Below are 115,343 nucleotides of genomic sequence, written 5' to 3' on the forward strand. Positions count from 1 at the left end.
AATATCACCGCCCATCTGCAGCCCAATGCCGCTGATATCGCGCTTGTCTACGGCGCCGGGCCGATGGGGCTGACGGTGATCCAAACGCTGAAAGGCGTCTACGGCGTGAAGCAGGTGCTCGTCACCGATCGCATCAAGGAACGGCTGGAGATGGCGCAGGAAAACGGGGCCGACTGGACGTTCAACAATGCCGAAGCGTCGCTGCCCGCCGAACTGGAACGGCGCGGCATCCGCCCGACGCTGATCGTCGACGCCGCCTGCCATCCGGCCATTTTGCAGGAGGCGATCAACCTGGCGTCCCCGGCGGCACGCATTGGCATCATGGGGTTCTCCGGCGAGGCCTGCACCGTTACTCAACAAAGCATCACCAGTAAAGAGCTGTCGATTTTCTCCTCACGCCTCAACAGCGCGCGTTTCCCGCAGGTCATCGAGTGGATGGCCAGTGGGAAAATCGCCCCGCAGCGGTTAATTACCCACTGCGTGCCGGCCGCCGAGGTTGAACAGGCGATGTTAATGTTCGAAAAAGATCAGCGCACCTGCTGCAAGGTATTGTTGCAATTCGACTGATTACTCTACCAGGGCCAGGGGCGGCAGGAAGCGGCCCTCTCCAACCATGAAGCATCGCGATTAAAACAACATCAAGTGGAGTGCTTTTATGTTTAAAAACCTGCGTTGGACCATCGTATTCCTGCTGTTTATGGTTTACATGATCAACTACCTCGACCGCGTCGCGCTGTCGATTACCGTACCGATGATCGAAAAGGATCTGATGTTGAATGCCGAGCAGTTCGGCATCATCTTCGGCAGCTTCTTCTTCGGTTATGCCATCTTTAACTTTATCGGCGGGCTGGCGGTAGACAAATTCGGCCCGACATTGGTTCTCGGCATTGCCGTCGGCCTGTGGTCAATTTTCTGCGGCATGACGGCATTAGCCACCGGCTTCTATTCCATGCTGATCCTGCGCGTGCTGTTCGGCATGGCCGAAGGGCCAATCTGCGCCTCCGCCAATAAAATGATCAACGGCTGGTTCCCGAAGAAACAGGCGGCGACCGCCATGGGCCTGCTCAGTGCCGGTTCCCCTTTGGGCGGTGCCGTCGCCGGGCCGATCGTCGGCTACCTGGCGTTGGCGTTCGGCTGGCGACCGGCGTTTATGATCATCTGCTCGATCGGCATCGTCTGGATGCTGGTGTGGTTCTTCGTGGTGGCGGATAACCCGGCGAAAAGCAAACGCGTCAGCGATAAAGAACTTGCGCTGATTAACCAGATGAAGGAAGAAACCCACAGCGCCGAAGAAGAGCTGAGCAATGCCGCGCACGGGCTGGGCTACTACCTGAAGCAGCCGATCATCCTGGTCACCGCATTCGCCTTCTTCTGCTACAACTATATCCTGTTCTTCTTCCTGAGCTGGTTCCCGTCCTATCTGGTGCAGGCGCATAACCTGAACATCAAGGAAATGAGCCTCACCACTATGATCCCGTGGATTGTCGGCTTCGTCGGGTTGGCGCTCGGCGGCTATATCTCCGACAAAATTTTCAATATCACCGGCAAATTGCTGCTGTCGCGCAAGATTGTGCTGGTGACCAGCCTGCTGGCGGCGGCCATCTGCGTGGCACTGGCAGGTACCGTCAGCAGCGTAGTACCGGCGGTGATGCTGATGTCGGTATCGATCTTCTTCCTGTACATCACCGGCGCGATTTACTGGGCGATTATCCAGGACGTGGTGCATAAATCCCGGGTCGGTGGCGCCAGTGGCTTTATCCATCTGGTCGGCAGCATTTCCGGCATCATTGGCCCGGTCGTAACCGGCTACATCGTGCAAAACACCGGCAAGTTCGACAGCGCCTTTATGCTGGCGGGTGGCGTGGCCGCGCTCGGGGCCGTGTTGGTACTGCTGGTGATCAAGGCACCGCGCAATACCGCACAACCGCAAATATCAAAACCCTAATCTGCCTGGGGCGGCCAGCGTCGCCCCGCTTTCAGTCCCCACATTCAGGAACTTCAGCATGACACTTTCCAGCAACAGCGTGCTGCCGGCGGCGGTTGCGCAGCCGGGTTACGCTCGCGAAAGGATTAAACCGCGCATCGTGCATCTGGGTTTTGGCGCGTTTTTCCGCGCACATCAGGCGGTATATACCGAACAGTTGGCTAACGACCACGCCAGCGACTGGGGTTACTGCGTGATCAGCATGCACAACGGCCGGCAAAAAATCGCCGACCTACAACGGCAGGATTTGCTGTATACGGTCGCAGAAATGGACGGCGACGGCTGGCATGGTCAGACGATCGGCGTCATCAGGCAGGCGCTGCACCTGCAGGTCGACGGGCTGGAAGCCGTACTTGAAGCCATGGCACAGCCGGAGATTGCCATCGTTTCACTGACCATCAGCGAGAAAGGCTACTGCTATCAGCCCGCCAGCGGCCAGTTGCTGGCTGAGCATCCGGATATTCAGCACGACATCGCCCACCCGCTGCATCCGCGATCGGCCCCCGGCCTGATCCTGGCCGCGCTGCGGCTACGCCGGGCACGGGGCCTGCCGGCGTTTGCCGTGATGTCCTGCGACAACATGCCGGCCAACGGTCAGGTAACCCGCAACGTACTCAGCCAACTGGCACAGCGACAGGATGCGGATCTGGCGGCGTGGGTCGCACAGCAGGTCGCCTTCCCATCAACCATGGTCGACCGCATTGTTCCGGCAGTCACCGCGGAAACGCTGCAACACATTGAGGATTTACTGGGTGGCATCACCGATCCGGTCGCTGTCGCCTGCGAACCCTTCCGCCAATGGGTGATCGAAGATCACTTTCCACAGGGACGCCCGGCGTGGGAAAAGGCCGGTGCTGAGCTGGTCAGCGACGTACTGCCATACGAAGAAATGAAGCTGCGGATGCTCAACGGCAGCCACTCGTTTCTCGCTTATCTGGGCTATTTGGCCGGTTATGCGCATATCAGCGACTGCATGCAGGATACGCATTTCGTTAATGCCGCACGCCGCTTGATGCTGGCGGAACAGACACCGACGCTGCAGGTTCGCGACCTGGACCTGGCGCACTACGCCGACTCGCTACTGGCCCGTTACCGCAACACGGCGCTAAAGCACCGTACCTGGCAGATCGCCATGGACGGCACGCAAAAACTGCCACAGCGCATGTTGGACTCCCTTCGTTGGCATCTGGCGCACGGCAGTGATTTTAGTTGTCTGGCTTTAGGCGTCGCCGGTTGGATGCGGTACGTTGGCGGCAAGGATGAACAGGGTCAGACGATTGAGATCAGCGATCCCTTAAGGGAACGCCTCGCCGACTTGGTCGGCAGCAGCCGCGAAGGCCCGGAGCGGGTACTGGCACTGTTGCAGCTCGATGCTGTTTTTGGCCGGGATCTGCCCGACAGCCCGCAGTTTACCCGTGCAGTGACCGATGCCTATCAGTCGCTGCTGGCACATGGCGCCAAGAGCAGTGTAGCCAGGTTACTGCCAGCTTGATCGGCTCATGACCCTCGGCGGGGGCAACTCAGCGTTCGTCGAGGGGCAAGCAACAACATCGACTGGCTTTCATCAGGTTACCTTAAGAATTATCCCCCCGCAGCAGCAAGATAATCTGCTAGTATGGTGGCATCCGAATCCAAGCCAGATGACCGATCGTCACCATGTCTGAATCCTACAATCTCACCAACAGTCTCCCGGTTAATCAGCAAATCTACCGTTTCCTGCGTAAGGACATCGTCGACTGCACCATTCCCCCCGGCACGCTGCTGTCAGAGAAAGAGATTTCCACCCGCTTTAGCGTTTCACGCCAACCGGTGCGCGAAGCCTTTATCAAGCTGGCGGAGGCCGGACTGGTGCAGATCCTGCCGCAGCGCGGGACTTTCGTGATGAAGATTTCGGCCAAACGGGTAGCCGATGGGCGTTTTATCCGTCAGGCCGTAGAATGCGCTGTTGTACGTCGCGCGGCGGAACGCATCACACCGGAACAGCTGATGACGCTGGAGCATAATTTGCATCGTCAGGAACTGGCCGCACAGAACAAGCAGACACGTGAGTTCCTGGCGCTGGACGATGAGTTCCACCAGTTGCTCACTCAGTTTGCCGAATGCCCGCTGGCCTGGGAGACCATCGAAACCATCAAGGCCACCATGGACCGGGTGCGTTTTCTCAGCCTGAGCGAGGTCTCGCCGCCGGAAAGCCTGCTCCAGCAACATTACCGCATTTTTGCCGCGCTGAAGGCGCAGGATGCCGATGCCGCAGAGCGCGCTATCCATGAGCACCTGCAAGAGATGATCTACTCCATTACCCCCATCGCTTTGCAGAATACCGAGTGGTTCGACGCCGAATAGTCAAGCACTGACCTTCAAGGGGGCGATCGCCCCCCGCTATTTGGCTTCCCAAATGGCATTTCCTCTCAATCGCATCTATTGTTTCTCCTTGCCATCTGGTTTTCATTACTATCGTTTTTACAGCTTCAATCACCGCTTTTTACTACGCCGGTGAATAAATCTCCCCTATGGTTTTTATTGTCGGTGTATGAAGAAGCTAATCAGGAGACAATCATGACTGATATTGCGCAGTTGTTAGGAAAGGAAGCGGAAGACCTGTTGCAACACCGCTGTACTACCATCCCTGCTGAGAATCTGTACCTGCCGGGCGCCGACTTTGTCGACCGGATCATGATCGATAATAACCGTCCCAACACCGTTCTGCGTTCGATGCAAAGCCTGCTCAACCACGGCCGCCTGGCCGGCACCGGTTACCTGTCGATTCTGCCGGTCGATCAGGGTATTGAGCACTCCGCTGGCGCGTCTTTCGCCGCCAACCCACTGTACTTTGATCCGAAGAATATCGTCGAACTGGCCATTGAGGCCGGCTGTAACTGCGTCGCCTCAACTTACGGCGTGCTGGCATCGGTATCGCGCCGCTATGCCCACAAAATTCCGTTCCTGGTCAAACTGAACCATAACGAAACCCTGAGCTATCCGACCCAATACGACCAGACCCTGTATGCCAGCGTCGAGCAGGCTTTCAACATGGGTGCCGTCGCGGTCGGTGCCACCATTTACTTTGGTTCCGAACAGTCACGCCGCCAGATTGAAGAGATCTCGAGCGCCTTCGAGCGCGCCCACGAACTGGGTATGGTCACCGTGCTGTGGGCTTATCTGCGTAATCCGGCGTTTACCAAAGACGGCGTGGATTATCATTCCAGCGCCGATCTCACCGGTCAGGCCAACCATATTGCCGCCACCATCGGCGCCGATATCGTTAAGCAGAAAATGGCGGAAAACAACGGCGGCTACCGCGCGGTGAAATTCGGTTATACCGATGACCGCGTCTACAGCAAGCTGACCACCGATCACCCGATCGATCTGGTGCGTTACCAGTTGGCCAACTGCTATATGGGCCGTGCCGGGTTGATTAACTCCGGCGGGGCCGCCGGTGAAAACGATCTGCAGGAATCGGTGCGCACCGCGGTCATCAACAAGCGCGCGGGCGGCATGGGGCTGATTCTGGGACGTAAAGCGTTCAAGAAATCGATGAAAGAAGGTGTCGCGCTGATCAACGCGGTTCAGGACACCTACCTGGACAAGAAAGTCACCATCGCCTGATCCCGTCGCTCGTAAAAGCTGTTACCCCCAGCCCGGTTCGCCGGGCTTTTTTATGCCCTTAATCCGCTGCATCCCTCCGCTTAGCCTGACGGCTACCGTGCTTTTATCTTATTTTTCTTTCATAATTAACTTTCACAATAAAATATTTATCTTTCAAACTGTGATCTATTTAAAACAAATCAATCCATAAAGTGATTAGTGTAAGGCCCATGGCGACAGAGCCGCCGTTCGCTCCAGGCCATACCTTCCATCTCAGGAGAACAATAATGATTGAGCTAATCACCCACGGCGCCGAATGGTTTATCGGCCTGTTTCAGAAAGGCGGTGAAGTGTTTGTCGGCATGGTGACCGGCATTTTACCTTTGTTAATCAGCCTGTTGGTCATTATGAACGCGCTGATCAAATTTGTTGGCCAGGAACGTATCGAACGCTTGGCGCAGCGCTGTGCGGGGAACCCGGTTTCACGCTATCTGCTGCTGCCGCTGATCGGCACCTTTGTGTTTTGCAACCCGATGACCCTCAGCCTCGGCCGCTTTATGCCCGAGAAATACAAACCCAGTTATTACGCGGCGGCGTCCTACAGCTGCCACTCGATGAATGGCCTGTTCCCGCATATCAACCCCGGAGAACTGTTCGTTTACCTCGGGATCGCCAGCGGGCTGACCACCCTCGGCCTGCCGCTGGGGCCGCTGGCGGTGAGCTATTTTCTGGTCGGGCTGTTTACCAACTTTTTCCGCGGTTGGGTAACCGATCTCACCACCAGCCTGTTCGAACGCAAGATGGGCATCCGCCTGGACCGTCAGGTACAACTTTAATCCGTGGAGTACAGCATGAGTGCTTATATCCGTATTGAGAAAGGCGATAGCGGCTGGGGTGGCCCGTTGCAGTTACCGATCGAGCCGGGCAAAAAAGTGGTGTACATCACTGCCGGTACCCGCCCGTCGATCGTCGATCGGCTTAGCGAACTGACCGGCTGGCCGGCCGTCGACGGCTTTAAGGAAGGTGAACCGCCGGCCGATGAAATTGGCGTCATGGTGATCGACTGTGGCGGCACCCTGCGCTGCGGCCTGTACCCCAAACGCCGTATTCCAACGGTCAATATCCACGCTACCGGTCAATCTGGCCCGCTGGCGAAATTTATCCTTGAGGATATTTACGTCTCCGGGGTACGTGATAGCAACATCAGCCGGGTGGAATCGGCAACGGAGACAGCGCAAGCAGCCCCCGCCCCGCAACCCAAGGGACGGGATTACGACACCAGCAAAAAAATCACCGAACAGAGCGACGGCCTGTTGGCGAAAGTCGGCATGGGTATGGGATCGGTGGTGGCAGTGTTCTTCCAGTCGGGCCGCGACACTATCGACACGGTGCTGAAAACCATTCTGCCGTTTATGGCGTTCGTCTCGGCGCTGATCGGCATCATCATGGCCTCCGGTTTGGGGGATTTTATCGCCCACGGCCTGACGCCATTGGCCAGCAGCCCGATTGGCCTGGTGACACTGGCACTGATTTGCTCTTTCCCACTGCTGTCTCCGTTCCTCGGCCCTGGCGCGGTGATCGCTCAGGTGATTGGCGTACTGGTCGGGGTGCAAATCGGTCTGGGTCATATCCCGCCGCAGCTGGCGCTGCCCGCCCTGTTCGCGATTAACGCGCAGGCCGCCTGTGACTTTATTCCGGTGGGTCTGTCACTGGCGGAAGCCAAGCAGGACACGGTGCGGGTCGGAGTGCCTTCGGTCCTGGTCGGGCGTTTCCTGACCGGCGCACCTACGGTGCTGATCGCCTGGGCCGCCTCGGCCTTCATCTACCAATAACTTTTACTTACTGCCAGGGGCTAGCTATGAACACTATTTTCCAAACCACCATCACCCAGATTGGCGACAGTGCCCGCGATGCATTGCTGGACGACATGCTGATCACCTTCCGTGAGGGGGCACCGGCAGACATCGAAGAGTTTTGCTTCATCCACCGGCACGGCAATACCCTCGGCGAACTGCAGACCGGCGGCTGGATGGAGCTGGCGGAGCAGCGTTATCCGATTACCGCCGTTGGCGAGGTCGCCAGCCAAAACCTGCGTGAACTGGGCCACCTTACCGTGCGTTTCGACGGGGAAAATCAGGCCGAATTCCCCGGTTCTATCCACGTAGCCGGTACCACGCCGGTTGATATCCCGTTAGGCAGTACGCTGAAATTTATCGCATAAGGAGTAGACCATGTCTGAAGTAGCTGTAGTGATTGGCGGAGGCCAAACATTAGGTGCATTTTTGTGCCTGGGACTGGCGCAGGCGGGTTACCGCGTGGCGGTAGCCGATTTAAACGCGGATAACGCCCGACAGGTGGCGCAGCAGATTAACCACCAATACGGCGCTGGCATCGCGCAGGGTTTCCAGGCCGATGCTACCGATGAACAGAGCGTCATTGCCCTGGCGGCGGCGGTAGATAACCAATTTGGCCAGGCCAATCTGTTGGTGTACAGCGCCGGTATCGCCAAGGCCGCGCCGATCACCGATTTTCCATTAGGGGATTTCGATCGTTCGTTGCAGGTCAATCTGGTGGGCTATTTCCTCTGCGCCCGCGAGTTTTCCCGCCTGATGATCCGCGACGGCGTTGCCGGGCGCATCATTCAGATCAACTCCAAGTCCGGCAAGGTCGGTAGCAAGCACAACTCAGGCTACAGCGCCGCCAAGTTCGGCGGTGTGGGGCTGACCCAGTCACTGGCGCTCGATCTGGCGGAGTACGGCATCACCGTACATTCGCTGATGCTCGGTAACCTGCTGAAGTCGCCCATGTTCCAGTCGCTGCTGCCGCAGTACGCACAAAAACTGGGGATCGCGCCGGATGAAGTTGAAAAATATTACACCGACAAGGTGCCGCTGAAACGCGGTTGCGATTACCAGGACGTGCTGAATACCCTGCTGTTTTACGCCAGCGATAAAGCGTCTTATTGCACGGGCCAGTCGATCAACATCACCGGCGGTCAGGTGATGTTCTGATTAGGTTAGGTTGCCCTCTCCGTCTGGAGAGGGCAAATAAACAGGAGACACTATGACCCAGGCATTGATCATCTTCGCCGTACTGGCCTGGCTGCTGCAAATCGCGCTCGGTTGGTGGCAGCTCCAGCGTTTCAACCGCGCCTTCGACGGCCTGTGCCAACTGGGCCGCGTCGGTGTCGGACGTTCTGGCGGGCGCTTTCGGCCACGGGTGGTGCTGGCATTGGCCTTCGACACCGAACAACGGGTCTGCGGCAGCATGTTGATGCGCGGCCTGACCATTTTTGCCCAACCCCGGTCGATCGCCCGGCTGCATGGCCTGCACCAGCGGGATCTGCACCCGGATGTGATCTTCCCCGAGGATCACGCATGCCAGGCTGCACTATCGTTAGCGATTGCCCCTAAATCATGATATTTTCACATTAAAAGACATTACCTTTCATATTGAATTATTCGTTGAAGGGAAATGCTCAACTCTTGTGAACAGGACGGGCTATGAAACCAAAGCAGCGACAGGCCGCTATCCTTGAATATCTGCAGCGACATGGCAAAACGGCAGTGGATGCCCTGGCGGCACATTTCGCCACCACTGGCACCACCATTCGTAAAGATCTCACCCTGCTGGAAGACGAAGGCGAGGTGATCCGCACCTACGGCGGCGTGGTGCTCAGCCGCGACGATGGCGACCAGCCCATCGACCGCAAAACCCACATCAATACCGAAAAAAAACGCCAGATCGCCTACGCTGCCATTAAGCTGATCAACGACGGCGACTCGCTGATTTTCGATGCCGGCAGTACGGTGCTGCAAATGGTGCCGCATCTGGCGCAGTTCAATAACATCACGGTGATGACCAACAGCCTGCATATCGTCAATGCGCTGGTAGAGCTGGATAACGACCAGACCATCCTGATGCCCGGCGGCACCTACCGCAAAAAATCGGCGTCCTTCCACGGCAGCCTGGCCGAATCGGCTTTCCAGCAGTTCAGCTTCGACAAGCTGTTTATCGGAGCAGACGGCGTGGATCTTAACGCCGGTGTCACCACCTTTAACGAAGTGCATAACGTCAGCAAGGCGATGTGTGAAGCCGCCAGCCGTATTATCCTGCTGGTGGATTCGTCAAAGTTTGGTCGCAAAAGCCCGAACGTGGTCTGCGATCTGAGCGCCGTAGACACGCTGATCACCGATAAAAACATCAACCCGGATTACCTCGCCGCGCTGCAAGCGAAAGGGATCAATATCATTCTGGTAGGAGATTTTGATGAGTAACGCCGCTGCCTTGCTGGCCTTTGCCCGCGAAACGCTGGAAATTGAGTTGACCGAAGCACAACGCCTGCTGGCGCGACTGGACGACAACTTCGTCTGCGCCTGCGAACTGCTGCTGAACTGCCGCGGCAAGGCGGTGATTTCCGGCATCGGTAAATCCGGTCATATTGGCAAAAAAATTGCCGCCTCGCTGGCCAGTACCGGCACCCCGTCCTTCTTCGTCCACCCGGCAGAGGCGCTGCACGGCGATCTCGGCATGATCGGTGCCGACGACGTGGTGGTGTTTATCTCCTATTCCGGCCGCGCCAAAGAACTGGATCTGATCCTGCCGCTACTGGCGGAGAATAACATCCCGGTGATCGCTATTACCGGTGGCAAAGAGTCACCGCTGGCACAGGCGGCGGCCTGCGTGCTGGACATCAGCGTTGAACGTGAGGCTTGCCCGATGGGATTGGCACCGACCTCCAGTGCGGTCAATACGCTGATGATGGGCGACGCACTGGCAATGGCGCTGATGCGCCAACGCGGTTTCAACGCCGAAGACTTTGCCCGTTCGCATCCGGGCGGCAGCCTGGGCGCACGCCTGTTGAACCGGGTGCATCACCTGATGCGCACCGGCGATCGCCTGCCGCAGGTCAGTGAAAATGCCAACGTGATGGAAGCGATGCTCGAACTAAGTCGCACCGGGCTGGGGTTAGTGCCGGTGTGTGACGCACAGCAGAAAGTGGTGGGGGTGTTTACCGACGGCGACCTGCGTCGTTGGCTGGTGAAAGGCAATAGCCTGCAGGATGCATTAAGCCCAGCGATCACCCGGCCCGGCTACCGTTTGCCGGAACAATGGCGCGCCGGAGAAGCACTGGAAGCGTTGCACGAACAGCACATTAGCGCCGCGCCGGTAGTCAATCTGGATGGCGTACTGGTGGGCGCGATCAACCTGCACGACCTGCATCAGGCCGGTATCGGCTGACCGCATTAACTAACGCTTGCCCGTTTATCCCCTCTCCTTTGGGTGAGGGGATACATACTGACGCGAAATCCCCCTCACCCCGGCCCTCTCCCCCTGGAGAGGGGGATGCCCCAATCGGCTTATTTCCAGTCCGGATTATTCTCGAACTGTTGTTTGAGCAGCGCCTTCATGTCCTCATCCGGCTTGCCCAGCCATTGGTATTTGGCGTATTTCTTCGGATGATCAACCGCTCCCGGCTTGTTCGCCACTTCAACGCGAACCGCCCAGGCCTGCGACTTGTCTTCTTTAAACGCCACCATCATAAAGTTGTTGGCACAGTCGTGGGGCTTGCACACATTGCCCACCAAATAATCCTGGCCCTTCCAGCTCAGGCTTTGCGCTGGGGTTGAAGTCCCTACCCCTTTGCGCGCCCAGCCCGGCAAACGGGCCTGCCCCTTCACCATGTTCTGCCAACTGGTCTGATAGCCCGGCTGCTGGATCACGTCCGAAGTGGTGACAATCTGTTGGGCGAAGCTGCCCACGCTGAAGCTGAGTAACGCGCCGAAGATGGCGCCACGAAGTGCGTTTTGTCCTGTCATGCCCTTCTCCCTTGATTGAATTCGATCGCACCCGGCCAAAACCGGGCCTGAATCTAGTCAGACCACAGCACGGCTAAAAAGTTGACTCACCACCAGGCGTGAAAATGATGCACCGGCCCGATGCCGTGCCCCACTTCCAGCGTATCGGCCTGCTGCAAGGCTTTTTGCAGATAATCCTTAGCGGCAGCAACTGTGCCAGCCCAGTCGTCATGACGCGGACGCAGCGCGGCCAATGCGGCAGACAGCGTGCAACCGGTGCCGTGCGTATGGCGGGTCGCTACGCGGGGTGCAGTAAAGCGTTGCTCCAGTCCCGCACTGAACAACCAGTCCGGACTTTCACTTTCGCTGAGATGGCCGCCCTTCATCAGTACCGCCTGGCAGCCCATCGCCAACAGTGCCCGCCCCTGTTCACGCATCTGGCTTTCGTTTTCCGCCGGGGCACATTCCAGCAGGGCCGCCGCTTCCGGCAGGTTCGGCGTGATGATCGACACCAGCGGCAACAGCTCGCGGCGAATCGACTCCACCGCCTCCGGTGCCAGCAAAGGATCACCGCTTTTCGCCAGCATCACCGTATCCAGCACCACAAACGACGGCTGATAGTGACGTAAACGCTCCGCCACCGCATGCACAATGTCGGCGTTGGCCAGCATACCAATCTTGGTGCTGTCGATACGCAGATCGCTGAACACGGAATCAAGTTGAGCGGCGACAAAGGCCGGTTCGATGTTATACACCGACTGCACGCCGCGGGTATTTTGCGCCACCAGCGCGGTGATCACGGAGGCACCGTAGGCCCCCAGCGCAGAGAAAGCTTTCAGGTCAGCCTGAATACCGGCCCCGCCGCTCGGATCGGTCCCGGCGATGGTCAACGCGTTAATCCGTTTCATTGCAGATCCTCCGGGCGCAGTTGGTAAAGGGCATCGAGAAACGCCGGGGTGAAACTGCCAGGCCCGGCCGCAGCGCGCGTGGCCCGCTCACCGCAAAGTGACATCACCCGGCAGGCGGTGGCTACGTTGTCCAGCCGATCGCCCGGCAGGCTGCAGAATGCCGCCACCACCGCAGAAAGCGCACAACCGGTGCCCACCACTCGCGTCATCAGCACGTCCCCTCCGGCGACCGCCCAGTCACGCTGGCCGTCGGTGATATAATCCACCACGCCGGTCACTGCCACTATCGCCCCGCTGAGCCGCGCCAGTTCACGTGCCGCCGGTAAAGCCGCCAGTGAATCGTCAGCGCTGTCGACGCCGCGACCGTTCGCCTGCATGCCGCTCAGCGCCATGATCTCAGAGGCATTGCCGCGAATTGCCGCCGGCTTTTCCCCCAGCAAACGCTGGGCAAATGCAGTACGGTACACCAGCCCGCCGACGGCGACCGGATCCAGCGTCCAGGGGGTGCCTGCCGCATTGGCGGCCTCTACCGCTGCCAGCATGGATTCGGCCCGCGAGGCATTGAGGGTGCCGATATTAACCAACAAAGCATCCGCCAGCCGGCTGAACTGTGCCGCTTCGGTCGGCTCCACCACCATCGCGGGGGAAGCGCCGAGCGCCAGCAATACGTTTGCCGTCAGCTCCTGCACCACTTCGTTGGTCAGGCAGTGAATCAAGGGGGGTTGGCGTTTAAATTGGGTCAAACAAGCCGCGGCGTGAGCGCCGGGTAAAGCATCAGGTCGAGCGAACATATTCCTCCCAACCGGCGTTCAAGAAGGCGGGTACCGGTGGGGGCACCGAGACTTCCCTACGCTGGCATAATCCAGATCAGGTAATACGGGTAAAATCTCAGCCCCTAGAGGCACCCCGAGTCAAGACGGCCATTATTGGGGTTGCCGCCGGTGAGGTCAATCGCGCTATAGTGTCAAAAAATAAAAAGGAGACGCCATGCAAATAAGAAAATACCAGGAGGCCGACCGTCCGTTCCTGCGCACCCTGTACCTGGCATCACGCAAAGCAGCGTTCCCCTGGCGTGATACCGAAGGTTACCGACTGGAAGATTTCGATCGTTCGACGTTGGGCGAGGATATTTGGGTGGCGGAAGAAAGGGGAAAGCGACTGGGGTTTGTCTCGATTTATCGTCAGGATAACTTTATTCACAATCTGTATGTCGACCCTCACCTGCCGCCCCTGGGCGTCGGCAGCGCACTGCTGCAGGCAGCGGAGCAGACGTTTACCGCCACTGGCTCGCTGAAATGTCTGGTCAAGAATGAGAAGGCGCTGGCGTTTTATCATAAACACGGCTGGCGAACGATCACCACCGGCAATGACGGCGCGGAAGACTATTACCTGATGCACTCGCCGACCAAGTAAGGGCACGGCGTGTTGTACCGTGCCCATCCATAGTCCCCAAATCAGGCGGCAGAAACCGCCGGGGTCAATTTGCCGCGTGCGCGGATATTTCTAACCAACAGCCCCGACACGATGATCCCGGCGCAGGCAAACATACCCATCAGGCCGAAGACAATCTTGTAGCCGGTTAGCCCGGGGAAGGCATCGAGAATGTGGCCATACAGGCTGAAACAAAACATCGCCGGGGCGTAACCGATAAAGCTGCCTAGCGCCATCGCCGCACCGGTGTGTTCTTCATCAATCCCCGCCTCGCCGATCGGTGCGAAGAACACCGCGCGCTGAGTAAAGACCACCGCACCAAATCCCAGCGTACAGGCCATGCCCAGATAAACCGGCATTTGCTCATGCGGCAACAGGATCAATAATGCCAGCGCAACAGCGCTGATAATAAAGGTATAGAATAAATACTTGCTGGGGGATTTTAATACTTTGTCCGCAATCAAACCGCCAATCGGCCCACCCACCATTTTTAGGCAATACTGATTAATGATCCCGTAGGCCCCAACCAGTGCAATCGGTAATGCATAAACATGGCTCAGGAAAGGAATAAAGAACGTCAGCCCACAATACACCGCATAAACACAGAAAACGCTGAAGGCAATCAGCCAGACCGTTTTATTTTTTAATACGCTGCTCATGCCCGGTTTTTTATCGACCGGCACTTCGCTTGGAGATGATATTTTCTCTTCTGGGCTTTCTTTCATCACCAACAGAATAATAACCCCCACAATAATGGCGATCGCCGAATAAAACAGTATCCCCACTTTGAAACCAAGGTAGCCGCTGCCAAAGGCGGTAAACAATGCCAGTGCGGAAAACGCCACCACGGTATCCACCACGCCACGTCCGGTTTCGAAGAAGCCGAACAGCCGCCCCTGCTGGGTATTATCCCCCAGCATGCTCACCGATTTGAGCAGCACCGGCCAGTTCAGCATGTCGCAGGTGACGCCAAACAGAGCCCAGACAAACAGAATGCCCCAGTAGCCCGGCATGCTGGACAGGTAAATACCGAGTAAACCGGTAGCGATCAGTGAAAACGACATGGTAAAGCGGCGCGGCAGACGATCGGAAAAATAAATCGATAAGAAGAAGCCAATGGTGGTCACAATCGAGTTGACCGACATGGCGTTACCAATTTCTCCGTTACTCAGGTGGAAATACTCTTGCATCGGCACATAAAAAGCATCCTTAAGGGAGGGCAATTTATATATTGTCCCGCCACATAAGACCAACAAGCTAAATAGCGCCCATCTTTTTTTAGTCAGCATCATTCCCTCACAGCCAATAGATAATTAAGCAGTGTTGTGACCTCGGTGACGGGACGAGCACATCTCCACATCAGCGAGAATATGTAATTTATAAATTTCGTTATTATATTATGCCGGGGTTAGCCGTTCCCGGGCTTGCTGCGTCAAACTGTTAATAATGATGCGAACATGGTGAATTTGATTTAAAGCATCCTGAGACTCTTTTTTTAGTCGTTCTTCCAGTCCTTGCGCCGGTAACGCGGTTTCACTCATTTCGCGCCATGGGATAGGCGGGTTATCACCCTCATCGGTGAAACGAAACGGCGGCGCGTAATAATCCACTTCTTCTTCCAGCCCATAAGCGGTGACCTGCGGCCGCTCGTCGCCCAAACAAATTAGCCCCAGCAACAGTTCGCGGAAGGGTAAGTCCCCCTGCCCGGAAATGCAGGCCCGGTGCCCCATGCCCTTATCCTCACGCACAATCAGCGCATCCTTGATATGCACCTGGGTGATTTCTCCGGCCATTGTCGCCAATGCCGACAGCGGCTCTTCGTTGGCGTTAATCATGTTGGCGAAATCGAACAACAGGGAAAGTTGAGGAAACTCTGCCGCCCGGACCAGGCTAACCAGTTCATGACTCTTGAGATCTTCGTGCTGCTCCAGAGTAAAACTCAGACCCGAGTGCTGATAACGCTGCTTGATGTACTGAATATCTGCCGCGATACGTGCCAATACATCCTGCAATGGCCCCTGATAGCGCGGATAAAAGCGCACCGAACTGGCACCGGATTTAAGGGCGATATTCACCGCCTGATCGATAGTCTGCGAGTCGGAGGCGCTGGTTTCGATATGAATATCCAGCCCATAGCGCTGCGCCTGCTCACCAAAGTTGCGTAAGCGGGCATCATCGGCATGACAAAGCGCCTGACTTTCTCCGTCTAATACATGCACTTTCACGCCGCGCAGTTGCTGCTGATGAGCAATGGTTAGCAGATCCTCTGGCAGGATTTTCTCCATGCGCATATTGAGATGAAAAGCGTAGGCATGCAGGTAAAGGGGCAAATTCTGCGCCCGCAGAAGGACTTTCTCCGCCGTTAAGCGATCCATGGTGTTCACCTATAAGTTAATGAAAAAATCCACCGACTCGAAACGCCAGTATTCGATATCCACCTGTACGATACGGCGTTGGGCATCGGCACGATGCTTCTCTACCAGAATCGACGGCGTGCTGGCGTTGCCGCCCATCACCTTGCAGGCATCGCCGGATAATCGGGTAGGTTTAAACGCCAGGTGACGGGTACGAGTGGGGATGCCGTAGGCGTTTTCCCACACTTCGGCAAATGAGTTCTCACCCAGACGTTCGATAAAGTCGGGAGCCACCAGCGGGTTGATAAAGGTTTCGTGATAAAACACGATGTGATTATCCAGTGCCCCCCAGCCACAGATCTGGTAGATCTCAGCCCCTTCACTCACCTGCAGTAAATCGCCAATAGCCGCCGGGGCCGTCAAGACCCGCTCCTTGGTCATATAGCCCCAGGAAGGAAAGCGCCCCTGCTCGATGGCCGCCTGTTTGAAGCTGGTAGACGAGTTGGGGTTGTAGTTAAACCGCGGCAGTGCCGCAAACCAGCCCCGACGATCCTTGCGGAATATTCTCGACTCGCTTTCCAGGAACAGCAGCGCCTGACGTAGCGTCATGCGCTTAATGTTCAGCAACTCCCCCAGTTCTCGCTCCGAAGGAAGCTTGTCACCGGGGGCTATCGCGCCCTGACTCAGCCAGTCATTAAGCCTTTGCTTGGCCAGTTCAACGGTGGAGTTGTTTTCCATAGCTCACTCAATTGGTTTAAACCAGATTGCACAACAGTATCGCGGTGAATTATGACAAACAATGGGGGTACTGAATTTTATATGTGACTCCTGTCCCAGAACCGAAAGGATACCGGTTAATGCGTCGTGCCTGAGGCCGGCATCGCACGCAGCGTCAGCCCCCAGAACAACAGGGCGATCAGGCTGACACCCGCCCCCAGCCAACACACGCCAGACCAGCCCGCCAGGGCAAATACGTGGGTGCTGGCAAAGGCACCAAACCCGCTGCCGACCGCGTAAAACAGCATATAACAGCCGACTAACCGGCTATGGGCCTGCGGATGTGCGCTGAAAATCAGGCTCTGATTCAGCACATGAATGGCCTGCCCCGCCAGATCGAGCAGCACTATGCCCACAATCAGCCACCCCAACCCGTTACTCAGCATGCCGAGTGGTAACCAGGCCAACACCAGTAACAACAGACAAACCCCGCTCGCCACCTGCCCCAAACCGCGATCGGCCAGATGCCCAGCCCGTACCGCCGCCAGTGCGCCCACCGCCCCCACCAAACCAAACGCGCCAATCACCGAATGTGAAAAATTAAACGGCGCCTGACTGAGTGGCAGAACCAGTGCACTCCAGAAAATACTGAATGCTGCAAACATCAGCAGCGCCAGCATGCCGCGGATCTGTAGCGTACGGTCGCGCCACAGCAGCGTCAGCATTGATCGCAACAGCGCCGGGTAACTGAGCGATGATGGCGGCGTACGCGGTGCAGGCAACAAACGCGCCAATACCGGCAACAGGATCAAGGTTATCGCCGCCGAGAAGAAGTAAACCGCTCGCCAGCCGCCCAAATCCGCCAGTGCACCGGAAAGCGTACGCGCCAGCAACAGGCCGAGGACAACCCCGGCTTGCGCTGCGCCCACCACCCGTCCCCGCTCATGCGGCGCCGCCAACGTGGCAGCAAAAGCGATCAACCCCTGAGTCATGGCAGTGCCCAGCAGCCCGACCAACAGCATGCCGAACAGTAATAACAGGCTGCTGTTCGCCCAACCGACCACGCACAGTGCGGTGATCAGCAGCAGTTGCTGCACCGCCAGCAGCCGATGGCGATTAACCCGATCGCCCAACGGCACCACCAGCAACAGTGCCAAAGCGCAACCCAACTGGGTAACGGTGATCACCATGCCCACCGACGCCAGGCTGATATTAAAATCCTGGGCAATGGCGTCCAGCAGCGGCTGAGCGTAATAGACATTCGCCACGCTAAAAGCGCTGGCCCCCGCCAACAGCAGCACCAACGCAGCAGGCAGCCGGCTTTGCGCTCCCCCCTGAGATGCACAAATCACATCCAGCATTTTGTCACTCATCGTTCGCCCCAAAGTGGTTTCATTATTAAACCCAATGAACTTTACGCATGGAGGTTTTATAATGCAACCAGATATCACTACAGGAATTGAAAGCCGTGAAACGTAAAAGTCTGGAAGATGCACAGTGCCCGGTGGCACGTACGCTGGATGTGATTGGTGACTGGTGGTCGCTGCTGATTGTGCGCGATGCCTTCGACGGCGTGCGCCGTTTCAGCGAATTTCAGAAGGGACTGGGGATGGCGAAGAATATCCTCTCTACCCGGCTGCGCACCCTAGTGGCGCACGGCATTTTGGAGATTGCACCCGCCTCGGACGGCAGCGCCTATCAGGAATATATTCTCACCGACAAAGGGCGCGCCCTGTTCCCGGTGATCGTCGGCCTGCGCCAGTGGGGTGAGGATTATCTGTTTGATGCGCAAGAGGCGAAATCAACGCTGGTCGAAAGCGACAGCGGCCAACCGATCCCGCGCATGACGCCGACCGGCAGCACCGGGCAAACTCTTACGCCGCTGAATACTTTGGTGGTGAAGGTCGGTGATGAATGAAATCGTATGAGTGAAGCACTGCAGCCGCTACGTCAGATGAGTGGTAAGAACGCAGCTTTGATGCCGCGGGTGAGCCAAAGCTTGCCATTCACTCGCACTCGTTGGCCTGCGCTAGCAGTGCAGAAAAAACTAAAATGATTCACTTACTGCAGGACTCTCTTTTTTAAAACGGATGTTAACAATGACATCTTTCTTAGGTTTATCGCTTTCATAACGCCACTTCTGCATTGCCACCCTCATCTCATTGTCAAAAATACCGCTGGGATGAGACTTAATAATGCGAATGTTCTGAACACGCCCCTCTGCATCAACATCAAATTTAACCCTGGCGAAATTGGTTTGCGGCTTCTGCTGGCCGGTTACTGAATTTGATGACGAACCAGCAGTATTATCACTGCCAGTGCAAGCCGTCAGAAATAGCGAAAAAAGCATTAACAACATCATCTTGGCAGCAGATTTTATCATTGTAACTCACTCCATAAGTTAGTTAATGCAACTGCCAGACTCTGGCAGTTTAGAGGCCGAAAAGCAGCTCGGTGTATTTCTTGGAAACGGCCCCGCTGCGTTTACCGCCTTCACCATAATAGCGATCCTCGCGGCACAGTCGCTCTTTGACATCGCAGAAAATGCCATTGGCGAAGGTAAACTCAGTCGGGTCGAAGTTACCTTGTGAATACAGCTTGGTGGCGGCTTTCTTGCCGAGATACTTTTCGGTCAATTCGCGGGAAATACCATCGGTGCCGTTCGCGCAGGCGTAACTGTCACATAACACACCTGATGCCGGCGACTTAAGGGATGAATTTTGCTTCGCCTGCACAGGCATCGCGGATGCGGCAAGCAGCAGAGTCAGTGAGAACGAAAGTGCTATTTTATTCAATGAGTCAGCCTCGTTTAATGAGTGGGTATCCGTTTTGTAAGGTTATCCTGCCATAGAAAAGGGATCCCTGGCGAATTCAACGTTATCGCTCTGTTCACTCCAGGGTGCGGCCTTCGCAATGCCCCCCGGGTAAGGTATAGTCCGCGTTTTACGGGGAAACCATGTTGACTCAACCATCCATTCGCCTGAACAAATACATTAGCGACAGCGGCATCTGTTCCCGTCGCCATGCCGATCGTCATATCAAGCAGGGCCAGGTTTTTATCAACGACCGCCTGGCCGACGTGGGCGCGCAGGTATTTGTCGGGGATCGGGTGAGTGTCAACGGTCAGCTGATTGAACCACGTGATGACGAAGATCTGGTACTGATCGCGCTGAATAAACCGGTGGGCATTCTCACCAGCATGGGAAAACATGAGCGGGATAACATCGGCGATTTTGTTAACCACAGCCAACGCACCTTCCCCGTCGGCCGCCTGGATAAAGCTTCTCAGGGGCTGATTTTCCTGACCAATAACGGCGAACTGGTCAATAAGATCCTCCGCGCCGGTAATAATCACGAAAAAGAGTATCTGGTCACCGTCAATAACCCCCTGACCGATGAGTTTATTCAGGCTATGGGTGCTGGTGTGCCGATACTGGATACAGTGACGAAACAATGCCGGGTGGAAAAAGACGCCCCGCAGGTATTTCGCATCACGCTGGTACAGGGGCTTAACCGCCAAATCCGCCGCATGTGCAAACACTTTGGCTATGAAGTCACAAAACTTGAGCGCGTACGCATTATGAACATTACTCTGGAAGGACTGCCGCTGGGCGAATGGCGGGACTTGACCGGGGATGAGCGAACCGAGTTATTCAAGCTGCTTGAGCACTCTTCCTCCGAGGACGACGGCCAGCTGCAGGGAGCCGAGATATCGCCAGGCAACAATGGCCTGTTGCCCAACGATACCCCGTTATAAAAACCTAATTCTTTAGAAAATCAGAATGACCATCTGAGGTTGGCATTGACTGCATTTACCTGAGTATCAGAACCGTATTGCCCCTGATAGCCAAGATCCAGGCTGGTGGATCGCGACAACTTCACGCTCACCCCAATGTCCGCCACCATCAGGTTGTCATCAACCGCAGTACCTTGTGTGATAAACGCGTCGCTGCCGGCAAAGGCCATACGTGATGACGTGGTTTTATCGCCGTAGGCATGCTGCCAACCCAATGAGCCGTAAAGGCTGACGTTCTGCGGCAGTTCAACCGTACCGCGCACGCCCAACGTTGAATAGAAGGTATTCATCGTTTCATTGCGTACGCTAAGCGCTGCGGCACCGCCATTTTCCTGGAAATTATCGGTATGCAAACGGATGTAGCTCAGATTGATAAAGGGCTCAACGTTCGCGTCCGTCTGCCCAAAACGGTAGCCCGCTTCGGTGAATGCCAACAGTGAGTCTGCGTCATAGTTCGCCTTAAGCCGATCCGAGTAATTGCCGAAGTTAACGTTGCGTTCATTTTCCAGCCGGTGCCAGGTGTAGCCCAGCGCCCCACGTAACGAGAAGGCATCCTGCTGTCCTGCGGCATACAGACCCAGGTGATAATTATCGCTGTCTGACTTGGAGCGACGGCTGTCAATGTTGTAATCACCGCGGCTATAACCAAAATATCCCCCAACGCGAATACTGTGGTCAGCTAATTTGTGGTCCGCCCCCAACAGGAAGCCACTGGTATTGCCATCCAGTTTACCCACGTTGTCATTGCCACTGTTTCTTGCCCATGAACCAAACGTCTGCCCCCATACACCGCTATTTTCAGCCCGCGCCGGCTGAACCAGCGTCATCGCCAAGGGGGGGACGGGCAACGGATCATTATCAAACGCACGCAACATCCGCTGATTCAAGACATTGAACAACTGGGTGCTGCTGGCAATCAGGTTAGACTGCATGGAAGGATAGACCTCGCCAGACAGTTGATTGAATGCCTCGCGCGCCTCCGGCGCACTCAATAACAACAGAGAGTTGTACAGGGCCAATGAAGGGCCGCCTTGTGCCAGAGTCGAGAGTGCGCCGGCGGTATTCCACTGATTGCCGGTTTGCGCCACCGTTTGGAAAATGCCGGGCTTGCCGCTGCCTTCTCCCGGATTCTCGCCCCCTGGATTTTCTCCGCCGGGGTTCTCACCACCTGGATTCTCGCCGCCCGGGTTTTCGCCACCTGGGTTCTCACCGCCAGGATTTTCACCACCCGGATTCTCACCGCCGCCTTTCTGCGCAATGGTCAGATCCACGGCATTCGCACTGTGGTTGAGCGCAACGTCCAGAAACGCAGATTTTGAGACCGCTTCAGCGAACTGCCCATCGATCCCAGCTTCCGAGGTTAAAATACGATAGCTTTGGCCGGTCTGATAACTGGTTTGCGGGTCCAACGCGGTCACCTGCACCTTCGCCTGATCGCTGATGGTGGTTTTACCCGTGACAACCAGTTTGTCACTGCTGCCATCGCCGGCGATATCGACGTCGTAGAAAGATTCACCAATGAAATTCAGATAGCGCTTCAGCGTCAAAGTGCCGATGTTGCCATCACCGGGAGAAATATGGCCGCCGGACTGAATTTCCGTCTGACCCAAGGTGCCATTGCCGCCCAAGGTACCGCCGGACTTGATCGATGCAGCACTGCTGTAACCCTGGCCATTGTTGACGTCAGAACCGGCTGTCGCATTAAGGATCAACGTCCCGCCATTTTCGGCGCTAAGCGTCTGCACGTCGAAAGGGCTGTCTTCTTTCTGCGTATTGATATCGCTGCCAATGATGATTTTTCCGCCGCGAGCGCTCACGTTAGCCTTGAGTTGAGTCAGATCACCGCTCAGCGTCGTTTGCCCGGCAGTGTTGATAACCTCGCCTTCACCCATCATTTTGTTGCGGAAATCGTAGTTGTCAGAATTGTGATTAAAGTAAACGTAACTGCCGAACAACCCACCGCGCAGATTGACGACCGTTTGGGTATCGACAGTCCCCGCACCTCCCGCCGCACCGAGCGTGGGTTCGGTCAAGCCGCTGCCAGTATCCATGTTGCCGCGGCTGCCGATGATTAATGCGCCCCTGTTCGAGCCCGATCCGGTGTCACCCAACCGCAGTTCGTTAGCACCGGCGGAAAATACGCCGCCATCAACGACCGACAGCACGCCGTTACCATAGTCCCCGACATTGACACTGTTGGCACTGGTAAAGCGCGAGCCCTCGCCAGCGATATACAACTCAGCGGTTTTGCGTGAGCCTGAAACCCCGGCAATCTGCGCACTGCCAACATTGACCGCGCCACCGTTCAGCACGTCCACATCGCCGTTGGCGGTGAGTGCCTGGGTGATGTTCCACTGAGAGTTATTGCCAGTCACCGTGGCTTTGGGGCCCAGCTTGTCGGCCTCATCGGGTATGAATCCGCTGTCAATTCTGGCGGCCGCCGCGGTGGTCACTACCCCGCCATCCTCTATCAACAGAGTCGAACGCGCACCCTGCCCGAAACCGATGCCAAGCCTGTCGCTGATAACCCTGGAGCCGGCACCTTTAACATTCAGATGGCTGTCGTAACCGCCGGTGGTACCGACGATAATTTCTTTCGCACTGGCCAGTGCGCCCTCTTCAACCCGCAATGTTCCCTGCCCGAGATTTAAACTGCCGCGCAGAACATATTGATCGTTGATGGCGCTCAATACCGCGTTCGGTCCTCTGACCGTGACCAGACTTTCATAAATTTTGCCGTCTGAACGGGTGCCAATATTGATGTTATAGGCATTAACCTCGCCATTATCGATCAATAGGTTCCCGCTTTGATTGCGGCCAACATAAACATTACCGGCGTAGGCCAAAGATTCTGTAACTTTAGATTCGCCATCAAAAATAGCATCATCGGCCCGGGCTATATCAGCAGGTCCAATCAATATCAGTGGTGCAGAAAACAGTGCGAGGTAAACTTTGGAAAGCGGTTTTCTTACCGCTAAGTGATGCGATGCTTTATCTTTCATGTTATCTCCGGCTCAATTATCCTGATGCCATCAAAGTTATTATTTATATGAAAAATTCAATGTATTAGAGGGTGCAGGTTACGTAATGTCTTGTACACAAACTGATTGCCATCGAGACGCCAGCTTATTGCCCCCCAGCGCTAACGCCTCGATACCAAACTTATTGTGACTTCAGGCCAAATATCCCTGTAGGCGTTGGTGGATTATTTATGCGTGACAACCGGGGTGCAACTTGGCGCGCTCAATGTGGCTGCCGATCCTAAAAACCCTGGCATCATCATCGAGGAACAATCGAAGATCCGTCCTTTCTCAGTGGTGGCGCGGTAAGAAAGCTTTTGCCCGCCCAGCGCATCGGGTTGAGCACCATTAACATTGGTCACGGTAATTTCGTCCGATGAACCCAAGCCGAGCATTTTTGCCGTTTCCGCCTGCAGCAAGGGTATTGCCTGATCGGTTTTCAATGTTGAACAACCGCTTACCAGTAAAGTAACGGCTAAAGCGATAAATGGTTTCTTCATAAATTATCCTTTTCAACCAAACAGATCCAAACACTGAATGGCTCTATGTTTTATCTTGTCCAAATCCCCACATAATATATTTCTCTTTCCTAAACGAAAAAACCCTCCTAAAGTAGGGAGGGTCAATAATAAAAATCATCAGAACCATCTGATATGCTTAGGCGAAAGGAGATAGCTTTGGGGCAGGATTATGCACTGGTTGTTGATGACCATCCTTTGGTGGCAAGTGGCATTGCCAATTTCCTTAATTCGCATTGTCGATTCAAACATGTTTATGTGGCAACCAACGAAGATAATTGTTATCGACACATTCTTGAAAATGGTGCTCCGCGTTTAATCGTAATCGATTTTTGGTTATCCGATGGCACGGCATTAAAATTGCTGAAAGAGATAAAACAGCTTTATCCTCAGGTACGTTTACTGGTGGTCAGTGGTGACGAGAATAATGAAATATGGCAAAAGGTGCGTGATGCCGGCGGTCACGGTTTTGTACTTAAAAACGAACCGCCTGAATCATTTGAAAAAGCCGTTTTTGCGCTGACCGACAATCGGCAATGGTTTCCTCTGGATAACTCCATGGATAGCGCCAGTGCTAAAAATCACTTCCATAACTTTAATTTAACCCCACGGCAAATTGACGTTTTAACCATGATGATGCGCGGCCTACCTAATAAGAGAATTGCCGCACAACTCTCTATTTCCGAACCTACCGTCAAAGAACACATCAGTAATATCTTGAAAAAAATAGGCGTTAACAGCCGAGTGGAGGCGATTACTTTACTTCATGGCAGACAGGCTCCATCAGAATGAAAATAATTCAGTCTTTACAGGATGATGGGATCTCTCCGCGAGCGCAAATTCGCCTGCTGGACAATACCTTTCTACGCCTGGTGTTTAGCTTCAGCGCGGTGCCTCTTGTCGGCATCCCTTTCGCGATTTGGATTTATTTACTGGGGGAAAACCTGTGGCCGATTACTAGCTGGATAGTCTTGTATCTTTGCTGTGCCGTGGCTATCAGAGTATGGCACCGCAGCTATAAAAATGAAGCCAAGAAAAAAGACGCAGAGGCTATTCTCCGCCGCTGGCTACCGCACATTAATAAAGTCGCTTTCGTTCATGGCTTAGGTATTTCCTCATTATATGTAATCACACCGCAGACCGGGAATTTTGACTTCTTCTTATTATTGAACATCAGCATAGCGGCTATCGTCGCGGCAAATGCAACACATCTGACGCCAATTATTAGCACCTTTACCCTGTTTTTCTTTTCCTGCTGGGGCATGCTGAATATTGGCATCATCTGGCGCTTAAACGATGTCATGTTTATTGTGTTGATGCTTAATCTGCTTTATGGGTTCGCCATCTACCGCCACGCGTTAAGCTCTCATAAATTCTTCATCCAGCAAGCCCGCCTCGAAGAGAACAGCTCCCGCCTTGCAGAGCAATTTAGGCAGGCCAAAGAAGAAGCGGAACAGGCCCTGCTGGATAAAAACCAATTTCTTACCACCGCCAGCCATGACTTACGCCAACCGGTGCATGCCATGGGTTTTTTGATCGAAGCCATCATTCATAAAAACCGCGATACCACGCTCACCCCACAACTCATGGATCTGCAGCAAAGCGTGCGCTCCGTGCACCTGATGTTTAATTCTTTACTCGATCTCAGCAAGATTGAATCCGGCAATGTCAGCACGGCCTCCACTCACGTGGATATTGGAACGGTGCTCGATTCGGTAATTACCCTGTTTCGTGAAGAAGCGAATAGCCGGAAATTGTCATTGCGGACCTGGCGGCCCAAGCGACGAATCCTCGTGGTGGGCGATCAATTACTCATCAGGCAATCACTGATTAACCTGATCCAAAATGCGCTGCGTTACACATCCAAAGGCGGCGTATTGATAGCGATCCGCCCGCAGAGGGGGGAATGTCTGTTCGAGGTATGGGACACCGGCGTTGGTATTGCCGACGACGAAAAAGGCAAAGTCTTTTCCCCCTATTATCGTCCCGAACTGGCGTGGAAAATTGATAGCGCCGGCCATGGATTGGGGTTGGCGGTCGTGGCACGCTGCGCCAAATTGATGAAAGTGAAATACGGCATGCACTCCGTTGAGGGTAAAGGATCCCGTTTCTGGATGCGCTTTGCCCTGTACACCGGGGAAGACAAAACCCCCGAAATCGCAAGTACTTACTCAAACACCGTTACCCCTGCTCGCTATGCGCCGCTATACGGTTCCTGCCTGGTCGTGGACGATGATCCGCTGGTGACTTCTGCCTGGTCGAGTTTGATGAGCACCTGGGGCCTGACCGTGCGCTGCGCCGCTTCCGCAAAGGAGGCTTTTGCCATTATCGATGAAGGCTTTCGCCCTTTCGCCGTACTCTGCGATCAACGGCTTCGCTCTGGCGAGAGCGGTTTCGATATCTTGAAAGCCCTGTTTGACCGCCTGCCGGATACCAGCGGTGCCATGGTCAGCGGTGAATTTAACTCACCCACTTTGCAACAGGCCGAGCAGGAGGGCTATCTGGTATTAAGAAAACCATTGGAACCCGCAAAACTCTATGTGTTGCTGTCGCAGTGGGCATCCTGTTAGTGGAGAGGCTTTAAACCAGTGAACCCACACCGGAATTCCGTTTCCGTATGGGTCAGATTTCAGGGGAGAAATCCCTTTTAGATCTCAAGCCCGCGCATCAGGCCTTCGAGGTTTCGTTCACCGTCGCGGGTCTGGGCACCCGCCTTAAGCCCACCGCGAATGAGTTTTTCTGCTGCCGGGCGTTCAAACAGCCCTGCCCAGGCATCGTGTTCGCGATAAAAACCTTCCCGCAGATCTGGCGCGGGCATCGCCTTCTTGGCTGCCGCAATCACCCCCTCGGGCAATGCCGCGATGTTGTGAGCCAACCGATCGACGAAATCATCGAGCTCGCCTGCGGGCAATGCACGATTAATCCATCCGTAACGTTCCGCCGTGGCCGCATCGATAAGCTCGGCGCCAAGCACCACTTCAAGAGCACGACCGCGCGTCATCCGGCTGGTCAGATACTGGGTCGCCCCGCCGCCGGGGGTAATCCCCATCAGCGCTTCACATTGGGCAAGTCCCGCCAGCCCTTCCGCGGCAAATGCCATATCGGCCGCCGCAACAAACTCGGCACCACCGCCGCGTGCCAGCCCGGCCAGCTTGACGATCGTGACCTGTGGCTGCGCGCGCAGAAGCTCACCGAACGCCTGAAACGGATTAAGCCCTTCAGGAGCATCACGTGCAAGCTCATCGAAAGCATGGGGTTCATCAATTAAGGTCATGTCGACGTGAGCAATAAAAAACTCGGGATTCGCACTCTGGAATACCAGCACTCGCGTGTTCGGGTCGTCACGAACAGAAACAAGAAAGCGGCTAAGTTCCGACATCAAAGACACATCGAGAACATTTACCGGCGGATTGTTGATGGTAATCGTCGACACGCCAGCGTCATGGGAAATACTCAGCCTGCCGAAATCTGTATCAGTCATGTCAATTTCCTGGGTGGTTTGCGGGACATTGGCACCGGGTTTGGGTGCTGTTCACTGCATGGTATACTTTGCATACCTAGGGTCAATTACGCACTTTAAGCATCCCAGGGATGCTGGAGGATACCGATGAACCAGACCGATCCGATTTACCGCGCCGACTGCCCAAGCCGAATCATTCTCGACCAGATCGCGGATAAATGGTCAATGATGGTGTTGGAGGTGCTTCGCGAGCCACGGCGCTTCAATGCCATCAAGCGTCGCCTCGATGGCGTCACTCAACGCGTACTGACCCAGACACTGCGCAAGCTTGAGCGCAACGGCATGGTAAAACGCAGGGTGTTGGATGGCCGAGTGCTGGGCGTCGAGTATTCACTGACGCCGCTCGGCGAGTCGTTGCAGGGGCCGTTCTCAATTTTATTTGATTGGACGCTGGGAAATATGGAGTCGATACAGGACAGTCAACGCAGATATGATGAGCAAAACCAACAGGGTGAAAATTGAGGCTGACAGCCTCAATTTCCTGCGCGATGAATGGCTGCGTACATCCAATAATCTCGGGCCTGCCCACGCACGCGACGGTATTGCCTTATCAAGCCTTCGCGTTGCATGCCCACCCGCTCCAGAACGGCAATGGACAATATATTGCTATCAAGGACAGTAGCCTGCACACGCTGAAGGCCCAGAGCAGTGTGCGCCCAATAAATAACGGCACTCGCCGCCTCAGTCGCCAAACCCCGGCCACAATGGCGCGGGTCAAGATCGTAGGCAATTTCAGCCCGGCCATGCTCGCGGGATATTTCGTTCAACCCCACCGTGCCGAGCAAACTGTCACTCGAATCTACAATGGCCCAACGAAGAGAATCTCTGCCTTTGGCATAGTCAGCAACCAGCTTTTCGAGGTTGGTAGAGCCAACATCCCCCCAACTGGTATGTTCAATGACGCCTGGCTCGCTCAAATATGCCGACCACGCATCAACATCATTTGGTCCCAGCGGCCTTAAAGACGCGTAAAGCTCGTCAGGTAGCGGTATTCGTATTGGCAATGTCGTCATAGCACCTCCGGCGAATCCTTCAAAACCTGGCGGTCGAGCTAACCACCTTTGCAGAAATATAACGTACTGTAATTTAGGCGCGATTACGAGGAAACGGGTTCTGTTCGAGATCGTGGAATCGAGGCCATCATCAGGATAATGGCAGGGACAACCACCACGCCGGCTGACAACATGGCACCTTTAAAACCAGCTACACTCAACGCCTCCCCGCCAATAATCACACCCAGACCAATCGCGCTGTTCAACACCGCCGTATGGATCGCAGTTGCCGGTACTGTATGATCTCCTGCAATCCTCAATACCCAGGTCTGCAGACCGGTAAACAAAGCGGAAATAGCCACGCCCCAAATCACCAGTAAGATCACTACGGCCACGATCCCCATTGGCGGGCCGTAGATGCCTAAAATCACCAAGGCCAGCGCCATCGCCATCAACGCCACCAGAATGAAAACCTTCAAGTAGCGATCGATAAAGAGTGCACTCAGCAAGTTACCCAGGAAACCGGCTGCCCCAAAGGCAAACAACAAGGCAGCAATCAAGTACGACGTCATGCCCGGTACCTGGCCAATAAAGGGTTCGACAAAGGTATAGGCACCAAAATGAGCGGCCGCCGTCAGCCCGGTAATGACGTACGTAATCAAGAGATCCTTACGGCGCAGTACCACCGCGAACCCGACACCTTTGGCTAGAGAATGAATGTGCATAGCAGGTAGCACCAACGCCATAGCACCGGCACTGGCGACACACAGCAGGGCCAGGCATACAAAGGCCGTGCGCCAGCCATCGTATTGGCCAACCAGGTTGATCAGCGGGACGCCCATAACCGTAGCAATGGTGATGCCCCCTAAAACAATCGAGGTGGCAAGCCCCATTCGGTGTGTCGGCACAATATGCGCGGCAGTGGCAGCCACGATGGCCCAGAACACGCCATGGGCCAATGCACCGACGGCGCGGGCACCGAGCAGCATAGAGAATTCGGGGGATAACGCCGCCAGACCGTTAGAGACGGCCAGTATCAACATCAATGCGATCAACAGTGCCTTGCGCGGGATCCAACGGTTTAACCCGTTTGATAATAGGCCACTGGCAGCACCGATCCATGCATATAACGTCACGGTTAGCCCGATGGTTGAGGGGGCTTGACCAAGGTCGTTTGATAGCTGCGATAACAAGCCAATGGGAGCGAATTCGGAGGTCACCATAGTGAACGAAGCCACACACAACACACTGACCGCACACCATATCCGCAAAGCTGAGTTGGGCATCTGTCCATTCCTGTTTATGGCTGAGCCATCGTGAGCCCCCCTGCGGAGATACCCTGACTCGTAGCGGCTACCATGCCACAAAAAAGTGGTGCTTGGCGATGCCAAATATTGCCAGGCGGTGCCGGAAAAAAGACAAAAAAAAGCCCGCTTTATGCGGGCTTGGGTAGATTCTTTGCTAGTTGCTGTCGAACGTCAAATCATTCCCACTCAATGGTAGCCGGTGGCTTGCCACTGATGTCATAAACCACACGGGAAATGCCATTCACTTCGTTGATGATGCGGTTGGACACGCGGCCGAGGAAATCGTACGGCAGGTGCGCCCAATGCGCGGTCATAAAATCGATGGTTTCCACTGCGCGCAGTGAAACAACCCAGTCGTATTTACGGCCATCGCCCATCACGCCAACCGAACGGACCGGCAGGAATACGGTAAATGCCTGGCTGACCTTGTTGTACAGATCGGCCTTGTGCAGTTCTTCGATGAAGATGGCATCGGCGCGACGCAGCAGGTCGCAATACTCTTTCTTCACTTCGCCCAGCACGCGCACGCCCAGACCTGGCCCCGGGAACGGGTGGCGGAACAGCATGTCGTACGGCAGGCCCAGTTCCAGACCAATTTTGCGCACTTCGTCTTTGAACAGCTCTTTCAGCGGTTCGACCAGACCCAGCTTCATCTCTTTCGGCAGGCCACCCACGTTGTGGTGCGACTTGATCACGTGCGCTTTGCCGGTGGCAGAAGCGGCGGATTCGATCACGTCCGGGTAGATGGTGCCTTGCGCCAGCCATTTAACTTCAGATTGCTTGCAGGCTTCTTCGTCGAACAGCTCAACGAACACGCGACCAATGATCTTGCGCTTGGCTTCTGGCTCGTCAACACCGGCCAGTGCGCTCAGGAAGCGATCTTCTGCCGCCACGTGAACAATGTTCAGGCCGAAGTGGTCGCCAAACATTTCCAGTACCTGCTCGGCTTCGTTCAGGCGCAGCAGGCCGTTGTCGACAAACACGCAGGTCAGGCGTTCGCCGATAGCGCGATGCAGCAGCATGGCGGTAACGGAAGAATCTACGCCGCCGGACAGGCCGAGGATCACGTGATCTTCACCCACCTGCTGGCGAATACGCTCTACCGCATCTTCAATGATGGTCGCCGGGGTCCACAGGGCTTCACACTGGCAGATATCCAGTACGAAACGCTCCAGCATCCGCTGGCCTTGACGGGTGTGGGTCACTTCCGGGTGGAACTGCACGCCGTAGAAGCGTTTTTCTTCGTTGGCCATAATGGCAAACGGACAGGTATCGGTGCTGGCAACGGTCACGAAGTCAGCCGGGATAGCGGTAACTTTGTCGCCGTGGCTCATCCACACGTCCAGCAGCGGTTTACCGGCCGGGCTCAGGGCATCTTCGATGTCGCGAACCAATGCGCTTTCGGTAGTGATTTCTACCTGTGCATAACCGAACTCACGCTCGTTGGAACCTTCTACCTGGCCACCCAACTGCATCGCCATGGTCTGCATGCCATAGCATACGCCCAGCACCGGCACACCGGCGGTGAAAACGTATTCTGGCGCGCGCGGGCTGTTGGCTTCGGTAGTGCTTTCCGGGCCGCCGGACAGGATGATGCCGCTTGGATTGAATTCGCGGATTTGCTCTTCGCTAACGTCCCAGGCCCACAGCTCACAGTAAACGCCGATTTCGCGCACGCGGCGTGCTACCAGTTGAGTGTATTGCGAACCAAAATCCAGAATAAGGATGCGATGCTTATGGATATTTTTTGTCATGTGAGGCGAATTCCAGCAACAGAGAAAAAGAGCGAAAATAGTGTTTTCGGGGTGAAGCGTTACGCCCCACCCCGGCTTCCCCCGCAGGAGAAGTTAAAGCATTAACCCATGCGGTAGTTCGGTGACTCTTTGGTGATGGTCACGTCATGCACGTGGCTTTCCTGAATGCCGGCGCCGCTGATGCGCACAAATTCAGCCTTGGTGCGCAGTTCGTCGATGGTGGCGCAACCGGTCAGGCCCATGCAAGAGCGCAGACCGCCCATTTGCTGGTGAACGATCGCTTTCAGCATGCCTTTGTAAGCCACGCGGCCTTCGATACCTTCCGGCACCAGTTTGTCGGCGGCGTTATCGGTCTGGAAGTAACGGTCGGAAGAGCCTTTGGACATCGCGCCCAGAGAACCCATACCGCGATAGGATTTGAACGAACGGCCCTGATACAGCTCGATTTCGCCCGGAGATTCTTCGGTACCTGCCAGCATGGAGCCGACCATCACACAGGCTGCACCTGCCGCGATAGCTTTGGCGATGTCGCCGGAGAAACGGATGCCGCCGTCGGCGATAACCGGGATACCGGTACCTTCCAGCGCTTCAACCGCGTCAGCGATAGCGGTGATCTGCGGTACGCCTACGCCGGTAACAATACGGGTGGTACAGATGGAGCCAGGACCGATACCCACTTTCACTGCGCTAACGCCGGCATCAGCCAGTGCTTTGGCGCCTGAAGCGGTCGCGACGTTACCGCCAACGATCTGCAGGTCCGGGTATTTGGCGCGGGTTTCGCGAATGCGCTGCAATACGCCTTCGGAATGGCCGTGAGAGGAGTCAATCAGCAGGACGTCAACACCGGCAGCGACCAGCGCATCAACGCGCTCTTCGTTACCTGCACCGGCGCCAACGGCAGCACCTACGCGCAGACGGCCGTGCTCGTCTTTACAGGCGTTTGGCTTGCGTTCCGCTTTCTGGAAGTCTTTTACGGTGATCATGCCCAGCAGATGGAACTGATCGTCGACCACCAGCGCTTTCTCAACGCGTTTTTCGTGCATTTTCTGCAGCACGACTTCACGCGCTTCGCCTTCTCTCACCGTAACCAAACGCTCTTTCGGCGTCATCACGGCGGTAACAGGCTGGTTCAGATCGGTGACGAAGCGAACGTCACGGCCGGTAATAATACCAACCAGTTCATTTTCTTCGGTCACTACCGGGTAGCCGGCAAAGCCGTTACGCGCGGTCAGTTCTTTCACTTCTTTCAGGGTGGTGGTCGGTGTCACGGCTTGTGGATCGGTAACCACGCCGCTTTCATGTTTTTTCACGCGGCGGACTTCTTCAGCCTGACGCTCAATGGACATGTTTTTGTGGATGAAGCCCAAACCGCCTTCCTGCGCCAACGCGATAGCCAGATTGGCTTCGGTGACGGTATCCATAGCTGCGGACAGCATAGGGATGTTCAGGTGGATAGTTTTGGTCAATTGGGTGCCGAGCTCAGCGGTATTAGGCAGAACCGTAGAGTGAGCTGGAACCAGGAGAACGTCGTCGAATGTCAGTGCTTCTTTTGCGATACGTAGCATGGGCAATATCTCACCAGAGTGGGCTGTGAAAAAGATAAAATATTGCCGCGGCATTATACAGAGCGTAATCGGTTGCCTCCAGCACTTTCTTACAAAAACTCTTGATTACCTTTTTCAGCCATGTAGTATCGACCAATTAAGTGATTGTTTTGAAATTTGATCTGGGTCACATGTCGCTACCTGTTTCGCCGTCTATTTTTACCGTAAGCCGCCTGAATCAGACGGTTCGACAGCTGCTGGAAATGGAAATGGGCCAGATTTGGCTCTCCGCAGAGATTTCCAACTTCTCCCAACCCTCTTCCGGCCACTGGTATTTCACGCTGAAAGACGATCGTGCGCAGGTCCGTTGTGCGATGTTCCGCAACACCAACCGCCGCACCACTTTCCGTCCTCAGAATGGCCAACAGGTTCTGGTTCGCGCCAGCATTACGCTGTATGAACCGCGCGGCGACTACCAACTGATTGCCGAAAGCATGCAACCTGCCGGTGACGGCCTGCTGCAACAGCAGTTCGACCAGTTGAAACAGCGCCTGAGCGCCGAAGGTCTGTTCGACCAACAGTTCAAGCAACCCTTGCCCAGCCCGGCCAAACGCGTCGGGGTCATCACCTCCGCCAGCGGTGCGGCGCTGCACGATGTGCTGCAGGTGTTGCAACGGCGTGACCCTTCACTGCCTATCGTTATCTATCCCACTTCGGTACAGGGCGCTGAAGCGCCATTGCAGATTGTGCGCGCCATCGAAACGGCTAACCGCCGGGACGAGTGTGACGTACTGATCGTCGGCCGTGGCGGGGGCTCGCTGGAAGACCTGTGGAGCTTCAACGACGAACGCGTGGCGCGGGCGATATTCGCCAGCCGCATTCCGATCGTCAGCGCCGTCGGCCATGAAACCGACGTCACCATTGCCGACTTTGTCGCCGATCTGCGGGCACCAACCCCTTCCGCCGCTGCCGAACTGGTCAGTCGCAATCAGCTGGAGCTGCTGCGCCAGTTGCAGTCCCAACAACAGCGGATGGAAATGGCGATGGATTACTATCTGGCGCAGCGTCAGCAACAGTTCACCCGCATCAACCACCGTTTGCAGCAACAGCATCCGCACCTGCGCCTGGCGCGTCAGCAGACGCTGTTGTTCAAACTGCAACGCCGGTTGGAAGACGGCATGCAGAACCAACTGCGTGTGTCCTCACGCCGCAGCGAGCGGGCGCAACAGCGTCTGGCACAGATGCAGCCGCAGGCACGCATTCATCGCTACCAGCAACGCGTGCAGCAGCAGGAATACCGGTTGCAACAGGCGCTGGAACGTCAGCTCAACGCCTGGCGTCAGCGCTTCGGCGTCGCCTGTAGCCAGCTAGAAGCGGTCAGCCCGTTGGCAACGCTGGCACGTGGCTACAGCGTGACGCAAACCCCGCGCGGCGAACTGCTGAAAACCACCAAGCAAGCTCAGGTGGGTGAACTGCTGAAAACCCGTCTGCAGGATGGCTGGGTGGAAAGCGAGGTGAAAACCATCACCGTCGCCAAAAAACCGCGCAAAAAGCGCGCGGCTGAATAATTCCGCTTATTCCAGCGTAAAACTGCTGCCCGGCGCGCCGTTGATCCACAGCTCGCGCGTTTCTCCGGCAGGCAAGCTGAAGGTCAAGGTTTGCCATGCCGGTTTAAAACGGCCTTCGGTAGTGATGGTCAGCGTGATGCGCTGATTGTCACTGAGCATCTCCCAGCGCAGCCACAGTGCGTCGCCCTGCTGCCAGCCATAACTTTCCCCGTCGTCTTCAAATAACAGCCCAGAAGCGCTGCCACAGCCTTTTAGCGGATAGAGTTTAAGCTCGCGCCGATCGTCGGTCGTCACATCAACATGAGCCAATCGGGACGACAGCGGTAACCCTGCACCGGCACGTACCAGTAACGGCAAGCGCTCCAGCGGGGCCTCCAGCACCACCGTCTGGCCACCACTGAACCACTGGCCGCTGTAGAAGCAGTACCAGCCGTCGCCGTTATCCGGCAGATACACCGGTCGCTGGCGCTGCCCCTGCTCTACCACGCTGGCCACCAGCAGATCGCGGCCGATCATAAAATCGTCGGTTTCCCTTAGGGTCTGCTCGTCATGCTCATGGTCGAGGAAGGTCGGGCGCAGCATCGGCTCGTCGTCGGCACTGGCCTGCCACAGCAGGGTGTAGAAATACGGCATCAGCCGGTAGCGCAGGTTAATCGCCTCGCGTACCGCCGGGGTGGCGGCCGGATACATCCAGGGTTCGTTAACCGTGGCGTCATCGTTCCAGGAGTGAATGGTGAAACGCGGATGCATCACGCCGTTTTGCACCCAACGCACCAGGAGTTCGGCGTCCGGCTTATCACCGGAGAACCCACCGACGTCATGCCCCAGGTTATACAGCCCCGACAGGCTCATGCCCAACCCCATGCGGATGTTGTAGCGCAGGGTCTGCCAACTGGTGCGGTTATCGCCGCTCCAGGTCTGCACATAACGCTGCATACCGGCACATCCGGAGCGCGAAATTAGGTAGGGCCGCAGGTCGGGAGCAAAGCGTTGCTGGGCTTCCATTGAAGCGCGCATCATCAGTAGCGGCATCACCGGGCGGATATGTTTGATGGCAATCGGTCGGCCGAAACCGTGGCAACGTGCCTCCCCGTCCCACACTTCGTATTCGTTATTGTCATTCCAGGTGGAATCGATACCCATCTCCAGCAGTTGCTGCGTCACGCCCTGCTGCCACCAGCGGACAGCCGCCGGGTTGGTGAAGTCGAGGTGCGAGCCTTCGTCGTCCCAAAAGCTGGAGCGCTCCGGTCGATCGCTTTCAGAATCACGGATAAACAGCCCCTGATCCGCCGCCTGCTGATACTGCGGGTGATCCTGCAGCAGACAGGGCTTGATGTTGGCCGCCAGCTTCAGTCCGGCATCGTGAAACGCCTGGCTCAGTAGCTTGGGCTGCGGCACCTTGTCGTAATTCCAGTTGAACACATAGCGCTTGTTGGCAATCGAGGTGTAACCCGATGACAGCTGGAAAGAGTCGCAGGGAATATCATGCTGGCGACAGAGCTGAATAAACTGCTGCAATTGCTGCTGGGCGTCCGGCGCGTCGGTGTAATGCATGGTAGAACCGCTGTAGCCCAGGCTCCATTTCGGTCCAAAATGAGTTTTACCGGTCAGGCGCACAAACGCCTTGGTCACATCCAGCACCTTCGGCCCAAGGAACAGGTAATAATCCAGATCCCCCGCCTCCGCCTGATAACGCCGATAGGCCAGATGGTAGTTGTCGATCTCATTACCCAGATCCAGCCAGCAGCTGCTCAGGTTGTCGTAAAACAGCCCGAAACTGGCCTCTGCACCACGGGTGATGGTGAACGGAATGTGTTTGTACAGCGGGTCGGTGCTGGCGGCGTTGTAACCCATCGCGTCCAGATTGCGCATTTCAAAGCGACGGCCGCTGCGTTCCAAATCACCGGCCTTCTCACCCAGGCCATAATAACGCTCGGCAGTCTGACGGCGCTGATAATGGGCCACGCCGTCACCGTGCGGATTAAGCAGGTAAGCGCTGGTGGGCCGATCGGCTGCCAGTGGACGCCATTCCCCAGCGGCGTTGCAGTGCTCCCACTCCAGCCACAACGGCTGATGCACCGTCACGCGCAGTGCAGACGTCGCCACCACCAGCCGATCGCCATGTTGCTGCAATTGATAGCCCGGCAGGCCGAACCCGGCTACGCTCAACCGGTCACGCCCTTCCCAGGGCACGTCAGTCTGCGGCGCGATGCTCCAGGTGCGATCCAACGCCAACTCGCCGTTGCGTTTGATCAACACGCGGAACAGGTCATTTTCCAGCACGAACAGGCAAAACAGGTGACGTTCGTCGACCAACAGTTCAATGCGATCGGCATACTGACCGGCCAACGTCCAGTTTTTTAAGGTTTTCATAGGCATCCAACTTAACTATTAAGTGTTTTTTTACCGCCACGTTCGGCGATCAAGGCAATCAGGAACAGGGCGCCGATCAGGTCGAAGAAGCCCATGGCGATAAACAGCGGGTTGAAACCGACGGTATCGGAGACCGCGCCGATCAACAGTGTGAACAGGAAGCTGGCGATCCAGGCGCTGGAGCCGCGCATGCCGTTGACCGTCGCTACCTGATTTTTATCGAACGATTCCACCACCAGCGCGCTGAGCATGCAGGAGATCACCTGATGGCCAAAACCGCCGATCGAGATCAGAGCGATCGCCACGTAGGGATCTTTAGTGATCGCCACAAACGCCAGCGAGACCATCATGAATGCGCCGGTGACCGAACTGGCAACCACCGAGTTGACGCGGCTGCAGCCAAACCATTTGCGATACAGCGTGGTGAGATAGCCGCTGGCAACGCTGCCGATGTCCGCCGCCAAAAACGGCAGCCAGGCAAACATGGCGATGTGTTTTAAATCCATGCCGCGCTCGGTGGCCAGGTACAGCGGCACCCAGAAACTGAATACCGCCCAGGCCGGTTCGGCAAGAAATGCCGGAATGGCTATGCCATAAAACTTTTTATTACGGCACAGGATCGCCAGCGACTTGAGAAATGGCAGCCGGGGCAACTCCGGCTCGTTGTCTTCGCGGATCAGATCCAGCTCCTGCTGGCTCAGATTGGGGTGCTGCAGCGGCGAGTGGTAGAACCGCCACCACAACACGACCCAGACCAGCGCCAGTGCGCCGGAGAACAGGAAAGCGCCCTGCCAGCCAAAAGAGACATGAGCGATAACAATGATCGGCGGTGCCAGCATGGCACCAATAGAAAACCCGACGCCCGCCCAGCCGGCAGCGATCGGCCGTTCCTTTTTCGGGAACCAGTCGGAAATGGCCTTGGCGTTGGCCGGTGTGGCCGCCGCTTCTGCCCCGCCCATGAAGAAGCGCAGGATCGCCAACTGCACCCAGGTGCCTGCCCCGGCGTGCATCATGCAAACCACCGCCCAGATGCTGGCGCAGATCAGGAACCCCATCTTCAGGCCGATCACGTCGATCAGCCAGCCGCAGATCGGCTGAAACACCGTATAGGCCAGTTGGAACGACGCCACCACCCAGGAGTACTGTTCGGTGGTCATGTTCAGGCTGGTTTTCAGCTCCGGCGCCAGGATACCCAGCGAATTACGAGTGATGTAGTTGACCGTCACACCCAGTAAAAACAGCGCCAGCATCCACCAGCGCAGTGATTTAAATTTACGCCGGCCGCTGTCGACGACCGTCTGATTAATTTCAACACTCATCTGTCTTCTCTCCACGACGGCTGCCCGGTGACACAGCACGCTTTTGGTAGGGTATGTTTGGCTAGTGAAGGTATGGATCCAGTGAAATTGAGATGCGCTTCACAGAAGCAGGCACATCGCCTTCACAACCACCTGATTTATTTTCGTTTTATTTATAATTCAGCCCGTTAATTGGACTGATAAATCTATAAAGTTGGCATACCAATTCAGACTAGACAGCCGGAAGCGTGAGCGAAACGTGGTTTTTTGCAAAAGTTTTCATGCGTAGGATAAAAGGTCTCCATAATGGCGACCAAAGCCTGACAGTACGCTGAAAAAACACCGTGGAAATATTTTCATTGCCAAATTTGAAGGAGATCACAGAATGAACGGAAAGCTGAAAATACAGGAAATTGCCCGCCAAACCGGGCTGTCGATCAGCACCGTTTCACGCGTATTAGCAGGCAAGGCCAACACCAGCGCCGAGGCGCGTCAGAAGGTGCTGGCCTGCGCCCAACAGAAGGGGATCCTGCAGGGGATTTCCAGCGGCCGACTGATGTTGAACAACGTGATGGTCTTCGCCCCGCAGCGGGCCTTTGACGTGCGTACCGATATTTTTTACTACAAGGTGATCCAGGGCATCACCGCCGCACTGGCGGAGCACGAAGTACGCATTCGCTATTGCGGGCTTGAGGAATTACACAGCGACGGCGCGCTGTTTCTGGAAAAAATGAGCGATCCGCAGACCCAGGCGGCACTGATTATCGGCATCGATGACGAACACATTCACCAGTTAGCTGCCGACCTGAACAAACCCTGTGTACTGATTAACTGCAGCGACCGTCAGATGCGGCTCGATAGCGTGTCGCCCGACCATCAACTGATTGGCGAGTTCTCCGCCAACTATCTGTTCCAGCAGGGCCACAGCCATATTCTGAACCTGCAATGCCTGCGTCGACACACCATGGAGTTGCGGCTAGCAGGCATTAAACAAGCCTATGCGCGACACAATATCGCCTTTGACGACGGTCGCCATCTGGTCACCACCTCCGGCTTCGGCAGCGAAGAGGCCGAACAGGCACTCACCACCTTTATCAATCGGGTCAGTCACCGCTCGCAGTTGCCCACGGCCATTCTCGCCGGTGGCGACTATATGGCGGTCGGTGCAGTCAAGGCGCTCAACAAACTGCTGTTGAACGTGCCGGGCGATATCTCGGTGATGAGCACCGACGGTTTTAATCTGGCGGAAATTCATGACGTGCCGCTCACCTCAGTACATGTGCCGCGCGACGAACTGGGCTATGAGGCCATTCAACTGCTGCAACGCCGCATGCTGCGTGCCGATGCGCCCCCATGCAACCTGCTGCTGCACGGCAAGCTGGCGGTTCGCACCTCGGTCAAACGCATCAGCGCCCATAAAACTAACCCGGCGGTCAGCACCCACGATCATCGTCTTTACGATGTCTGAGCTACACTTAGTGTCAAAATATTTATAGATACCCTATAGCTTGAAAGAGGACGGGTAACTTTTTTGCCTAAGGAGAGCCACTATGCCGACCCTAACAGCACGATCGGTCATCCCCCCTTATATGCTGCGCCGGATCATTGAGCACGGCAGCCTACCGCAGCGCGACTGCGCGTTGCACACCCTGAACCATGTTCAGAGCCTGCTCGGCAACAAGCCGCTGCGGGCCCTCGGGGCGAAAACCTCGACCGGTGGTAAAGTCATCCGCGATATTTATGACGCCGAAAATAGCACCCAACTGCCCGGCAAACAGGTGCGTGATGAGGGCCAGGCCAGCAACCACGACGTGGCGGTGGATGAAGCCTATGACTACCTCGGCGTCACCTACGATTTTTTCTGGCAGGCGTTCAAACGCAACTCGCTGGACAACCTGGGCCTGCCGCTGACCGGCAGCGTGCATTACGGCAAGGAATACCAGAACGCCTTTTGGAATGGCCAGCAAATGGTCTTCGGCGACGGGGATGGCGAAATCTTTAACCGTTTTACCATCGCCATTGACGTAGTCGGCCACGAATTGGCGCCCGGCGTCACCGAAAGTGAAGCCGGGTTAATTTACTTCCAGCAGGCCGGTGCGCTGAATGAATCGCTGTCTGACGTGTTTGGTTCTTTGGTCAAGCAGTTCCACCTTAAGCAAACTGCTGATAAGGCCGACTGGCTGATTGGTGAAGGGCTACTGGCGAAAGGCATCAACGGCAAGGGTCTACGTTCGATGTCGGTGCCCGGTACCGCCTACGACGATCCGCTGCTGGGGAAAGATCCGCAGCCGGCCAGCATGAAAGACTACATTCAGACCAAAGAAGACAACGGTGGCGTCCACCTCAACTCCGGCATCCCCAACCGCGCCTTTTATCTGGCGGCCACCGCACTGGGCGGCTATGCCTGGGAGAAAGCCGGTTACATCTGGTACGACACCCTGTGTGATAAGGCACTGCCGCAGGACGCTGACTTTGCCACCTTTGTCCGTACCTCGGTAAAGCATGCAGAACAGCGCTTCGACAGCAAGGTAGCGGAAAAGGTACAACAGGCTTGGCATCAGGTGGGGGTGGCATAATGAAACCTTTGCCGGTGCTCAATCAGGACACGGTTATTGAGCTGGCGCGTGAAGGCGGTTTCGCCTTTATTCCCAAACTGGCGGGCCAGCGGCGCATTGCGCTGGCCGACATTACGCCAGAGCAACGGCAGCGCCTGAACCAACTGTTGAACCAGACGCTGCCCTATGCCCAGGAAGAGGGGCAGCCGGATTCCCCCGGCTGCGGTGACCAACGCTATTTTCGCGTGCAGATCAGCTATTACAGCCAGACTCTGAGCAGTGAAATCGTGCTGCTGATCCCGGAAACCAGCGCTCCACAGGCGTTGGTCGACCTGTGGAAAACCGGCCAGGTCGATGAGTGAATACTTACAACGGCTGATAACTGAATAACACCCGTTTTTTGGAGATCAGCCCGTGGCCGTTCTGACACAAATAGTCCACCGCGCCGCAGGCCTTCAGCTCTTGCAACGGTTGCCCGCAATCCGGGCAGTGAGCCAACTGTTGATAATCGCTATTACAGGCGGCGCAATGGTAGTGACCATTCACCCACTCCATCGTTTTATCGCATTGCGGACACTGTACTTCCATAGTCACTCCCAGGTTAAATCACGCCCCATGAGCGCAAGAAATAGATGCCCAGCGCGGTAGTGAAAAACGATCCGACGGTGGTGATGGCGATAATGTTCGCCGCCAGCGTGGCGTTCCCCCCCATGGCTCGCGTCATCACATAGCTCCCCGAAGCCGTTGGCGTGGCCGAGAACAGGAAGATAATCCCCAACGCCGCACCGTGGAACCCGCATAACCAACCACCCAACGTCATCAGCACCGGCACGATAAACAACTTGGCCGAAGAAGACAGTGCCGCCACGTTGGACGAGCGGAACATGGCGCGCAGATCCAAACTGGCACCGGTGCACAGCAGTGCCAGCGGCAGCGACAGTGCAGAGATGTAGCTGCCCGTCTGCCGGATCACCTGAGGGATGCCCAGGCCGGTCTGCGCATAAGCCAAGCCGCACACCAGGCCGATAATCAGCGGATTGGTGACAATGCTGCGCAACAGCGACAGGCGGCTGATCCTCTTGCCCTGTCCGCCCTGCAGGCTACGCGTCAGGGTTATCACCGACAGTACGTTAAACAGGATCACCGTCACCGTCAGGTACAGCGACCCCAACGCTATTCCTTCGCTGCCGTAAGCGGTCATGGCGTAAGCCAGACCGACAATGGCGGTATTGGCGCGGAAGCCCCCTTGCACGAAGACACCGCGTTCCCGTGGATCTTTAACCAGCCAGATAGCCGCCGCTTCCAGCAACAGGAAGGTGACGAGGGTACCAATCGCGCCAAAGATCACCAGCGGCAGGTTACCCAGCAACTGCGGGTGGTTGGTGGCAATGCTGAAGAACAGCAGGCAGGGCAGCGCCAGGTTAAACACCAGCCTGGTGGCACCGTCAATAAACCGATCGTCCATCAGACGCCAGTGGCGCAGCAGTATGCCCAGCAACATCATTAACAGATTGGGGACGGTGACGTTAAATGCAAAACTCCAGGTTTCCCAGGACATGATGTTCCTTCAGGCTGACGGCGATAATCTACGGATAATAAAACGATTTCGGACCAATAAAAAAGGGGCGCGGTAGTGATACCGCGCCCCTCATGCTGATTATCAGCTTTTTTTCAGGTGGCTCATCAGGCGTTTACGCTTACGCATCTGGTTCGGCGTCAGCAGGTTACGCTTGCCGGCGAACGGGTTCTCACCCTCTTTGAACTGGATACGGATTGGCGTCCCCATCACCTTCAGAGAGCGACGGAAGTAGTTCATCAGGTAGCGTTTGTACGAATCGGACAGATCGGTCACCTGGTTGCCGTGGATCACCACAATCGGCGGGTTATACCCACCGGCGTGCGCATATTTCAGCTTCACGCGGCGGCCACGTACCAACGGCGGCTGGTGGTCGTCGGCAGCCATCTGCATGATTTTGGTCAGCATAGAGGTGTTCACTCGACGGGTCGCACACTCGTAAGCTTCCAATACCGAGACGAACAGGTTACCAACGCCGCTGCCATGCAGGGCAGAGATGAAGTGAATGCGGGCGAAATCGACAAAGCCCAGACGCATATCGAGCATCTCTTTCACGTGATCGCGATCTTCCTCGCTCATGCCGTCCCACTTGTTGACCACAATCACCAGTGAGCGCCCACTATTGAGGATAAAGCCGAGCAGCGAGAGGTCCTGATCGGAAATGCCTTCGCGTGCATCCACTACCAGCAACACCACGTTAGCGTCTTCGATCGCCTGCAGGGTTTTGATTACCGAGAACTTCTCTACGGTTTCCGTCACCTTGCCGCGCTTACGCACTCCGGCGGTGTCGATCAGCACGTATTCGCGCTCGTCACGAACCATCGGGATATAAATGCTGTCACGGGTGGTGCCCGGCATGTCGTAAACCACAACACGATCTTCGCCGAGGATACGGTTAGTCAGTGTGGACTTACCTACGTTAGGACGACCGACGATAGCCAGCTTGATCGGCAAATCCTGCGGGTTGAAGTCGTCTTCCGGCTCGTCTTCCGGGCCTTCGCGGTTTTCACCTTCTTGCTCGGCCCAATAAGCGGCGTTAGCCTCTTCTTCGGTCAGCTCGACTTCTTCCGGCTTTTCACCGACAAACGGCACCAGCACGTGTTCGATCAACTGCGCCACGCCACGACCGTGGGAAGCGGCAATCGCATGCACGTCGCCCAGGCCCAGCGAGTAGAAATCGGCGGTGGCCATGTCGGGATCCATACCGTCGGTTTTGTTGGCAACCAGGAAGGTGGCTTTCTGACGGTTGCGCAGATGCTGGGCAATGCCCAGATCGGCTGGCATCAGACCGGCGCGAGCATCGACCATAAACAGCACGATGTCTGCTTCTTCGATCGCCAGCAGCGACTGACCGGCCATGCGCGTTTCAACGCCGTCTTCGGTGCCGTCAATGCCCCCGGTATCGACGATAATAAATTCATTACCCTCAACCTCAGCACGACCATACTTGCGGTCTCGCGTTAGCCCGGGGAAATCCGCCACCAGCGCATCGCGCGTATGGGTTAAACGGTTAAACAAGGTGGATTTACCCACATTCGGGCGCCCTACTAGCGCGACGACAGGTATCATTGTGAAGCCTCATTACTTAATAATCAAAGCGTTACTGCACCATGGATAGACACCAGGCGTGCAGCTTATAAAAATACGAAACGGCCCCTGAACACTCAGGAGCCGTTGGCAATCCGTGCGACGATCGGCGTTAGCGGGTAAAAGCGTAAACTTTTCCGCCCTTCGCCTGGATGACCAGCTTATCGCCAGCGACCATTGGCGCAGACAGGAAGCCGGAGCTATCCACTTCTTGCTGAGCAACAAAACGGCCGTCCGTGGTATTGATCCAGTGCAGGTAACCTTCTGAGTCACCGGTCACCAGGAAACCATTGTACATCACCGGCGGGGTCAGGTTGCGGTGCAGCAGATCGCTCTGCGTCCATACGGTCACGCCACCTTCGGTGCTCAATGCCACCACGCGATCGTTCTGATCGATAAGGTAGATGCGGCCGGCATCAACGATAAAGTCGTTCACCGAGCCCAATTCACGCTTCCACATGATCTGGCCGGAACGCAGATCCAACGCCGTCAGGTTGCCATTGTAACCTAATGCGTAGACAACGCCCTCAACAATCACCGGCGTAGTGTCGACATCGTTCAAACGATCGATTTCGGTCGCGCCGCTCGGCTGGGAAATACGTTGCTGCCAAATCAACTGACCTTGCTGCATCAGCACGGCATTTACGCGACCGTTATCACCGCCGACAATGGCTGCGCCAAAGGCAACGGCCGGTGCGGATTCACCGCGCAACGACAGTGAAGGCATGTCCAGGTTAACCGTCCACTTCACCGCGCCGTCAGATTCGTTCAGCGCCTGCAGCAGGCCGTTAGTGGTGTGGATCAGCACCATACCGTCGCTGATCACCGGACGTGAAATTGCTTCGCCGGCCACTTTGGTCTGCCACGCGACGGTACCGTCTGCAGTATTCAGCGCGTAAACCACCGCTTTCTCACTGCCAACGTAAGCCTTGTCACCCGCTACCGCCATACCGCCCGACAGCAGTGCCGGCAGGTTGCTGGAGAAGAAGCCGGTTTTCTCAGAGAGATCAACCTTCCACTTTTCGTTACCGTTATCGGCATCCAGTGCTTTCACGATACCGTGACGATCTGCGGCATAAATCGTGTTGTCCTGGAAAGCGGGACGCAGGTGAGAATAAAACTCACCGACACCGTCACCGACCGAGGTACTCCACGCCTTGCTTGGCGTGAACTGATTTTCAACTTTCGGCAGCGGCGACATGGTAACCACGTCTTCTTCACTGTTGAACAGTGAGCAACCACTCAGCAAGGCAACGGAAACCAGTCCGACCAAGAGTGTTTTACGCAATTGCATGGGAATTCCCCTTAGCTGGACAAGTTATTCAATTTCATGCGCAGCAAAACCTGCAGCGCCTGAGAAGCGTTAGACTCAATGCCTTTACTGTAAGCCTCACGCGCACCTTTGGTGTCGCCTTTGGCCAACAGCACGTCGCCGCGCGTATCTTGCGCCATCGCCGCCCAGCCTTCGCCTTTCACGCCATCCAGCGTTTTCAGCGCGTCATCCAGCTTTTTCTCCTGCACCTGGACACGGGCCAGACGCAGGTTAATCATCGAAAGCAGGTTTTCATCTTTGGTCTGACCCTGAGCCAGCACCAGTTGTTGGCTTGCTTTGGCAAACTCATTTTGCTCAACAAAATGCTTCGCCAGCTCCAGCGAGGCCATCACGCCGTAGCTGTTGCTGTTGGCCTGTGCAAACTTCTCCGCAGCGGCGACATCGTCCGGCTTACCGAGAGCCAGACGATCGCTGGCTTCCTGATAAGATTGGGACGCAACCATCATGTTGGAGTTTTCGTGGCTCTGCCAGTAACGCCAGCCGACCAGGGCACCAATTCCGAGCACCACGCCCACTGCCAGCGCTTTGCCGTTTTCAGCAAAGAACCGACGCACGGCGTCGACTTGTTCGTTTTCTGTGGTATAGACTTCCACGGTGTCCTTCTCCTTAACCTAACATCGTTGCAAGACGCACTGCGACTTCGCTTTGCGCCAGCGTTTCTTGTTCACCACTGCGCAGGTCCTTGACCACGACCTGCTGGGCTACGACTTCGTTCTCACCCAGGATCAAGGCAACGCGCGCGCCCCATTTATCCGCCCGGGTGATCTGCTTCTTAAAGTTACCGCCGCCGTAGTTGGTCATCAGCTTGAGCTGTGGCGCTTCATCACGCACGCGCTCCGCCAACTGCATGGCCGCACTCTGAGTCCCTTCACCGGAGGAGATCACGTATACGTCAATGGTCGCCGCGGCTTTGAACTCTGGGTTAACAGCCTGAACCAGCAACACCAAGCGCTCCAGGCCCATGGCGAAACCAACTGCCGGCGTTGCACGCCCACCCAGTTGCTCAACCAGACCGTCATAACGACCACCGGCACACACCGTACCCTGAGCGCCCAAACTGGTGGTCACCCATTCGAATACCGTACGGTTGTAGTAGTCCAGACCGCGCACCAGGCGTTCATTGATGGTATATGGGATGCCCGCCTGCGCCAAAAGTTCACACAGACCTTCGAAGTGGGCTTTGGATTCTTCATCCAGATACTCGGACAGCCGTGGCGCGTCGTTCAACAACGCCTGCACTTCCGGGTTTTTCGAGTCCAATACGCGCAGCGGGTTGCTGTACATACGACGTTTGCAATCTTCGTCCAGCTTCTCTTGATGCTGTTCCAGGAATGCCACCAGTGCATCGCGGTAATTGGCGCGTGCTTCCAGTGAACCAATGGAGTTCAGTTCCAGCTTGACGTGCTCGGAGATCCCCAGCGCTTTCCACCAGCGGGCACTCAGCAGGATCAGCTCGGCGTCGATATCCGGGCCCTGCAGGCCAAACACTTCGGCCCCCAGCTGATGGAACTGGCGATAGCGGCCTTTTTGCGGGCGCTCGTAGCGGAACATCGGACCGACGTACCACAGACGCTGCTCCTGATTGTACAGCAGACCATGTTCGATGCCGGCGCGAACGCAGCCAGCCGTCCCTTCCGGACGCAGCGTCAGGCTTTCGCCATTGCGGTCGTCGAAGGTATACATCTCTTTTTCCACGACGTCGGTCACTTCGCCGATCGCGCGTTTGAATAACGGGGTCTGCTCTACAATCGGCAAGCGGATTTCGCTGTAACCGTAGCCGCTAAGCACCTGCTTGAGGATGCCTTCAATACGCTGCCATAATGCCGTTTCTTCCGGCAGGTAGTCGTTCATGCCGCGAATGGCTTGAATGTTCTTTGCCACGTGAGTTCTCTGTCCGTTGTCTATAAAAATGAACCCGATTATAGGGACTTTGCCGTCCCGTATTCAACGCGAATGCAGAGTTCTGCTCCCGGGTTCATAAACAAGCGGGCTAAAAAGCCCGCCGTATCGGTATAATGCTTATTTTTCCAGCAGGTTGACCGCGATGCGATTGCTTTCATCCAGCATCGACGCCTTGGCGCGGATCTTGGCTTCCAGTTGGTCAATCATCTGCTCGTTGTCGAAACGTTCTCTCTGGCGTACACCGTCTTCGTAGAAACCGCTCTTTTTGTGGCCACCGGTCACGCCCAGCGTAGAAACCAGGGCTTCGCCCGGGCCATTGACCACACAGCCGATAATCGAAATGTCCATCGGCGTGATGATGTCTTCCAGACGCTGTTCCAGCGCGTTCACCGTACCGATAACGTCAAATTCCTGACGTGAACAGGTCGGGCAAGCGATAAAGTTAATACCGCGGGCGCGGATACGCAGTGATTTCAGAATGTCGAAACCGACCTTCACTTCTTCCACCGGATCGGCTGCCAACGAGATGCGCAGGGTATCGCCGATGCCTTCCGACAGCAGCAGCCCCAAACCAATCGCCGACTTCACTGAGCCACTGCGTGCGCCACCGGCTTCGGTGATGCCCAGATGCAACGGCTGATCGATACGTGCAGCCAGCAGACGATAGGATTGTACCGCCAGGAACACATCGGAGGCCTTAACGCTGACTTTAAACTGGTCGAAGTTGAGGCGGTCGAGAATATCAACGTGGCGCATGGCAGATTCGAGCAGCGCTTCCGGCGTAGGTTCGCCGTATTTTTCCTGGATGTCTTTTTCCAGCGAACCGCCATTCACCCCGATACGGATTGGGATATTTTTATCGCGTGCGCAGTCTACCACTGAACGGATACGCGACTCGTTACCGATATTGCCCGGGTTGATACGCAGGCAGTCTACGCCATACTCTGCAACCTGCAGCGCGATACGGTAATCGAAGTGGATATCGGCGACCAGCGGCACGTTGACCTGCTGCTTGATCAGCCTGAATGCCTCGGCGGCATCCATGGTGGGGACTGAAACGCGGACGATATCGACACCCACGCGCTCCAGTGCTTTGATCTGATTAACCGTGGCTTCAACATCAGTGGTACGGGTGTTAGTCATCGACTGCACGGCAATCGGCGCACCATCACCAATAGGCACATTGCCGACGTAAATTCGCGTTGATTTTCGACGGGTGATGGGCGATTGGTTATGCATTACTTACTCTCCATTGTTGCCCTGACTCAACGACAATGGCCGCGCAATTACTGCGCGGCAACGGTCAGACGAGCAACACGGTTCGACTTAACAAACCGGCTTAAATCAACCGGCTTACCTTGATATTGAATCTGTACTGCGGCCGGTGCACCAATGGTCAGTTTGTACGGCGCGGTACCCGCCAGGTTCAGCTTGCCGCCGCTTTTCTGGCTGCCGCTGTACAACGTTTTACCGCTGGCATCACTCACCTGCAGCCAACAGTCGGCGGAGAACTCCATGACCAGCGCGTTAGGATCAACCGCCCCGGCAGCCACACCCGCGTCAGCGGTTGGCAAGGGGGCTGCTGGTGCCACAGGCGTTGTCTCTGGCAGCGTTGTCTGGCTTGGTGAAACCACCGCAGGTTGCTGCGCGGTTGCACTGCCGGTGACTGCCGGAGTCTGTGACTGCTGTGGAACAACGCCGGTATCAACCGGCGTAGAACCATTGTCAGCCAAAGGTGCACTGTTGTCGGCATTGCTGTCGGTCAACGGCACAGATTGGCCTTCATTGTTATTCTGTGAAAGCTGGGCAGAGGATTGATCGGCCATAGTGGCGATTTCTTCCTGCTGGGCCTTGTGGTTTTGCCACCACCAGGCGCCGGTCAGGCCAACCACCACAAAAACGATCAGCCAGGTGAAGCTCATCAGCCAGCCGTCGCGTTTTTTGCGGCGCTTGCCCAACGAGAAACTCTGCATGGGTGCCACTTTCGCGACCTTCAGCGGAGCCTGCTTGGCCAGCATCGGCAGCAGTTCTTCCTCTGGTACACGCACCAGCTTGGCGTAGGAACGGATATAACCCCGCACGAAGGTTGAAGCCAAATCTGCGGACAGATTGTCTTCTTCGATATCGCGCACGGTAGACATTTTGAGGCACAGGCGTTCTGCAACGGCCTGTTGACTCAACCCGAGTTGTTCACGGGCTTGACGCAGACGTTCGCCTGTCGTCATTGATACGGTTTTATCTTGGGAGGTTTCAGTATTCATTAGCTAAGAACTGCTGGTACTGTTTGGATTGTGGAAAACTTCGCGATAACTGCTTGCCATAACGTTGCACGCTATCTTGGCGCCCGGCTAACGCGGCGAAACGAATCTGTAACCATAAGCTGTCAGCGCTAGCCGGCAGAACATGTTGATAACTGTCGAGTAAAAGTTGCGACTGCGCGCGCTTCCCTTCTCCAAATTGCTTTTCTGCCTCCACTAACAGTGGAGTGCCTTTGTCCGGATCGATCTTCATCGCACGCGTTAACAAGGTACGTGCTTCATCGTTCTGTCCGGCCTTGAGAAAACAGTAACCTGCGTTTTCCAGGCTGTCGGCAACCTGACCGTAATCCGGTGCTACTGCCGCAGCGCTAAACTGCTGTTGTGCCGGTACATACTGCCCTAAACCGCAAAGAAACGCACCGTAATTATTCAGCACGGTGCCATTGCCAGGCGCAAGTTTGAGCGCTTGCTGATAACGCTGTTCGGCCGCGCTATTTTCGCCCATCCGCTGCTCATAGAGCGCCATGCCCAATTGGGTACGGTAATCCTGTGGGGCAGCGTCCGCCGCCTTCTCCAGATTCTGTCGCGCGGCAGGTAAATCGCCCTGCTTCAGATATTCCAGACCCAGTTGCAAACGCGTTTGGCCCGCTTGTGACAGCGCGTCTTTTTCTTCCGGTGTTGAACCGGAACAGCCCGCCAGTAAACCGGCCGCCAGCAACATCCCCCACAGAGTCAGCTTCATGCCTGCATTCATTTCCTTGTCTGATGTCACCTTACAATCTGTTGGTATAACAGATTGTAAGATAACAAAAAAATCATGCTATAGGGTTCAGACCGCACGTACGGAGATAGGTTCCCCGGCCATTTTCTTTTTCAGGGTACGCTTGGTACGGTCGATCACTTCACCCGCCAGTTGCCCGCAGGCGGCATCGATATCATCACCACGGGTTTTACGAACAATAGTCGTAAAGCCGTATTCCATCAACACTTTGGAAAAACGATCCACCCGGCTGTTGGAGCTGCGGCCATAAGGTGCCCCTGGGAACGGGTTCCATGGGATCAGGTTGATCTTGCATGGCGTGTCTTTCAGGACCTCAGCCAACTGGTGCGCATCGTCGGTGCTGTCATTGATATGGTCCAGCATCACGTACTCGACCGTGACCCGACCCTGGTTGGCATTGGATTTTGCCAGGTAGCGGCGAACCGCAGCCAGGAAGGTCTCGATGTTGTATTTACGGTTGATCGGTACGATATCATCGCGGATCTTGTCGTTCGGCGCATGCAGCGAGATCGCCAGCGCAACGTCGATCATATCGCCCAACTTGTCCAGCGCCGGCACCACACCGGAGGTAGACAGGGTCACACGGCGCTTGGACAGGCCAAAACCGAAGTCGTCCAGCATGATTTCCATCGCCGGTACCACATTGCTCAGGTTGAGCAGCGGCTCACCCATCCCCATCATCACCACGTTGGTGATCGGGCGTTCGCCGGTCACTTTAAGCGCACCGATGATTTTCGCTGCACGCCACACCTGGCCAATGATTTCCGACACGCGCAGGTTGCGGTTAAAGCCCTGCTGAGCGGTCGAACAGAATTTGCATTCCAGTGCACAGCCCACCTGGGAAGAGACACACAGGGTCGCACGGTCGCCGTCCGGAATAAATACGGTTTCGACCTGCTGATCGCCCACTTTGATCGCCCATTTAATGGTGCCATCGGCTGAGCGTTGTTCTTCCGCCACTTCTGGCGCACGGATCTCGGCGACGCTTTGCAATTTATTGCGCAGGACCTTGTTAATGTCGGTCATCTGCTCAAAATCATCGCAGCAATAGTGGTACATCCACTTCATCACCTGATCGGCACGGAAGGGTTTCTCGCCCATTTTGGCGAAGAACTCACGCAACTGCTGACGGTTTAAATCCAGCAGGTTAATTTTGGCCACAGCCGGTTGTTCCGCGTTAACGGATTGAGTAGTCAGCGAATTATTTTCAGACACGATGTGCTCGGACGTGATGGGTTCTAACATAATTGATCTCTGGCCTCGTTGTTACACGTTACGGCGCGAAAGAGTGGAAAGTAAGTGCGTCGTTCAACCCGCATCAATTGCGGTGACGGCGCTAAAAAGCGCGCCCCTGACAAGAAGCCTTATCAGGGGCGCGGCATTGTACAAATTTTAGTAGCAGCTTTCCACGTCTGAAAGGTATTCAGGGCATTTTTATTGTTTCAGCCGATGAATGCCGTATTCGGACGGGTATTATTAACGTGAGCAGATTTCGCTATCGTTAAAGAAATAAGCGATTTCGCGCTGTGCAGATTCTACTGCGTCAGAACCGTGAACGGCGTTGGCAGTGAAGCTGTCCGCATAGTCAGCACGCAGGGTACCAGCCAGTGCGTTGTCTGGGTTGGTCGCGCCCATGATGTCACGGTTGCGCTGTACTGCGTTTTCCGCTTCCAGAACCTGTACCACGATCGGGCCAGAGGTCATGAACTCAACCAGGCCATCGAAGAATGGGCGGCCTTTGTGCTCAGCGTAGAAGCCTTCGGCTTGTTCGCGAGTCAGACGCAGCATTTTGGATGCGATGATTTTGAAACCCGCGCGCTCAAAGCGAGCATAGATTGCGCCGATGTCGTTGTTAGCTACAGCATTTGGTTTAATGATGGAAAAGGTACGTTCTACGGTCATGATGGCCTCTGTATAACTTCCAAAACAGGCCGGTCTGTAAACAGGGTGCCGGCCTTCTCAAGTGGCGCAGATTATATGTGCGCCGATAACGCTTGCCTACGGGAAAAACAACATTTCATTAAAAAATCATTATCTTTATTCTTCACTTTGCGGCCCAGAGCACAGGTTATGAAAACTTAACTTAATCGAGGCTAAATTCACGCACCGCCACCTGACCACTCTCATCCAACACGCTGAGCTGATAACGACCGGGTTGGCTCAGCGTCTGTAACAACGACTCCCCTTCCCCCACCAACTGGCCGTTGAGGAACCACCAGCGCTGTCCACCGCCTCCCTGGGTACTGACCCGCAAATCAAGCGCATTGTTGCCAGGCAGACGACGCAGTATCGCGCCGTCACGCACGCCCAACATCAACAACGGTGGAGCTTCTTGTTGCTGCAATGGCGGGCACTGCGGATCGATAGCCGGCAAGCGCTGAGCACGGCGCTCCGCCGCAGGCAACCAAGGCTCCAGCGGCGTTGGCCACAGTGCCAGCCGACGCGGTGTCGCCCCCGGACAATCCGCCGCCACCCGCAATCCACGCGAGTTCAACCACATCAGCGGCTGACTGCCCAGCAGGCTTTCCTGGCCCGGCGCGGGCAACGTCGGCGGGATAGTCCCGTCGAGGATCCAGCTCAGACGCCGTTGGCGGCAATTGCTGTCCCCCGCCGGAAGCGGCTGGCCGCCCGGCCAGCAAATCACCGCACGGCTGACGCTGGCCGGGCGTGGATCGGCCGGAATGCCTTCGCCACGCTGGCGTAAAGAGGTCAGCAGCAGGTTGTTGACCTGATTCAGCAGAGGCACCGCCGTGGCAAAGCCGAACTGCCCGGCCACCGGCGTGCCGTCCGGTCGCCCCACCCAAATACCCATCGTGTAGCGGGCATTAACGCCAATCGCCCAGGCGTCGCGGTAGCCGTAACTGGTGCCGGTCTTCCACGCCAACGGCACGCTGGCGGGCAATGCATCATCCGGTAGTGGGCGCGCCTCTCCCGCCAGTATTCGCCGCACAATCCAGGCGGCACCCGGTGACATTAACTGGCGATCGTAAATCCCTTGCTGAGGCGTAAAGCGCAGCGGTGCCACCCGGCCCTGACGAGCCAGCGCGCTGAATCCGGCCACCAACTGATCCAGCCGGGCTCCGGCCCCGCCCAGGATCAGCGCCAGGCTCGGTTCGGCGTGAGCAGGCAGTCGCAGTTCAACCCCCACGTTACGCAAGTTGGCGGCAAAACGCTTTGGCCCGTAGGCCTCCAGCAACTGTACCGCCGGCAGGTTAAGCGAACGCGATAGCGCCTCACTGGCACTGACCGGACCGTGGAAACCGGTATCAAAATTGCCGGGCCGATAGTCGCCGAAACGGCGCGGTACGTCTTGCAACAGCGATTCGGCGTGGATCAGGCCATCGTCCAGCGCCAACCCATACAAGAAGGGTTTTAGCGTCGAGCCCGGCGAACGCCAGGCGGCCACCATGTCGACATGGCCAAAGCGGCTGTTATCGTTCAAATCCAATGAGCCCAGATAGGCGCGTACCTTCATATTGGTGTGATCAACCACCAAGACGCCAACCGAGGTTTTCTCGGGCAGTTGGCTCTTCCAGCCGCGTGCCAGTTCTTCCAGCCGCCGCTGTAACGTGGCGTCCAGCGTGGTGGTTACCACCTGACTGCGGTTACTTTGCGTCATGCGCCTGGCCAGTAACGGAGCCAACTGTGGCACCTGGCGCGGGGCCAACCACAGCGCCTCCTGACGGATTTCAGCCACCTGCTGCGCCGGCCAAACCTGATAATACGCCAGCCGTTCCAGCACTTTGTCACGTGCAGCCTGTGCCCGTTCCGGGTAGCGATCCGGTCGCAAACGACTGGGAGCCTGTGGCAACACGGCCAATAACGCCGCCTCACCCCGCGTCAGCGCCGAGGGCGGCTTACCCAGATAAGTCCAGCTTGCTGCACCGATCCCCTGTAGCGTGCCACCGTACGGCGCCCGGTTAAGGTAGATTTCGAGGATTTGATCCTTCGACAGATGCCATTCCAACTGAGCGGTGCGCCATACCTGTCGAAATTTCCCCCCCAGCGTACGGGGATGGGGATCTATCAGGCGCGCCACCTGCATCGACAGCGTGCTGCCGCCGGAAACAATCTGCCCGTTGCGCAGGTCCTGCCAGGCAGCACGGGCCAGCGACAACGGATTAATCCCGGGGTGCTGATAGAACCAGCGATCCTCATAGGTCAGCAATGCCTGCAAATAATAGGGCGAGACCTGCTGCAGGCTGACCGGATAGCGCCATACGCCGTCACTGTCCGCATAGCGCCACAACGGCGTGCCATCCTCCGCCACCACCACGCGCGCCATCTCGGCATCTTTCAGCGGCAGCGGCCACAGCCGGTCCGCCAACCACAGTAAAGCGGGCGGCAGGATAATGACCAGCAGCCAGAGGGCGCCTCGGCGACGTAAATGGGTGAGGAATCGATTCATTGGGAAGCTATCACTCCCTTGCCCCGCCACCGGTTAACCCCCGGGGCGGAGCAAGGAGGATCATTTGGCGATTTCAAGCCGCTGTGGCGTCGCACCCAGCGCACGCCAGGCTGGCACATACATTGACTCAACCTGCGGCGCAGGCACCAAATAGGTACCCGGAGTGACTGCGCGCGCCAGATACAGCAGCGTGGTATGACGGTAGCCGTCGATATTCACCGCCGCCACATAGCGATCGTCACGGAACTCCTGATGCTTGATGTCGGCCTGCTGCATGTCTTGCAGCAATTCGGTCACGCTGCTGGCGCTTTCGCCCAGGCTGGCACTGCTGTCCCCCAGGTTCTGGTTTTCCAGCTCCAGCCCGGCCGGCAGCAGATCCACCACCAGCGCATCCGGTACCTGATTGTCGGCCCAGACATCCAGGTGCACCAGGATCAGTTGGCCGCTTTTCAGTTGGGTCAGATCCACCGGTTTACCGTCCAGTCCCAGGAATTCACGGCGGATGTTCAGCACGTTGCTCTGCGGCTGCGGTGCCTGTTGCGGATAGCCCACCAGATCGACCCGGCTGTACAGCGTGCCGCTGCCGGTATTGGTGAGCTGCAGCCCGGCCGCCAGCTGTTCAGCGGAAAGGTTTTGCGTCAGCGCCTGGCTGCCGGACAGCGTCTTGCCCTGCGCCGTTTGCGCCTGCCACGGTGTTTCGGCACTGCCGATCAGGTTGCGCGCAGCCAGGAACAGGGCATTGCTCTCCTGCGTGGACAGATAACGTTCGCCGTTGAGACGCTCAGACAGCGTCAGCAAGCGTTGGTCGCGCTCGGCTGGCAGCAGATTATTTTCGGTCAACAGTGCCAGGATCATCGCGTCATCACGCAGCGGGCTGCCGTAATCTTCCAGCCAGTAATCCTTGGCATTGCGCTGCGTCGCCAGCCCTTGCTCGATCGCCTGATTGGCACGCGGCATATCACCCATCAACTTCAACGCCACCCCAAGCTGCACCAACGGCAAGCCTGAACGGGCATCGGCACGACGCTCAAACAGCTGTCGCAATGCCCCAAGCGGTGCCTGTTGCTGACGTGCCAGCACCAGGCCGGCATAGGCCTGCACGGCAAAACGGGTGTGATCCGGGTACTGGGTGGAGGCAACGTCGATCTGGCTGCGATCCTGCAAATAACGCTGCAGACGGTTGTTGGCCGCCGTTAAAGCATCCGCCGGTACGCTGTAGTTCTGCTCACTGGCACGGAACAGGAAGTCCGTGGCATAGGCCGTCAGCCAGAACTCTTCCTGACTGTCGCGATTCCACAAGCCAAAACCGCCGTTATAGCGCTGCATGCTGAGCAGGTGCTCGATGCCAACGTCGATACTGTTGCGGCGACTTTCATCACTGCCGGATTTGATCCCCAGCGCGCTAAGCTGCGCCCGGTTGGTGTACAGCGACGGATAAAGCCCGCTGGTGGTCTGTTCCAGACAGCCGTAAGGATAGGCGTACAATTCGCTGATGTAGCGCGCCAGGTTGATTGGCGGACGACTGGTCAACAGCAGTTGCCCTTCGGTCGTCGCCTGCACCAGCCCGGCGGCGGCATCTGTCGGTAGGCCCCAGCTTTCACCGGCGTGGATTACGTTGGCAAACTGGCGGGTCTGCGCCGGGTAAGCCGGTCGCACGCCAATCTTCCAGCTGTGCTGGTAGTCTTTGAGCGTTTCCCCCGGCAGCACCAGGCCGCTGACGGTCAGCGCAACTTCACCCTGACCAAAACCCGCTAGCGCCTGCACCGGGATCTGCAGCGTGGTGCGCTCGCCGTTGGCCAGGCTGACCTGTTGTTCGGCAGCGCCCTGCAGCGCCACTAACCCGCTGGAAGCCAGTTTCACCGTTAATGTCTGCGGCTGCCCCGACAGGTTGCTGACATCCAGCGCCAATTGGGTACTGTCGCCCCCGGCCAGGAAGCGCGGCGTCGCCAGCTCCGCGACCACCGGTGCGGCAACAACGGTCTTACCCTCCGCCTTGCCGAAGTCTTCATCACTCCACGCCTGCGCCATCAGTCGCAGTTCACCGTTGAAGTCCGGAATGGCAATCTGAATTTCGCCTTCGCCATTGGCATCCAGCTTAACCGGCTGCGCTTGCTGGGCCACAATGGTGACTGTGGTGATCGGTTTTTTACCGCCGCGCGACAAGGCATCTTCTTCATCGCCGTCACCGCCGTAACGCAGGTTAGCCAAACGCCCCTTGCCTTCAATCAACTGACCGTACACATCGTACTGATCGGCGCTGTAGCGTTTACGACCAAAGAAGGCCTGATACGGATCCGGCGTTGCGTAGTCGGTGATATTAAGGATGCCGCTGTCCACTGCGGAAAGCAGCACGTTGATTTGCTGTGGCGGTTTTCCGCTGCTGTGGGCGGCCTTCACTTTCACCGTCAGCATTTGGTTCGGCCGCATGCGCTGCGGCGCGTCCAGCGTCAGTGCCAGTTTGCGCCCTTCATCCACCAGCGGCAGATGCAACAGCCCTACCGCCCGTTTCGGCGTCGACTGCTGTTGTTTATCACCCGGGCGGATCACCAATGCGCTGAGGTACAGATCGTGGCGTTTCCACTCCTGATTGATCGGCACTTCAACATCAACGCCCTTGGCAGGCACATCCAGCTCCTGCCACCACAGCGGGCCATCGCTGGATTCCACCAGCAGATAGCCCTTGCCGGCGGCCGGTGCTTCGATATGCAGTTTCACTTTCTCACCCGGTTGGTAGGCCGGTTTGTCCAGCTTCAGCTTCACCTGATCCGGACGCACGGCGCCGCTGCCGTTGGTATTGTCCTGCCAGCTGTAACCTGCCCAGAAACGCAGGCTGCTGATCAGATTGCTCTGTGGATCCACCACCTCAATGCGGTATGCGCCCCACTCCACCGGGAAACTGACCTTGGCACTGCCGTCGGCAGCGATATCGATAGTCTGTTCCGCCAGTGGCAGATCTTTTTTGTCGTACAACGATTGCCAGCCTTCGCCTTCTGACCACTGCCAGTAGTAGTCGCGGCGCTCACGCACCAGACGGGCCTTCAATCCGCTAACCGCCAGTTTCTCACCAGCGGCATTGGCGTAGACGATATCAAACCCGGCCTGGGTGTTTTCATCCACCACCGACTGGGCCTGATAGCTGTCGCTGCGGTAATCATAAATCTGCTGTTTGTTGAACAACGGTCGAATGCCGGGCAGTGCATCGGCTGGCCAGATAGCCTGTTCGGCGCGGCGCGTCACCGGCCGGCCACCGGACTCCAACAGGCTGGCCTGCAGGATGGCTTTCAATGGGGACTTCACCTCCGCCCAACTGCTGTCCACCGCCACCTGCGCCTTACCGGCGTTATCCAGTGCCTGATCGAATTCATCCATATTGCGCGACAGGCTTTCTTCCGTCACCGAACCAAATTCATAGCCCGGCAGGCTGCTGACCGCCTCACGCTGCGGCCGCAGGAACACCTGCCCCTGCAGACGGTTACCCGAGGCCGGGGCACCGTAGAGATAGCGGCCGCTGACGTCGAACACCAGCTGTGCGTCAGGGCGCAGCGGGGTTTTCTCGGCGGTAATGTCGAGCGCCATGCGTTCCGGTAAAAAGTCCTCTACCTTGAAGCTGTATAGCCGCGGCTGGTTATCGCCCAGATTGAAACGCAACGACCAGTTGCCGGTCGGCCCGCCCTCAGGAATGGCGTACTGGTATTGATACAGGCCGTCCTGCGGCTGCCAGACAAAACTGCGCGCCACCTGATCGTCCGGCTTGACGATATCTACCTTCACCGGCTGGGCCGGCAGCGGCTTGCCGTCGGCGTCACGCAGCAGACCGTTAACGATCAGCGTTTCGCCAGGACGGTACAAATCACGTGGGCCGAAGGCAAAGAATTGCTTGCTGTAGCCTTCCGGCCCGGCGATATCGAACTCAGCCAAATCCAGCGCCGGCGTCGAGAGATCGATCATGCTGGTCTGGCCCTGCTGGGTGGCCAGCAGCAACCGTGCCTTGGCGCTTTTTGCCAACTGGGCATGGCCCTGCTTATCGGTGGTGCCCTGGGCCAGCGTTTGGCCTTTTTCATCCAGCAGGCGCAGTTCCACCGCGCCCAATGCCGCACCGCCGTCCAGCGCCTGGGTAAACACATCCAGACGGTCGTGGTAGCTGTGCAGCGAAACACCGATATCACTGAGGGTGAACAGGGTCGCCGGGTTGGTATAACCGTAATGCCCGGCCTGTTGCATCACCGCCAGGTAAACCCCCGGCTGCTGCAAGGCTTCGATGCTACTCAACGGCAGCAACAGGCGTTCGCGGGTATTGCGTTGCGGGTTGAGATCAAAGCGACCGCTGTAGACCAGGTCGGCCATTTTCAGCAGTTCTTCCGATTCCCAACTGGAAAGCGAATTGCGGTACTCCCAGTTGGCCAGGAATGCCGGCAAGGCATCGGCCTTCACCCGGAAGAAGTTAACGTCGACGTTATCGACGTTGAGCGCCATCACCGGTAACCCCTGTGCCAGCTTGGTTGGCAGCAGTGAGCCTTTGCCGGCAAAGCCGACGCTCGGTTTGATGTCGCGGGTGGTAATCGTCTGTTGTTGCTGTTTACCCAGTTCGGCACCGTTGACCGCTTTCAGGCCGCCCTCAAGGGTCAGCACCACTTTGCGGTTGGGCTGCAGATGACGTAACCGCAACTCCATCAAATTGTCTGACAGCTCCCAGGCTCCGTCGATTTTACCGCTGACGCTGTCGACCAGATGAGCTCGCGCGGCGAAATCCTGATTCGGATCCAGCGGCAAAGAAAACGTCAGCACCATGGCACTGGCGCCGTCGAGTTGCAGTTCGGAGGCATCGAGCAGCGTTAAGGGTTTGCCAGCGTCGCGTTTCGCCAATGCCGCCAACGCGGCAGCATCCGGCCGTTTGGCCTGCGTGACGCTGCTCGCCTGAGCATCGGCCTGCGCCGCGGTTGAGGTTTGACCACTGTCATCACAGGCGGCCAGCAGTAGCAGGCCCCCCGCCAATGCGATCCCCTGACAAAGCTTCTTGCCTGATGCAAATGCCCCTGAACGGCATGGTTTCATCGTTTAACTCCCTGGCAGCCTTTACGCAACGACACCCGTCGGCGCAATATCCGAATATGGATGAATGATAGCAGCGCTGTTAGCATCAGACCCAGCTCAATTTTTCCCCGTCAACAGAAAGGGCAACCGAAGCCTGAGCAGGAGATGATATGGCCACAATGAAAGATGTTGCCCGACGGGCAGGTGTATCGACAGCCACCGTCAGCCGGGTGATCAACAGCACCGCCTATGTTGAGCCGGTAACCCGCGAACGCGTTGAAAAAGCCATGCGCGAGTTTAACTATCACCGCAATGCTGCCGCGCTGGCCCTGGCGAAAAGAAGCGGCAATATGCTGGGATTATTGACCGGTAATCTCGACGACCCCTTTTTCTCACGGCTGGCGCGGGGCGTCGAAGATATCACGCGCAAAGGCGGCGTAAAATTGATGGTCTGCAGTGGCGGCCATCAGGCCGAACTGGAGAAAAACGGGCTCGATTTTCTGATCAACCAGGGTTGCGAAGCCATCGTGGCCCACGTGACCCGGATGAGCGATGCCGACGTTTTACGCTACGCCGCCCATACCCCGGCAATGGTGGTGATCAATCGCTATTTGCCCGCCATCGCCAATCGCTGCATTTGGCTGGATAACATCAGCGCCTCTCAGGCCGCCACCCAGATGCTGATTCAACACGGGCACCGGAATATCGCCTGTATCACCACAGACTTGCCGATCGATGACAGAAAACAGCGTCTCGAAGGCTATCGCAGTGCCATGGCTCACGCCGGGATCTCGGTGCCGGGTGCCTGGATCATCAGCGTCCCTTTCAATGAACAAGGGGGCGAATTAGCGGCAGAAAGGATCCTGGCCAGCGGCCACCATTTTACCGCCGCACTGACGTTCAATGACGTGATGGCCGCCGGTATGATGCGAACCTTTCATCAACGCCAGATGAACCTGCCGGAGGATATCTCGATTGTCGGGTTTGATGACGTGGCCCTGGCAAAATATCTCCATCCGGCATTGACCACCGTGCATTATCCAGTTGAGAAAATGGCACGACGCGCGGCTAATTTGGCGCTACAGCTCAATTCTGCTGTTGCTGTAGCACCGCAGAATAATATGTTTTCCGCTGAATTGATCCTGCGAGACTCGGTCGCCTCCCTCGAGAAAAATACCTCAAATCAAGAAAACAAGGCCATAAAGTGAGAGATATTTCACACAACAGCAGTCCATGAAACCGATTACATGGACAGTTGCCCGCGCTCACACCCCAATCAAAACGAATTCATTAGGCTGGCGTCACACCCTCATCCTTAACCGGAGTTGTTAATGAATAACAAAAAGAAACTCAACCTGGGGCTAGCGATGCTACCCATTGTGGCGATGCTATTACTGCTGATCATCGGCTACGGCCAGCTTGGGCTGCGGATCGAGCCGCTACTGCTGGTTTCGGCCGCCATTGCCGCCGCACTGGCCTGGTGGCAAGGCTACCGCTGGAACGACATCATCGACTCGATCGTGACCAAGCTGGCCAAGGCGATGCCAGTCATCATGATCCTGATCTGCGTCGGCGGGTTGATCGGCACCTGGATGTTCAGCGGTACCATTCCCTACATGGTGTACTGGGGCTTAAAACTGATCAGCCCGCAATATATCCTGATCGCCGCGTTCTTCATTACCAGCGTGATCTCCGTTTGTACCGGTACCTCCTGGGGCGCAGCCGGTACCGTCGGCGTGGCATTGATGGGCGTGGCCGCCGGGCTGGATGTCCCTTTGGCCGCCGCCGCCGGTGCCGTGGTTTCCGGGGCCTACTTTGGCGACAAAATATCTCCGTTGTCTGACTCCACCAATTTCGCCGCCATCGTCGCGGATACCGACCTTTACAGCCATATCCAGCACCTGATGTACACGACATTGCCGAGCTTCGTTTTAGCCGCGGTGGTGTATCTGATTGCCGGGCACACCAGTGCCGTCGGCAGCGTAGCTACGCCGGAAAAAGTCACTGAGATCGTGACCGCGCTGGAGGGTCTGTATCACTTTAACCTGCTGCTGATCCTGCCGCCGGTGTTGGTGCTTTGGGGTGCCGTCACTAAACGACCGGTGATCCCCGTGATGCTGGCGGCCTGTACTCTGGCCATCGCCATTGGGGTACTACTCCAGGGCTTTAACCTGCAGCAGGGCTTAAATGCGTTGATGGACGGTTTTAACCTTTCGATGTTTACCGCCCAGGGGCACAGCATTACCGGCATCGTCGACGATGTTCCACGCCTGCTCAACCGCGGCGGCATGTTCTCGATGATGAGCACAATCCTGCTGGTGTTCTGCGCGTTTTCCTTTGCCGGGGCCTTAACGCTGACCGGCGCGCTGACCGTTATCATCAACCGACTGCTGAAAGTGGTTCATACCACCGGCCAGTTGATTTCCGCAACGGTCGCAACCACCATTCTGGTGACCGGCGCCACCAGCGACGGCAAGCTGGCACTGCTGATCCCCGCAGAACTGTTTAAGGGCGCCTACCGCCGCATGGGATTAGACAATAAAAACCTGTCACGGACCGTCGAGGACGCGGGCACCGTCATCGAACCTTTAATTCCGTGGACCGCCGCAGGCATTTATATGGCAACCACCCTGGGTGTCAGCACGCTGGATTTATTGCCTTGGGCCATCCAATGCTACGCCGCCGTGTTCTTCGCCCTGATTTATGGCTTTACCGGATTCGGGATTGCCAGAATACAGCCAGAAAACGATTTACAGCGTAAGGAAGCCTGACGTGAAACCAACCGATTTTAACCAGATAGTTAACCGCCACAACACCGGCTCGGTGAAATGGGACTTTATCGACCGCTATCTGCAACTCGATGAAACCGACCTTTTGCCGATGTGGGTCTCTGATTTTGACTTCCAGTGTCCAGAGAAAGTCCGGCAGGCGCTGCATCAGCGGGTGGATCACGGCATATTTGGCTACAGCGAACGTGATGACTCATATTACCAGGCGGTCATAGAGTGGTTCTCAAGCAGGCACCATCTGCCTTTGCAGCGCGAATGGTTCACGTCCATCGAAGGGGTGGTACCCGGATTGGCGATCCTGATCCAGTTGCTTAGCCAGCCTGGCGATCCGGTAGTGATCCAGGGGCCATACTATGGATCTTTCGCCAAGATCATCACCATGAATGGCCGAGAGGTCCTCGAAAATCCGCTGAAGGAAAGCGCGCAGGGTTATCAATTCGATTTCGAGCATCTGGAGGCCTGTTTTGAGCAGCGGAAACCGCCATTGTTGTTGCTGTGTAACCCCCATAATCCAACCGGACGATGCTGGAGCCACAGCGAACTGACGCAGTTGATGGCGCTGTGCAGCCGCCATGGCGTGACGGTGATTTCCGATGAGATTTGGGCCGACCTGACGCTGCCCGGCGAAACCTTCACCTCGGTGCTGCACCTGGATGAAGCCTGGCATGACCACCTGATTTCAGCGACCTCCGCCAGCAAAAGCTTTGGCTTGTCGTCACTGCGGATCTCAAACTTCCTGATCCCCAATGCTCACACCCGCAATGCGTTTATCGAACGCCTTAATGCCCATGGGTTGGATGTCTTCAATGCGTTGTCGATGACTGCCGCAACGGCAGCTTATCAACAAGGGGAAGCCTGGCTTGATGATTTACAAGGTTATCTGGCCGACAACCGGCGTTGGTTTGAGCAGGCATTAGCCTATGCCGCGCCCTGGTGCAAAATGGCCCGGGCCGAAGGCACCTACCTTGCCTGGCTGGATTGTCGCGCTTTAGGCCTGGATGATAACGCTTTACAGCAGGCACTGATCCACCAGTCAAAGATTGCCGCCTCGATGGGCATCAGCTTTGGTGACCAAGGAAAAGGCTTTATACGCATCAACCTCGGCTGCCCGCGGCAGTATCTTGAACAGGCCATCACGGGGCTCGCCCGACTAAAACCCTGAACAACAATCACCGGTGTATGAAAGGCCCCAGTCGGGGTCTTTTTTTGAACGATATCTGGTGGGAATGATTGAACGAATTTACCGCGACCTGACGGTATAGCTTTGAAATTAAAGCTTCTGTTAGACTGCGAACGGGCGCTTGAAGCTTTCTGCTTCAGGCCCTGGGTGGGAAGCAGAAAGAAGAAAGCCCCAAACTGACTCTTAATCAGAATGAGGCTTCACCATACTGCATCAACACCAGCATGGTAGCCTCTTAACCGCAGAAATGCAACGGAGGGCTGACATGTCGAGAAAACTGTTTTTACCAGGATTTACAGTAGGATGCGTAACATTCTTGGTATTCATCTGGCTTATGCGTGGTTCAGTTTGTGAGCTGACGTTCAAGCAGGGAAATACGGAGGTAGCGGCAGTGTTGTCCTGTAACGTTCAACGTTAAATGGCAACCTGAAGGCGGGGTTCGCCCCGCCTGTTTTGGTGTGACGCAGTGGTTTTCCGGCGCCCATTGTTGTATCCGGCCAGCCTTTCGAGGCTGGCCGCTCTCTTTAGTTTTGATACAGAGAACAGCAGCAAAAACAGGATTACTGGGTTTTATCCGTCGAAGGAATAATATTACGCAACCAACTGCCCCAGCGACGCTGGTAGAAGGGTTGGGTATGGGTGATCAAATAATGGCTGACGCCACGTTCCTCTTCCGATACCAGGCAAAAATCCACCGGTTCATCATTAGGCGCGGTTTCGCTGGCCACGCTGCCCGCCTCGTTGATCAATGCCTCAATGTCGCCTTGCTCGCCATCCACTTCCAGCCCAACCAGCAGGTTAGGTTTTTCATCGACCGCCTGATCGTGCATCAGAGCCAGAAATGCGCGACGCACCGGCTTACGCTGACTGAACAGCGTGGTCAAGGCATCGACCATTGCCGACGGGTATTCTTCCGGCTGCCCCAGCAGGATCTGGGTATCCTTATCGATATAGCGCTCTGCCGGTTTGCTCACACCGCCGGTCGCCAACAACATTGCCACTTCTTCAGGATAAAACTCTTTGCCGTACTCGGCCTTCGGGTTGAGGAACAGATCCGCACCCTGCGTAATCTCGAATAAGACGCGTGCCGGCATGGCGATAAACGGCTGTTCATCCTCAACGGCCTTTTGCAACGCTTCTACCGAGGTAAAGAATGGGATGATGCTGCCGCCGTCCTGCTTTTCCCAGTGCTGGATATTCACCGGTGTATCGGCGTTCAGCGTGATGTCACCGCCGAGTTGCACCTGCTCGCTGTCACCGAGGATCAACACCGTAGCGTCGAGCAGTTCACGGAAGAATGCCGGACGATGGGCCGGCTCCGTCACCGCCAGTTTCAACAGGCGTTCAAGTTCATTTTCGCCTGTGGCGACTTCGTGATGGTGAGAACTCATGGCAAACTCCAGCAATCAAATAACGGGGCCCAGCATGCTGGGCCCCGAGGGTAAACGACATTCTAACGCCCACCTTGGTGGGCATTCAATTATTTGGCTTTGCTCAGCAACAGATTGGCCAGAGCACGTACGCCCAGGCCGGTCGCGCCAGCAGCCCATTGATCCACAGCACCTTTACGGTAGGTGGCGGAACAGTCGATGTGCACCCAACCCTGCTGATAATTGGTCACAAAATGCGACAGGAATGCGGCCGCGGTGCTGGCACCCGCCGTGTAAGCCGGACCGGCCACGTTGTTCAATTCGGCAAAATTGGACGGCAGTTGGCTCCGATGGAACTCAGCCAGCGGCAGACGCCAGAAAGGCTCTTGTTCAGCGGCCGCACTGGCCAACAGTTCTTGCGCCAGAGCGTCATCGAAGCTGAACAGCGCATGGTAGTCGTTACCCACCGCCGTTTTCGCCGCACCGGTCAGGGTGGCGCAGTCGATAATCAACTGAGGGTTCTGCGCGGACGCATCGATCAGGCCATCGGCCAGCACCAGACGCCCTTCAGCATCGGTATTCATTACCTCAACGGTTTTACCGTTACGGTAACGAATAATATCGCCCAGTTTGAAGGCGTTGCCGCTGACCATGTTGTCGGCACAGCACAGGTACAGCTTCACACGCTGCTTCAGACCGCGAGCCGCCGCCAGCGCCAATGCGCCGGTAATGGTGGCTGCACCGCCCATATCCGCTTTCATGGAGTCCATAAAGGCGCTTTGTTTCAGGCTGTAGCCACCGGTGTCAAAGGTGATACCTTTGCCCACCAGGCAGGCAAACACCGGCGCTTCCGGGTTGCCGGTCGGGTTGAAGTCCAGTGCCAACAGCACCGGCGAACGATCCGAACCGCGCCCCACGGTGTGAATACCGGCGTAGTTTTGCTCACGCAGATCTTCACCCTTGGTAATACGGTAGCTGACGGCTTCACAACCGACATCACACATCAGATCCACCGCGCGGGTAGCCAGTTGCTCCGGCCCCAACTCTTCCGCCGACATGTTGATGGTGTCACGCACCCAGTCAACAATCTTCAGGCGCTGTTCCAGCTCTTTGCTTTCTGCTTCCGGCAATTCTGCCCACTCGACGCTGCGCTTGCCCTTCGGCCCACGGAAACCCTGCCAGAACGCCCAGCTGTTTTCCAAATCCCAGCCATCGCCGGCCAGTTTGACGTTCTTGATGCCCTGCCCGTCGATCTTACGGGCGGCACGTTGAATGCTGCCCAGTTTGTCGTTACCGGTCAGGTGGATAGTCATCCCTTCTGTACCGGTGCTCAGCAGCGCTTTCTCGCCCCAGCGAGCATCAGCAGGTTGGTTCGACAGCGTTACCAGCATGAATTCAGTTGTCATAGCCTTACTCCGGATTTCCCCTTCATTTTCACGTTGTTGCGCGAAATCTATTGGGGATTTTTATTGTATACCCTATGAGTTTCAAGTTGCTGCGATAACCACCCGGGCTTCGTAGGGGCGCTGTATACTGCGCCCTTGCTAATCGGGGCGAATATATTCGCCCCCTACGAGTAACCTGGTGCAGTCAACAACGCTGCAGCTTGAAAGGCGACGGGTATGTCGGATACAAAATAAACGGGCCGCCTATGGCAGCCCGTTACGCTATTTACTCCGCTTCATCTAACCAGACCAGCAGGACAGCTTCCAGTATTTTTTCGTTGGAAGCCTGTGGATCGTCATCAAAATCTTCCAGATCGCAAATCCACTGATGCAGGTCGGTAAAACGTACGGTTTTCGGATCGGTATCCGGGTATTGGTCGTACAGGGCTTCGCCGATTTCACGGCTGTCGGTCCACTTCAGTCCCATTCCTATTGTCCTCTTACCCTTCACGCGCGTGGTTGACGGTATAACGCGGCATTTCAACCACTAAATCTTCGTCGGCCACCAGCGCCTGACAGCTCAGACGGCTTTCCGGCTCCAGACCCCAAGCCTTGTCCAGCATGTCGTCTTCCAGTTCGCTGCTCTCTTCAAGAGAGTCAAAACCTTCGCGTACGATGCAGTGACAGGTGGTGCAAGCGCAGGATTTCTCACAGGCATGCTCAATCTCGATACCGTTGCGCAGCGCCACATTGAGGATTGACTCCCCGTGTTCGGCTTCCAGTACAGCCCCCTCCGGGCATAAATCTTGATGGGGCAGGAAAACAATTTTAGGCATGATTAAACCTCATCCACAGAATGGCCAGCCAGCGCGCGGCGAATGGAAGCATCCATGCGGCGCGCGGCAAAGTCTTGCGTTTGTGCATCTAATATTTTAATTGCGGCTTCAATGGCGGCAGGATCGGTGCCCTGCGTCGCCTGTTGCAAAGCTTCCACCGCCGCGGGGATCGCCGTACTTTCTGCTTCGCTCAGCAATGCGGCGTCGCTGGCCAGTGCGCCCTGTAGGCTTTCCAGCACCCGTGACGCCTCAACCCGCTGTTCCGCCAACATGCGTGCGCCAACATCGCTCTGCGCGTTGGCCATCGAGTCTTTGATCATGCCGGCGATTTCGGCGTCGGACAGACCGTACGACGGTTTAACCTGAATTGAAGCCTCTACGCCGGTGGATTTCTCCATCGCGGTGACACTCAACAGACCATCGGCATCCACCTGGAAGGTAACGCGAATATGCGCGCCGCCGGCTGGCAGTGGCGGTAAACCACGCAGCGAGAAGCGTGCCAGCGAACGGCAATCCTGCACCAGTTCACGTTCCCCTTGCAGCACGTGGATCATCATCGCACTTTGGCCGTCTTTAAAAGTAGTGAACTCCTGCGCACGCGCCACCGGAATGGTGGTGTTACGCGGGATCACTTTCTCTACCAGACCGCCCATGGTTTCCAGCCCAAGCGACAGTGGGATCACGTCCAGCAGCAGCATGTCGCTGTCCGGCTTGTTGCCCACCAAAATATCAGCCTGGATCGCAGCACCGATAGCGACCACTTTGTCCGGATCGATCGAGGTCAACGGCGTGCGGCCGAAGAACGTGCCGACCTGCTCACGCACCAAGGGCACGCGGGTGGAACCGCCAACCATGACCACTTCCAGCACTTCTTCGGCACTCACGCCAGCGTCTTTCAGCGCACGGCGGCAGGCCATCAGAGTACGTTTCACCAGAGTCGCGATCAGCGCATCAAACTGTGCACGAGTCACTTCGCCCTGCCAACCGGCAACCTCAACGACAGTGCTGTCAGCATCGCTCAGCGCAATTTTGGCCGCGATGGCCGCATCCAGCAGTTGGCGCTGTACGCTGTGATCGCTACGGTCAGCCACACCGGCCTGCTCACGCAGCCAGTCGGCCAGCAGATGGTCGAAGTCGTCGCCCCCCAGCGCGGAATCCCCGCCGGTGGCCAACACTTCAAACACCCCACGGCTCAGCCGCAGAATGGAAATATCAAAGGTACCGCCGCCCAGATCGTACACCGCGATAATGCCTTCCTGCCCGGAATCCAGACCATAGGCAATCGCCGCCGCTGTCGGTTCGTTCAGCAGGCGCAACACGTGTAGCCCGGCCAAACGCGCAGCGTCTTTGGTGCCCTGGCGTTGTGCATCATCAAAATAGGCCGGAACGGTGATCACCACGCCGTCGAGTTCCCCTTCCAGCGCCGTTTTCGCCCGCTCGGCAAGTGCCCTGAGGATATCGGCGGAAACCCCTACCGGGTTAACCGCACCGGCAGCAGTGACGATCATCGGCAAGCCATTGTCACTGGCCTGGAACTGATAAGGCAGGTTCGGGTAACGTTGCTGCACGTCGGCCAATGAACGGCCCATCATGCGTTTGATTGAGCTGATGGTATTGGCGGGATCCTGCGCTGCCTGCTGGCGCGCATCCCAACCGACACGCAAGGTATCAGCCTGATAGTGCACCACAGAGGGCAGTAAATCGCGCCCCTGAGCATCGGCCAGCGTTTCCGCCTGCCCGCTGCGCACCGTGGCGACCAGAGAGTTGGTGGTGCCTAAATCAATACCGGCAGCCAGACGGCGCTGGTGCGGCGCAGCGCTGAGGCCGGGCTCACTAATTTGTAATAAGGCCATATTGAAGCTTCCATAATCAAAAATGTGTTACTCAAAACCCAGCAGTTTTTCTTCGAGTTGTTCAACCTGTTGCTGGAGTTTGTCCAAAAAGCGCAGCTTACGCACGGTGTCGGCGGCATCAACCCACTGTTGACTATCCAGCTGTTGCACCATCAGCGCGCTGCGCTGTTTGACCGTCTCGTTCACCCGCGCACCAAAGCTGGCCAGCAGAGTTTCTGCATCCGCTTTGTGTTCAATGGCATCGAGCTCTTCGCGCAGTTCCAACTGCTCCATCAGGAACGCGGTATCACGCAGGGTATGCTGCTCGTTGCCCAAATCAAAGCCGTGCAAAGATAGCATATACTCTGCGCGTTTTAATGGGTGCTTCAGCGTTTGGTAGGCTTCATTGATAGTCGCAGCCTGTTGCAACGCCATCAGGCGTTCGCGTTCTGGCTGACTGGCAAAACGATCGGGATGGAATTGGCGCTGCAGATCCTGATAGCGAGATGCAAGCAGGCTGCCGTCCACGGGATAGCGAACTGGCAGCCCGAATAAAGTAAAGTAATCCATAGCATGCTCTGGGCGTTATCGAATGAAGTTCCCCCGCGGCTGGCGGGGGAGCACGATGGACTGTCAGACGTTGAAACTTTCGCCGCAGCCGCACTCGCTTGAGACATTGGGGTTGTTGAACTTGAAGCCTTCGTTCAGGCCTTCCTTAACGAAATCAAGCTCGGTGCCGTCAAGGTAGACCAGGCTCTTGCCGTCAATGATCACCTTAACGCCTTTGTTTTCAAAAACGATGTCGTCATCGTTCATATCGTCAACAAATTCCAGCACATACGCCATCCCGGAGCAGCCAGAGGTTCTCACCCCCAGACGCAGGCCAAGGCCTTTGCCGCGGTTATCCATAAATGCCTGAACACGCTGCGCAGCGCTGTCGCTCATGGTAATTGACATCACAACCTCACACTTCAAAGCCCAACCAAGGCCGGGCTAAATGACTCAGAAATAATTACTTGGCGCTATGTTTGCTCTTGTAGTCGGCAATCGCTGCTTTAATGGCGTCTTCGGCCAGGATAGAGCAGTGAATTTTTACCGGCGGTAATTCCAGTTCTTCAGCGATCTGGGTGTTTTTGATCGCTTCGGCCTGATCAAGAGACTTGCCTTTCATCCATTCTGTCACCAGCGAGCTGGAGGCGATGGCGGAACCGCAGCCGTAAGTCTTGAAACGGGCGTCTTCAATGATACCTTCATTATTGACTTTGATCTGCAGCTTCATCACGTCGCCACAGGCCGGTGCACCCACCATGCCGCTGCCAACGCTCGGATCTTCGTTGTCGAAAGAACCCACGTTACGCGGGTTTTCATAGTGATCGATTACTTTTTCGCTGTAAGCCATGACCTTGCTCCTGAATCCTGAGAATTAATGATGTGCCCATTCGATGCTGTTGATATCCACGCCCTGTTTGAACATGTCCCACAGTGGAGACAGGTCACGCAGACGGCCGATGGATTTACGCACCAGTTGAATGGTGTAATCGATCTCTTCTTCTGTGGTGAAACGCCCCAGAGAGAAACGGATCGAGCTATGCGCCAATTCATCAGTCATACCCAACGCGCGCAGCACGTAAGATGGCTCAAGGCTGGCGGAGGTACAGGCTGAACCCGAGGATACAGCCAGGTCTTTCAGTGCCATGATCAACGACTCACCTTCAACATAGTTGAAGCTGACGTTCAGGATGTTAGGAACACCGTGCTCCAGGTCGCCGTTCAGATACACTTCTTCCATATCTTTCACGCCGTTCCACAGACGATCACGCAGCGTGCGCAAGCGTGCCATTTCCGTCGCCATTTCTTCTTTGGCAATACGGTAGGCTTCGCCCATACCGGCGATCTGATGGACTGGCAGAGTACCGGAACGCATGCCGCGCTCATGGCCACCGCCGTGGATCTGGGCTTCGATACGGATACGCGGCTTACGACGCACGTACAGTGCACCAATGCCTTTCGGGCCATAAATTTTGTGGCCGGAGAACGACATCAGATCGACTTTCAGCTTGCTCAGATCGATAGGCAGTTTGCCCACGCTCTGGGTCGCATCAACGTGATAAATGATACCGCGCGCACGACACATTTCGCCGATAGCTTCGATATCCTGCACCACGCCGATTTCGTTGTTCACGTGCATGATCGAAACCAGAATGGTGTCTTCACGCATCGCCGCTTCGAGGGCCTGCAGACTGATAATACCGTTGCTCTGCGGTGCCAGATAGGTCACTTCAAAGCCTTCACGCTCGAGCTGACGACAGGTGTCCAGCACGGCTTTGTGTTCGGTTTTGCTGGTGATGATGTGCTTGCCTTTCTTTTGATAGAAATTGGCAGCACCTTTGATCGCCAGGTTATCGGATTCGGTGGCTCCGGAAGTGAACACGATTTCGCGCGGGTCAGCGCCAACCAGTTCAGCAATTTGGTTACGGGCGATATCTACCGCTTCTTCCGCCTGCCACCCGAAACGGTGGGAACGGGAAGCCGGGTTACCAAAAGTCCCGTCCAGAGTCAAAAACTGCATCATTTTCTCAGCAACGCGCGGATCAACCGGCGTCGTTGCTGAGTAATCCAAATAAATCGGTAATTTCATTGCTCTTGTGCTCCGTACATCACTTCCAAAAACTAAAAAAATATCGCCAGCTGCTTATGCGCGCAGATTAACGTTGATAGTTTCTTGCTGACGACCGTTGGCCGTGCGACGGGTATCGTTGTTTTGACGGTCCGCCACCACCAGCACGTCCTGGTTGTTTACCAGTTCAGCCAGCGTAATGTTGTTCAGGAACCCGCTGATGCGCTCGCTCAGATCGCGCCACAGGGTATGGGTCAGACAGCGATCGCCACCCTGACAGCCTTCTTTACCCTGGCAACGGGTTGCATCTACCGATTCATCGACAGCCGTGATAACTGCACCTACGGCAATCTCACTTGCGTCTTTGCCCAGCAGATAACCACCGCCCGGTCCACGTACGCTGGCCACCAGGCCATTCTTACGCAGACGGGAGAATAATTGTTCCAGATAAGAGAGCGAAATACCCTGGCGTTCAGAAATATCCGCCAGAGGTACGGGCCCTTCCTGGGAGTGCAATGCCACGTCAAGCATAGCGGTTACGGCATAACGGCCTTTGGATGTCAGTCTCATAGCTAAGTGGTTACCTGTTGGTCAAACATGGCCGAAAGTCTGACATTCCTGAGTAAATCAGTCAACTATTTAACCTAGTAATTTACTCAAGTATTAGCACGTTTTGGACTAAGCCATATAATATGCATATAAAATACACATTATAACCATTAGATAACTAATACTATTACCGCCAGCCGTCATTTCACATCAAATTAATTACCTTGATGTTTATCCTGTTTCTCGATCGACGTCAGCATGCCACGCAGGATATTCAGCTCTTGAGCTTCCGGCCGCGCGCGGGTGAACAAACGGCGTAAACGGCTCATCACCTGCCCCGGATGGGACGGACGAATGAAGCCACTATGCTGCAGCGTTTGTTCCAGATGTTGATAGAAACGTTCGAGGTCGTCCACCAACGGATAAGGGGTTTCTTCCAGCTGCGGCGCGCCCACCTGTTGGCGATCGAGGTAAGCCACACGCACTTCATACGCCAGGATCTGCACGGCCATCGCCAGGTTCAGCGAGCTGTAATCCGGGTTGGCAGGAATGGCGACATGATAATGGCACTTTTGCAGCTCATCATTGGTCAGGCCGACACGTTCACGGCCGAACACCAGCGCGACCGGAGCATGTTCACCTTCGTGCACGGCGCGTATGCCGCATTCACGCGGTTCCAGCATTGGCCACGGCAAGGTGCGTGAACGCGCACTGGTGCCCACGACCAGACTGCAGCCGGCAATGGCGTCATCCAGCGTGTCAACAATGGTGGCGTTGCCGATCACGTCGCTGGCGCCTGCGGCCAGGGCAATCGCCTGAGAATCAGGTTTTATCAGCGGATTAACCAAATAAAGGTTGGTTAATCCCATGGTTTTCATGGCTCTGGCGGTCGAGCCCATGTTACCGGTATGAGAGGTTTCTACCAGAACAATGCGGATGTTATGCAGCATACAAACTCTGAGCGTAGCGGAAAATCACAGCAGCTTAACACAGCCGTAGGCATTTTGCCGAACACCTGCTATACTTCGCGCCGTTTCCTGTTCTTTAACATCCTAGTTGGAAGATACCCATGCATCCGATGCTGACGATCGCCGTGCGCGCTGCGCGCAAGGCCGGTAACCTGATTGCCAAAAACTACGAAACCCCGGACGCTGTAGAAGCGAGCCAGAAAGGGACCAATGACTTTGTCACTAACGTCGATCGCGATGCAGAGCATCTGATCATCGACGTCATTCGCAAGTCCTATCCGCAACATTCTATTGTTACCGAAGAACGCGGCGAATTGGTCGGCGAAGATAAAGATGTGCAATGGGTGATCGATCCACTGGATGGCACATCAAACTTCATCAAACGTTTCCCACACTTCTCAGTTTCCATCGCCGTACGCATCAAAGGCCGTACTGAAGTGGCTGTGGTTTACGATCCAATGCGTAACGAACTGTTCACCGCGGCTCGCGGCCAGGGCGCACAGCTCAACGGTTACCGTCTGCGCGGTACCAACGCCAAAGACCTGGATGGCACCATCCTGGCAACCGGCTTCCCGTTCAAGGTGAAGCAGCACGCAACCCCTTACATCAACATCGTTGGCAAACTGTTCACTCAGTGTGCCGATTTCCGCCGCACCGGTTCTGCCGCGCTGGATCTGGCCTATGTGGCCGCCGGTCGCGTTGACGGTTTCTTCGAAATTGGCCTGAAGCCATGGGATTTCGCCGCGGGTGAACTGCTGGTGCGCGAATCTGGCGGCCTGGTGACCGACTTTGTTGGCGGCCACAACCACTTCAGTTCCGGCAACGTGGTAGCCGGTAACCCGCGCGTAGTGAAAGCCATGCTTTCCACCATGCGTGAAGAACTGAGCGAAGCGCTGAAGCGTTAATATCGCGAAGTGAATGAATAAAGAAAAAGCGCTGCAATATTTGCAGCGCTTTTTTTATGCCGGTCAGCGGGAGAAAGGCCGGATACCACCGATGAATTCCGACTGGGCAGTGACATACAGCAACACCCCGGCGAACAACAGTATCAAGCCACCGGCCAGCGCCAGCGAACCCCAGGCGACTGCGCTCCAGGCCGCAGGCGCGCGTGAACGGCTAAGACGCACCGCCAACCGACGGCTGTAATGCACCAGCAGCGCCAGCAATGAGATGGTCAGCGAGGTGCCCAGCGCCATAGCCAGCGCCGAGAAAACGCCCCAGATAAACACGCCAATCACCTTGGAAAACAGTAATACCAGTATTGCGCCTGAACACGGCCGCATCCCCATCGCCAGCACGATGGCGATCTGCGTACGCCAGTCACTCCCCGCCTGCAGTTCGCTGTCGCTCGGCATATGGCGGTGACCACAGCCGCAATGGTCGCTATGAACATGATCCGCCGGTAGCGGTTGCAGACTGTTGATACGCAAAGCCGGAGAGGGACGCATGGCTTTCACCGCGTGATACAAACGCTTCAGCGCTCGCCAGCTCAGCAACACCCCGAGCAGCATCACCAGAATAAAACTGCCCTTCTCCATCCAGAAACTGCTCTGATGCAGTTGCCGCGACGACAATTGCAGTACCACCAGCATCAGCGTCACCAGGGCAATCGCCACCAATCCCTGAACCAGCGAAGCGGCAAAGGTCAGTTTCAGGCTGCTTTTCAGCCGCGCCGGATGAGTGGCCAGATAAGTGGCGATCACCACTTTGCCGTGGCCGGGACCGAGTGCATGCAACACGCCATAGCTCAGGCTGAACAGCATCAACGCCAACCCGGCTTGCTGTGGCGCCGCCTTTACCTGCTGCAACAGGCCAGCCAACTGCTGATGCAGGCCTTTTTGCCACACCACGCTTTGCATCAACAGCTGCGGCCAATAGTGCCACACCAACTGGGCACCCAGCGCCAGCAACAGTGCAAACAACAACAACGGCCAAAGGCTGAAAGCCCAGTGTCGCTTACGCGGGGTGTGTTGGCTGAGGTTTATTGACATTGCAGGCTGACTCGCTGGGCAAACTGCTGTCCCAGCGCCATATCTTCGCCGGGTGAATCATTCTTATCGAGGGATAACGCATAGGCCTGCAGGGAGCTGTCCGGCTTCGGCGTCATCAATTTAAACTTGCATTGCGCCCTCATCTCCGGCGGCAAATGCACTGCCGTTTTATCTTTATAAGTCATATCGACAAAATAAGTGGGATCGTAGGTGGAGATCTCAAACGGCTTGCCCGCCAGCGGCTGCGGTTCGGCCAGCGGCAGGATAAATTCCAGCACCGCCTGGTGCCCCTGGCGCGAAAGGTGATATTCCGTTGGCAGATTCAGGTATTTCACCGGCTTGCCGTCGCGATAGACATCGGTGAAATAGTGTTGCCCCAGGACATTGGCCATCACCTGTGCCGCCAGCTTTTTCCACACTTCCGAGTCGTTTTTGGCATTTTCCGCATCGTACAGCAGATCCGCCGAGGTGATTTCATCCATAACCCAAACCATTTTCAAGCCAACCAGCTGTTGATCCTTAGCCACAAAGGTGGTGTTCATATCAATAAAGCTGTGCGGGTGAGCGACAGCGCCGGTGCTGAGTAGCGTTAAAAACCCGGCAAAAATAAAACGTAACTTCATCATCAAACGATACTCATTATTGTTATAAAGTAACATCAACCGTTCTTCAACCACCGCCGTTCCGCCCAATAATTGTGACGAAAGTTGTAAGCCGAAGTAAAACCGGGTGCCGTTGCCACGCCGCGCAGCGCCATTTGCTATGCTTATTCATAATTTAAACGTGACCTGCCTGAAGGTGATATGAGCCTGGACACTGGCCCCGTGCCTGAGCTCTCCGGTCAACAACGACGCTGCCATCTGTTATTGATGCTGTATGCGCCGGTGCCCGCAGTACAACTGGAGACTATCAGCCAAATTAATGGCGTCGCCCCCCCTATCACCCGGCAAGATATAGCCGAGGTTGCCAGTGAAATCCAGCGTTTCCACCACCTGGAGATCGACGGCAATCCCGACGAAGGTTACCGGATCAGGGGCAGCGCGCTCAACCAACGCCTCTGCCTGCTCCACTGGTTGCGACGAGCCCTGCGCTGCAGCCCGGAATTTATCGAGCAACATTTTTCCCACTGGCTACAGCAGGCGCTGGGACTAAGCATCGACCTGACACCGCAGTTAGAGCAATACATCAGTGAGTGTGAAACGCTGATCAATCGCAGCTTTGATCGGCGCGATCGTCAGTTCCTGCAGCACTACCTGCGCTACTGCGCATGGGAAACCCAACGCCAGCGGCACCCGACCTTCAGCCCCGCCCAACGCGACTGGTTGCATCAGAAGCCGGAGCATCAGGCCGCCGGCTGGCTGCATCAATCACTGAATCAGCTTTTTGTCCTGCCACCCGAGGCCAGCGAAAGCGACTTTCTGGTGTTAATGTTCACCATGCTGAAAAATCACAACTACCACAGTAACGACTCAGCGGAAGATCTGCGCTTGATGGCAGCGATTGAAAATATGGTCGAGCGCTTCCAACAGATTTCCGGCATGACCTTCAGCAGTAAAGAGGATTTGATCAGCCAACTGTTTGCCCACCTGGCACCGGCGGTAGAACGCTGTCGCTTTGAGATTGGCATCGATAACTCGCTGCTGGAAGAAGTGCAGCGCAAGTATCCACGCCTGATGCGTACCGCTCAGGAGGCACTGGCACCGCTCGAACAAGAGTACGGCATTCATTTTTCCAGCGAAGAAGCCGGGCTGGTCGCCATCAGTTTCGGTGCCTGGCTGATGCAGGGCAATGCGTTGCAGGAAAAGCAGGTGTTATTGCTAACGCTGGACAACCCGCAATTGGAAGAGGAAGTGGAATATCAGATCCGCGAATTAACGTTACTGCCGTTGAACATCAAATATCTGCCGCTGCGCGACTATCTGCACTCCGGTGCACCGCAGGGGGTGACGTTGGTGATCACCCCTTATGCCACGGAGCACGCTGAACCGCAGCCACCGCTGATTCATACCGAATTACCGTTAGAGCGCCAGCAGCGCAAAGTCATCCGTGCGCTGCTGGAAACCTCTTAACGACTACCGCTGACCGTAACTGCCGGCGGGCGGATAAACAGCGCCGGCACCACCACGGCCGCCATCACCCAGAACACCCCACCCTGCAGATGCTCAAACAGGAAGCCGGCGATCACCGTCATAATCGCAATACCACCGCCCATCGCCAGCGCCGAGTAGACCGCCTGCAGCCGGATCACTTCCGGCCCCTTGCGCGCGGCGATAAAGCGCATCGCCGCCAAGTGGCAAACGGTAAAGGTGCCGCAGTGCAGAATTTGGATCACCAGTAACCACCCGAGTTCGGTACTACTGGCCATCAGGCCCCAGCGCAGTATCCCGCAGCAGGCGGAGAGCAGCAGCAGATTGCGTGCATTCCAGCGACGGAACAGGAAATTACTGCTGGCGAAAATAATCACTTCCGCCACCACGCCCAGCGACCATAAGTAACCAATGGTCGAAGCCGAGTAGCCCGCTTCCTGCCAATAGATAGAACCGAAACTGTAATAGCCGGCATGTGCGCCCTGTAACAGGGTTACGCACAACAGAAAGCGCCAGACTGGCCCTTCCTTAAGCATCTCCCACAGTGAACGATCGGCTTCGCTGTGAGTACGCGCCTCGCCCTGTGGCATCACGCTCGGTTTCAGCATCATGCCCAACAGCATCGCCAGTATGCTGATGATCAGGCTGTAGAGGATGGCGTTGTGGCCCCAGACGGAAATCATCTGTCCGGTCAGCGCCGAACCAATCACAAACGCCAGCGAGCCCCATAACCTCACCCGGCCGTAATCCAGGGTAATTTGTTTTTGCCAAGTGCCGGCCAGCGCATCGGTCAGCGGTACCAGCGGCGAAAAGAACAGGTTGAAGCCGGCAATCACCAACATCAGCCAGCCCCAGCCGTTGCCGAAACAGAACCCAATGGCAAAAGCCAGCGTCAGTAACGCTAGCAGGCGTAATGCCGTCACCAGATGAGAGGGATCTTTTACCCGAGGGGCAATCAACAAACTACCAAGGAAGCGGGCAACCAGACCGGCGCCGAGCAGAATACCGATGGTTTCAGGCGGTATGCCTTCACCCTTTAACCAAACGCCCCAAAAAGGTAAGAAGATGCCGTAAGAAAAGAAATAGGTGAAATAACTGAGAGCTAGCCAACGCGTAGATTGCAGAACCATGATCCCTCCGGTGTGAGGGCGATACTTTGACAGAGGTCACATTGGCTAGCAATGTTCATTCACCTTCAAAGGGATAGAGTGCAATACAGTTCACAGTTTATGTCTGTAATCAGGGCGCAGTTCACTTATCGCGCCCCTACAACGGAGGGTCGGTGATCTACCCCAATAAATGGTCCGGCCCGAACCCAAAGGGGAAAAGCTCCGAAATATCGTGTACGTAGTACTCATCCAGGCTGTTGGCAATAATAACCCTGGTGTCCTTGCCAAACTCATAGATCATTTGACGACACACACCGCATGGCCCGGAATAGCCTTTAGCCTTGCTTTCACCCTCTCTGGGACCACCGATCACCACAATCATTTCAAAGCTGCGCTCGCCTTCAGAAACGGCTTTCAGAATAGCAACGCGTTCCGCACAGGTCGTTGGCGAATAAGAGACGGATTCAACATTACAGCCGCTGTACACCTTGCCACTCTTGGTCATTAATGCCGCGCCCACGGTAAAGTTAGAATAAGGGGCATAGGAAAACTCCCTTGCCCGGGAGGCAACAGCAATCATTTCTTGAATCCTGGTTTTGTCATCCATTTCAATTTCTCCTTTTGATTGAGCTCATTAAATTGCACCAGAAGGCGGTATAGTTTTCCCATTGCATAAATTGCGGCCCGCCCCAGTGTGGCGAACAGTCACTGGCAAAACAGGCAACATGCCCCTGTTGATACTTACCCACCACCAACAGGGGATCGCCGTTAATCTCGGCCAATGTTTCGCTGCCAGGTTTGGCAATGAATTTGTTATAGCCCAGCAAAGGCGGCCATTCATTTAAATCACGGGTGATCTCATGACTGTGGCTCAGCGTGAGCGGTTTACAGCCTTGCGGTAATTCAATACGATCGTCGTGGTCTAACATTTCAACCGGCAACACTTCGGCAAGGAGGGTGTTTTTATAATTTGCCTTTGCCTCTATACCGGTAAAGGAAAGATAACCGCCTATCATTAATGCTCCGCCCCCCATGGCGAGATAGTCTTTTATCAATGACAGGACATTGGTCGTTATCTCCATTTTATAGAAAGTTTTATTTTGCAATAAGAAGGTATTGCTGCCGATATCGCTAATCACGACAGCATCATAAATTAGCAGTTCGTCCAACGTTTGCGGAAAGGCGGTTTGCACGGTATGTGCCGGCATATAATCGATAGTCATCCCCGCGCCGCGTAGACAGGACAACAGATACTCCGCGCCCTCTTCATATTTACTCGATGTAAAGCTGTCAAAGCCTTTAGAGTGGATCATGTGAATATGCCATGACTCACCAATAAACAAAACCCTCATGGTAATACCTCATTATGTCTGTCGATTTTAAACCCTGTTGGAAAGAAATAACTTCTGGCTTGGAAACAGGCTAGCTGACGTTTTAAATAACTAACCCGGCTACCGCCGCCGATAAGAAACTCACCAGCGTTGAGCCATACAGCAGTTTCAGACTGAAACGGGAAACCACATTTCCCTGCTTCTCATTCAGCGCTTTAATCGCCCCCGCCACAATGCCCACCGAGGTGAAGTTGGCAAAGGAGATCAGGAACACCGACAAGATCCCTTCAGCGCGTGGCGACAACGCAGCTTTGATTTGTTGCAGGTCAGTCATGGCGACAAACTCGTTGGCGACAATTTTGGTCGCCATGATGCTGCCAACCTGCTGCGCCTCATGAGCCGGTACGCCAAGCACCCAGGCAAAAGGATAAAGCAGATAACCCAGTAACCCCTGAAAGCTGATGCCAAACAGGCCGCTAAACAACGCATTGATGGCGGCGATCAGGGCAATAAACCCCAATAACATCGCTGCAATGATTACTGCTACCTTAAAGCCGGCGAGAATATATTCGCCCAGCATTTCAAAGAGGCTTTGTCCGCGATGCAGATCCTGCATCTGAACTTCTTCTTCCAAATCGACACGATAGGGATTAATCAGTGACAGCACGATAAATGTGCTAAACATATTCAGAATCAATGACACCACGACATACCGGGCATCAACCATATTGATATAGGCACCGACCATAAACACCGAGACGGTTGACATCGCCGTGGCCGCCATGGTGTAGATGCGGTTTTCAGACATCTTGCCCAACACATCTTTATAGACGATAAAGTTCTCCGACTGCCCAAGCAATAATGCACTGACGGCATTAAAAGACTCCAGTTTGCCCATGCCGTTGACTTTGGATAATACCGTCCCAACCACCCGAATAATAATCGGCAATAGATTGACATGCTGAATAATACCGATCAATGCGGAAATAAAAATGATCGGGCATAACACATTGAGGAAGAAGAATGCCAACCCTTGCGCTCGCATTCCGCCAAATAAGAAGTCAGTGCCTTCGCCGGCAAACAGCATCAATCCGTTGAACACTGTGGAAACCTGTGCGGTAAAGCCGGTGCCAATATCAGAACGGAGAAATAGCCAGGCGAGTAAGACCTCTATCACCAGCAGCTGAATAATATAACGGACTTTAATTAGCTTTCGGTTATGGCTCACCATCAATGCCATTACCGTCACTAACAGACAAGAGAGAACAAAATGAATAACCTGCGTCATGCGACACTCCATAGTATAATAATCGTCCTTTATTAAGGTATACCATGAGAGTAAATAACAATCATATAGACGCACATCACATAACACGCCCTCAACACAATGCAATTAATTAAAAGGCGATAAATATCACAGCCTGTTGTTATTAAATATATTAATAACTGATATTAATGACGGAAACATATATACGACGTTGGATTTATCACCGTCGACAGCAGGTAAAAAAAACCGGTCACCTAAGTGACCGGCATGACGCCTGAGCGTTTTTTAGCGAGAAAGCGGAATTATGCGTAAACCGGCAGGCGGGCGCAGATATCCAGTACTTTCTTCTTGGTGCGTTCGATGGTGGCTTCATCATTGATGTTGTCCAACACGTCGCAGATCCAGCCGGCCAGTTCACGCACATCAGCTTCTTTAAAGCCGCGGCGAGTCACAGCTGGAGTACCGATACGCACACCGGAGGTGACGAACGGGCTCTTGGGATCGTTTGGTACGCTGTTTTTGTTCACGGTGATGTTGGCACGGCCCAGGGCTGCATCAGCTTCTTTACCGGTCAGGTTCTTGTCAACCAGGTCCAGCAGGAACAGGTGGTTATGGGTGCCACCGGAAACCACTTTGTAGCCGCGTTGCAGAACCACTTCCACCATAGCTTTGGCGTTATCGGCCACTTGCTGCTGGTAAATCTTGAACTCAGGCTCCATCGCTTCTTTCAGCGCCACCGCTTTACCGGCGATCACGTGCATCAGCGGGCCGCCCTGGCCACCCGGGAACACGGCGGAGTTCAGCTTTTTATACAGGTCTTCATCACCGCCTTTCGCCAGGATCAGGCCGCCGCGCGGACCCGCCAGGGTTTTGTGGGTGGTGGTGGTGACGATGTGCGCGTGAGGGACCGGGTTCGGATAAACGCCAGCGGCAATCAGGCCCGCAACGTGCGCCATGTCAACGAACAGGTAGGCGCCGATGCTGTCGGCGATTTCACGCATTTTTGCCCAATCAACGATACCGGAGAAGGCAGAGAAGCCGCCGATGATCATTTTTGGTTTATGAGTCTGCGCCTGTTTAGCCAGATCTTCGTAGTCGATTTGACCTTTTTCGTCGATGCCGTAAGGCACCACGTTATACAGTTTGCCGGACAGGTTAACCGGAGAACCGTGGGTCAGGTGGCCGCCGTGCGCCAGGTTCATCCCCAGAATGGTGTCGCCCGGCTGCAGCAGCGCGGTATAAACAGCAAAGTTCGCCTGGGAACCGGAGTGTGGCTGTACGTTGGCGTAATCAGCACCGAACAGCTCTTTGGCACGGTCGATCGCCAGTTGCTCAACGATATCCACATATTCGCAGCCGCCGTAATAACGCTTGCCCGGATAACCTTCAGCGTATTTGTTGGTCAACTGGGAACCCTGAGCCTGCATTACGCGCGGGCTGGTGTAGTTCTCAGATGCAATCAGCTCAATGTGCTCTTCCTGACGCACCACTTCTTGCTCCATTGCACGCCACAGTTCGGCATCGTAATCAGCAATGTTCATTTCACGCTTTAACATCCGGCTTCTCCTGACTTAAATCGGCTAACTAAAAAATCACCAAATAACTACCCGGTTGGGTTCTGGCCCACAGTGTAAACTGTTTCGCCCTACTGAGGATAGGCCTTGACAGAGGTTTTTACGCAAACGATTGGCATTAGGCGCAGCAAGGCTTTGATCCGATAAATCACCCCATTCGACAACGGACTTTTACTCATACCGAGCATGCGGTTTTTTCATGTTCTGTGAGCGAGATCGCCGCTTAACGACCCCGCAACAAAAACAGGGGTATTTACAGCCAGGGCAGAAACCGTTAGGATGCGTCAAAACTTAAAGATGCATTTTAAATGCATCATTACAATATTCCAATAATGATCGACCAAGGAGCGCTACCATGCTGGATAGCCAAACCATCGCCACCGTAAAATCTACCATTCCCCTGCTGGCCGCTACCGGGCCGAAACTGACCGCCCATTTCTACGATCGCATGTTCGAGCACAATCCTGAGTTAAAAGATGTGTTCAACATGAACAACCAGCGCAATGGCGATCAGCGTCAGGCGTTGTTTGATGCGATCTGTGCCTATGCGGCGAATATCGAAAACCTGGCGACGCTGCTGCCAGCGGTAGAGCGTATTGCTCAGAAGCACACCAGCCTGAATATTCGGCCGGACCAATATCAAATTGTCGGTGGTCATCTGCTGGCAACCCTGGATGAAATGTTCAGCCCAGGCCAGGAAGTGCTGGATGCCTGGGGCAAAGCTTACGGCGTATTGGCAGATGTATTTATCCAGCGCGAAGGCCAGATTTATCAGGCCAGTGAAACGGCCGACGGCGGCTGGCGTAACCTGCGCGCATTCCGCATCGTCAAAAAACAGCCACAGAGCGAGGTGATTTGCAGCTTCGTGTTGGCACCGGTTGACGGTGGCAAGGTGATCGACTTCAAACCGGGTCAATACCTGGCGGTCTACATCAAGCACGACAGCATGGAAAACCAGGAAATTCGCCAATACTCACTGACCACCTCACCGAATGGTGAGTACTATCGCATTGCGGTAAAACGTGAAGATCAGGGCAAGGTATCGAACTTCCTGCATCAGCAAGCCAAAGAAGGCGACGTGATTTATCTCGCTCCGCCGCACGGGGATTTCTTCCTCGAAGCACAGCCGGAAACCCCGGTGGCGCTGATCTCCGCCGGTGTCGGCCAAACGCCAATGCTCGGCATGCTCAATACTCTGCACGATAACCAGCACCCTGCGGACGTACACTGGCTGCACGCAGCGGAAAACGGCAGCGTTCACGCCTTTGCCGATGAAGTGGCAAACATCGCCGACCGTATGCCAAACCTGAGTCGTCACGTCTGGTACAACCAACCGGGCGTCAATGATGTGGAAGGCCGTGACTACCAGAGCCGTGGCCTGATGAACCTCAGTGCCCTGCGCGAAACGCTCAGCACGCCGCAGATGCATTACTACTTCTGTGGGCCGGTGCCGTTTATGCAGCATGTGGGCAAGCAGTTGCTGGAGATGGGTGTAGAAGCCGAACGCATCCACTACGAATGCTTCGGCCCGCATAAGGTGATGTAATTGAAAGGGGCGCGGCATGTTGCCGCGCCCTCAGATGGCTGATAATGCTCGTTATTAGGGAGAGCGTGCCGAAGGGGTCGTAGCAGCTTGCCCGCCGACCAATTTGCCGGGAGCAAATTGGAACGACTTCCAGTCGGCCCGTAGGGTGGGACACACGGACGTGTCCCATAACGGCCCCTCGGTGCGCTAGGCCCGAGTATCTCTATCTAATAAACAGCTCAACCCGCGCCCTTCTGTTATTTCTCCGCCAGCTTGCGTGTCTCTTGAACCTGCTGCGCCGTAACCGGTGCCGCCTGGTTGCCCCAGCTTCCCCGTAAATAACTCATCAGATCGGCAGCCTGTTGGTCGTTCAACGTCCAGGCGTAACCCGGCATGGCGATCGCCGTGGCATGTTGGGTGATTGGCGTATGCGCTCCTTCCAATACCACGCGCAGCGCAGTTAGCGGGTTTTCCGCCGTGACCGTTGCGTTACCCGCCAGTGCCGGAATGGTGTTGTCGCTGCCCTCGCCCTTATTGCCATGGCAGGTTGAGCAGTACATGGCATAGGTGGCTTGCCCTACCTGCGAATTGCCGTTGGTCATTGCCACGGCTTTCTCCGCCTGCGGTTTTTCCGCCGCCAGGCTGTGCAGATAGGTCGCAATGGCGTTCAGATCGCCATCGGTCAGATATTGCGTACTGTGGCTAACCACCTCACCCATCGGCCCTGCGACCGCCGCATGTTGGCTACGTCCGGTTTTCAGCAAGGCCACGACCTCGTCCTGTTGCAGCCCGCGTAACCCGGAAGCGTACCACCCATCCAGTTCGGCGCCGCTCAGGAAGGTCGGCTCTTTACTGTCCAATCCTTTCTCCTGCATCGCCCAACCGCGCGGCGTGTGGCAACTGCCGCAGTGCCCCGCCCCTTGCACCAGGTAAGCCCCGCGGTTCCACTCGGTGCTCTGGCTGTTGTCCGGCTGGTATGGCGTATCCTCATGGAACAGCTGGTTCCATATTGCCAACGGCCAACGCATCGACAGTGGCCAACTGATATCACTGGCACGGTTAGCGGTATTCTGCGCCGGGACTTCCTTCATCAGATAGTCGTACAGCGCACGCATATCTTCCGCATTCATTTTGGCGTAAGAGGTGTAAGGCATCGCCGGATACAGCCGATGGCCATCTTTGGCGATCCCCTGGCGCATCGCACGGTCAAACTCTTCAAAAGAATAAGCCCCGATGCCCTGCTGCTGGTCCGGCGTAATATTGGTAGCGTAAATAGTGCCCAACGGGGTCGGGAACTTCATACCACCGGCAAACAGAGCGCCGCCCGGTGCGGTATGGCAGGCGGTGCAGTCACCGGCCTTGGCCACGTATTCCCCGGCCGACATCGCCTGGGCCGAACCGCCAACTGCCAGTAAGGTCAGTAAATACAGTGAACGCATGCTCATGCTCCCTCCTTGGCGGCAACATGGCCGAAGGCCAGTTCATTTACCGCGCGCCATGCCTGGTCGATCGCCGAGTTGGCGTACGGGCTCCAGTCTGAATCCGAGTTGGCAATCACAATTTTGCCGATCGGCTGGCGTGCCGTCTCTATGATTTTCTTCGCCTCGTCCTCATCGTCAAACAGCCCGTTGAGGAAGTAAGAATAGCCGTGCGACCAGCGGTTAACGGTGATTGCCTCTATATCTCGCTGATGATCGAAACCGGCAGAGCCGAGCATGCCCTGCAGCTGTTCACGGATCATCTGCTCATGCACTTCAAACGGCGTCCCCAACAGCAAGGCGCGACCTTTGCGCGACTGTTCACGCGGGCTCAGCCCGCTGCCCGCCAGCGTCGGTACATACACCATGTGCAGGCCAATCGGCTGGTTCGGATCCCGCGGGTGCTGATAGCCGCCCATGCTCACCGGGTAATCCAGCTTCACGCGGCAATAAGGCGCCGTCGGCGAGTAAACTTCATGCACGCCCAGTTTGATAAACGACTGCCAGTTGCGGATCACTACTTTGCTGTACACCAGCGGCGACTTGACGTTCTGTTTCAGCGCCTGTTGCTGCTCAGCTGACATTTCCGGCACCAGATACGGGATCATCATGTTGTACCCGGCCATCACAACCTGTCCGGCACGCACCTTGGTCATCTTCTCGCCGGTCATATAGGTCACCTCGACCTTGTCACCGACGTTGGCCGCGTGTAGCCCGGTGCTGTTCAACCGCAGTTTTACCGGTGACTCCGCTCGCTCGAGCTGGCTGTAGTCGAACTTCGCCAGCACGATGTCATTCATGTCTTTGCCGCCCGGTGAGACTGCCGGGATCAGATGGCGCACCATTAAACGCGTCAACGTAGCGTTGCCGTCCGGGAAGTGGAATACGTAAGGATCGTCGAGATCTGCCTGCGACTCCTCATCCAGTGGCGGCAGGTTCATGCCGTTCAGGCCAGGCAGATCGCAGATGCGCGCATCGCTGCAAGAGGTGGCGTCGATACCCACCGCCTGGAAATCACTGGTGGTTTGTTGGAAATAGCGGATTGCCATTTCGCTCAGGCCAACCTTGTCACGCAGGAACTCGGTATAGCTGTGTTTGTCGAGCCATTCGCTTTTTTGTTCCTGGTTCATCTCCGGCAGATAATCTTTATCCACGGTGTGTAGCAAAATCAGCGCCTGACGATCGCTCTCCGGCAGTGGGAAATCACCGATAAAGGCTTCGTAGGAACGGCCGTTGAGGCGGTCATGGGGGATATCGTCCGCCACCATGCGGCCCGGATCCCCGTTCACCACTTTGTCGACGCCGAAGTTTTTGCGATCGAAATAGACGCCACGGCTCAGGTTCAGATCCGGGTAGAAGGTTTTATCGAAAGCCTTTTCCAGGTTGTCGATGCTGACGCCCAGCTTTTGCAGCAGCCCCATCGCCACCGGACTGAAGTTGGATCGCGGCGACTGCAGCGACTCGCTGCCACCGTAGCCGAGGATGGTGCCGTTCTCGCTGCTGAACTCATTACGCTTGGCGTGACCACCAAAGTCGTCATGATTATCGATCAGCAAAATACGCTGCTGCGGCCCCTTCATTTGCTGCCAGAAACAGGCGGCCGCCAGCCCACTGATACCGGCACCAACCACCACCAGATCGAACTCTTCCGTGGCTGGGATGCTGGCAAAATCGAAGGCCTTGCCGTCACGTCCCAGTTGATGCGCATGCTCAAACGAACCGGGATGGTTGCCCCGCAGCCCGGTCAGCGTCGGTGGGTAATAGAGGGTTTGATTGGCGGTTTGCGGCGATGCGCGCAGGATCTGCATCGGCGTTAACCCGGCGGCGATGGTGATCGCTACCCCATTAAGAAAATCGCGTCTGGTGATACCCATAATTGGCTTCCTTCAGTTTTTATCCCCGTCGTATTTCAAGCTACAGCGTTGTTACCTGCACTTGCTCACCCCAGTCACTTACTTAAGTAAGCTCCTGGGGATGAGCAAGCTGGCCGCCTAGCTGTAACTTGAAATTCATAGGGGAATATTATTATCAAGCAAGTACCAGCCTGCTTAAAAGCCGCGTTATTTTGCAGATAAAACCTGATGAATCAATGTTTAAACATCACGTGGCGGATTGCGGTGTAATCTTCCAGGCCATACATCGACATATCCTTGCCGTAACCGGACAGCTTTTGGCCACCGTGCGGCATCTCGCTGACCAACATGAAATGGGTATTCACCCAGGTACAACCATACTGCAAACGGGCGCTCAGACGGTGTGCCCGGCCCACGTCGCGGGTCCACAGGGAAGACGCCAGCCCGTAGTCAGACTCGTTGGCCCAGGCCAGTACCTGCGCTTCGTCGTCGAACGGCGTAACGGTCACCACCGGGCCGAACACTTCACGCTGGACGATTTCATCTTCCTGCCGAGCCCCCGCCAGCAGCGTCGGCTGGAAATAGTAGCCAGGGCCGTTAACCCTGTCACCACCGGTCACCACCTGCACGTGCGGCAAGGCCTTGGCCCGTTCGACAAAACCCACCACCCGCTCCAGATGCTGAGCGGTTATCAATGGGCCCAGTTCGCTACTTTGATCTTCCGGCGGGCCGATCTTCAGGCTACCGATGGCCTCACCCAATGCTTTCACCAACTGCGGATAGATCCCCTTCTGCGCATAAATACGGCAGGCGGCGGTACAGTCCTGACCGGCGTTGTAGAAACCAAAGCTGCGGATCCCCTCCACCACCTGCTGCAGGTCGGCGTCGTCAAACACCAGCACCGGCGCCTTGCCCCCCAGCTCCATATGGGTGCGCTTAATGCCGGATGCGGTATGGCCAATAATGTGTTCGCCGGTGGCGATTGAGCCGGTCAGCGACACCATGCGCACTTTGTTATGGCCGGTCAGGCGATCGCCGACGCTGGCACCGCGGCCAAACAGCACGTTAAACACGCCCGGCGGGAACAGACCGGCGGCCAGCTCGGCCAGCTTGAAGGTGGTCAACGGGGTTTGTTCCGACGGCTTAAGCACCACGCAGTTACCTGCCGCCAGCGCCGGAGCCAGCTTCCACGCCGCCATCATCAATGGGTAGTTCCAGGGGGCGATCGAGGCGACTACGCCCAGCGGATCGCGGCGGATCATCGACGTGTGTCCAGCCAGATACTCACCGGCCGCCAGCCCGCTCAGGCAACGACTGGCCCCGGCGAAGAAGCGGAAGACATCAGCCACGCCCGGCAGTTCGTCATTCAGCACGCAGTGGTAGGGTTTACCACAGTTGATCGATTCCAGGCGGGCCAGGGTTTCCGCATGGCTGTCGATCAGATCCGCCAGCTTCAGCAGGTGTTCAGCACGTTCTTTCGGCGTGGTCTGCCCCCAGTGTACAAATGCGGCGTCGGCCGCCAGCACGGCCTGATCGACCTGCTCTGCACTGGCTTCAGCCACCTGTACCACCACCTCTCCGGTTGCCGGGTTATACACCGGCAACAACTCGCCCTGGCCGGTAACCAGTTGGCCGTTAATCAACAGTTGGCTTTGCATAGGGTTATCCTTTTATAAGATGTCTGGTACGCATTAGGGTCAGAGGTTATTTGCCGCTGCCGGCGACGCTTTCGCCGCCCTTGGTCAGGTAATAGGCCCCCAAAATCGGGAACATGGTCAGCAACATCACCGACAGCGCCACCACGTTGGTGATCGGCACATCGCGCGGACGGCCAAGCTGGTTCAGCAACCACAGCGGCAGCGTGCGCTCATGTCCGGCGGTAAAGGTGGTGACGATGATTTCATCAAATGACAAGGCGAATGCCAGCATGCCCCCGGCCAGCAATGCCGAACCTAGGTTGGGTAGCATCACGTAGCGGAAGGTTTGCCAGCCGTCGGCGCCGAGATCCATTGACGCCTCGATCAGGCTATGGGAAGTCCGGCGGAAACGAGCGATGACGTTGTTAAACACGATCACCACGCAGAAGGTGGCATGGCCAATCACGATGGTCAGCACCCCCGGTTCGATATTCAGCGCCTTGAACGCCGCCAGCAGCGCCAGACCGGTAACAATGCCCGGTAGCGCGATCGGTAACAGCAGCAACAGTGAAATGCTGTCTTTACCGAAGAAATCACGTCGGTACAGCGCCGCCGCCGCCAGGGTGCCCAGCACCAGCGCCACCGCCGTCGCCAGCGCGGCAATCTGTGCAGAAAGCAGCATCGCATCGATAATGTCCTGCCGACCGGCAGCCACGCTAAACCAATGCAGCGTGAAGCCCTTCGGCGGGAAGCTGAACGCCGCGTCCTCGGTGTTGAAGGCGTAGATGGCGATAATCGCCAGCGGGAAATGCAGGAAAATCAGACCGCCCCAGGCGGCCAGTTTCAGCCCTAATGGCGCGCGCTCAGAGTGCATCGAAGGCCCCCAGACGTTTCACAATGGAAAGATAAATCGCGATCAACACAATCGGCACCAGGGTAAAGGCTGCTGCCATCGGCATATTGCCGATCGCCCCTTGCTGGGCGTACACCATGCTGCCGATGAAATAGCCCGGCGGCCCCACCAGCTGCGGCACAATAAAGTCCCCCAGCGTCAGTGAGAAGGTGAAGATCGACCCGGCGGCAATGCCTGGCACCGCCAGCGGCAGGATCACGTAACGGAAAGTCTGCGACGGGCGTGCGCCCAGATCTGCCGAAGCGTGCAGCAACGAAGGTGGCAGACGTTCCAGCGCCGCCTGGATCGGCAGGATCATGAACGGCAGCCAGATATAGACAAACACCAGAAAACGCCCCAGCCCGGAGGTCGACAGGGTATTGCCGCCGACACCCGGCACGGTCAGGATCGCCGTCAGCACCGGCTCCAGCCCCAGATGCTGCAGGAACCACTGCGCCACGCCATCCTTCGCCAGCAGCAGCGTCCAGGCATAGGCCTTGACGATATAGCTGGCCCACATCGGCATCATCACCGCGATATAAAAGAACGCTTTGACGCGGCCGCTGGTGTAACGCGCCATGTAATAGGCAATCGGGAACGCCAGCACCGCACTGGCCAGTGACACCAGCACCGCCATCGTCAACGTGCGCAGGATGATGTCGTAGTTGGCCGGGTTAAACAGCGCCCGCAGGTTATCGAAGGTCAGATCCGGCGTCACCGTCATGGTGAAATCGTCGAAGGTATAGAACCCCTGCCACAGCAGTGTCAATAATGAGCCGAGGTACACCGCGCCGAACCACAACAGCGGCGGCACCAGTAACAGCAGCAGGTACAGCGTCGGCCGGCGGTAGAGAAAGGTCGACAGGGCGCGCAAGGTACCGCGGCGCGGCGCGGGATAGTCGATGCTCATCTCCATCTCACCTCTCCTCCAGCAGCGGTACCATCGCCTCACGTGACCAGCAGGCGGTGACCGGCTGACCGATCAAATGCTGCTGTCCGGCGGCGTGCCACTGAGGATTCGCCTCGCTGACCAGCAGTTTTTCACCGCTGCTCAGCGCAATTTCATAACGCGTCGCTGCACCCTGATAATGGATCTCTTGCAGCGTGCCCTGCACCTGAATTTCGCCCTGTGCGGCACCGTTCATATCCACCAGGCGAATATGTTCGGGGCGGATAGAGAAGGTGGCGGTCTGGCCGAGCAAGCGCTGCGCCAGCTCGCTGCGCACCACGTTGGAAGTCCCGACAAATTCGGCGACGAACGGCGTTTTCGGCCGCATGTACAGCTCACGTGGCGCGTCCACCTGCTCGATACGCCCGTTATTGAACACCGCCACCCGATCCGACATCGACAGTGCTTCGCTCTGATCGTGAGTGACGAAAATAAAGGTGATCCCTAACTGGCGCTGCAGCTTTTTCAGTTCGCCCTGCATCTGTTCACGCAGCTTGAGATCCAGTGCGCCCAGTGGCTCATCCAGCAACAGCACCCGTGGTCGGTTAACCAGCGCGCGGGCCAGTGCCACACGCTGCCGCTGACCACCGGAAAGGTGCGCCGGTTTACGTTCGGCGACGAACCCCAGCGCCACACTGTCCAGCGCCTCCTGGGCCCGAGCCAGCCGCTCACGCTTGGCGACACCTTTCACCATCAGTCCGTAGGCCACGTTTTCCAGCACCGACATGTGCGGGAACAGTGCGTAATCCTGGAAAACGGTATTCACGTCACGCTGATACGGCGGCAAATTGGCCGCTTCCTGGCCGTGAATACGGATCGAACCGGCGCTGAGTTGTTCAAAGCCGGCGATCAGTCGCAGGCAGGTGGTTTTGCCCGAGCCAGAAGGCCCGAGCATGGAGAAGAATTCCCCATCTTGTATTTCGATAGAAACCCGGTCCACGGCGCGAACGTCGCCGAAGCTCCGTGAAACATCGATAAATTGCACGGCAATGGTCATGATCTGCGCTCCTGATAAGCATTCATCGGGCGTAGCAAGCTACGCCCTCCGCGGGTTACCGACCGCCCATGATGGCGATATAGTCCTGAGTCCAGCGGCTGTACGGCACGAACTTGCCGCCCTGCGCCTGCGGCGTTTTCCAGAAGGCAATCTTGTCGAACTGGTTGAAGCCGTTGGTTTCACAACCCTTGTCACCCAACAGCGTACTGGCCTTGCAGCCTGCCGGAGACGCCGGTACCGAACCAAACCAGGCGGCAACGTCGCCCTGCACTTTTGGCTCCAGCGACCAGTTCATCCACAGATAAGCACAGTTCGGGTGTTTGGCATCGGCGTGCAGCATGGTGGTGTCCGCCCAGCCGGTAACCCCCTCTTTCGGGAACACGGTGCCAATCGGCTGGCCTTCCCCTTTCAGGGCATTGGCCTGATACGGCCAGGCGCTGGAGGCCACGACGCCTTCGTTTTTGAAATCACTCATCTGTACCGAGGTGTCATGCCAGTAGCGGTGGATCAACGCATGCTGGGTGCGCAATATCTTCAATGCCGCCTGATATTGCTCTTCGTTCAACTGGTACGGGTCGCTGATGCCAAGCTGCGGCTGCGTAGCCTTCAGGAACAGCGCCGCATCGGCGATGTAAATCGGCCCATCGTAGGCTTGCACCCGGCCCTGATTGGTCTTGCCGTCCGGCAGGTTCTGTTGCTGGAACACTACTGCCCAGCTGTCTGGCGGCGTCGGGAAGGTTTTGGTGTTGTACATCAGCAGGTTTGGCCCCCACTGATAGGGCGTGCCGTAGGTTTTGCCGTCTACGGTATACCAGGCGCCGTTCAGCAAGCGCGGGTCGATATTTTTCCAGTTGGGGATCAGCGCAGGGTTGATCGGCTGCACCCGCTTACCGAAGATCAGGCGTAACGAGGCATCGCCGGAAGCGGTGACCAGATCATAGCCGCCCTTGGCCATCAGGCTGACCATTTCATCGGAGGTGGCGGCGGTTTTCACATTCACCGCACAGCTGGTTTGTTTTTCGAACTGGCTGACCCAGTCATAGTTTTTATCAGACTGACCACGTTCGATGTAGCCGGGCCAGGCAATGATATCCAGTCGCCCTTCGCCTTTACCCAGCGCCTGCGGCAAGTCGGCCGCCTGGGCCAGGCCGCAAAGCACGGTGAAACAGAGTGCGGAAACTGTGGTGGTGACTGCGGTAGTTTTTCCCATCGTAATTACCCCTGTGTTGCGTATCTGTGTGCGGCAGGGAACGGCTGCCGCCCTAATTTCATTAGAATGTGGCTTTAAACTTCGCCATTACGTGCCTGACCACGCTGTAGTCCTGCAGTGAATCACTGGATAGATCTTTGCCGTAGCCGGAGCGTTTCAGGCCCCCGTGCGGCATCTCACTCGCCAGGGTGAAATGGGTATTGATCCAGGTGCTGCCGTATTGCAGATGTGCGGCAATATGCAGCGCCCGATCGATATTCTGCGTCCAGACCGACGAGGCCAGGCCGTATTCGGAATCGTTTGCCCAGTTGACCGCCTGCTCCAGATGTTCGAAGCGGGTGACGCTCACCACCGGGCCGAACACTTCGCGCTGGACGATTTCGTCACTTTGCAGGCAGCCGGCCAGCAGCGTGGGTTGGTAGTAGAAGCCAGGGCCGGAATGCGCGGCGGCGCCGGTGATCAGTTCAATATGTGGCTGGCTGAGCGCCCGCTCGACAAAGCTGGCGACGCGATCGCGTTGGCGGCTGCTGATCAGCGGGCCGATTTCGTTATCTTCATCGCGTTTGCGGGCAAAACGCAGGCTGGCAACCGCCTCGCCCAGCGCCTCCACCAGCTTGGGATAGATCCCCGCCTGCGCGTAGATGCGGCAGGCGGCGGTGCAGTCTTGGCCGGCGTTGTAGTAGCCGTAGGTGCGGATGCTGTTGACCACTTCATCCAGGTCGGCGTCGTCGCAGACAATCACCGGTGCCTTGCCGCCCAGCTCCAGGTGGGTACGTTTGACGCTTTTCGCCGCGGCCTGCAGAATTTTTTGCCCGGTGACGATGTCGCCGGTGACCGAGACCAACCGTACCTGAGGATGACCGACCAGATGGCTGCCGACCCCTTCCCCGCCGCCATAAATGATATTCAGCACGCCCGGTGGCAGGATGTCCTGCAACGCAGGCACCAGCGCCAGAATGGTCAGCGGAGTATGTTCGGAAGGTTTGAATACCACGGTGTTACCCGCCGCCAGCGCCGGCGCGATCTTCCACGCCGCCATCATCAGTGGGTAGTTCCACGGCGCAATCGAGGCCACCACGCCGATCGGGTCGCGGCGGATCATCGAAGTGTGGCCTTCAATATATTCACCGGCCAGTTGTCCCTGCTGGGTGCGCACCGCACCGGCAAAGAACCGGAACACATCGACGGCAGCCGGCAGATCGTCATTGAGCGCCTGATGCAAGGGTTTGCCGCAGTTGAGCGCCTCCAGACCGGCCAGACGCCCGGCCTGCCGCTCGATGGCGTCGGCAATGCGCAGCAGGATAGCAGCACGGTAGGCCGGCGTGGTACGCGACCAGTGGCCGAAAGCCTGCTGTGCCGCTTTGACTGCACTGCCAACCTGTGCCGATGAGGCTTCGGTGATGGAAACCAGCGTTTCGCCATTGGCTGGATTAACGATGCACTCTTGCTGGCCTTCGCCTTCGACCGACTGACCGTTAATGAATTGCTGACAGGATAAACCTGAAAGGAGGTGCACATCTGCCATCGCGTATCGCCTCTAAGTGACCAAAACGTTAACTAAATGTGAATAAGTTAGTTTCAATCAGACTAAGCGAGCCTCGGGCAGCCAACAAATTCTAAATACTGAACGCCGCGTTCGATTAAATCGAATGCTTGAGCCCAGCAGCGTGCATATTGCCGTTCTCACGCGCAATGGTAAGAAACGGCGTGACCAGTTCCGGCCGCGCACTGCCGCGTCGCCAGGCCAGACCGATGTCCAGCGGCTCCAGCAGATCCACCAGCTTACGCGCCTCAATCATGTTGCCTTCCAGCGACCAGGCGCGGTAGGCCATGTCCGGCAGGATCGAGACCCCCATGCCCGCAGCTACCAGGCTGCGCACCGCCTCCGTCGACGCGGTTTTCATGGCAATCTCCGGTTTCACTCCGGCGCGTGCCCAAATGCGCCGCGCATGGACGTCCATTTCATCGGCGTTAAGCTGGATCAACGGCAGCTTCGCTACGTCCGCCAGACCAATACTTTCATGATCCAGCAACGGATGCAGCGGCGGCAGCCACAGGCGATAAGGCGAGTGCATCAGCACTTCGGTCTGCAACGCGTCGCGGTCTTCGATATTCGACAGGATCAGCACGCCGATATCGATTTCCCCGCTCACCAGCAGATGCTCAATATAAGGGCGTTCATCTTCAATCACCTGAAGGGTGACGTTGGGGTAAGCCGATTTAAATCGCTTCAACAGCTCGACCAAAAAGTACCCTGCCACCAGGCTGGTCACGCCGATGGTCAGCTTGCCGGTCAGGCTTTCGGTCCCCAATTGCAGGCTGCGCTTGGCGTTATCCACCGTCGCGAGGATCAGATAAGACTGGCGCAGAAACTGGTGGCCCTGGTGCGTCAGGTTCATGCCCTTGGCGTGGCGATCAAACAGCCGCACACCGATGTCGGTTTCCAACTGCTGAATGGCCAGCGTCAGTGAGGACTGGGAAACAAACACCGCCTGAGCGGCAGCGGAGATCGACCCGGTTTCCGCCACGGCAATGAAATGGCGGATTTGGCGCAGCGTCATCATAGGGAACAACCTCAATCAAAACAGTTGGGTTGAGTGTAGATGCCGTGCGGAAAGCGATCGAAAAAACCATCTAAAACGCGATGGCCTTCGCTTTTTTAGAACGCTAACCACAGGAATGACTGAGACTGGAGAATAAAACCGCGGGCTCAAGGGGGGAATGGCAGAAACAACAAGGGCGCAGTATTGAGCTGCGCCCTCAGGGATTTCAGACCAGAAACGTTAAATTAGATCGCTTCTTCGTCCTGCTCACCGGTACGGATGCGCACTACGCGCGCCACGTCGAAGACAAAGATTTTGCCGTCGCCGATTTTACCGGTTTGTGCAGTCTGCATGATGGTCTCTACGCAGGTATCGACGATATCGTCGGCCACCACGATCTCAATTTTCACCTTCGGCAGAAAATCGACCATGTACTCCGCGCCACGGTACAGCTCGGTGTGGCCCTTCTGGCGGCCAAAGCCTTTCACTTCGGTGACAGTCATCCCGGTAATGCCAACCTCAGCCAGCGCTTCACGGACATCATCCAGTTTGAACGGCTTGATAATAGCGTCGATCTTTTTCATCTTGTTTCCTTTACCAATTTTTGCGGCCAAAGCCGGATGTGATTGGGTAGCGGCGGTCTTTGCCGAAATTGCGGGCGGTGATGCGCGGCCCAACAGCGGCCTGACGCCGTTTGTATTCGTTGATATCCACCAGGCGGATAACTTTACGCACGATCGCCTCGTCGAAACCTTCGGCCACCAGATCGGCAACCGACTTATCGCGCTCGACGTAACCTTCCAGAATCGCATCCAGAATGTCGTACGGCGGCAGACTGTCCTGATCGAGCTGATCCGGTGCCAGCTCGGCGGACGGCGGACGATCGATAACCCGCTGCGGGATCACGTATGAAACGGTATTGCGGTATTCGGACAGCTTGAATACCAGCGTTTTCGGTACGTCCTTCAGCACGTCGAAGCCACCCGCCATATCACCATACAGCGTGGCGTAACCTACGGCCATCTCGCTTTTGTTGCCGGTGGTCAACACGATGCTGCGGCGTTTGTTGGACAGCGCCATCAACACCACGCCACGGCAGCGCGCCTGCAGGTTTTCTTCGGTGGTGTCGCGTTCGGTACCGGCAAACATTGGCGTCAGCTGGCCCATAAAGGCATCGAACATAGGTTCAATGGAGACGATGTCGAATTCAATGCCGAGGATTTCCGCTTCTTCCTTCGCATCGGCGATGCTGATGTCCGCGGTGTAGCGGAACGGCATCATCAGCGCCTGCACTTTGTCTTTGCCCAATGCATCGACGGCAATCGCCAACGTCAGCGCCGAATCGATACCGCCGGACAGCCCCAGCACCGCGCCCTTAAAGCCGTTTTTGGTCACGTAATCACGCACCGCCAACACCAGGGCTTCGTACACCTGCGCCAACTGCGGCAGCTCGGCGGCCGGTGCGGTCATCGGCACCACCTCCAGCTCATTGAGCTCAAGCAGGGTCACCTGCTCGGCAAACGCCGTCAGGCGGTGGGTCATGTTACCGGCCGCGTCGAATACCTTCGAGCAGCCGTCGAAAATCAGCTCATCCTGCCCGCCGATCTGGTTCAGATACACCAGCGGCAGATGAGTACGTTGGCAATGGCCGGCCATCAGCGTCTTGCGGATATACGGTTTTTCGCGGTTATACGGCGAGGCATTGATCGACAAAATCATTTCGGCACCGGCCGCCTTGGCGGCATCGACCGGTTCCGGGAACCACAGATCTTCGCAAATCAGCAGGCCCAATTGATAGCCTTTCAGCTCAACCACGCAGGTTTCTTTACCAGCCTCGAAGTAGCGTTTCTCATCGAAAACGCCGTAGTTCGGCAACTGTTGCTTGAAGTAACGCGTCAGCAACTGCCCTTCGGAGAACAGCGACAGCGCATTATACAGCTTGTCGCCTTCGCGCCACGGGTGGCCAACCAGGATGGCGACCTCGGCGGATGCCTGCTGCAAACGGTGCAACTGTGCGTCACAGCGCTGATAAAAATCGTTGCGATACAGCAGGTCTTCCGGCGGATAGCCGGAGAGCGCCAACTCGGTGAACATGACCAGATCGGCTCCCGCCTTCTGCTGCTCTTGCACGGTTTGCAACATGCGTTCGGTGTTGCCTTCAATGTCACCGACCAGCAGATTTAGCTGGGCCAGTGCGATGGAAAGTGATCTGCTCATTGTTTAGGATCCCGCTTAATACGTTCCATGGTGCTCTGTGTTGGGCCATGCCACAAACCAGAGAACGGAGTGTAAATCATTCCGCCGCGTTTGTTGAGAACCTGCGTGCGCAGGCTGCGGCGGAAAATATCATTCTTTAAAATCGTTGGCGTCCAGTTCATGGCGCGACAGCAATTTATAAAACTCGGTACGGTTGCGACCCGCCATGCGCGCGGCCTGGGTCACGTTACCCTTGGTGATTTGCAACAGCTTGCGCAGATAGTGCAATTCAAACTGATTGCGCGCCTCGACAAAGGTCGGCAAGGCGGTATTTTCCCCTTCCAGCGCCTGCTCAACCAGCGCTTCGCTGATCACCGGCGCAGAGGTCAAGGCCACACACTGTTCGATCACGTTCACCAGTTGGCGCACGTTGCCCGGCCAGGTGGCGGTCATCAGGCGTTTCATGGCATCCGTTGAGAAACTGCGGACAAACGGCTTGTGGCGCTTGGCGGATTCACGCAGCAGATGATTTGCCAGCAACGGGATATCCTCGGCACGCTCATTCAACGCCGGGATCTTCAGGTTCACCACGTTCAGGCGGTAGTACAAATCCTCGCGGAATTCGTTTTTCGCCATCGCCTTTTGCAAATCGCGGTGGGTGGCGGAAATAATGCGAACGTCAATGTCCAGATCGCGGTTGCTGCCCAGCGGGCGCACCTTGCGCTCCTGCAATACTCGCAACAACTTAACCTGCAGCGAAAGCGGCATATCGCCGATCTCGTCAAGGAACAGCGTGCCGCCTGCTGCCGCCTGGAATAAGCCTTCGCGGCTGCTGACCGCGCCGGTAAAGGCCCCTTTGGCATGGCCAAACAGTTCGGACTCCAGCAACTGCTCCGGTAACGCGCCGCAGTTAATGGCAATAAAGGCCTTCTTGCCACGCGGGCTGGCACCGTGTATCGCCTGCGCCAACACCTCTTTGCCGGTGCCGCTGTGGCCGTTAATCAATACGCTGACATCCGACTGCGCCACCATTTTGGCCTGCTCCAGCAGGCGCAGCATAAGCGGACTGCGGGTGACAATGTTCTCACGCCAGCTGTCATCACCGGCTGGCAGTGACAGCGACAGCGCATCGTCGATGGCTTTGTACAGCGCATCGCGATCCACCGGTTTGGTCAGGAAACTGAACACCCCTTGCTGGGTAGCCGCCACCGCGTCCGGGATCGAGCCATGGGCGGTCAGGATGATCACCGGCATGCCCGGCTGATGCTTTTGGATCTCGGCAAACAGCGCCATGCCGTCCATTTCATCCATCCGCAGATCGCTGATCACCAGATCAATCTTCTCACGCCCTAACAGGCGCAGCGCTTCCTGGCCGCTTTCGGCGGTGGTGACATGAAAACCTTCGCTGGTCAGGCGCATCCCCAGCAGCTTTAGCAGGCTGGGATCGTCGTCAACCAATAACAAATTGGCCGGTTTGCGTGCGGTCATTGCGCGTGAGACTCCTTGTTAGCGGGGGGCGGCGCGTAGGTATCTTCCGGCTCCACCGGCAGGGCGGTGCCCTTCTCCGGCTCGGCGTCCGACTCTGCGGCCTTGGCCGGCGCGACTTTCTTGCCCGTGGCATCGGTTTTTTGCTGGGTCCCACTGTTGTCCGGGATTTCACTCTGCAACTGCTTGCGTGAAGAGAGCTGACGTTCGATATCGGTCAGGTTTTCCAGCTTGCGTGAAGTGTCCTGCAGTTGCGCCTGTAAACGCACCTGGCTCTGACGCAGCGTATCGATCTGGCTGTCGGAGCTTTCCTGCAGGTGCTGATAGCGCGCCTTTTCATCAAACAGGGTGATCTGCAGCACCTGCTGCTGACGCCACAGCTGCAACAGCGGACGCAGGGAACTTGGGAACTCCATGCGGTAACTGTTCAGGCGATCGATCATCTGGCGACGTTCGCCCGAGGTCGGCTCGGCGCTGCCCAGCAGGATGCTTTGCTTGAAAATACCGTCCCAACTGTCACCGGGCAGGGTTTTCGCCAGCGCACGCGCCTGGGTTGAACCGATACGATCGGCACAGTCCATGGCGCGCAGCCAGTAAAGTGAGTTATTCAACGCGTCTTTTTCGTCGAGCGGCCACAGGGTGTCGCAGGCTGCGATGCGGTAATCCACCACTTTGGTGTCCGGGATCGCTTCCTGCTGCGGCTGATTCAGGCCACCGCTGACCGCACGATCGACGCAGCCCGCTAACAGAAACGGCATAAAAAGAACGCTGCCTAAAAAGGAAAATCGACGCTTGCCGAGCGGCGTACCCTGTGTGGCACGCGGTGAACGTTCGGTCTGCGAGAGACGAAGGCGTTTAGACCATGTGTACATTATTATTCATTCTCGGCGGTTAATGGCAATTCAATACGGAAGCAGACGTCTGCGCCAGCGACTTCGACCAACTGCAGTTCGCCACGCATACGGCGGATACAATCCTGCGCGATGCTCAGCCCCAGACCGCTTCCTTTTACTGCCCCTTTTCGCTGGTGACTCCCCTGGAAAAAAGGCTCAAAAATCATGGTTTTCTCGGCTTCGGGGATCGGCGTGCCGCTGTTAGCGACATCAATCTGCACCCTTTGCCCAACCTGACGGCTGCGGATCCAAATGTTACCGGATTCCTTGCCGTAGTGCACCGCATTGGAGTAGAGATTATCCAGCACGCGCATTAATAGCGTAGGCTCTGCCCAGCAGATTTTCGCATCCAGTTGGATCTCGGTGCCGATCATTTTTGCCCGGGCCGGCAAACTGTGCGCAGCCACCACCATTTCGACCATCTCTCCCAGCTCGACATTCTCATGCTCTGCTGGGCCATCGGCCAGTTTGCGGTTGTAATCCAGCAGTTGTTCAATCAGTTGCTGCAGGTGGCGACTGCTGCCGTCGAGAATGGCCACCACCTCTTTTTGATCTGAGGTCAGCGGACCGGCCACTTCGTCCGCCAGCAGCTCGGTGCCCTCACGCATACTGGCCAACGGTGTCTTCAACTCATGCGAGATATGGCGCAGGAACTCATGGCGCTGCGACTCCAGCCACGCCAAACGTTCACTCAACCAGATAATGCGCTGTGCCAACGAACGCAGTTCGCGCGGCCCTTTAAACAAGGCGGTACTGCCCAACGCCCGCCCTTCCCCCAAACGGTTGATCATTCGCTCGACCGCTTTTACCGGGCCGATAATCATCCGGGTAAAGAGCACCACCAGCATCACGCTGACCAGGAACAACATCAGCGCCTGCCAGCCGAAGAACTGGCCGCGCTCGGCGATCGCCTGCTGCAACTGCTGACCGCGAGAGAACACCACGGCGCGCGTGGCCTGTACCATCTCGGCATTGGAACGCGAGAACGACTCCAGCAGCGTCGAAGCCTGCGAGTCCGGGCCGCTGTTCTGGCATTTAATCGCCGCCAGTTGGGTTAACAGGTCACGCAAGGTTTGATAATAGCGTTCATCCGGCAGGATCGGCGCGTGGGCATCGAGCATCTGCGAATACTGTTTACGTTGGTTCTGGTATAGCCGCGCCAGGGTGGGATCCACCAGCACGCAATACTGGCGGTAGCTGCGTTCCATTTCCAACGCCACGCTGGTCATCGCTTCGCTACGCCGCGCATCCACCAGCGTGGTGCGGTTGATGTCCGCCGCCTGAGCGCTGAGATGATCCAAACTCTGGTAAGCCTGATAGGCCAGTACCAGCAGCGGCAACAGCACCAACAAGAACGCCATCAGCACCAGTTGGCGCAGTGAGCGGGGAAATAAACGCCATCTTTTCAACGAAATCATCTCATTGTCTCTAGTCTGCTTCGATGCTAACCGAGTCGCCGATGAGAGGAAAGCCCGGCGTTCAGCGGAGCGTCAGGAAAATACAGGTCAGCGGGCCATCGTGGGGAGTTTGCGTTTAAGGCTTTCGATAACGGATGAATACAGAGGTAAGCATAACTTTGAGATTTGACGCTGGGGCAGGGCTGCCCCATCGCAAGAAAGTGTGGATGCCCTTGAATCTCGTCCCCAGGGTGATGTAGCACTAGGCTGGCATCGAACAGGACGAATAGCATCCGTAAGTATCCGGGATTGATGAACACTCATCACAGTTGGATACAGGCGGTGCCTCACTCCACGTGTCGCCCGATGCTTGATAAAGCGCTTGCGCGTCTGTTATCGGTTTGGTTGGACGATAGGCACCATTTCTTTGGCATCATTCGGAGGCTTATGAGGCAACTGTTCCGTCTAAATACGGGGCCGTCATAAAAAGGTGAATGAGCAACTGGAGAGAATAATGCACTTAGCGTGCCAACTTTTCAAGTTATTTTTAATTCGCTGATATATATGGATAAAAATTTTATTCACTGTCAAAAAACGCCAATTAACGCCACATCGGGCGAAGAAAAAAACGCCACCCTGTCGTCAAAAACCGACAACTTAAGTCAATTAAATTTTCACCATTATAAATCAATGAGTTAAATGTCTCTTTTTAGAGACAATGAAAGTAGCCGCTGTCGCAAAATGCAGACAGCTGCCAGCGAGCAGAAAAATAAAAAGGGGCACAATCTCTTGCGCCCCTCTGACTTCCTTCGAATGCTCGCTTAGCCCAGCTGTTTACGGGCGTTGCGGAACATGCGCATCCACGGGCTGTCTTCGCCCCACTCTTCCGGATGCCACGAGTTGCTGACGGTGCGGAATACCCGCTCCGGATGCGGCATCATCACCGTCGCGCGGCCATTGGTGCTGGTCACTGCGGTGATCCCGTTCGGCGACCCGTTCGGGTTGGCCGGGTAGGTTTCCGTTACCTGGCCAGCATTATCGACAAAGCGTAATGCCACCAGGTTATGGTGTTCCAGCGCCGCCAGATGTGCAGCATCACGGACTTCGACGTGCCCTTCACCGTGCGACACGGCGATCGGCATGCGTGAACCCGCCATGCCCTGCATGAACAGCGACGGGCTGGCCGCCACTTCCACCAGGCTGAAACGCGCTTCAAAACGGTCTGACAGGTTACGCACGAAACGCGGCCAGTGTTCAGCACCCGGGATCAGATCGCGCAGGTTCGACATCATCTGACAGCCGTTACACACGCCCAACGCCAGGGTTTGCGGACGGTGGAAGAAGGATTCGAACTCGTCGCGAACGCGATCGTTGAACAGAATCGACTTCGCCCAACCTTCACCGGCACCCAGTACGTCACCGTATGAGAAGCCCCCGCAGGCCACCAGCGTATGGAAGTCTTGCAGGTCACGACGCCCTTCCAGCAAATCGCTCATGTGAACGTCTACCGCATCAAACCCGGCGCGATGGAATGCCGCAGCCATCTCAACGTGGGAGTTAACCCCCTGCTCACGCAGCACCGCCACTTTAGGGCGTGCGCCCTTGGCGATATACGGCGCAGCAATGTCTTCTTCCGGGGCAAAGCTCAGTTTGACGTTCAGGCCAGGATCGCGTTCATCCTGCTTGGCCTGGTGCTCCTGATCGGCACATTCCGGGTTATCACGCAGACGCTGCATCTGCCAGGTGGTTTCCGCCCACCAGGTACGCAGCGTGGCGCGGCTTTCGCTGTACACCGCTTTATCGCCCTGAGTAATCACAAAGCGATCGCCGGCCTGCACGCTGCCGAGGTGGTGAACATTGTCCGTCAGGCCGTGCTGAGCAAACACCTGCTGTACCGCTGCAAGCTGGTCAGCCGTGACCTGGATCACCGCGCCCAACTCTTCGTTGAACAGCGCAGCCAGGGCGTCGTCGCCCAGCCCTTTGATATCTACCTGCACACCGCAGTGGCCGGCAAACGCCATTTCCGCCAGCGTGACCAGCAGGCCACCGTCGGAGCGGTCGTGGTAAGCCAGCAGCGCGCGATCGGCCACTAACTGTTGCATGGCATTGAAGAAACCCGCCAGTTGCTCAACATTACGTACGTCGGCCGGTTTGTCGCCCAGTTGACGATAAACCTGCGCCAGTGCAGTGGCACCCAGCGCGTTATGACCGTTACCCAGGTCGATCAGCAGCAGCGCGCTGTCGCCTTTATCGGTGCGCAACTGTGGCGTCACCGTGTGGCGTACATCTTCTACGCGAGCAAAACCGGTGATCACCAGTGACAACGGCGAGGTCATTTCGCGCTGTTCATTACCTTCCTGCCAGCGGGTTTTCATCGACATCGAGTCTTTGCCCACCGGAATAGTGATACCCAGCGCCGGGCAAAGCTCTTCGCCCACCGCTTTCACCGCTTCATACAGACCGGCGTCTTCACCCGGGTGACCGGCTGCCGCCATCCAGTTAGCAGAAAGCTTCACGCGCTTGAGCGAACCGATTTCGGTTGCCGCCAGGTTGGTCAGGGCTTCCCCGACCGCCAGGCGGCCAGAGGCGGCGAAGTCCAGCAGCGCCACCGGCGCACGTTCGCCGATCGACATCGCTTCACCGTAGTAACTGTCCAGGCTGGCGGTAGTGACCGCACAGTCGGCCACCGGGATCTGCCACGGCCCTACCATTTGATCGCGCGCCACCATACCGGTCACGGTACGGTCGCCAATGGTGATCAGGAAAGTTTTCTCTGCGACGGCCGGCAGGTGCAGAACGCGGTTGACCGCATCGGCCAGGGTAATCTCGTCGCGCTGTAGCGGCTGGCCCTTGGCCTGCAGACGGGTCACGTCACGCGTCATCTTCGGCGTTTTGCCTAACAGCACGTCCAGCGGCATGTCGATCGGTTGGTTGTCGAAATGACTGTCGTTGAGCGTCAGATGCTGTTCTTCGGTGGCTTCACCGATCACCGCATAAGGCGCGCGCTCGCGGCGACAAATCTCGTCAAACTGTGCCATCTGCGCCGGGGCAATCGCCATCACATAGCGTTCCTGCGATTCGTTACACCAGACTTCCAGCGGGCTCATACCCGGCTCGTCGTTCAGGATATCGCGCAGCTCGAAACGACCACCGCGGCCGCCATCGCTGACCAGTTCAGGCATGGCGTTGGACAAGCCGCCAGCGCCGACATCGTGGATAAACAGAATCGGGTTTTGCTCGCCCAACTGCCAGCAACGGTCGATCACTTCCTGGCAACGACGCTCCATTTCCGGGTTGTCGCGCTGTACCGAGGCGAAATCCAGATCGGCGTCGGACTGGCCAGAGGCCATAGAAGATGCCGCACCGCCGCCCAGACCGATATTCATCGCCGGGCCACCCAGCACCACCAGTTTGGCACCGACGGTGATTTCTGCTTTTTGCACGTGGTCGGCACGGATGTTACCGATACCGCCCGCCAGCATGATCGGCTTGTGGTAGCCGCGCAGTTCCACGCCGTTATGGCTGTTGACCTGCTCTTCATAGGTACGGAAGTAACCCACCAGCGCCGGACGGCCGAATTCGTTGTTGAACGCCGCGCCGCCTAATGGGCCATCGGTCATGATGTCCAGTGCGGTAACGATGCGGTCCGGTTTGCCGAAATCCTGCTCCCATGGCTGTTCAAAGCCGGGAATACGCAGGTTGGAAACCGAGAATCCCACCAGACCGGCTTTGGGTTTGGCCCCGCGACCGGTAGCGCCTTCGTCACGGATCTCACCGCCGGAGCCGGTAGCGGCACCTGGCCATGGGGAGATCGCCGTCGGGTGGTTATGGGTTTCCACCTTCATCAGGATATGGGCTTCTTCCTGATGATAGTCATACTGGCCGCTTTCAGGCGCGGCGAAGAACCGGCCGACCTGCGAACCTTCCATCACGGCCGCATTGTCTTTATAAGCCGACAGCACGTAATCCGGCGTCTGCTCAAAGGTGTTCTTGATCATTTTGAACAGCGACTTCGGCTGCTGTTCACCGTCGATGATCCAGTCGGCGTTGAAAATTTTATGACGGCAGTGCTCGGAGTTGGCCTGCGCGAACATATAGAGTTCGATATCCGTCGGGTTGCGCCCCAGACCGGTAAAGGCATTCAGCAGATAGTCGATTTCGTCCTCGGCCAGCGCCAGACCCAGCTTGAGGTTGGCCTGCTCCAGCGCGCTGCGCCCTTCTCCCAGCATGTCGACCGCCTGGTAAGGTGCCGGCTGATGCTGAGCGAACAGTTGTTCGGCCTGTTGCAGACTGCTGAAGACGGTTTCCATCATCCGATCGTGCAACAACGTGGCAAGCTGCTGCCATTGTGCTTCGGTCAGCGTCGGGGCCTTGACGTAGAACGCCAGACCGCGTTCCAGCCGCAGCACCTGCTTCAAACCGCAGTTATGGGCGATATCGCTGGCTTTGGAAGACCACGGAGAAATGGTACCCGGACGCGGCGTCACCAATAGCAGGCGGCCTTCAGGGGCATGTTCGGCGAGAGAGGGGCCGTACTTGAGCAGGCGCGCGAGCTTGGCGTGCTCTTCGGTATTTAACGGTGCGCTAACATCAGCAAAGTGGACGTACTCGGCGTAGATATCACTGACCGGGAGTTGAGCGTCCTGGCAGCGGGACAGCAGTTTGGTAACACGAAAAGCCGACAAAGCGGGCGAACCACGCAGTATTTCCATAATCAAAGTTCTCTCGTCTTCGAAGCAACTGACTTCAGCACTTCATTGGGCGCAACAGGGGGAAAACGCGCGCCATTATAGAGAATCTACGCCGCCGACGAAACCGTTTGCGTAGCTATTATTAATAAAAGCTGTTTGCGCCGTCGAATTGTCATAACGTATCAATAAAGTTGCACGCTGGCGTTTTGTTGCGCAAAATGCCCCGGCACTGTTGATTTAACCATAAGAAAAGACTGGTAAGCCGTCGGCAGTGCATGTGTGCCACCACTGGATAACTATTTGAAACGCCTTAAAATAAACTACATTCTAATCGGTGTTGTTACCTTGCTTCTGGCGCTCGCCCTGTGGCCCAATATTACCTGGCGCGGCGGTCAGGGCGGGCAACTCGAAGAGATCAAATCCCGCGGAGAGTTGCGTATCAGTACGCTAAACTCGCCGTTAACCTATTTCACCACCAAACAGGGGCCGAGCGGCCTCGACTATGAGCTGGCAAAACGCTTTGCCAACTATCTGGGGGTGAAATTGGTGGTGATCCCGCACAAGAACATTAATGACCTGTTTGACGATCTGGACGATGACGACGCCGACCTGTTGGCCGCCGGGCTGATCTACAATCAGGATCGGCTCAGCCGTGCGCGCACCGGCCCGGCTTATTATTCCGTTTCCCAACAGCTGGTCTATCGCCTGGGTACCGCACGACCGAAAACCTTTGCCGACATTAAAGGCAAACTGGCGGTCGCCTCCGGATCTGCGCACGTCAGCACCCTGAAACAGCTTAAGCAAAGTAAATTCCCGAACCTCAGTTGGGAAGCCTCCAGCGATCTCACCTCGAAAGAGCTGCTGGAGCAGGTGGCCGACGGCAAGCTGGATTACACCCTTGGCGACTCCGTCACCATCGCCCTGCTGCAACGCATTCACCCGCAACTGGCAGTAGCCTTCGACGTCACCGATGAAGAGCCGGTCACCTGGTACCTTAAGCGTGGCAGTGACGACAGCCTGTATGCGGCGATGCTGGACTTCTACAGCCAGATGGTTGACGACGGCACGCTGGCGCGACTGGAAGAGAAATACCTCGGCCACGTCGGCAGTTTCGATTATGTCGACACCAAAACCTTCTTGTCGGCCATCGATTCGGTGCTGCCGACCTTCCGTTCGCTGTTTGAAAAGTACGCCAGCGAGATCGACTGGAAGCTGCTGGCGGCGATTGCCTATCAGGAATCACACTGGAACCCGCAGGCGACCTCACCGACCGGCGTACGCGGCCTGATGATGTTGACGCGAGCCACCGCCGACGGGCTGGGGGTTAACGATCGTCTCGACCCCGAAGAAAGCATTCAGGGCGGTGCCCTCTACCTGCAAAGGCTGATGGCCAAGGTGCCCGACAGCGTACCGGAAGATGAACGTATCTGGTTCTCACTGGCGGCCTACAACATGGGCTGGGGCCATATGCTCGATGCCCGTAAGCTGACCAAAATGCAAAAGGGCAATCCGGACAGTTGGGTCGACGTCAAACAGCGCCTGCCGATGCTCAGCCAGAAACGCTACTACCCGCAATTAACCTACGGCTATGCACGCGGGCGCGAAGCCTATAACTACGTGGAAAACATCCGTCGCTATCAGGTTAGCCTGGTCGGTTATTTGCTAGAAAAAGAGAGAAAGGCGGCGCAGGAAGCGGCCGAGCAGGCCGAACTGGGGAAAGGCTATCCGGCCGTGACACCGGAGTTGGCACTGAACTTCTGATTATTCAGGGCTGTTATCCGTATCGCTGCGCTGCGCCTGCTTCAACGCCTTTTTCTGCTCACGACGCAGGCGGAAAAAGTTGCTCAGCGTGGCGGCACACTCCTCGGCCAGTACGCCGGAGAGGATCGCCACCTGATGATTCATGCCAGGGTGGCGCAAAATATCCACCAGCGATCCTGCCGCGCCGGTTTTTACATCGGCCGCGCCGTACACCAACCGACGAATACGGCTGTGTACCATCGCGCCGGCGCACATCACGCAGGGTTCCAGAGTCACATATAAGGTTGCGTTCAGTAGACGGTAGTTCTGTAACACCGTCCCGCCTTGTCGCAACGCCATGATCTCCGCATGCGCGGTCGGATCGTGGCGACCAATCGGTCGGTTCCAGCCTTCGCCAATTACCTGGTTATCCAGCACCAGCAACGCCCCTACCGGCACCTCGCCCTCTTCCTGCGCACGCAGGGCCAGCCGCAATGCCTGACGCATCCAGTACTCATCATTATATTCAGTCATTGCATCATTCCTCGTGCACTTTGCGGCGGGCATTATACACAGTACCCCCCTTTTGTCGCAGCCACTCGACTATACTGGCCGAATAACAGTGTTTTTCAGGGACAGGAAACATGAAATTCAGCAAAAAGAATGCCGTCGTGGTGCGTAAGGCGCTGGACGGTTGGGTGGGTGAAGGCGCGCTGACCCCACAACAACAGCAACAACTGCTGCAGCATGTCGAGGTGCAGCCCTTCGACTGGCGAAGACTGGCGCGTTATGCGTTTCTCGCCGCGCTGGCTTCGCTGGTGATTGCCATCAGCAGCCTGTTCGCCGACAGCGAGCTGCTTTACCGACTGGGTGAACTGTTCCGCTTCGATGCGCCGGTACGCATGACAATGGCCGCCGTGGTGGCCGCTCTGGGTCATGTCTGGGCGCTGCGCCGTCGCCGCCGTCATCCGGAAAAACGCTATGGCAATGAAGCGGCGCTGTTTGTTGCCGTGCTGTTCACTGCCTGCGCCCTGTGGCAAATGGGCGTCTGGCTCGATAACGGCAGCGGCCGGGTTTCCCTGCTGCTGATGTTTGCCGCCCTGTTGTATGCTGCGATTGGCTGGTTCAGCCGCTCCGGGCTGGTGTGGTGGTTTGCCTTGCTGTCACTCGGCAACGCCTTCGGTGCCGAAACCGGCTATATGTCCGGCTGGGGAGCTTATTGGCTGGGCATGAGTTTCCCAATGCGCTTTATCGCCTTCGGGGTAGTGCTGATCGCCGCGGCATTGCTGTTGCGGCCCTTGCTCGCCAGTCGCGGGCTGGAACGGGTTTCGCTGGCGATGGGTTTGTTGTATCTGTTTATTGCCCTGTGGTTGCTGTCAATCTTTGGTAACTATGGCGACCTCGACAGTTGGTACAACGCGCGTCAAATTGAACTGTTCCACTGGAGTCTGTTGTTCGGCCTGGTCGCCGTCGGCTGCACTTGGCTGGGGCTGAAGCGCGACGACGGCATGCTGCGCGGATTCGGTCTGACGTTCCTCGGCATTAACCTCTATACCCGATTCTTCGAATTCTTCTGGGGCGCCATGCCAAAGGCGATTTTCTTTGTACTGCTCGGCCTGAGCCTGTGGGCATTAGGCCATTATGCGGAAAAGATTTGGCAACTGGGCCGCAAACCGCACGATCAAACCGAGGATTAAGACTCTGTCGCTTAACCGTAAGTCTTACTGCTGGATTGGGTTGATGCCAGGGAAATAGACCACACAATTAAAATGGTTAAATTGGAATCAAATCAATCACCTGGTCTAACCACCGCAAAATTGCGATAGATCATAAACAGTTAATAATTAGCGGAGTAGTGTTTGGGGCAAGCAATAAAGCTTTTATCAAGGAGTGAGTTATGGCTGCCTCAACTTTCTTTATCCCTTCAGTCAATATGATTGGTCCTGGCTGTCTGGACGAAGCGGCAAACACCATGAAACAACAGGGATTGCGCCACGCATTGATCGTGACCGACAAAGTGTTGAATAACATTGGTGTGGTTGCCCAGGTGCAACGGTTGCTCGCCGCACAACAGATCGAAAGCTGCGTTTATGACGGTACTCACCCGAATCCAACCACGCTGAACGTGAAACAGGGCCTGGCGCTGCTACAAGAACACCGCTGCGACTGCGTGGTCTCTCTCGGCGGCGGTTCGCCGCATGACTGCGCCAAAGGCATCGCGCTGGTCGCGACCAACGGTGGGGAGATCAAGGATTATGAAGGTGTCGATCGCTCTGCCAAACCGCAACTGCCGATGATCGCTATCAACACCACCGCCGGCACCGCCTCTGAAATGACCCGTTTTTGCATCATTACCGATGAAGCACGCCACATCAAAATGGCGATTGTCGATAAACACGTCACCCCGATCCTGTCGGTCAACGATCCGCACCTGATGGCCGGCATGCCAAAAGGGCTGACCGCCGCCACCGGGATGGATGCATTAACCCACGCGATTGAAGCCTACGTTTCCAGCGCCGCCAACCCGATTACCGATGCCTGCGCTCTGAAAGCCGTCACCATGATTGCCGAATCGCTGCGCGACGCGGTTGCCGACGGCAGTAATATGCAGGCGCGTGAAAATATGGCCTATGCCCAATTCCTGGCCGGCATGGCCTTCAATAACGCTTCACTCGGTTATGTGCACGCCATGGCGCACCAACTCGGCGGTTTCTACGATCTGCCACATGGGGTATGTAACGCCGTGCTGCTGCCACATGTGCAAGAGTTCAACGCCCGCGTTTGTGCACCACGGCTGAAAGATATCGCCGTCGCCATGGGGCTGGATGTGAAACACCTTAACGACCCACAGGGCGCGGCAGCCTGTATCGCCGCCATCCGGTTGCTGGCGAAAGACGTCGGCATCCCGGCCGGGCTGCTCGATTTAAAGGTGAAAGAACAAGACTTCGATACGCTGGCGGCCAACGCGCTGAAAGATGCCTGCGGCTTCACCAACCCGATCCAAGCCACCCATGAGCAGATTGTCGCCATCTTCCGCGCGGCAATGTAAACCACCAATAACAATCAAGGGCGGATATTCCGCCCTTGATTGTTATTCCAGCTGTTGCAGCTCACCCAGCTTGCTGACTCGCCAACGATGCTCACAGAAATACAGCAAAGGATTATCCTGCTTGCTGTCGCTGTAGCCGCTATATAGCTTGAGCGGTGCACCGAGACGCTGTTCCAACTGCGTCACCTTCTGTACCCCCAGGCAACGCAGAGCCAGCACCCAACCACCGTAACGCCGTAAAATACGGCTCCCCACCAGATGGACCTGCGGCAGAAAAACAGAGTCCTGATACACCTGCTCTACCAGTCGCTCCGGTGAACCCGTGATCAGCCATACCTGTGCATCATGCGCTTCCAGGTACTGACGCAGACGCATTTGCACCACCGGGAAAGCGGTCACCTTATCGCGGAAATAACTGACAAAGCGCTGTTCCAATGCCTTTAAACGGGCCTCTGAGCGACCAAAGGTCATCGACCACAGCAGCACGCTCATCGGCCAGCGAGCGGCGCGGCCCATCACCAACAGTGTCAGCCCGACAACCGGCAACACCGGCACCACCAGCAACAGATTCAATGGCAGATGGCGTAACAAGAAACGCAAGAAACTGCCAAACATGTCTTCCTGATGCAGCGTACCGTCCAGATCAAAGAACACCACACGGCGGCCTTCCTCGGCCTGCTGGTTCTGTTTCTCGCTCAAGCGCTACTCCTCAGGATCGTTGAATCCCATTATCCAGGTGAAAATAAATCCAGCGGCAATGGTAATCACCAGACCGGCCAGATACAACATCACCTTACCCGAGACAATGGTTAACGCCAAAGGTAAACCCGAGATGCCGAAGGTGATCACCGTCGCCACCTTCCAGTAACTGATCAGCGCACCGCCCACCGCCCCGCCGAGACAGGCGGCGATAAAGGGCCTCCCCAGCGGCAAAGTCACACCAAAAATCAAGGGCTCGCCTATGCCAAGAATACCGACCGGCAGCGCTCCTTTAATCACCTTTTTCAGGCGGGCATTACGGGTTTTTATTAATACCGCCAGCGCGGCCCCGACCTGGCCGACCCCTGCCATGGCCAAAATTGGCAGCAGGGGATTAGAACCGTGGGCCTGCACCAGCTCGACATGGATCGGCACCAGCCCCTGATGTAAACCGGACAACACCAACGGCAGGAACAGCCCGGACAGTACCGCGCCCACCAGCAAGCCCCCTTTGTCGATCGCCAGGTTAGCACCATGGGCGATGGCATCCGAAATATAGCCGCCCAGCGGCTGCAGGATCACAATCGCCAACGATGCAGTGACCAGCGTGGTGATCAGCGGGTTGAGGATCAGCTCAATCGACTCCGGTAGCCAATTACGCAGGCGCTTCTCCACCCAGCACATCAACGCCACCACCAGCAGTACCGCGATGACCCCGCCACGGCCAGGTTGCAACGCCTCACCGAACAGAGTGATCTGCGCCAACGCCGGGCTGGAGAGAATACCGGCCATGACGCCGCCCATGGCCTGTGAACCGCCAAACACCCTGGCGGCGTTAACCCCCACCAGAATATTCATGATGGCAAATACTGCGCTGCCGAAAATCGCCAGCAGCCCCAGCACGTTGGGATAATTCACTGCCAGCTCACCGGCAATATCCGGCCGTTTCAGCAGGTTGATGATGCCGGTAATCAGACCGGAAGCGATGAACGCTGGGATCAACGGAATAAAGACATCGGCCAGTTTTTTCAGTGCGCCGCTCATTGGCGCGGCATACTTTTGCTTGGCCTGCGCCTTGTTGCGGGCAACAGAGTCTTCGGCAGCCGCCGCCGGTGCGCCGGTGAGCAGTGAGCGCATGGCATCCACCACCTTGGCGGCGGCCCCCGGACCCACAATGAACTGGTGCTGATCGCCCTGCTTGATATAGCCTTTAACGCCCGATAACTGTTTGAGCGCCGCTAAATCAAGGCGTTGTTCGTCGCTAACTTCGACGCGCACCCTTGTCATGCAGTTCTCCAGACGCAGGATATTCCCCTCGCCGCCAATGCCCGCCAGAATCTGTGTCGCCAGTGCCGTTGTCTTGTCCATCGCCCGCCCCAGGAGTGGTTTAGCGCGTCAATGCCGCGCGCAAATAGCCGTCGTGCTGCTGTAAGCGCTGCTGCGCCTCTTCAGCATCGATGCCGGCCAGAATCATCAGGATTGCCGGTTTGACTTCAAAACCGGTCTGCGTCAGCGCCGCCTCGGCCTGACTACACTCGGCACCGGTGGCTTCCACCACGATGCGGCAGGCGCGATCCACCAGTTTTACGTTGGTGGCCTTCACGTCCACCATCAGGTTTTCATAGACCTTACCCAGCTTGACCATCGCACCGGTCGACAGCATGTTCAGCACCAGCTTCTGCGCAGTGCCGGACTTCAGACGCGTCGAACCGGTCAAGGCCTCCGGGCCTACTACCGGCGAAATCGCCACCTGTGCCTCATGGGCGATCGGTGAATCCGGGTTACAGGAGATCGCCGCCGTCGGGCAACCCAGCTGTCGCGCATAGCGCAGCGCACCTATCACATAAGGCGTGCGCCCGGAGGCGGCCAGCCCGACCACCATGTCGGTAGCCGTTAAATCCAGCGCGACGAGATCGGCCTCACCCAGCGCCGCGTCGTCCTCTGCGCCTTCCACCGCTTTCAGCAGCGCGCCCGGCCCACCGGCAATCAGCCCGATCACCATGCCATGCGGCACGCCGAAGGTCGGTGGGCATTCAGAAGCATCCAACACGCCAAGGCGGCCGCTGGTACCGGCCCCCAAATAAATCAACCGGCCACCGGCCTTCAGCGCCGCCGCCGCCAAATCCACCGCCTGCGCGATGGCCGGCAGCACTTTTTCAATCGCTTCCGGCACCTTGCGGTCTTCCCGGTTAAAACAGCTCACCATCTCCAGCGTCGACATCTCGTCCAACTCCATGGTGGCTGGATTGCGGGTTTCGGATACTAATGCGCCTAAGTTCATCTCTTCACCTTTGAATTTTTAATTCACAAACTTAAATCATTATTTGAATATTTTATTCAACAAAGCGAGCGCTTTTTGCTATTTTAAAGACTCGCTCACAAAAAATTTTCACTGCGCGTTTTCGCTATCAACGTGGCAGAATGGCGTCTGGTTTTCAGGGAATTATCAATGAGTACCCTTCTTCGTATTCGCCAGATGTATCCAACGCTGGCTCAAAATGACCGCAAACTGGCGGACTTCCTGCTGCATAACGCCGAGCAGGCGCGCCATCTCAGCTCGCAAAAGCTGGCCCAACTGGCTGGGATCAGTCAGTCGAGCGTGGTGAAGTTTGCTCAGAAGATGGGCTACAAAGGCTTCCCGGCGCTAAAACTGGCGCTGAGTGAAACCCTGGCACAACCGCAGACAGAACCCGCGGTGACGGTGCATAACCAGATCCTCAGCAGTGACGCCCTGAAAACCGTCGGAGAAAAACTGTTGGTAGAGAAGCAGGCAGCACTGCGCGCCACGCTGGACATCAACAGTGAGGAACGCCTGCATCAGGCGCTGGAAATGTTGCGTCAGGCGCGAAGGGTTATTCTGCTGGGGATTGGTGCCTCCGGCCTGGTCGCCAAGGACTTCTCCTACAAACTGATGAAAATTGGCGTGATGGCAGTAGCCGAGCAAGATATGCACGTCCAACTGGCGACGGTTCAGGCGCTGGATAAGCGGGATTTGCTGTTGGCAATTTCGTTCAGCGGCGAACGGAGGGAAATAAACCTGGCAGCGGAAGAAGCCCGCCTGGCCGGCGCTAAAGTGCTGGCGCTTACCAGCTTCTCGCCGAACGGCCTGCAACAACGCGCCGACCACTGTTTGTATACCATTGCCGAAGAACCTAATACCCGCAGCGCGGCTATCTCTTCCAGCACCGCTCAATACGCCCTCACCGACCTGCTGTTTATGGCCTTAATCCAGCACGATCTTGATCATGCCCGCAACCGAATAAAACACAGCGAACAATTAGTGAAAAAACTCGTCTGAGTCGTATAATGCCCAGACCACAAATACC

At 56.4% G+C, this 115,343-nt stretch carries 101 protein-coding genes and 1 riboswitch (1 of these 102 only partly in view); of the genes, 33 read left to right on the forward strand and 68 right to left on the reverse strand.

Going from position 1 to position 115,343, the window contains the following annotated elements; all coding sequences use genetic code 11:
• From OC597_RS18985 to gutQ, 12 genes are all read left to right on the forward strand, one after another.
• Positions 1 to 567 carry the 3' portion of a Zn-dependent oxidoreductase gene (locus OC597_RS18985; protein ID WP_262210115.1) on the forward strand. Its footprint begins 450 nt before the window's first position, so the window shows 567 of its 1,017 coding nt (coding positions 451-1,017); the start codon falls outside the window, past its left edge; it ends in the stop codon at positions 565 to 567.
• 88 nt (positions 568 to 655) lie between these two features.
• Complete coding sequence (locus OC597_RS18990; protein ID WP_261285897.1) at positions 656 to 1,945, forward strand: MFS transporter; 1,290 nt, start codon at positions 656 to 658, stop codon at positions 1,943 to 1,945.
• 58 nt (positions 1,946 to 2,003) lie between these two features.
• Positions 2,004 to 3,476 carry a mannitol dehydrogenase family protein gene (locus OC597_RS18995; protein ID WP_262210024.1) on the forward strand — a complete coding sequence of 491 codons (1,473 nt, stop codon included), beginning with the start codon at positions 2,004 to 2,006 and terminating at the stop codon, positions 3,474 to 3,476.
• Between the two features lie 164 nt (positions 3,477 to 3,640).
• Entirely contained in the window at positions 3,641 to 4,327 is a 687-nt protein-coding gene (locus tag OC597_RS19000; protein WP_261285899.1) for a GntR family transcriptional regulator, read from the forward strand.
• A gap of 213 nt (positions 4,328 to 4,540) precedes the next feature.
• Entirely contained in the window at positions 4,541 to 5,590 is a 1,050-nt protein-coding gene (gene fbaB, locus OC597_RS19005; protein WP_099062625.1) for a class I fructose-bisphosphate aldolase, read from the forward strand.
• A gap of 266 nt (positions 5,591 to 5,856) precedes the next feature.
• Positions 5,857 to 6,405 (forward strand): PTS glucitol/sorbitol transporter subunit IIC, encoded by a 549-nt coding sequence (gene srlA, locus OC597_RS19010; RefSeq protein ID WP_004941528.1) that lies wholly within the window; start codon positions 5,857 to 5,859, stop codon positions 6,403 to 6,405.
• A 15-nt stretch (positions 6,406 to 6,420) separates the two neighbouring features.
• Positions 6,421 to 7,401 (forward strand): PTS glucitol/sorbitol transporter subunit IIB, encoded by a 981-nt coding sequence (gene srlE / locus OC597_RS19015; protein ID WP_112348650.1) that lies wholly within the window; start codon positions 6,421 to 6,423, stop codon positions 7,399 to 7,401.
• 26 nt (positions 7,402 to 7,427) lie between these two features.
• Entirely contained in the window at positions 7,428 to 7,790 is a 363-nt protein-coding gene (gene srlB, locus OC597_RS19020; RefSeq protein ID WP_099062627.1) for a PTS glucitol/sorbitol transporter subunit IIA, read from the forward strand.
• Positions 7,791 to 7,800: 10 nt separating this feature from the next.
• A complete protein-coding gene (gene srlD, locus OC597_RS19025) occupies positions 7,801 to 8,580 on the forward strand; it encodes a sorbitol-6-phosphate dehydrogenase (protein WP_261259033.1) in 780 nt (259 codons plus the stop codon).
• 52 nt (positions 8,581 to 8,632) lie between these two features.
• Positions 8,633 to 8,989, forward strand: coding sequence for a transcriptional regulator GutM (gene gutM / locus OC597_RS19030; protein ID WP_262210025.1), 357 nt, complete (start codon positions 8,633 to 8,635; stop codon positions 8,987 to 8,989).
• Positions 8,990 to 9,072: 83 nt separating this feature from the next.
• Entirely contained in the window at positions 9,073 to 9,846 is a 774-nt protein-coding gene (srlR, locus tag OC597_RS19035) for a glucitol operon DNA-binding transcriptional repressor SrlR (RefSeq protein ID WP_099062630.1), read from the forward strand.
• Positions 9,839 to 10,810 carry an arabinose-5-phosphate isomerase GutQ gene (gene gutQ, locus OC597_RS19040; protein WP_261285900.1) on the forward strand — a complete coding sequence of 324 codons (972 nt, stop codon included), beginning with the start codon at positions 9,839 to 9,841 and terminating at the stop codon, positions 10,808 to 10,810. The genes srlR and gutQ overlap by 8 nt, the downstream gene beginning before the upstream one ends.
• Positions 10,811 to 10,929: 119 nt before the next feature.
• Here gutQ and OC597_RS19045 read toward each other — a convergent pair whose 3' ends face one another.
• The 3 genes from OC597_RS19045 to thiM all read right to left on the reverse strand — a co-directional run bounded on the left by OC597_RS19045 (position 10,930) and on the right by thiM (position 13,066).
• Positions 10,930 to 11,388 (reverse strand): inhibitor of vertebrate lysozyme family protein, encoded by a 459-nt coding sequence (locus OC597_RS19045; protein WP_262210026.1) that lies wholly within the window; start codon positions 11,386 to 11,388, stop codon positions 10,930 to 10,932.
• Positions 11,389 to 11,474: 86 nt separating this feature from the next.
• Complete coding sequence (thiD, locus tag OC597_RS19050; RefSeq protein ID WP_262210028.1) at positions 11,475 to 12,275, reverse strand: bifunctional hydroxymethylpyrimidine kinase/phosphomethylpyrimidine kinase; 801 nt, start codon at positions 12,273 to 12,275, stop codon at positions 11,475 to 11,477.
• Entirely contained in the window at positions 12,272 to 13,066 is a 795-nt protein-coding gene (gene thiM / locus OC597_RS19055) for a hydroxyethylthiazole kinase (protein ID WP_262210029.1), read from the reverse strand. The genes thiD and thiM overlap by 4 nt, the downstream gene beginning before the upstream one ends.
• 36 nt (positions 13,067 to 13,102) lie before the next feature.
• A riboswitch (TPP riboswitch) is annotated at positions 13,103 to 13,194 on the reverse strand.
• Between the two features lie 68 nt (positions 13,195 to 13,262).
• Here thiM and OC597_RS19060 point away from each other — a divergent pair.
• The gene (locus OC597_RS19060) at positions 13,263 to 13,688 is read left to right on the forward strand and encodes a GNAT family N-acetyltransferase (RefSeq protein WP_261259026.1); all 426 of its coding nucleotides are present in this window, start codon (positions 13,263 to 13,265) and stop codon (positions 13,686 to 13,688) included.
• Positions 13,689 to 13,729: 41 nt separating this feature from the next.
• Here OC597_RS19060 and OC597_RS19065 read toward each other — a convergent pair whose 3' ends face one another.
• From OC597_RS19065 to OC597_RS19080, 4 genes are all read right to left on the reverse strand, one after another.
• On the reverse strand, positions 13,730 to 14,995 hold the full coding sequence (locus OC597_RS19065; protein WP_262210117.1) for an MFS transporter: 1,266 nt from the start codon (positions 14,993 to 14,995) through the stop codon (positions 13,730 to 13,732).
• Positions 14,996 to 15,103: 108 nt separating this feature from the next.
• Positions 15,104 to 16,081, reverse strand: coding sequence for a sugar phosphate isomerase/epimerase family protein (locus OC597_RS19070; protein ID WP_262210030.1), 978 nt, complete (start codon positions 16,079 to 16,081; stop codon positions 15,104 to 15,106).
• 9 nt (positions 16,082 to 16,090) lie between these two features.
• On the reverse strand, positions 16,091 to 16,798 hold the full coding sequence (locus tag OC597_RS19075; protein WP_261425758.1) for a GntR family transcriptional regulator: 708 nt from the start codon (positions 16,796 to 16,798) through the stop codon (positions 16,091 to 16,093).
• Between the two features lie 116 nt (positions 16,799 to 16,914).
• Complete coding sequence (locus OC597_RS19080) at positions 16,915 to 18,150, reverse strand: MFS transporter (RefSeq protein WP_262210031.1); 1,236 nt, start codon at positions 18,148 to 18,150, stop codon at positions 16,915 to 16,917.
• A 95-nt stretch (positions 18,151 to 18,245) separates the two neighbouring features.
• On the opposite strand from OC597_RS19080, the gene OC597_RS19085 reads away from it, so the two are divergent.
• The gene (locus tag OC597_RS19085; protein WP_261285905.1) at positions 18,246 to 18,695 is read left to right on the forward strand and encodes a winged helix-turn-helix transcriptional regulator; all 450 of its coding nucleotides are present in this window, start codon (positions 18,246 to 18,248) and stop codon (positions 18,693 to 18,695) included.
• 129 nt (positions 18,696 to 18,824) lie between these two features.
• Here the strand turns inward: OC597_RS19085 and OC597_RS19090 are convergent, their stop codons facing one another.
• Both OC597_RS19090 and OC597_RS19095 read right to left on the reverse strand, forming a co-directional pair.
• Complete coding sequence (locus OC597_RS19090; RefSeq protein WP_262210032.1) at positions 18,825 to 19,160, reverse strand: TonB family protein; 336 nt, start codon at positions 19,158 to 19,160, stop codon at positions 18,825 to 18,827.
• Positions 19,161 to 19,209: 49 nt separating this feature from the next.
• Positions 19,210 to 19,518, reverse strand: coding sequence for a YcgJ family protein (locus OC597_RS19095; protein WP_261259269.1), 309 nt, complete (start codon positions 19,516 to 19,518; stop codon positions 19,210 to 19,212).
• A 215-nt stretch (positions 19,519 to 19,733) separates the two neighbouring features.
• Here OC597_RS19095 and rluF point away from each other — a divergent pair, with 215 nt between their 5' ends.
• On the forward strand, positions 19,734 to 20,534 hold the full coding sequence (gene rluF / locus OC597_RS19100) for a 23S rRNA pseudouridine(2604) synthase RluF (protein WP_262210033.1): 801 nt from the start codon (positions 19,734 to 19,736) through the stop codon (positions 20,532 to 20,534).
• Positions 20,535 to 20,554: 20 nt separating this feature from the next.
• Here rluF and OC597_RS19105 read toward each other — a convergent pair whose 3' ends face one another.
• On the reverse strand, positions 20,555 to 23,575 hold the full coding sequence (locus tag OC597_RS19105) for an autotransporter outer membrane beta-barrel domain-containing protein (RefSeq protein WP_262210034.1): 3,021 nt from the start codon (positions 23,573 to 23,575) through the stop codon (positions 20,555 to 20,557).
• Positions 23,576 to 23,778: 203 nt separating this feature from the next.
• The gene (locus OC597_RS19110) at positions 23,779 to 24,093 is read right to left on the reverse strand and encodes a putative periplasmic lipoprotein (RefSeq protein WP_085118217.1); all 315 of its coding nucleotides are present in this window, start codon (positions 24,091 to 24,093) and stop codon (positions 23,779 to 23,781) included.
• 177 nt (positions 24,094 to 24,270) lie between these two features.
• Between OC597_RS19110 and OC597_RS19115 the strand changes: the two genes are divergently transcribed.
• Both OC597_RS19115 and OC597_RS19120 read left to right on the forward strand, forming a co-directional pair.
• On the forward strand, positions 24,271 to 24,903 hold the full coding sequence (locus tag OC597_RS19115; RefSeq protein ID WP_261259007.1) for a response regulator transcription factor: 633 nt from the start codon (positions 24,271 to 24,273) through the stop codon (positions 24,901 to 24,903).
• Positions 24,900 to 26,681, forward strand: coding sequence for a hybrid sensor histidine kinase/response regulator (locus OC597_RS19120; protein WP_262210035.1), 1,782 nt, complete (start codon positions 24,900 to 24,902; stop codon positions 26,679 to 26,681). The genes OC597_RS19115 and OC597_RS19120 overlap by 4 nt, the downstream gene beginning before the upstream one ends.
• A gap of 77 nt (positions 26,682 to 26,758) precedes the next feature.
• On the opposite strand, the gene OC597_RS19125 is transcribed toward OC597_RS19120, so the two are convergent.
• On the reverse strand, positions 26,759 to 27,592 hold the full coding sequence (locus OC597_RS19125; protein ID WP_262210036.1) for an enoyl-CoA hydratase/isomerase family protein: 834 nt from the start codon (positions 27,590 to 27,592) through the stop codon (positions 26,759 to 26,761).
• 126 nt (positions 27,593 to 27,718) lie between these two features.
• On the opposite strand from OC597_RS19125, the gene OC597_RS19130 reads away from it, so the two are divergent.
• Positions 27,719 to 28,093 (forward strand): winged helix-turn-helix transcriptional regulator, encoded by a 375-nt coding sequence (locus OC597_RS19130; protein WP_261259000.1) that lies wholly within the window; start codon positions 27,719 to 27,721, stop codon positions 28,091 to 28,093.
• 11 nt (positions 28,094 to 28,104) lie between these two features.
• Here the strand turns inward: OC597_RS19130 and OC597_RS19135 are convergent, their stop codons facing one another.
• The 4 genes from OC597_RS19135 to guaB form a co-directional block, all read right to left on the reverse strand.
• Complete coding sequence (locus tag OC597_RS19135) at positions 28,105 to 28,644, reverse strand: GNAT family N-acetyltransferase (protein WP_262210037.1); 540 nt, start codon at positions 28,642 to 28,644, stop codon at positions 28,105 to 28,107.
• An 83-nt stretch (positions 28,645 to 28,727) separates the two neighbouring features.
• Positions 28,728 to 29,909: an MFS transporter gene (locus OC597_RS19140; RefSeq protein ID WP_262210038.1), complete on the reverse strand. Its 1,182-nt coding sequence runs from the start codon at positions 29,907 to 29,909 to the stop codon at positions 28,728 to 28,730.
• 197 nt (positions 29,910 to 30,106) lie between these two features.
• Positions 30,107 to 31,684, reverse strand: a complete 1,578-nt coding sequence (guaA, locus tag OC597_RS19145; RefSeq protein WP_207979608.1) for a glutamine-hydrolyzing GMP synthase — start codon at positions 31,682 to 31,684, stop codon at positions 30,107 to 30,109.
• 101 nt (positions 31,685 to 31,785) lie between these two features.
• Positions 31,786 to 33,249, reverse strand: a complete 1,464-nt coding sequence (gene guaB / locus OC597_RS19150; protein WP_261258979.1) for an IMP dehydrogenase — start codon at positions 33,247 to 33,249, stop codon at positions 31,786 to 31,788.
• Between the two features lie 170 nt (positions 33,250 to 33,419).
• Here guaB and xseA point away from each other — a divergent pair, with 170 nt between their 5' ends.
• A complete protein-coding gene (gene xseA, locus OC597_RS19155) occupies positions 33,420 to 34,796 on the forward strand; it encodes an exodeoxyribonuclease VII large subunit (RefSeq protein WP_207979606.1) in 1,377 nt (458 codons plus the stop codon).
• Positions 34,797 to 34,802: 6 nt separating this feature from the next.
• Here xseA and OC597_RS19160 read toward each other — a convergent pair whose 3' ends face one another.
• On the reverse strand, positions 34,803 to 37,169 hold the full coding sequence (locus tag OC597_RS19160) for a glycoside hydrolase family 31 protein (RefSeq protein ID WP_262210039.1): 2,367 nt from the start codon (positions 37,167 to 37,169) through the stop codon (positions 34,803 to 34,805).
• An 11-nt stretch (positions 37,170 to 37,180) separates the two neighbouring features.
• The gene (locus tag OC597_RS19165) at positions 37,181 to 38,488 is read right to left on the reverse strand and encodes an MFS transporter (RefSeq protein ID WP_261258975.1); all 1,308 of its coding nucleotides are present in this window, start codon (positions 38,486 to 38,488) and stop codon (positions 37,181 to 37,183) included.
• A gap of 364 nt (positions 38,489 to 38,852) precedes the next feature.
• Here OC597_RS19165 and OC597_RS19170 point away from each other — a divergent pair, with 364 nt between their 5' ends.
• The 3 genes from OC597_RS19170 (at position 38,853) to OC597_RS19180 (ending at position 41,384) form a co-directional block, all read left to right on the forward strand.
• Positions 38,853 to 39,935 carry a LacI family DNA-binding transcriptional regulator gene (locus OC597_RS19170; protein WP_261258974.1) on the forward strand — a complete coding sequence of 361 codons (1,083 nt, stop codon included), beginning with the start codon at positions 38,853 to 38,855 and terminating at the stop codon, positions 39,933 to 39,935.
• An 82-nt stretch (positions 39,936 to 40,017) separates the two neighbouring features.
• Positions 40,018 to 41,043: a M4 family metallopeptidase gene (locus tag OC597_RS19175; protein ID WP_262210040.1), complete on the forward strand. Its 1,026-nt coding sequence runs from the start codon at positions 40,018 to 40,020 to the stop codon at positions 41,041 to 41,043.
• On the forward strand, positions 41,043 to 41,384 hold the full coding sequence (locus OC597_RS19180) for a protealysin inhibitor emfourin (protein WP_261258972.1): 342 nt from the start codon (positions 41,043 to 41,045) through the stop codon (positions 41,382 to 41,384). Before OC597_RS19175 ends, OC597_RS19180 begins: the two co-directional genes overlap by 1 nt.
• Positions 41,385 to 41,388: 4 nt before the next feature.
• Here OC597_RS19180 and OC597_RS19185 read toward each other — a convergent pair whose 3' ends face one another.
• From OC597_RS19185 to OC597_RS19245, 13 genes are all read right to left on the reverse strand, one after another.
• Positions 41,389 to 41,610: a zinc ribbon domain-containing protein gene (locus OC597_RS19185; protein WP_261258970.1), complete on the reverse strand. Its 222-nt coding sequence runs from the start codon at positions 41,608 to 41,610 to the stop codon at positions 41,389 to 41,391.
• Between the two features lie 13 nt (positions 41,611 to 41,623).
• Complete coding sequence (locus OC597_RS19190) at positions 41,624 to 42,580, reverse strand: AEC family transporter (RefSeq protein ID WP_261425773.1); 957 nt, start codon at positions 42,578 to 42,580, stop codon at positions 41,624 to 41,626.
• A 102-nt stretch (positions 42,581 to 42,682) separates the two neighbouring features.
• On the reverse strand, positions 42,683 to 44,167 hold the full coding sequence (gene der / locus OC597_RS19195) for a ribosome biogenesis GTPase Der (RefSeq protein ID WP_262210041.1): 1,485 nt from the start codon (positions 44,165 to 44,167) through the stop codon (positions 42,683 to 42,685).
• Positions 44,168 to 44,297: 130 nt separating this feature from the next.
• Positions 44,298 to 45,479, reverse strand: coding sequence for an outer membrane protein assembly factor BamB (bamB, locus tag OC597_RS19200; RefSeq protein ID WP_112348621.1), 1,182 nt, complete (start codon positions 45,477 to 45,479; stop codon positions 44,298 to 44,300).
• Between the two features lie 11 nt (positions 45,480 to 45,490).
• Positions 45,491 to 46,111, reverse strand: coding sequence for a YfgM family protein (locus OC597_RS19205; protein ID WP_099062663.1), 621 nt, complete (start codon positions 46,109 to 46,111; stop codon positions 45,491 to 45,493).
• 13 nt (positions 46,112 to 46,124) lie between these two features.
• Positions 46,125 to 47,399 carry a histidine--tRNA ligase gene (gene hisS / locus OC597_RS19210; protein WP_261258966.1) on the reverse strand — a complete coding sequence of 425 codons (1,275 nt, stop codon included), beginning with the start codon at positions 47,397 to 47,399 and terminating at the stop codon, positions 46,125 to 46,127.
• Positions 47,400 to 47,537: 138 nt separating this feature from the next.
• The gene (gene ispG / locus OC597_RS19215) at positions 47,538 to 48,659 is read right to left on the reverse strand and encodes a flavodoxin-dependent (E)-4-hydroxy-3-methylbut-2-enyl-diphosphate synthase (protein ID WP_085118250.1); all 1,122 of its coding nucleotides are present in this window, start codon (positions 48,657 to 48,659) and stop codon (positions 47,538 to 47,540) included.
• A gap of 47 nt (positions 48,660 to 48,706) precedes the next feature.
• A complete protein-coding gene (gene rodZ / locus OC597_RS19220) occupies positions 48,707 to 49,681 on the reverse strand; it encodes a cytoskeleton protein RodZ (RefSeq protein WP_262210046.1) in 975 nt (324 codons plus the stop codon).
• Complete coding sequence (gene pilW / locus OC597_RS19225) at positions 49,671 to 50,420, reverse strand: type IV pilus biogenesis/stability protein PilW (RefSeq protein WP_261258964.1); 750 nt, start codon at positions 50,418 to 50,420, stop codon at positions 49,671 to 49,673. Before pilW ends, rodZ begins: the two co-directional genes overlap by 11 nt.
• A gap of 87 nt (positions 50,421 to 50,507) precedes the next feature.
• Positions 50,508 to 51,704, reverse strand: a complete 1,197-nt coding sequence (gene rlmN, locus OC597_RS19230) for a dual-specificity RNA methyltransferase RlmN (RefSeq protein WP_085118255.1) — start codon at positions 51,702 to 51,704, stop codon at positions 50,508 to 50,510.
• A 231-nt stretch (positions 51,705 to 51,935) separates the two neighbouring features.
• Positions 51,936 to 52,361, reverse strand: coding sequence for a nucleoside-diphosphate kinase (ndk, locus tag OC597_RS19235; RefSeq protein WP_085118257.1), 426 nt, complete (start codon positions 52,359 to 52,361; stop codon positions 51,936 to 51,938).
• 181 nt (positions 52,362 to 52,542) lie between these two features.
• On the reverse strand, positions 52,543 to 54,867 hold the full coding sequence (pbpC, locus tag OC597_RS19240) for a peptidoglycan glycosyltransferase PbpC (protein ID WP_261425775.1): 2,325 nt from the start codon (positions 54,865 to 54,867) through the stop codon (positions 52,543 to 52,545).
• A gap of 60 nt (positions 54,868 to 54,927) precedes the next feature.
• Positions 54,928 to 59,919 carry an alpha-2-macroglobulin family protein gene (locus OC597_RS19245; protein WP_262210048.1) on the reverse strand — a complete coding sequence of 1,664 codons (4,992 nt, stop codon included), beginning with the start codon at positions 59,917 to 59,919 and terminating at the stop codon, positions 54,928 to 54,930.
• Between the two features lie 149 nt (positions 59,920 to 60,068).
• Here OC597_RS19245 and OC597_RS19250 point away from each other — a divergent pair, with 149 nt between their 5' ends.
• From OC597_RS19250 to OC597_RS19265, 4 genes are all read left to right on the forward strand, one after another.
• Entirely contained in the window at positions 60,069 to 61,106 is a 1,038-nt protein-coding gene (locus OC597_RS19250; RefSeq protein WP_261285917.1) for a LacI family DNA-binding transcriptional regulator, read from the forward strand.
• A 123-nt stretch (positions 61,107 to 61,229) separates the two neighbouring features.
• Positions 61,230 to 62,669 (forward strand): Na+/H+ antiporter NhaC, encoded by a 1,440-nt coding sequence (nhaC, locus tag OC597_RS19255; protein ID WP_262210050.1) that lies wholly within the window; start codon positions 61,230 to 61,232, stop codon positions 62,667 to 62,669.
• Between the two features lies 1 nt (position 62,670).
• Positions 62,671 to 63,849: a MalY/PatB family protein gene (locus OC597_RS19260; protein WP_262210052.1), complete on the forward strand. Its 1,179-nt coding sequence runs from the start codon at positions 62,671 to 62,673 to the stop codon at positions 63,847 to 63,849.
• Between the two features lie 283 nt (positions 63,850 to 64,132).
• Positions 64,133 to 64,285: a Hok/Gef family protein gene (locus tag OC597_RS19265; RefSeq protein ID WP_261258955.1), complete on the forward strand. Its 153-nt coding sequence runs from the start codon at positions 64,133 to 64,135 to the stop codon at positions 64,283 to 64,285.
• A gap of 142 nt (positions 64,286 to 64,427) precedes the next feature.
• Here the strand turns inward: OC597_RS19265 and sseB are convergent, their stop codons facing one another.
• The 11 genes from sseB to trmJ form a co-directional block, all read right to left on the reverse strand.
• Positions 64,428 to 65,258 carry an enhanced serine sensitivity protein SseB gene (gene sseB / locus OC597_RS19270; protein WP_099062672.1) on the reverse strand — a complete coding sequence of 277 codons (831 nt, stop codon included), beginning with the start codon at positions 65,256 to 65,258 and terminating at the stop codon, positions 64,428 to 64,430.
• Positions 65,259 to 65,347: 89 nt separating this feature from the next.
• Complete coding sequence (gene pepB, locus OC597_RS19275) at positions 65,348 to 66,643, reverse strand: aminopeptidase PepB (protein WP_198404410.1); 1,296 nt, start codon at positions 66,641 to 66,643, stop codon at positions 65,348 to 65,350.
• Between the two features lie 265 nt (positions 66,644 to 66,908).
• On the reverse strand, positions 66,909 to 67,109 hold the full coding sequence (gene iscX / locus OC597_RS19280; RefSeq protein ID WP_085118275.1) for a Fe-S cluster assembly protein IscX: 201 nt from the start codon (positions 67,107 to 67,109) through the stop codon (positions 66,909 to 66,911).
• Positions 67,110 to 67,122: 13 nt separating this feature from the next.
• On the reverse strand, positions 67,123 to 67,458 hold the full coding sequence (gene fdx / locus OC597_RS19285) for an ISC system 2Fe-2S type ferredoxin (RefSeq protein WP_085118276.1): 336 nt from the start codon (positions 67,456 to 67,458) through the stop codon (positions 67,123 to 67,125).
• Between the two features lie 2 nt (positions 67,459 to 67,460).
• Complete coding sequence (hscA, locus tag OC597_RS19290) at positions 67,461 to 69,311, reverse strand: Fe-S protein assembly chaperone HscA (protein WP_261258954.1); 1,851 nt, start codon at positions 69,309 to 69,311, stop codon at positions 67,461 to 67,463.
• Positions 69,312 to 69,338: 27 nt separating this feature from the next.
• Positions 69,339 to 69,860, reverse strand: coding sequence for a co-chaperone HscB (gene hscB / locus OC597_RS19295; RefSeq protein ID WP_262210055.1), 522 nt, complete (start codon positions 69,858 to 69,860; stop codon positions 69,339 to 69,341).
• Positions 69,861 to 69,923: 63 nt separating this feature from the next.
• Positions 69,924 to 70,247 (reverse strand): iron-sulfur cluster assembly protein IscA, encoded by a 324-nt coding sequence (gene iscA / locus OC597_RS19300; RefSeq protein WP_085118282.1) that lies wholly within the window; start codon positions 70,245 to 70,247, stop codon positions 69,924 to 69,926.
• Between the two features lie 55 nt (positions 70,248 to 70,302).
• Positions 70,303 to 70,689 (reverse strand): Fe-S cluster assembly scaffold IscU, encoded by a 387-nt coding sequence (gene iscU / locus OC597_RS19305; RefSeq protein ID WP_012146333.1) that lies wholly within the window; start codon positions 70,687 to 70,689, stop codon positions 70,303 to 70,305.
• 24 nt (positions 70,690 to 70,713) lie between these two features.
• Positions 70,714 to 71,928 carry an IscS subfamily cysteine desulfurase gene (locus OC597_RS19310; protein WP_085118284.1) on the reverse strand — a complete coding sequence of 405 codons (1,215 nt, stop codon included), beginning with the start codon at positions 71,926 to 71,928 and terminating at the stop codon, positions 70,714 to 70,716.
• 54 nt (positions 71,929 to 71,982) lie between these two features.
• Complete coding sequence (iscR, locus tag OC597_RS19315) at positions 71,983 to 72,477, reverse strand: Fe-S cluster assembly transcriptional regulator IscR (RefSeq protein ID WP_085118285.1); 495 nt, start codon at positions 72,475 to 72,477, stop codon at positions 71,983 to 71,985.
• Between the two features lie 194 nt (positions 72,478 to 72,671).
• Positions 72,672 to 73,406 (reverse strand): tRNA (cytosine(32)/uridine(32)-2'-O)-methyltransferase TrmJ, encoded by a 735-nt coding sequence (trmJ, locus tag OC597_RS19320; RefSeq protein ID WP_085118287.1) that lies wholly within the window; start codon positions 73,404 to 73,406, stop codon positions 72,672 to 72,674.
• A 119-nt stretch (positions 73,407 to 73,525) separates the two neighbouring features.
• Between trmJ and suhB the strand changes: the two genes are divergently transcribed.
• The gene (gene suhB / locus OC597_RS19325) at positions 73,526 to 74,329 is read left to right on the forward strand and encodes an inositol-1-monophosphatase (RefSeq protein WP_085118289.1); all 804 of its coding nucleotides are present in this window, start codon (positions 73,526 to 73,528) and stop codon (positions 74,327 to 74,329) included.
• 63 nt (positions 74,330 to 74,392) lie between these two features.
• Here the strand turns inward: suhB and OC597_RS19330 are convergent, their stop codons facing one another.
• Together OC597_RS19330 and OC597_RS19335 are read right to left on the reverse strand one after the other, a co-directional pair.
• Positions 74,393 to 75,415, reverse strand: coding sequence for a nickel/cobalt transporter (locus OC597_RS19330; protein ID WP_261258953.1), 1,023 nt, complete (start codon positions 75,413 to 75,415; stop codon positions 74,393 to 74,395).
• Entirely contained in the window at positions 75,406 to 76,041 is a 636-nt protein-coding gene (locus tag OC597_RS19335; RefSeq protein WP_262210059.1) for a DUF1007 family protein, read from the reverse strand. The genes OC597_RS19330 and OC597_RS19335 overlap by 10 nt, the downstream gene beginning before the upstream one ends.
• Positions 76,042 to 76,218: 177 nt before the next feature.
• Here OC597_RS19335 and csiE point away from each other — a divergent pair, with 177 nt between their 5' ends.
• Positions 76,219 to 77,484, forward strand: a complete 1,266-nt coding sequence (csiE, locus tag OC597_RS19340; protein ID WP_262210062.1) for a stationary phase inducible protein CsiE — start codon at positions 76,219 to 76,221, stop codon at positions 77,482 to 77,484.
• Here the strand turns inward: csiE and OC597_RS19345 are convergent.
• The 5 genes from OC597_RS19345 to glyA form a co-directional block, all read right to left on the reverse strand.
• Positions 77,481 to 78,632 (reverse strand): 3-phenylpropionate MFS transporter, encoded by a 1,152-nt coding sequence (locus OC597_RS19345; RefSeq protein WP_261258950.1) that lies wholly within the window; start codon positions 78,630 to 78,632, stop codon positions 77,481 to 77,483. The two genes, csiE and OC597_RS19345, sit on opposite strands and share 4 nt — an antisense overlap.
• Before the next feature lie 157 nt (positions 78,633 to 78,789).
• Positions 78,790 to 79,218 carry a cytidine deaminase gene (gene cdd, locus OC597_RS19350; protein WP_085118296.1) on the reverse strand — a complete coding sequence of 143 codons (429 nt, stop codon included), beginning with the start codon at positions 79,216 to 79,218 and terminating at the stop codon, positions 78,790 to 78,792.
• 1 nt (position 79,219) lies between these two features.
• Positions 79,220 to 79,963, reverse strand: a complete 744-nt coding sequence (locus OC597_RS19355) for a glutamine amidotransferase (RefSeq protein ID WP_262210065.1) — start codon at positions 79,961 to 79,963, stop codon at positions 79,220 to 79,222.
• Between the two features lie 82 nt (positions 79,964 to 80,045).
• Positions 80,046 to 81,230: a NupC/NupG family nucleoside CNT transporter gene (locus OC597_RS19360; RefSeq protein ID WP_262210067.1), complete on the reverse strand. Its 1,185-nt coding sequence runs from the start codon at positions 81,228 to 81,230 to the stop codon at positions 80,046 to 80,048.
• 281 nt (positions 81,231 to 81,511) lie between these two features.
• Positions 81,512 to 82,765 (reverse strand): serine hydroxymethyltransferase, encoded by a 1,254-nt coding sequence (gene glyA / locus OC597_RS19365; RefSeq protein ID WP_099062681.1) that lies wholly within the window; start codon positions 82,763 to 82,765, stop codon positions 81,512 to 81,514.
• Between the two features lie 373 nt (positions 82,766 to 83,138).
• Here glyA and hmpA point away from each other — a divergent pair, with 373 nt between their 5' ends.
• Entirely contained in the window at positions 83,139 to 84,329 is a 1,191-nt protein-coding gene (gene hmpA, locus OC597_RS19370) for an NO-inducible flavohemoprotein (protein WP_262210069.1), read from the forward strand.
• Between the two features lie 236 nt (positions 84,330 to 84,565).
• Here hmpA and OC597_RS19375 read toward each other — a convergent pair whose 3' ends face one another.
• From OC597_RS19375 to purL, 15 genes are all read right to left on the reverse strand, one after another.
• Positions 84,566 to 85,753: a c-type cytochrome gene (locus OC597_RS19375; protein ID WP_262210071.1), complete on the reverse strand. Its 1,188-nt coding sequence runs from the start codon at positions 85,751 to 85,753 to the stop codon at positions 84,566 to 84,568.
• Positions 85,750 to 87,660 carry an NAD(P)-binding protein gene (locus tag OC597_RS19380; RefSeq protein ID WP_262210072.1) on the reverse strand — a complete coding sequence of 637 codons (1,911 nt, stop codon included), beginning with the start codon at positions 87,658 to 87,660 and terminating at the stop codon, positions 85,750 to 85,752. Before OC597_RS19380 ends, OC597_RS19375 begins: the two co-directional genes overlap by 4 nt.
• A gap of 212 nt (positions 87,661 to 87,872) precedes the next feature.
• Positions 87,873 to 89,297: an aminobutyraldehyde dehydrogenase gene (gene patD / locus OC597_RS19385; RefSeq protein WP_262210073.1), complete on the reverse strand. Its 1,425-nt coding sequence runs from the start codon at positions 89,295 to 89,297 to the stop codon at positions 87,873 to 87,875.
• A gap of 46 nt (positions 89,298 to 89,343) precedes the next feature.
• Entirely contained in the window at positions 89,344 to 90,150 is an 807-nt protein-coding gene (locus tag OC597_RS19390; protein WP_085118310.1) for an ABC transporter permease, read from the reverse strand.
• Positions 90,140 to 91,078, reverse strand: a complete 939-nt coding sequence (locus tag OC597_RS19395; RefSeq protein ID WP_410071725.1) for an ABC transporter permease — start codon at positions 91,076 to 91,078, stop codon at positions 90,140 to 90,142. Before OC597_RS19395 ends, OC597_RS19390 begins: the two co-directional genes overlap by 11 nt.
• A 7-nt stretch (positions 91,079 to 91,085) precedes the next feature.
• On the reverse strand, positions 91,086 to 92,114 hold the full coding sequence (locus OC597_RS19400; protein ID WP_262210078.1) for an ABC transporter ATP-binding protein: 1,029 nt from the start codon (positions 92,112 to 92,114) through the stop codon (positions 91,086 to 91,088).
• Between the two features lie 55 nt (positions 92,115 to 92,169).
• Positions 92,170 to 93,324 carry a putative ABC transporter substrate-binding protein YdcS gene (ydcS, locus tag OC597_RS19405; RefSeq protein ID WP_085118314.1) on the reverse strand — a complete coding sequence of 385 codons (1,155 nt, stop codon included), beginning with the start codon at positions 93,322 to 93,324 and terminating at the stop codon, positions 92,170 to 92,172.
• Between the two features lie 61 nt (positions 93,325 to 93,385).
• Positions 93,386 to 94,849, reverse strand: a complete 1,464-nt coding sequence (locus OC597_RS19410; protein ID WP_261285931.1) for a gamma-aminobutyraldehyde dehydrogenase — start codon at positions 94,847 to 94,849, stop codon at positions 93,386 to 93,388.
• Positions 94,850 to 94,964: 115 nt separating this feature from the next.
• A complete protein-coding gene (locus tag OC597_RS19415; protein ID WP_085118317.1) occupies positions 94,965 to 95,888 on the reverse strand; it encodes a LysR substrate-binding domain-containing protein in 924 nt (307 codons plus the stop codon).
• Between the two features lie 224 nt (positions 95,889 to 96,112).
• On the reverse strand, positions 96,113 to 96,451 hold the full coding sequence (glnB, locus tag OC597_RS19420) for a nitrogen regulatory protein P-II (RefSeq protein ID WP_004847623.1): 339 nt from the start codon (positions 96,449 to 96,451) through the stop codon (positions 96,113 to 96,115).
• 10 nt (positions 96,452 to 96,461) lie between these two features.
• On the reverse strand, positions 96,462 to 98,084 hold the full coding sequence (locus tag OC597_RS19425; protein WP_261258937.1) for an NAD+ synthase: 1,623 nt from the start codon (positions 98,082 to 98,084) through the stop codon (positions 96,462 to 96,464).
• A gap of 129 nt (positions 98,085 to 98,213) precedes the next feature.
• Positions 98,214 to 99,551 carry a two-component system response regulator GlrR gene (gene glrR / locus OC597_RS19430; protein WP_261258936.1) on the reverse strand — a complete coding sequence of 446 codons (1,338 nt, stop codon included), beginning with the start codon at positions 99,549 to 99,551 and terminating at the stop codon, positions 98,214 to 98,216.
• Positions 99,548 to 100,420, reverse strand: a complete 873-nt coding sequence (qseG, locus tag OC597_RS19435) for a two-component system QseEF-associated lipoprotein QseG (protein WP_261258935.1) — start codon at positions 100,418 to 100,420, stop codon at positions 99,548 to 99,550. Before qseG ends, glrR begins: the two co-directional genes overlap by 4 nt.
• Positions 100,421 to 100,422: 2 nt before the next feature.
• Complete coding sequence (locus OC597_RS19440; protein WP_261258934.1) at positions 100,423 to 101,859, reverse strand: sensor histidine kinase; 1,437 nt, start codon at positions 101,857 to 101,859, stop codon at positions 100,423 to 100,425.
• An 800-nt stretch (positions 101,860 to 102,659) separates the two neighbouring features.
• A complete protein-coding gene (gene purL / locus OC597_RS19445; protein ID WP_510181749.1) occupies positions 102,660 to 106,553 on the reverse strand; it encodes a phosphoribosylformylglycinamidine synthase in 3,894 nt (1,297 codons plus the stop codon).
• A 276-nt stretch (positions 106,554 to 106,829) separates the two neighbouring features.
• On the opposite strand from purL, the gene mltF reads away from it, so the two are divergent.
• Positions 106,830 to 108,290: a membrane-bound lytic murein transglycosylase MltF gene (gene mltF, locus OC597_RS19450; RefSeq protein WP_261463740.1), complete on the forward strand. Its 1,461-nt coding sequence runs from the start codon at positions 106,830 to 106,832 to the stop codon at positions 108,288 to 108,290.
• Here mltF and tadA read toward each other — a convergent pair whose 3' ends face one another.
• Complete coding sequence (tadA, locus tag OC597_RS19455; protein WP_262210083.1) at positions 108,291 to 108,803, reverse strand: tRNA adenosine(34) deaminase TadA; 513 nt, start codon at positions 108,801 to 108,803, stop codon at positions 108,291 to 108,293.
• A gap of 110 nt (positions 108,804 to 108,913) precedes the next feature.
• Between tadA and OC597_RS19460 the strand changes: the two genes are divergently transcribed.
• Both OC597_RS19460 and yiaY read left to right on the forward strand, forming a co-directional pair.
• Positions 108,914 to 109,966 carry a DUF2157 domain-containing protein gene (locus OC597_RS19460; RefSeq protein ID WP_262210085.1) on the forward strand — a complete coding sequence of 351 codons (1,053 nt, stop codon included), beginning with the start codon at positions 108,914 to 108,916 and terminating at the stop codon, positions 109,964 to 109,966.
• 200 nt (positions 109,967 to 110,166) lie between these two features.
• On the forward strand, positions 110,167 to 111,318 hold the full coding sequence (gene yiaY / locus OC597_RS19465) for an L-threonine dehydrogenase (protein ID WP_262210087.1): 1,152 nt from the start codon (positions 110,167 to 110,169) through the stop codon (positions 111,316 to 111,318).
• Between the two features lie 42 nt (positions 111,319 to 111,360).
• Here yiaY and yfhb read toward each other — a convergent pair whose 3' ends face one another.
• From yfhb to murQ, 3 genes are read right to left on the reverse strand one after another with little or no spacing between them, the layout of a single operon-like run.
• Positions 111,361 to 112,017: a phosphatidylglycerophosphatase C gene (gene yfhb / locus OC597_RS19470; RefSeq protein WP_261285936.1), complete on the reverse strand. Its 657-nt coding sequence runs from the start codon at positions 112,015 to 112,017 to the stop codon at positions 111,361 to 111,363.
• Positions 112,018 to 112,020: 3 nt separating this feature from the next.
• On the reverse strand, positions 112,021 to 113,385 hold the full coding sequence (locus tag OC597_RS19475; protein ID WP_262210090.1) for a PTS transporter subunit EIIC: 1,365 nt from the start codon (positions 113,383 to 113,385) through the stop codon (positions 112,021 to 112,023).
• A gap of 19 nt (positions 113,386 to 113,404) precedes the next feature.
• A complete protein-coding gene (gene murQ, locus OC597_RS19480; protein WP_262210091.1) occupies positions 113,405 to 114,298 on the reverse strand; it encodes an N-acetylmuramic acid 6-phosphate etherase in 894 nt (297 codons plus the stop codon).
• 168 nt (positions 114,299 to 114,466) lie between these two features.
• On the opposite strand from murQ, the gene OC597_RS19485 reads away from it, so the two are divergent.
• On the forward strand, positions 114,467 to 115,315 hold the full coding sequence (locus OC597_RS19485) for a MurR/RpiR family transcriptional regulator (RefSeq protein WP_099062698.1): 849 nt from the start codon (positions 114,467 to 114,469) through the stop codon (positions 115,313 to 115,315).
• Positions 115,316 to 115,343 lie beyond the last annotated feature (28 nt).

Source organism: Serratia proteamaculans (assembly GCF_946227095.1).
In the GTDB taxonomy this organism is placed as follows: domain Bacteria; phylum Pseudomonadota; class Gammaproteobacteria; order Enterobacterales; family Enterobacteriaceae; genus Serratia; species Serratia proteamaculans_E.

Coding starts and splice junctions, on each gene's coding strand:
- OC597_RS18990 (WP_261285897.1), top strand. CDS start 656: ATGTTTAAAAACCTGCGTTGGACCATCGTATTCCTGCTGTTTATGGTT.
- OC597_RS18995 (WP_262210024.1), top strand. CDS start 2,004: ATGACACTTTCCAGCAACAGCGTGCTGCCGGCGGCGGTTGCGCAGCCG.
- OC597_RS19000 (WP_261285899.1), top strand. CDS start 3,641: ATGTCTGAATCCTACAATCTCACCAACAGTCTCCCGGTTAATCAGCAA.
- fbaB (WP_099062625.1), top strand. CDS start 4,541: ATGACTGATATTGCGCAGTTGTTAGGAAAGGAAGCGGAAGACCTGTTG.
- srlA (WP_004941528.1), top strand. CDS start 5,857: ATGATTGAGCTAATCACCCACGGCGCCGAATGGTTTATCGGCCTGTTT.
- srlE (WP_112348650.1), top strand. CDS start 6,421: ATGAGTGCTTATATCCGTATTGAGAAAGGCGATAGCGGCTGGGGTGGC.
- srlB (WP_099062627.1), top strand. CDS start 7,428: ATGAACACTATTTTCCAAACCACCATCACCCAGATTGGCGACAGTGCC.
- srlD (WP_261259033.1), top strand. CDS start 7,801: ATGTCTGAAGTAGCTGTAGTGATTGGCGGAGGCCAAACATTAGGTGCA.
- gutM (WP_262210025.1), top strand. CDS start 8,633: ATGACCCAGGCATTGATCATCTTCGCCGTACTGGCCTGGCTGCTGCAA.
- srlR (WP_099062630.1), top strand. CDS start 9,073: ATGAAACCAAAGCAGCGACAGGCCGCTATCCTTGAATATCTGCAGCGA.
- gutQ (WP_261285900.1), top strand. CDS start 9,839: ATGAGTAACGCCGCTGCCTTGCTGGCCTTTGCCCGCGAAACGCTGGAA.
- OC597_RS19045 (WP_262210026.1), bottom strand. CDS start 11,388: ATGACAGGACAAAACGCACTTCGTGGCGCCATCTTCGGCGCGTTACTC.
- thiD (WP_262210028.1), bottom strand. CDS start 12,275: ATGAAACGGATTAACGCGTTGACCATCGCCGGGACCGATCCGAGCGGC.
- thiM (WP_262210029.1), bottom strand. CDS start 13,066: ATGTTCGCTCGACCTGATGCTTTACCCGGCGCTCACGCCGCGGCTTGT.
- OC597_RS19060 (WP_261259026.1), top strand. CDS start 13,263: ATGCAAATAAGAAAATACCAGGAGGCCGACCGTCCGTTCCTGCGCACC.
- OC597_RS19065 (WP_262210117.1), bottom strand. CDS start 14,995: ATGCTGACTAAAAAAAGATGGGCGCTATTTAGCTTGTTGGTCTTATGT.
- OC597_RS19070 (WP_262210030.1), bottom strand. CDS start 16,081: ATGGATCGCTTAACGGCGGAGAAAGTCCTTCTGCGGGCGCAGAATTTG.
- OC597_RS19075 (WP_261425758.1), bottom strand. CDS start 16,798: ATGGAAAACAACTCCACCGTTGAACTGGCCAAGCAAAGGCTTAATGAC.
- OC597_RS19080 (WP_262210031.1), bottom strand. CDS start 18,150: ATGAGTGACAAAATGCTGGATGTGATTTGTGCATCTCAGGGGGGAGCG.
- OC597_RS19090 (WP_262210032.1), bottom strand. CDS start 19,160: ATGATAAAATCTGCTGCCAAGATGATGTTGTTAATGCTTTTTTCGCTA.
- OC597_RS19095 (WP_261259269.1), bottom strand. CDS start 19,518: ATGCCTGTGCAGGCGAAGCAAAATTCATCCCTTAAGTCGCCGGCATCA.
- rluF (WP_262210033.1), top strand. CDS start 19,734: ATGTTGACTCAACCATCCATTCGCCTGAACAAATACATTAGCGACAGC.
- OC597_RS19105 (WP_262210034.1), bottom strand. CDS start 23,575: ATGAAAGATAAAGCATCGCATCACTTAGCGGTAAGAAAACCGCTTTCC.
- OC597_RS19110 (WP_085118217.1), bottom strand. CDS start 24,093: ATGAAGAAACCATTTATCGCTTTAGCCGTTACTTTACTGGTAAGCGGT.
- OC597_RS19120 (WP_262210035.1), top strand. CDS start 24,900: ATGAAAATAATTCAGTCTTTACAGGATGATGGGATCTCTCCGCGAGCG.
- OC597_RS19125 (WP_262210036.1), bottom strand. CDS start 27,592: ATGACTGATACAGATTTCGGCAGGCTGAGTATTTCCCATGACGCTGGC.
- OC597_RS19130 (WP_261259000.1), top strand. CDS start 27,719: ATGAACCAGACCGATCCGATTTACCGCGCCGACTGCCCAAGCCGAATC.
- OC597_RS19135 (WP_262210037.1), bottom strand. CDS start 28,644: ATGACGACATTGCCAATACGAATACCGCTACCTGACGAGCTTTACGCG.
- OC597_RS19140 (WP_262210038.1), bottom strand. CDS start 29,909: ATGCCCAACTCAGCTTTGCGGATATGGTGTGCGGTCAGTGTGTTGTGT.
- guaA (WP_207979608.1), bottom strand. CDS start 31,684: ATGACAAAAAATATCCATAAGCATCGCATCCTTATTCTGGATTTTGGT.
- guaB (WP_261258979.1), bottom strand. CDS start 33,249: ATGCTACGTATCGCAAAAGAAGCACTGACATTCGACGACGTTCTCCTG.
- xseA (WP_207979606.1), top strand. CDS start 33,420: ATGTCGCTACCTGTTTCGCCGTCTATTTTTACCGTAAGCCGCCTGAAT.
- OC597_RS19160 (WP_262210039.1), bottom strand. CDS start 37,169: ATGAAAACCTTAAAAAACTGGACGTTGGCCGGTCAGTATGCCGATCGC.
- OC597_RS19165 (WP_261258975.1), bottom strand. CDS start 38,488: ATGAGTGTTGAAATTAATCAGACGGTCGTCGACAGCGGCCGGCGTAAA.
- OC597_RS19170 (WP_261258974.1), top strand. CDS start 38,853: ATGAACGGAAAGCTGAAAATACAGGAAATTGCCCGCCAAACCGGGCTG.
- OC597_RS19175 (WP_262210040.1), top strand. CDS start 40,018: ATGCCGACCCTAACAGCACGATCGGTCATCCCCCCTTATATGCTGCGC.
- OC597_RS19180 (WP_261258972.1), top strand. CDS start 41,043: ATGAAACCTTTGCCGGTGCTCAATCAGGACACGGTTATTGAGCTGGCG.
- OC597_RS19185 (WP_261258970.1), bottom strand. CDS start 41,610: ATGGAAGTACAGTGTCCGCAATGCGATAAAACGATGGAGTGGGTGAAT.
- OC597_RS19190 (WP_261425773.1), bottom strand. CDS start 42,580: ATGTCCTGGGAAACCTGGAGTTTTGCATTTAACGTCACCGTCCCCAAT.
- der (WP_262210041.1), bottom strand. CDS start 44,167: ATGATACCTGTCGTCGCGCTAGTAGGGCGCCCGAATGTGGGTAAATCC.
- bamB (WP_112348621.1), bottom strand. CDS start 45,479: ATGCAATTGCGTAAAACACTCTTGGTCGGACTGGTTTCCGTTGCCTTG.
- ispG (WP_085118250.1), bottom strand. CDS start 48,659: ATGCATAACCAATCGCCCATCACCCGTCGAAAATCAACGCGAATTTAC.
- rodZ (WP_262210046.1), bottom strand. CDS start 49,681: ATGAATACTGAAACCTCCCAAGATAAAACCGTATCAATGACGACAGGC.
- pilW (WP_261258964.1), bottom strand. CDS start 50,420: ATGAAGCTGACTCTGTGGGGGATGTTGCTGGCGGCCGGTTTACTGGCG.
- rlmN (WP_085118255.1), bottom strand. CDS start 51,704: ATGTTAGAACCCATCACGTCCGAGCACATCGTGTCTGAAAATAATTCG.
- ndk (WP_085118257.1), bottom strand. CDS start 52,361: ATGACCGTAGAACGTACCTTTTCCATCATTAAACCAAATGCTGTAGCT.
- pbpC (WP_261425775.1), bottom strand. CDS start 54,867: ATGAATCGATTCCTCACCCATTTACGTCGCCGAGGCGCCCTCTGGCTG.
- OC597_RS19245 (WP_262210048.1), bottom strand. CDS start 59,919: ATGAAACCATGCCGTTCAGGGGCATTTGCATCAGGCAAGAAGCTTTGT.
- OC597_RS19250 (WP_261285917.1), top strand. CDS start 60,069: ATGGCCACAATGAAAGATGTTGCCCGACGGGCAGGTGTATCGACAGCC.
- nhaC (WP_262210050.1), top strand. CDS start 61,230: ATGAATAACAAAAAGAAACTCAACCTGGGGCTAGCGATGCTACCCATT.
- OC597_RS19265 (WP_261258955.1), top strand. CDS start 64,133: ATGTCGAGAAAACTGTTTTTACCAGGATTTACAGTAGGATGCGTAACA.
- sseB (WP_099062672.1), bottom strand. CDS start 65,258: ATGAGTTCTCACCATCACGAAGTCGCCACAGGCGAAAATGAACTTGAA.
- pepB (WP_198404410.1), bottom strand. CDS start 66,643: ATGACAACTGAATTCATGCTGGTAACGCTGTCGAACCAACCTGCTGAT.
- iscX (WP_085118275.1), bottom strand. CDS start 67,109: ATGGGACTGAAGTGGACCGACAGCCGTGAAATCGGCGAAGCCCTGTAC.
- fdx (WP_085118276.1), bottom strand. CDS start 67,458: ATGCCTAAAATTGTTTTCCTGCCCCATCAAGATTTATGCCCGGAGGGG.
- hscA (WP_261258954.1), bottom strand. CDS start 69,311: ATGGCCTTATTACAAATTAGTGAGCCCGGCCTCAGCGCTGCGCCGCAC.
- hscB (WP_262210055.1), bottom strand. CDS start 69,860: ATGGATTACTTTACTTTATTCGGGCTGCCAGTTCGCTATCCCGTGGAC.
- iscA (WP_085118282.1), bottom strand. CDS start 70,247: ATGTCAATTACCATGAGCGACAGCGCTGCGCAGCGTGTTCAGGCATTT.
- iscU (WP_012146333.1), bottom strand. CDS start 70,689: ATGGCTTACAGCGAAAAAGTAATCGATCACTATGAAAACCCGCGTAAC.
- OC597_RS19310 (WP_085118284.1), bottom strand. CDS start 71,928: ATGAAATTACCGATTTATTTGGATTACTCAGCAACGACGCCGGTTGAT.
- iscR (WP_085118285.1), bottom strand. CDS start 72,477: ATGAGACTGACATCCAAAGGCCGTTATGCCGTAACCGCTATGCTTGAC.
- trmJ (WP_085118287.1), bottom strand. CDS start 73,406: ATGCTGCATAACATCCGCATTGTTCTGGTAGAAACCTCTCATACCGGT.
- suhB (WP_085118289.1), top strand. CDS start 73,526: ATGCATCCGATGCTGACGATCGCCGTGCGCGCTGCGCGCAAGGCCGGT.
- OC597_RS19330 (WP_261258953.1), bottom strand. CDS start 75,415: ATGTCAATAAACCTCAGCCAACACACCCCGCGTAAGCGACACTGGGCT.
- OC597_RS19335 (WP_262210059.1), bottom strand. CDS start 76,041: ATGATGAAGTTACGTTTTATTTTTGCCGGGTTTTTAACGCTACTCAGC.
- csiE (WP_262210062.1), top strand. CDS start 76,219: ATGAGCCTGGACACTGGCCCCGTGCCTGAGCTCTCCGGTCAACAACGA.
- OC597_RS19345 (WP_261258950.1), bottom strand. CDS start 78,632: ATGGTTCTGCAATCTACGCGTTGGCTAGCTCTCAGTTATTTCACCTAT.
- cdd (WP_085118296.1), bottom strand. CDS start 79,218: ATGGATGACAAAACCAGGATTCAAGAAATGATTGCTGTTGCCTCCCGG.
- OC597_RS19355 (WP_262210065.1), bottom strand. CDS start 79,963: ATGAGGGTTTTGTTTATTGGTGAGTCATGGCATATTCACATGATCCAC.
- OC597_RS19360 (WP_262210067.1), bottom strand. CDS start 81,230: ATGACGCAGGTTATTCATTTTGTTCTCTCTTGTCTGTTAGTGACGGTA.
- glyA (WP_099062681.1), bottom strand. CDS start 82,765: ATGTTAAAGCGTGAAATGAACATTGCTGATTACGATGCCGAACTGTGG.
- hmpA (WP_262210069.1), top strand. CDS start 83,139: ATGCTGGATAGCCAAACCATCGCCACCGTAAAATCTACCATTCCCCTG.
- OC597_RS19375 (WP_262210071.1), bottom strand. CDS start 85,753: ATGAGCATGCGTTCACTGTATTTACTGACCTTACTGGCAGTTGGCGGT.
- OC597_RS19380 (WP_262210072.1), bottom strand. CDS start 87,660: ATGGGTATCACCAGACGCGATTTTCTTAATGGGGTAGCGATCACCATC.
- patD (WP_262210073.1), bottom strand. CDS start 89,297: ATGCAAAGCCAACTGTTGATTAACGGCCAACTGGTTACCGGCCAGGGC.
- OC597_RS19390 (WP_085118310.1), bottom strand. CDS start 90,150: ATGCACTCTGAGCGCGCGCCATTAGGGCTGAAACTGGCCGCCTGGGGC.
- OC597_RS19395 (WP_410071725.1), bottom strand. CDS start 91,078: ATGAGCATCGACTATCCCGCGCCGCGCCGCGGTACCTTGCGCGCCCTG.
- OC597_RS19400 (WP_262210078.1), bottom strand. CDS start 92,114: ATGACCATTGCCGTGCAATTTATCGATGTTTCACGGAGCTTCGGCGAC.
- ydcS (WP_085118314.1), bottom strand. CDS start 93,324: ATGGGAAAAACTACCGCAGTCACCACCACAGTTTCCGCACTCTGTTTC.
- OC597_RS19410 (WP_261285931.1), bottom strand. CDS start 94,849: ATGGCAGATGTGCACCTCCTTTCAGGTTTATCCTGTCAGCAATTCATT.
- OC597_RS19415 (WP_085118317.1), bottom strand. CDS start 95,888: ATGATGACGCTGCGCCAAATCCGCCATTTCATTGCCGTGGCGGAAACC.
- glnB (WP_004847623.1), bottom strand. CDS start 96,451: ATGAAAAAGATCGACGCTATTATCAAGCCGTTCAAACTGGATGATGTC.
- OC597_RS19425 (WP_261258937.1), bottom strand. CDS start 98,084: ATGAGCAGATCACTTTCCATCGCACTGGCCCAGCTAAATCTGCTGGTC.
- glrR (WP_261258936.1), bottom strand. CDS start 99,551: ATGACCGCACGCAAACCGGCCAATTTGTTATTGGTTGACGACGATCCC.
- qseG (WP_261258935.1), bottom strand. CDS start 100,420: ATGTACACATGGTCTAAACGCCTTCGTCTCTCGCAGACCGAACGTTCA.
- OC597_RS19440 (WP_261258934.1), bottom strand. CDS start 101,859: ATGATTTCGTTGAAAAGATGGCGTTTATTTCCCCGCTCACTGCGCCAA.
- tadA (WP_262210083.1), bottom strand. CDS start 108,803: ATGACTGAATATAATGATGAGTACTGGATGCGTCAGGCATTGCGGCTG.
- OC597_RS19460 (WP_262210085.1), top strand. CDS start 108,914: ATGAAATTCAGCAAAAAGAATGCCGTCGTGGTGCGTAAGGCGCTGGAC.
- yiaY (WP_262210087.1), top strand. CDS start 110,167: ATGGCTGCCTCAACTTTCTTTATCCCTTCAGTCAATATGATTGGTCCT.
- OC597_RS19475 (WP_262210090.1), bottom strand. CDS start 113,385: ATGGACAAGACAACGGCACTGGCGACACAGATTCTGGCGGGCATTGGC.
- murQ (WP_262210091.1), bottom strand. CDS start 114,298: ATGAACTTAGGCGCATTAGTATCCGAAACCCGCAATCCAGCCACCATG.
- OC597_RS19485 (WP_099062698.1), top strand. CDS start 114,467: ATGAGTACCCTTCTTCGTATTCGCCAGATGTATCCAACGCTGGCTCAA.